Origin of the sequence: Saccharopolyspora antiqui (genome assembly GCF_052246905.1) — a bacterium.
GTDB lineage: Bacteria > Actinomycetota > Actinomycetes > Mycobacteriales > Pseudonocardiaceae > Saccharopolyspora.
The window spans coordinates 1-96,907 of the sequence record NZ_JBQQBO010000030.1 but is presented as its reverse complement, the minus strand read 5'-3'; the positions used below and the strand labels follow the sequence as shown (position 1 = coordinate 96,907).

Below are 96,907 nucleotides of genomic sequence, written 5' to 3'. Positions count from 1 at the left end.
ACAGGAAAAAATCCAAACTCGTCGACACCGCACGCCGCGCCACATACCCAATACCCAACACAAAAACGAAATACAACGCCAACAACCCATAATCCACAGCATTGGCATCGAGAAGCTGACCCTGGGCCAACACCTGGGCACTGGCCCATCTCTCACTGAACACAGTGATCCCTACTTTCGGCAGGAGCGGTGGCTAACGCGATCCGCCCACGGTGAACGACGCGAAGGTGCGCGAGGCCGGGGCGCGCCACCCGGCCCAATATGTTGTCCGCAGCAACTTATCACCGGGACTGCCCGCGGAGAAGATCTCTGGATTGATTCAGCCCCATCGGCGTAACCGCATCGCAACTTGCCACCCGCACCGTCAGGGCAACGGATTGCGCCGATCGGCTCAGCCGCTGGCAAGCACCTGCTCGAAGGCGAGCTCCGCGGCGCCGAGCAGCTTGCCGTCACCGCCGAGCGAGGACGGCACCAACTTGGTGCCCCCCATGGCGCGGCTGACCAGACTGCGTTCGGACACCACCTTGCCGACGTGCTCGATCAACGTGCCCGGCAGCGCGGTGAACAGATCACCGAGCACCACCAGTTGCGGGCACAGCAGGTTGACCACATTGCACAGTCCGATGGTCAACGACTCGCCGAAATCGCCCAACCGCTGCATCACCTCGTCCGGGTTCTGCGCCAGCGCGTGCAATTCGGCGACGATGACGCCGCGCGGCGAATCCTCCGGCAGGTCCAGCGCCCGGCTCAGCGCCCGCTCCCCGACCTCGGTCTCCCAACATCCCCTGCTGCCGCAATAACATTCGAGCCCGTCCGGGCGCACCACCATGTGCCCGAGCTCCCCGACGTACCCGCCGCTGCCCCGCAACGGCATGCCGCCGGAGATCACCCCACCGCCGACGCCCACATCGGCCCCGACGAACACCGCGTCGGTCGCGCCGCGCGCCGCGCCGCGCAGGTGCTCGGCGAGCACGCTGAGTTCCGCGTCGTTGCCGACCTCCACCCGGCGACCGCCCAGCGCCTTGGACAGCCAATCCCCCAGCGGCACGTCGGTCCAGTGCAGGTTCGGCGCTTCGCGCACCATCCCGTCCGCCCGCCGCACCACACCGGGGGCCGACGCCCCGATCGCCACGACGTCGACGTTCGCCTCCTCGATGAGCACCGCGCTGTTGTCGACGATCTTGGTGAAGACCTCGCGCGGGTTCCGGGTGGCCGGTCGCAAGCTCCAGCTGCACCGGTTGAGGATCTCGCCACCGAGTCCGATGAGCGCCATCGAGACCTGCTCGACCCGGATGTCCACCGCCAACGTCACCGCGGCATGCGGCTGCGGGAGCACCAGCAGCGACGGGCGACCGGCACCGCTGCGCTGGGCGGGCACCCGCTCGACGACGAGGCCGTCCTTGACCAGCTCGTCGACGAGCGCCTTGATGGTGCTTCGGTTGAGCCCCATCTCGGTCGCCAGCGCGGCCCTGGTGCAGGGCCCGCCGATGTGCAGCCGACGCAGCAGCACCGCCCGGTTGTGCTGGCGCACTTCATCGGGCCGCGCTCCCGCGGTTGGTGTGGTACTCAATTCGGCCGCATCCTCCGCCTGCTCCCGGCTTCCCCTCTGGGAAAAGCTGTAGCACAGTGGCCGCTTCCGCTGCTCAACGTGCTCCTCGCGCGTCGTCCGGTTCAGGTCTCATGCCGCGCCGTAGCCCGCCGCCGGGACAGCGTGTCCACCCCGGCGGCGGCCACCAGGACCAATCCGGTGATGATGTTCACCGGTGCCGCCTGGAACCCGAGCATGGTCAGTCCGTTCTGGACGGTGGCGAGCACCGCGCCGCCGAGGATCGCGTCGTGCATCCGCCCCTTCCCGCCGAACAGCGAGGCGCCGCCAATGACCGCGGCGCCGACCGCGAACAGCACCACGTTGCCGTTGCCCGCACTGCCGTCCACCGAGCCGACCTTGGAGGTGTAGACGATGGCGCCGAGCGCGGCGACCGAGGAGCAGATGATGAAAGCGCTCATCCGGATCTTGGCCACGTTCACCCCGGCGCGGTGCGCGGCGTCCCGGTTGTTGCCCACGGCGTAGACGTGTCGGCCGTACCGGGTGCGGTCCAGCACGAACGTGCCGACGATCAGCAGCACCAGGATGATCGGCACCACGTAGGGCACGCCGCGGATCGACGCCAACTCCGGGTGCGGTGAGCGGTTGAGCGTCAGCAGGTACGTCGCGAGACCACCGCAGCCGAGCACCGCAGCCACCTTGGTGGCGACCAGCAGGGTCGGCTGCGCGACGAGCCCGTGCCGCAGCCTGGTCAGGTGCCGGTAGACCACCACTGCGGCGTATCCCGCGCCGACCACCAGGAACAACACCCAGCTCCCGGCGACGCCCAGACTGCCGTTGGCGACGGCGAACAGCTCCGGGCTCTGCCGGATCGAGATGGTGCCGCCCGGACCGACCAGCTGCAGCACCACGCCGGACCAGGTGATGAACAGTCCCAGCGTGACGATGAACGACGGGATCCGGACCTTGGAAACCGCGAACCCGGTCAAGCATCCGATCGCCGCGCCGACGCACACCGCCAGGAGCATTTCCAGCCACGGGTTCGCGGCCACCCCGGCCACCACGAGCACCAGCGCCAGGGCGGAAAGCGCTGCGCCGAGCCAGATCCGCAGCAGCATCGCCAGCAGCGCGGCCACCGCGAGCCCCAGCACGAAGGCGTAGAAGACCGAGCCGCCCATCGCGCCGAGCAGGTTCCCGTCGTTCTGGAAGTGCAGCGCGAGCACCGATGCGGCGACCCCGGAGGCCGTTCCGGCGGACAGGTCTATCTCGCCGATCAGCAGCACGTAGACGATGCCCATCGCGATGATGGTCTGCCCGGCGCCCTGGTGCAGCAGGTTGGCGAGGTTGTTGAGGGTGAGGAAGTCGTCGGACAGCGCGGTGAACAGCACCAGCAGCACGGCCAGCGTCACCAGCGCGGGCAGTGCGCCGAGGTCGCCGCGCCGGAGTTTTCCGACGTAGTCGCGCAGGGCTTCGCCGGTGGCGCGGGAGGTGGTGTCGATGCCGAAGTCGGCGATCCGGGCGAGCTCCCGTTCTGCCGCACCGGTCTGGCTGTTGGTCATGGGCGGTCCTCGGATCTCGTCAGACTGCTGCGACGTCGGGCCGGGCCAAGCCGAGATCGCCGGAGCGTCCGGCGGTCATCAGCTCGACGACCTGACCGTGGGTCAACTCGCGGACGGGCAGTTCGGCGGCCATCCGTCCCAGGTAGAGGGTGGCGATGCGGTCGGCGACCTCGAACACGTCGGCCATGTTGTGGCTGATCAGCACCACGCCGAGGCCCTGTTCGGCCAGCCGCCGCACGAGGTCGAGCACCTGTCTGGTCTGCGCGACGCCCAGCGCCGCGGTGGGTTCGTCGAGGATGACCACCTTGCTGTTCCACAGCACGGCTTTGGCGATGGCCACGGTCTGCCGTTGACCACCGGAGAGCGACCCGACCTTGGTGCGCACCGATCCGACCGTGCGCACCGAGAGCGAGCGCAGCGTGCGCCGCGCGGCCAACTCCATCTCGGCCTCGCCCAGCAGCAGCGCGGGTCCCTGCTCCCTACCGAGGAACATGTTCTGCACGACGTCGAGGTTGTCGCACAGCGCGAGGTCCTGGTAGACGATCTCGATGCCCAGCGCCGCCGCGTCGCGCGGCCGCTGGATGTGCACCGGGCGGCCCTCGAACACCATCTCGCCGCCGTCGATGCGGTGCATCCCGGCGATGCACTTGACCAATGTGGACTTTCCGGCACCGTTGTCGCCGATGAGCGCGGTGACCTCACCGGCTCGCACCGCGAAGTCGACGTCTCGCAGGGCCCGGACCGGGCCGAAGCTCTTGCTGACCCGGCGCAGCGCCAGGATCGGTTCGTGCACCGTGACCTCCCTTGGAACGCCCCTTTGCGACGGCAGGGTCAGGCGATGCCGAGCGCTCGGCACGCGCCCGCCAGCTCGCCGCCGCAGATCTCCTCGGCTCGGACGTGGCCGGGGCCGAGCACTGTCTTGATGTTGTCCCGCGTGATCAGCTGCGGTGCCAGCAGCACCGACTTGATCTCGCGTCCGGCCACCGGATCGCGAATTCGCTGGTGCGCCAGGGCGTCGGCCGCCGCGACATCACCGCGCACCAGGGCGGCGGCCAGCTTCGCCGCGGCGCCGGCCTCCTGCCTGATCGGCTTGAAAACCGTCGACGACTGGTAACCCTGCAGGAGGGCGCGCAGGCCGTCGACGGTCATGTCCTGGCCGGTGACCGGAACCGCGCCCGCGAGACCGTACTTCTGCAGCACCGTGATCACCGCAGCGGCCAGACCGTCGTTGGCGGCCAGGACGCCGTCCACCCGGCCGCCGTTGGCGGTGAGCAGTTGCTCGAAGGCCTGGCCGCCGGCCTGGTTGTCCCAGCCGTCGACGAACCGGCTGCTCACCAGCCGCAGGTCGCCCGCGGCGTAACGGGGGCCGAGCGCCTCGGACTGGCCGCGGTGCACCAGTTCGGCGTTGTGGTCGGTCGAGGATCCGCCGATCTCGATCACCTGCGCGCCGGGCTTGTCGCGCAGCGCGGCGGCGAGCGCCTGCGCCTGCAGTTCGCCGACCATCTCGTGGTCGAAGCTGACGTAGTAGTCGGCGCTGCCGCCGACGCTGAGCCGGTCGTAGTCGATCACCGGCACGCCCTGCTCCTCGGCCTTCCGCTCAACAGTGGCCCCGACGTCGCCGCTGGGCGCCGCGATGATCAGCACCCGCACCCGTTGGCTGAGCATGCTGTCGGCGATCTGGGCGAACTTCTGCGCATCGCCCTGCGCGTTCTGGATGATCGGCGTGAGTCCTTCCTGGCGCAGCGCCGCCTGCAGCATGGGCTGGTCGAAGTGGGCCCAGCGCGCGGAAGTCGCGGTCTCCGGCAGGATCACGCCGACCCGCGGCGCGGCGTCGGCCGGGGGCGTGACCGCCGCGCCGTCCGGCTGCCGCGGGCTGTTGTTCCCGCAGGCCGCCAGCAACAGCCCGATGCTGCAGGCCATCGCGATCAGCGCTGCGGGCGTTCTCCCCATCGAGAAGCCTTCCCCACTCCTGAATCGAACTGAGCAACGCAAACGTTGCGGCAGACAACATATGACACCACACCGCAAGTCGAGAAGTTCACCTGATCGATGCAGTTGCCGAACTTGATCGATGTAGGACATCTTCCGGAAACATGATCGGGTGGTATGTTGCGTCCTGCAACATATTCGTCCGGTGGGTGGATCACGCGCCTGATCCACCCATCGGACGTTCCTCGCCCGACGGCAGCGTAAACCCGCTTCAGTGCCGACTTCTGGCTTTTGCACGCAATTCCACCCCGAACGCGGAGGAATCCCCGAATGCAGAGGAGTCCAGCATGACCCGTTGGTTACCGGGCACGACCAGAACTCGGACCGGGCTGGTGCTCGCCGCCGTGGCCTGCACCGCCGCCGCGGTCACCCCTGCCTTGGCCGCCGCGCCAACTGACTACCGCGACGCCTCGCTACCGGTGGCCGACCGGGTCGACGATCTGATGGCACGAATGTCGTTGCAGGACAAGATAGGCCAGATGACCCAGGCCGAACGGGAAGCCGCCGACCCGAACGCGGCGGCCAGCAGCGGCGTCGGGTCGATCCTCAGCGGCGGCGGCTCGGCGCCGTCGCCGAACACGGCGGAAGCCTGGGCCGACATGTACGACGCCTACCAGCAAGCGGCCATCGCCACCCCGCTCGGCATTCCGATCATCTACGGCGTCGACGCGGTGCACGGGCACAACAACGTCCAGGGCGCGACGATCTTCCCGCACAACATCGGTCTCGGCGCCGCCAACAATGCCGAACTCACCGAACGCATCGGCCGCGCGACCGCCGAAGAAGTCGCGGGTACCGGCATCGACTGGGACTTCGCGCCGTGCCTGTGCGTGGCGCGCAACGACCGGTGGGGACGCACCTACGAGTCCTTCGGCGAAACCCCGGAGCGCCCCTCGGCGCAGGCCTCCATCGTCAACGGACTGCAGGGCGCCAGCCTGAACGCCCCGGGATCCGTGCTGGCCACCGCGAAGCACTACGTCGGCGACGGCGGCACGACCGGTGGTGACGACCAGGGCAACACCCAGATCAGCGAGCAGGAGCTCCGCGCGATCCACCTGCCGCCGTTCCAAGCGGCCCTGGACCGCGGCGTCGGCTCGGTGATGATCTCCTACAGCAGCTGGAACGACGCCAAGATGCACGTCAACGACTACCTGATCAACGGCGTGCTCAAGGGCGAACTGGGCTTCACCGGCTTCGTCGTCTCGGACTGGCAGGGCATCGACAAGGTCGACGGCCAAGAGGGCTTCACCGCCGACGAGGTGCGCGGCGCGATCAACGCCGGAATCGACATGGTCATGGTGCCCTACGACTACCAGCAGTTCATGGACCTGCTGCGCGCCGAGGTCGACGCCGGTCGGGTGCCGATGTCGCGCATCGACGACGCCAACCGGCGCATCCTGACCAAGAAGTTCGAGCTGGGTCTGTTCGAGCAGCCCTTCACCGACCGCAGCTTCACGCCGACCGTCGGCAGCCCCGAGCACCGCGCGATCGCCCGCGAAGCGGTCCGCGAATCGCAGGTGCTGCTGAAGAACGACGGCAACGTGCTCCCGATGGCCAAGGACGGCGGCAAGATCTTCGTCGCGGGCAAGAACGCCGACGACATCGGCAACCAGAGCGGCGGCTGGACGATCAGCTGGCAGGGCAGCAGCGGGCCCATCACGCCGGGAACCACCATCCTGCAAGGCATCCAGCAGGCGGTGACGCCCAACACGCAGGTGACCTACGAGCGCAACGGCAACGGCATCGACAACACCTACCGCGCCGCGATCGCGGTGGTCGGTGAGACGCCCTACGCCGAAGGCGAGGGGGACCGGCCCGAGGGGATGGGTCTGGATGACGAGGACAAGGCGACCATCGCGCGGCTCAAGGAGTCCGGCGTCCCGGTCATCGTGGTGACCGTCTCGGGGCGCCCGCTCGACGTCGCGGCGGACCTGCCGCAGTGGAACGCGCTGGTGGCCGCCTGGCTGCCGGGCACCGAAGGCGCGGGGGTGGCCGATGTCCTCTTCGGCGACTACAACCCGACCGGCACGCTGCCGATGACCTGGATGACCGGCGTCGCCCAGCAGCCGATCAACGACGGCGACGGCCAACAAGCCCTCTTCCCCTACGGCTTCGGCCTCCGCTACTAACCCATCGAGTGAAGACCGAAGGGCACCTTCGACCGACTATCCCGGTCAAAGGTGCCCTTCAGCCAAGTTCATGCCAGTTCCCATTCCACGAGGCTGCTCCCGCAGCCGATGACGGTGTCGGCAGCCGGGCGCGGCTGCCACCCGAGAATCCGTCGCGCCTTGTCCGTGCTGTGGCGGTTGCGCCGACCGAGCCCCGGCATGATCGGGCGCAACGATCGATCCGCCAGCGACGCGACCCGGACGACGAAATCGGGAAGCTGTCTCGTCGGCACCTGTGCCGCGGCGTCGCCGAGTCCGGTGCGCAGCGCCGCGGCGATCTCCCGCATCCAGACGAACTCCCCTGTTCCGAGGAATCGCTCACCGGCTGCCTCGGGTGCGAGCATGGCGCGGATGTGGAGGTCGGCGATGTCTCGGACGTCCACGACTTCGAGGCCGATCCGGGGCACACCGGGCATCCGCCCTTGCAGCAGGCGCTGGATGAGACGTACGCCCCGGTGATCGCGGCGGTCACCAAGCTCCTGGACGCGTGCGTCGCCGAGGGCAGCGTGCGCGACGGCCTCGACCCCGCCGATGTCCTCCTGCTCATGGGCTTCCTGTGGCGCGTCAGCCCCGGCGAGGACGGCGTCAGGCAAGGACGCAGGCTCGTGCAGATCGTCTTCGACGGCATCCGCCGCAACCACCGCTGACGAATCCCCCGGCTCAACCACCGCGACACGGCCACGGCACACGTCTCGACGAAGGCGCTGAGAGCACAAGGCCCAAGCAGTTGCTCAGGATCAGGGTGCATCAGGGCTCAAATCATGCGAAGCGCCCATCATCCCGCAGCTGTCCATTGTGGAGCGGGGAGGATCCTGGCGGAGACGTCGCCGAGGGCTATTCGGGTGGCGTTCGGGCCGGGGGCGGTGGCCGTGATGGTGATGTGGTCGCCGTCTTCGAGGAAGGTGCGGGGCTCGGCGCCGAGCCGGATTGGCTGGGTGCCGCCCCAGGTCAGTTCGATCAGCGCCCCGCGCTGGTGCTTCTCCGGGCCCGAGACGGTGCCCGATGCGTAGAGGTCTCCGGTGCGGGTGGCGGCGCCGTTGATCGTCAGGTGCGCCAGCATCTGCGCCGGAGACCAGTACATCTCCCGGTACGGCGGGCGGGAAACCACTTGGCCGTTCCAGGACACCGCGAGGTCGATGTCCAGCCCCCACGGTTCGCTCTCCCGCAGGTACGGCAGCGGTTCCGGATCCTGGGGCGGGGTCGGGACGCGGGCTTCCGCCAGCGCCAGCAGCGGCACCACCCACGCCGAGATCGAGGTGGCGAAGCTCTTGCCCAAGAACGGTCCCAGCGGCACGTACTCCCACGACTGGATGTCCCGGGCGGACCAGTCGTTGACCAGCACCACACCGAACACGCGGCTGGCGAAGTCGGCGACCGGGACCGGCGTGCCCAGTTCGGAGCCGGTGCCGACGATGAAGCCGAGCTCCGCCTCGATGTCCAGCCGACGGCACGGACCGAAAGTCGGGGCCGCGTCCTCCGGGGCCTTGCGCTGTCCGCAGGGCCGGACGATGTCCGTTCCGGACACCACAACTGTTCCACTACGCCCGTGGTAGCCGACCGGCAGGTGCTTCCAATTCGGCATCAGGGGCTCGGCGTTCGGCCGGAACAGCCGACCGAGGTTCGCCGCGTGGTGCTCGGAGGCGTAGAAGTCGACGTAGTCGGCGACATCGATCGGCAGGTGCATGGTCACCTCGGCCACCGGGTGCACCGCCGCATCGGGCAGGTCGCCGGAGACGAGCTCGGTGATCTGCCGCCGCACCCGCACCCACCGGTCGTATCCCTGGGCCATGAACGGGTTCAGGCTCGGCCGTGCGAAGACCTCGTCGCCGAGCGCCACCGCGAGGTCCACAACGGACTCGCCGACGCGCACTCCCACCCGCGGCGCGGCACCGGGTGTGGAGAACACGCCGTAGGGGAGGTTGGCCAGCCCGAACAGCGAGTGTTCGGGGATGTCGATCGCGGTCACGAAGTGACTCCTCCTCCGCCGAGCCCGATCAACGCCTCACCGCTGCGGTCCGCGTCCCGCCCAGGTCCAGGCGTAACCGCGATCCTCGGCTGCCCGGCCGCCCTCGCCGAGCTCCAGCGGGCGGAACGTGTCGACCATGACGGCGAGCTCGTCGAAGAAGTCCACGCCGATGCTGCGTTCGTAAGCCCCGGGCTGCGGGCCGTGCGAATGCCCGCCCGGATGCAGCGAGATCGAACCCGGCCCGATTCCCGATCCCTTGCGCGCCTCGTAGTCCCCGCCGCAGTAGAACATCACCTCGTCGGAGTCCACATTGGAGTGGTAGTAGGGCACCGGGATGGACAGCGGGTGGTAGTCCACCTTGCGCGGCACGAAGTTGCACACCACGAAGTTGCCGCCCTCGAAGACCTGGTGCACCGGTGGCGGCTGGTGCACGCGGCCGGTGATCGGCTCGAAGTCGGCGATGTTGAACGTGTACGGGTAGAGGCAGCCGCCCCAGCCGACCACGTCGAACGGGTGCTGCGGGTACACGAACCGGGTGCCCACGATGCCGGTGCTGCCGCGGTGCTTGACCAGCACCTCGACATCGGTGCCCTCGGCCAGCACCGGTTCGGCGGGGCCGTGCAGATCGCGCTCGCAGTACGGCGAATGCTCCAGGAACTGCCCGAACTTCGACAGGTACCGGCGCGGCGGGGTGATGTGCGAGTTGGCCTCGATGCAGTACGCCCGGACCGGCTCGTCGCCCTGCGGCAGCCAGCGGTGCGTGGTGGCGCGTGGCAGGATCACGTAGTCGCCGGGCCGGAACGCGAGCGCGCCGAAAACCGTCTCGACGACACCCGAACCGGCTTCCACGTACACGCACTCATCGCCGATTCCGTTGCGGTACAACGGGGAAGTCTCACCCGCCAGCACGTAGGAGATCCGCACGTCGGCGTTGCCCAGCACCAGTCGGCGGCCGGTGACCACGTCGTGGCGCTTCCACTCCTGGCCGCCGAAGAGATCGTGCAGCTTCAGGTGCCTCGGTCGCAGCGGGTGGTTCGGCTCGGTGCCCAGCTCGGGCAGCTCCCACGCGGTGGAGTCCACCAGCGCCGAGGGGAGGTTGCGGTGGTACAGCAGCGACGAGTCGCTGGCGAAGCCCTCCGCCCCCATCAGTTCCTCGTAGTACAGGCCGCCGTCCGGCCCGCGGTGCTGCGTGTGCCGCTTCGGCGGCACGTCGCCGACCTGCCGGTAGTAAGCCATGACCTCGCCCGCTTCCTACTCGTCGAGCAGTGTTGATCGCGAATCAGCTACCTGGTCTATTTAGTAAATGTATGAATCATCTGCGTGGGGCGCAACACCCGACCGGTTCAGTTGCGGCCTCGGATGTCGAACTGGTCGCGGTTGGTGATCAGCTTGTCCAGCAGCATGATCAGGATGCGCTGCTCGGTCTCGGTGAGCACGCTGGTCCACTCGTGTTCCCGCTCGTTCTGCGACCGGAACACCTCGACCATCTCCCGGTGCCCGCGTTCGGTCAGCGACAGCAGCACCGACCGGCCGTCGTGCTCCCCCGGTGTCCGCTCCATCAGCTCGTCGGCGACCAGCGTCTTGGTCAGGTTCGACACCGCGGCCCGGCTCATCCCGGTCAGTTCGGCCGCCTTCTTGGCCTCCAGCGGCCCGGCCAGCCAGGTGACGAACAGCAGCCGAAACCCCGACCAGGACCGGCCGCGCGGCCGGTGCACCGCGGCCTCCAGGTCGTAGGTGACGATGTTGGACGCGCGGTTGAGCGTCAGCAGCACCTCGGTGGCCAGCTGGTGGCGGAACCCGTACTCGGCCGCCAACCGGCGGTTGGCCAGTTCGACGAAGGACCAGAAATCCAGCGCATCCTCGGCCATCGCACCTCCACCCGAACAACTGGTCAATGCGTGAACTATTTCAGATCCACCCGGAACCACCAAGCCTGAGCAGGCTCTCAGCCAGCGGCTCGGTCTCAGCGTTATCTCAGCTACCTTCCGACACTCTTGGCGCAGGACCGGACAGGAGGGATCGGATGAAACGCAAGAACGTGGCGCTCGCGGCGACCGCCGGGACCGCGGCGGGTGTCCTGGGCCTGACCATGCTCACGCTGCCAGCGGGTGCGGGGGCCGCCCCGGCATTGCCCGCGATCGCCCCGGAGCAGTTGGTCGAGTCCGTGATGCGGGCCGCCCCACCGGCGCTGACCGGCACCGTGGCGGTGGACAACGCGCTGGGTCTGCCCGCGATTCCCGGCGCGGGCCAAGCTTCCGAGCTGCTCGCCGACGGCACCAGCCAGTTCCAGGTGTGGGCCGACGGCCAGGGTCGCCACCGCGTGTCGGTGCCCTCGCAGGGCGGCGAGATGACCGTGGTCGACGACGGCTCGACGGTCTGGCGGTGGGACTCGACCGGGCGGACCGTCACCCGCACCGACGAGCACTCGCCGGAGGCGGCCGGGCACGGCGCGCCGCCGGACCCCGCCGCGGCGGCCCGCGGCATCATCGACGAGCTGCGGCAGACCAGCGACGTCAAGGTCGACGGCACGGCCAGCGTCGCCGGTCGCGACGCGTACGAGCTGGTCCTCACCCCCAAGCCGACCGAGCGCACGCTGCTGCGCGAGGTGCGGGTGGCGGTGGATGCCGAGAAGCGCATTCCGCTGGAACTCTCGGTGCACACCAACGGTTCCGACGATCCGGCGGTTCAGGTGGGCTTCACCGACCTCGACCTGACCGCCCCGGACCCGGCGCTCTTCCAGTTCACCCCACCGGCGGGTGCGCAGGTGCAGGACGGCAAGGCCGAGCACGCGCCGCAGCAGCGGCCCGCCAACGGCGAGCTCCAGGTGGTCGGCGACGGCTGGGATTCCGTCCTGGTGGCTCGGCTGCCGCAGCAACGGGACGGCCAGGACCCGCGCCAGATCGCGGAGCGGATCGGCAAGCCGATCAGCGGACCGTGGGGCAACGGGTGGGTCATCGGCACCAAGGCGGGCAACGCCCTGCTGACCTCCGACGGTCGCGTCGCGGTCGGCGCGGTGCCCGAGCAGGTGCTCACCGCCGCGCTCGGGAACGCGTGATGACCAACGCGGTCGAAGCGGCGGGGGCGGCCACGGCCGCCCCCGCCGCGGGCGGGGTCGCCGCGCGCACCACCGGGCTGCGCAAGACCTACGGCCAGACCGTCGCGGTTGCCGGGGTCGATCTCGCGGTGCCGCGCGGCGCGGTGGTCGGCGTGCTCGGGCCCAACGGTTCGGGCAAGACGACCACGATCCGGATGCTGCTCGGCCTCACCGCCCCGACTTCGGGAACCGTCGAGTTGCTGGGCCACCGGCTGCCCGAACACAGCGGTCGGGTGCTGCCGCGGGTGGGTGCGCTGGTCGAGGGACCGGGTTTCCACCCGTTCCTCTCCGGCCGGGAGAACCTGCTGCGGTGCGCGGCGATGGAACCGGCGCTGCGCGGCCCGGAAATCCGCGAGGTCGTCGAGCAAGCCCTGCACCGGGTCGGGTTGAGCGCCGCCGGGGGCCGGAAGTACCGGGGTTATTCGCTGGGCATGAAGCAGCGGTTGGGGCTGGCCGCGGCCCTGCTGGTGCCCCGCGAGCTGGTGGTGCTCGACGAGCCGACCAACGGCCTGGACCCGGCGGGCACCCGGGAGATCCGCCGGATCATCGCGGAGCTGCACGCGGCGGGGACCACCGTGCTGGTTTCCTCCCACCTGCTCGCCGAGATCGAGGCCACCTGCACGCACGTCGCGGTGCTGCACCGCGGTTCGCTGGTCGCGCAGGGCGAACTCGCGACCATGCTGGAGTCCGGCGCGCCGCACCTGCTGGTGTCCACCCCGGACCGCTCCGGTGCCATCGCAACCTTGCAGGACAAGGGCGTGGCGGCGCAGGACGTCGGCGAATCGGTTCGCGTCGACCTCTCCGAGGTGGATTCCTCGGAGGTCGTCGCGATGCTCGTGCACGCGGGTGTCCCGGTGCGGGAGGCGCGGCGGACCCGAACCGGCCTGGAGGACCTCTTCGCCCGACTGACCGAGGAGGAGTCGTGACCGCGATCGACACCGCCGCACCCGTGGCGCCAGTGCGGACGTCCGCTCCGCTGGGTCGGGTGCTGCTCGCCGAACTCCGGTGGGTGCTGCGGCGACCGCGCAACCTGCTCGCCCTGCTGATGCTGGCCGGCCTGCCGGTGCTGCTCGGCACCGCGATCGCCGTCACGGGTGGTCCCGGTGGCAGTGGTGGCCCACCAGCGCTCGCCGCGGTGGCGGGCAACGGGCTGGTGCTGCCGGTCGCGGCGCTGGTGCTCGCGCAGTCGTTGCTGCTGCCGCTGGTGGTGGCGATGGTCGCGGCGGACGCGTTGGCGGGCGAGTCGGCGCACGGCACGCTGCGCGGCCTGCTGCTCGCGCCGGTCGGCCGGGTGCGGCTGGTCGGTGTCAAAGCGTTCGGCGTGCTGGTGCTGGCGGTGCTGGCAGTGGTCGTCGTCGCTGTGAGCGGGGTGCTCACCGGACTGATCATCGTTGGTGGCGACGGTCTGGTCACGCTGTCGGGCACCACGTTGTCGATCGGCCCGGCGCTGGGCCGGGTGGCGCTGGCGGCCGCGTGGTCGGCGGTGCAGATGGCCGCCGTCGGAGCGGTCGCGCTGGCGATCTCCTCGCTGACCGAGCACCCGCTGGTGGTCATGGCCGCCACCATGGGCGGCCTGATCGTCTTCGGGGTCCTCGGCACGATCCCGGCCTTGGACTGGCTGCACCCGGTGCTGATCACCACCGACTGGTCGGCCGTGCTGGACGTGCTGCGCGACCCGATCAGCGGCGACACCCTGACCACCGGCCTGCTGCGCGCGGGTTGCTACCTGCTCATCGGCCTGTCGGCCACCGTCGCCCGGGTGGTCACCAAGGACGCTTGACCGGTGCGCCAGGCGGCGTTGCCTGGCGCACCCGCACGTCAGCGCACCCGCACGTCAGCGCAGCAGTGCCGCGAGCTCCAGCCAGGCGGCTTTCAGCAGCAGACGCGTCGTGCCGGCTCGGTCCCAGGCGGTCCGGGGTGTCTCCCGGCCAAGTCGAGGTGGTTGTTGCTGCCGGTCGTAGCCCACGTCGAACCTTTCGATCCTGCCGAGCCGAGCGCTGCGGGCGCCCGCCCCGATTCCCCGACGCCTGGCAAGACCCCGTTGTCCCGCCAGGCCACACGTCGGCCGGGGCGGTGCCCCGTCCGCGACGTGCGACGGACACACTGGCGGATGTTCGCCGGTTGCGCAAGGAAAATCTTGGTGCGCGACCCGATCTTCACCATTCCGACAGGCCGCGACTCCGATCGGACCGCACCCCCTGCGACCAGCGCCGATCGGCCGAACGCGCGGGCCGCGACGCGAACGGGCCGCTGCGATGATCAAGCTGCCGGGTCCCGGGCCCGGCTGGAGCGGGTAAGTTCGAGATCGTTGCCTCGACGAAGGGACGTCATGGAATTCCGCCATCTCGGCCGCAGCGGCATGATCATCAGCGAGATCGCCTACGGCAACTGGATCACCCACGGATCGCAGATCGAGGAGGACACGGCCGCCGCGTGCATCCGCGCCGCGCTGGACGCCGGGATCACCACCTTCGACACCGCCGACGTCTACGCCGAAGGCCGCGCCGAAGCCGTGCTGGGTCGCGCGCTGCGGGGCGAGCGCCGCGAGGGCCTGGAGATCTTCACCAAGGTGTACTTCCCCACCGGGCCCGGCCGCAACGACCTGGGCCTCAGCCGCAAGCACATCATGGCGTCCATCGACGCCTCGCTGCGCCGCCTGCAGACCGACTACGTCGATCTCTACCAGGCGCACCGCTACGACACGGCCACCCCGCTGGAGGAGACCATGGCGGCGTTCGCCGACGTGGTGCACTCCGGCAAGGCGCACTACATCGGGGTGTCCGAGTGGACCGCCGAGCAGATCCGCGCCGGGCACGCGCTGGCCCGCGAGCTGCACGTGCCGCTGGTGTCCAACCAGCCGCAGTATTCGGCGCTGTGGCGGGTTATCGAGGAAGAGGTGGTGCCGACCTCGGAGGAGTTGGGCATCGGCCAGGTCGTGTTCTCGCCCATCGCGCAGGGCGTGCTCACCGGCAAGTACCAGCTCGGCGCGGCCCCGCCAGCCGGTTCCCGCGCCACCGACGAGCGGGGCTCGGGCTTCGTCGCCCGCTTCCTCCGCGACGACGTGCTGGAACGGGTGCAGCAGCTCAAGCCGCTGGCCGACCAGGCTGGCCTGTCGCTGGCGCAGCTGGCGGTGGCCTGGGTGCTGCAGAACGGCAACGTCTCCGCCGCCATCATCGGCGCGTCCCGGCCCGAGCAGATCACCGAGAACGTCGCGGCATCGGGCGTGAAGTTGGACGCGGAGCTGCTGGGGCGGATGGAGGAGATCCTCGCCCCGGTCGTCGAACGCAATCCGGGCAAGACCGCCGAAAACGCGCCGAAGCTCCGCGGCTGAACCCGATCAGCGCTTCTCCGCGGTGCCGGAGCGTTCCACTTCGGACGCGGTCATTTCACGGCTGTACGGGGCGAGGTACCGGGCGGCGAACTCGCGGGGTCCCGCCTGGTCCAGCTCACGCCAACCGTATTCGTCGAGGAAGTCGGCCAGCCGCTGCGGATCGAACCCGAAGCGCCACAACCGCTGCTGGACGACGAAGTCCCGGTACGCGTCCTCGGCACCGTAGAACGCGGTGCCGTCCAGGAAGTCCTTGCGGACGTAGGTGAACAGGAGGCGGCTGCCGGATGCGGCCGCGGACAGCGACTCGAACATCCGGCGGACCGCCGCCTCGGTCAGGTACTGGCTGACGGCCTCCCAGACGAAGGCGATCCGCTGCCCGGCGAGGCCGTTACCGGCGAGCACCTCGCCGAGGTCCCGGGTTTCGAAGTCGATGGGCACCAGCGTCACGTGCGCCGGAACCCGGCCGTACAACCGCTGCACCACGGCGCGCTTGTAGCTGATGCTCGCGGGCTGGTCGAGCTCGTAGACCGGTGTGTTGGCCAGGTACGGCAGGCGGTAGGCGCGGGTGTCCAACCCGGCACCGAGGATCACCACCGCGTCGACACCGGCTTCGACGGCATCGCGCAGCCCGTCGTCGATGTAGCGCTTGCGGCACAGCATGCTCGCCCACACGCCGGGCAGCTTCCGCTCCGAGCCGTTGATCACCATCCGACGCACCGGCTGCCACCGGGTCAGCGCGATGATCGGTTTCACGGCGCCGGGCAGCAGCCGGTAGGCCAGCTTGTCGCGCACCAGCGGGACTTCCTCGTACTGCTCGACGGCGACGATGACCATCGGTCCCACGGCGGTCTTGGCGGCCGCGTTCTGCATGCTCACCGAGTCCTCTCCAAGCCCGCGTGCGCCGGGTCGTGGACGACGTTGCGATCAGTGGTGAGCAAGTCCGCGCCGAACGGGCGGCGGACCGTGGCGCCGAACAGCGCTGCCGACATGACGAAGCCCTTTCCGAGCACGGTTGCGTCACGCCGACCAGACTTCCCGGCACACCATCGGCACCGCGGCGGGCCCCGAATGCGCCCACGCTAAACCATCATCGAGCAATTCTGAACCGGGCCTAGCGGGTGATCTTCTCCCGGACCGGTGGTGAGCTGCCGCGCTGCACGGGCACCGGGGGCGTGGTCGCCGCCATCGCCGAGCGTCGGACCGCGCGGAACACCGCGCCCGCCGCCACCCCAACCGCCGCCGCGAGCAGGAGGACGCCGAACCCGACGGCGGCGGCTCGGTCGAGGGCCAGGTCGCCACGGGCTCCGACCGCGAAGCTGGCGTACAGCGCCCAGCACGCCACCGCGGTCGCCGCGGCAGCGGGCCAAGTGGTCAGCGCCGAGAGCACCGCCACGAGTACCGCCAGTGCGACCACGGCCACCACCGGGCGAGTCGCGTCGTCCAGCGCGGCGGTGGCCACCACGATCACGAACCCACCCGCGAATCCCAGTGGGAACCCGAAGCCGCCGGGCATGACCTGCCCCTGCGCATTCCTCATGCACCAAGTACACGCCCGCTCGGCCAGCAGAAACGCGCCATTGCCGCGGCCTTGACGCCACGCAAGTCTTTCCTGACGCCGTGATGACGGACCCGATCCGACATTCCGGTGCCGCAACTTCGGCGGTCGACCGGGATCGGCGACCCGCGATCACCCTTGCGGCCGTGATCGTTCCGTTGCAAGCTCAACTTAGCGATCGATCAGTTACCCCGAACGCCCCGACCACGCACGCGACGACGAGCCCGCGCGATTCGAGATCCAGCCCCGGCTGGATCCAGCCCAGCGAAGTCCCGCACAGTCGAAGTCCAGGGAGTGCTGCCTGATGAACGGGGACAGCCCGCACTACGACGCGATCATAATCGGAGCCGGATTCGCCGGTATGTACATGCTCAAGACGTTGCGCGACAAGGGATTCCGGGCGCACGTCTTCGAACGCGGCACGGACGTCGGCGGCACCTGGTACTGGAACCGCTACCCCGGCGCCCGCTGCGACGTCGAAAGCCTCTACTACTGCTACTCGTTCTCCGAGGAGTTGCAGCAGGACTGGCAGTGGACCGAGCGCTACCCGTCGCAGCCGGAGATCCTGCGCTACGCCCGCCACGTCGCGGACCGCTTCGACCTGCGGCGCGACATCTCCTTCGAAACCGACATCCGCGCCGCCAGCTACCACGAGCAGACCGACCGGTGGCAGGTGCGCACCGACGACGCCGAGCTCACCGCGCGGTTCCTGATCACCGCGGTCGGCTGCCTGTCGGCCGCCCAGACGCCCAACTTCCCCGGTATCAACACCTTCCGGGGCGAGTCGTACCACACCGGCCGCTGGCCGCACGAGGACGTGGCCTTCACCGACAAGCGGGTGGCGGTGATCGGCACCGGTTCCTCGGCGATCCAGGCGATCCCGGTCATCGCGAGGCAGGCGGCGCAGGTCACCGTGTTCCAGCGGACCGCGCAGTTCAGCGTTCCGGCCAACAACCACCCGCTGAGCCCCGAGGAGCAGCGCCGGGTCAAGGCCGACTACTCGCGGCTTCGAGCCCAGGCCCGGACGTCGCAGACCGGGATCCTCTCCGAACGCCTGGAGCGCAACGCCGTCGACGTGCCCGCCGAAGAGCTGCGAGCCGAGCTGGACCGGCGCTGGGGCATCGGCGGGGTCACCTTCTGCACGGCGTACCAAGACACGCTGCGCGACCCGGCGGCCAACGAGCTCACCGCGAGCTACGTGCGCGAGAAGATCCGGGAGATCGTCGACGATCCCCACACCGCCGAGTTGCTGTGCCCGCAGGACTACCCCATCGGCACCAAGCGGCTGTGCGTCGACACCGATTACTACGCCACGTACAACCGCGAGAACGTCTCGCTGGTCGACATCCGCCACGAGCCGATCTCGGCGATCACACCCGGTGGGCTGCGGGTCGGCGACCGGGAGTTCGAGTTCGACATCATCGTGTTCGCCACCGGCTACGACGCGATGACCGGGCCGCTGTTCGGCATCGACATCCGAGGCGTCGGCGGGCAGCGGCTGACGGACAAGTGGGCCGCCGGACCGCAGACCTACCTCGGCGTGGCCTGTGCGGGATTCCCGAACATGTTCACCATCACCGGGCCGGGCAGCCCGTCGGTGCTCAGCAACATGATCGTGTCCATCGAACAGCACGTGGAGTGGATCGGCGAGCACCTCGACCACCTGCGCCGCAACGGGATCAGGCGCAGCGAGGCCGTCGCCGAGGCGGAGCGGGAGTGGGGCAGGCACGTGGGCGAGGTCGCCGCCGCGACCCTCTACCCCCGTGCGGCATCCTGGTACATGGGCGCGAACGTGCCGGGCAAACCGCGGGTGTTCATGCCCTACATCGGTGGTGTCGGCGTGTACCGCGAGGTATGCCAGCACATCGCCGACAACGGCTACCGGGGCTTCCGCCTCACCGCTTGACGCACACCGGAGAGCAGATCCGCATGCCAACCCAGCACCACGTCACCACCTGCCGGAACTTCTACGCCGGAGCCTGGCACGGCACCTCCGGCAACCGGATCGAACGGCACAACCCGGCCACGGCCGAACTGGTCGCCGTCGCGCCGCGGTCCTCAGCCGACGACGTCGGGCAGGCGGTGGCGGCGGCCGTCGCCGCGTTCCGGAGCTGGCGGCGGACCCTGCCGGTCGAACGGTCCCAGCACCTGCACGAACTGGCCCGGGCGAGTGCCGAGCGGGTCGACGACATGGCCGCCGCGATCACCCGGGAGCAGGGCAAACCGCTGGACGAGGCACGCGGCGAGGTGCGGAAGTTCATCACCGCGCTGCACTACTACGCCGAGGAGGCGCAGCGGGTCTTCGGCCGGACCATCCCCAACGACTCGCCCGGCTTCACCAGCATCGTGGAGAAGGAACCGATCGGCCCGGTCGCCGGGATCGTGCCGTGGAACTACCCGATCGAACTGATCGGCTGGAAGCTGGCCGGGGCCACCGCGGCGGGGTGCACGATCGTCATCAAGCCCTCGGAGTACACGCCCGGCTGCGCGCAGGTCCTGTCGGAGTGCGTCGAGTCGACGTTCCCGCCCGGCGTGGTCAACTTCGTCTACGGCGACGGCTCCACCGGGCAGGCGCTGGTGGCGCATCCGGCGATCGCCAAGGTCGCGTTCACCGGCTCGATGCGGACCGGGCAGGCCATCTTCCGCACCGTCAGCGGGATCACCGGCCTGTCGCTGGAGCTCGGCGGCAGCTGCCCGATGATCGTCACCGACCGGGCCGACATCCCGGCGGCGGTCGCCGGAGCGGCGCGGCGTTCCTTCCGCAACGCCGGTCAGATCTGCATCGCGATCAACCGCATCTACGTGCAGGAGGGCGTGTACGACGAGTTCGTCGACGGGCTGGCGGCGGCGGCCGATGCGCTGAAGGTCGCCGACGGACTCCGCGTTCCCTCGGCCGACGTCGGCGCGCTGACGATGGCCGAGACCTACCAGCGAACTCTGGATCACATCGCCGACGCACGCGCGCACGGTGCGGCCGTCGTGGCTGGTGGCGGGCCGGTCGACGACCTCTCCCCCGGTCTGTTCCTGCGGCCGACCGTGGTGGCCGACGCACCGGACGCGGCGCTGGTGATGCACGAGGAGACCTTCGGTCCGCTGGTGGGTGTGGCCCCGTTCGCCGATCTCGACGACGCGATCGGCCGGGCCAATTCGGCACCGGGCGGGCTCGCCGCCTACGCCTACACCAACGACACGCACGAAACGTTCACGCTCGCCCGCGAGCTCGACTTCGGCAACGTCGCGGTCAACAACGTCGACGCGGGCATCATCAACGCACCCTACGGCGGGCGACGGGAAAGCGGCTTCGGCTCCGAGCACGGCCACGAAGGTCTCGAATCGTACTTGCAGCTCAAACACATCCGACTCCGCCACGGCGCGCAATGAGGCGCGCGGAAGGACGCCGTCACCATGCTGATCGGCATCGACCTGGGCACCTCGACCTGCAAGGCGGTCGCGGTCTCCGAAACCGGCGAAGTGGTCGCCAAGCAGAGCCGCGACTACCCGATGATCAACCTCCGGCAGGGCTGGGCCGAGCAGGATCCGGTGCGGTGGTGGCGCGCCGCCGATGCCGCGATCAGCGCGCTGACCGCTGACCTTCCCCGCGGCGGCCAGGAGGTCGACGGAATCGGCCTTTGTGGACAGATGCACGGGTTGACCGCGCTGGATGCCACCGACACGCCGCTGCGGCCCGCGATCCTCTGGAACGACCAGCGCTCGGCACCGCAGTGCGACTGGATCACCGAACGCGCCGGGGGGCTCGACGGCCTGCTGCGGATGACGCAGAACCGGATGCTACCGGGATTCACCGGTGGCAAGATCATCTGGCTGCGCGAGCACGAACCCGAGGTCTACGCGCGCACCGCGCACATCCTCAACCCCAAGGACTACCTGCGCCTGCGCATGACCGGCAACCACCTCACCGACGTCTCCGACGCCTCGGGCACCGGCCTGTTCGACGTGGCCAACCGGAACTGGTCCAAGCAGCTGCTCGGTCTGCTGGACGTCGACCCGGCGCTGCTGCCCGACGTCGTGGAGTCCACCGACGAGACCGGCTCGGTTCGGCCGGAACTCGCCGCGCGCTGGAACATCCCCGAAGGCACCCGGGTCTTCGGCGGTGGCGGGGACGCGGTCGTGCAGACCACCGCGATGGGACTGGTGGAACCCGGCCCGGTCGGCTTCACCATCGGCACCGCCGGAATCGTCGCGGGCGGCACGGCCTCCTGCCCGGACAACCCCGACGGCCGCGTCCAGGTCTCCTGCGGCAACGCGCCCGGTCGCTGGCACATCATGGGCGTCTCGCTGGCCGCTGGCGGCGCGTTCCAGTGGTTTCGCGACGCGCTCGCGCCCGCCCAACCGGTCACCTTCGCGCAGTTGATCGAACTCGCACGGGGTGTCGATCCCGGATCCGAGGGCCTGCTGTTCCTGCCGTACCTGCTCGGCGAGCGCTCGCCGCACATCGCGCCCGAAGCGTCCGCGAGCTGGGTCGGGTTGACCCCGAGGCACAGCGTGGCCCATCTGACGCGCAGCGTGCTGGAGGGTGTGCTGCTGAATCTGCGGGAAATCCTCGAAGTCTGCCGCCAGGCCGGGCTGGCGTGCGATCGCATCGTCGCCTCCGGCGGCGCGACCAACGAACCGCTGTGGCTGGAGATGCTGGCCGACGTGCTCGGGCACGAGACCGTGACGGTCACCGGCGCCGCCGAAGGTGGCGCGTACGGGGCGGCGTTGATCGCCGGGGTCGGCGCGGGTCGGTGGCACAGCCTCGAAGAGGCGCTCGCGGCGGTCGCCGTGGAGCGCACGTTCACCCCTGATCCGGCCAACGCCGCGGTCTACGACGCCACCTTCGCCAGGCACCGCCGCCTCTACGAACACCTCGAACCGGTTTTCCAGGACGCCGCGGCGTCCTGACGTCCACAGGAGAGGGAGCATGCGACCAAACACCGAGCAGGACAGGGCAAAGTGGGCGGCTGGCACCGCCGCGATCGACGCCTACGTCCGCGACGGCATGAAGCTCGGACTGGGCTCCGGCACCACCTCGCACTGGTTCGTCCGGGCGCTCGGCGCCGCCGTCTCCGATGGGCTGGACATCGTCGGCGTGCCCACCTCGACGGGCACCCGCGATCTCGCCATCGAGGTGGGCGTGCCGCTGACCACGCTGGCCGAGGTGCGGCGGCTGGACCTCACCATCGACGGCGCCGACGAGATCGACCACGACGGCAACATGATCAAGGGCGGCGGCGCGTGCCTGCTGTGGGAGCGCATCGTCGCCGACGCCTCGCAGCGGTTGGTCGCCGTCGTGGACGACACCAAGCTCGTCGACACCTTGGGCGCGTTCCCGCTGCCCATCGAGGTGATCCCGTTCTCCTGGGAGTCCACCCGCCGCTCCATCGCCCGCCTGCTCACCCGCCTCGGCCACCCGGACCCCGACCTGCGGCTGCGCACCCGCGACGGCGAGGCGGTGGTCACCGACAGCGGCAACTACCTGATCGACGCGCACCTGCGGGTCATCAAGGATCCGCTCGCCCTCGACGGCCAGCTGAACTGGATCCCCGGCGTGGTGGAAAACGGCCTGTTCACCGGAATAGCCGACGAGATGATCATCGGTCACCCTTCGGGCGAGCACGAGATCCGCGACGTCCACAACGCCCCATCGGCCCGCCCGTCGACGACCCGCTGATCCAGCAGGTCGCGCCGTGGCGCGTCCGGACGGCGCCGCCATCGCCACACTCCACGTGGCCGATGCCGTAATTGTCCGAAGTGGATGATCGATCTTGGAATGCCGCCCTTGTTCCGGAAATCCGAACCGCGGTGGCTGGTCATGATCGGCGAGAAACGGTCACGCCCAGCCACCGGCGTCAGGACACGGTTGGTTCGGCCGTCAGGTCGGCGGTGTGGGTTTCGCGCATGAACCAGACGCACACCGCGCAGATCAGGGCGATCACCGCGAGGTAGGCCGAAATCGGCAGCGACGAGCCGGTCCAGGCGATCAGCTGGGTCGCCAGGATCGGGCTGACCCCACCGCCGACGATGCTGCTGGCGTTGTAGGCCACCGACGCACCCGTGTAGCGGTAGCGGGTCGCGAACAGCTCCGGCAGGAACGCGCCCATCGGGGCGAACAGCGCGGCGAAGGCGATCAGGCCAACCGACATGCCGACGGCGACCAGCACCGGCTGCCCGGTGTTGATCAGGGCGAACAGCGGGAACGCCCACAGGATCGCGAGAACCGCGGCAGCGAGGCAGACCCGGCGGCGACCGACCCGGTCGGAGTACACCGCCAGGATCGGGGTGGCGATGCCCATCACCGCGGCCGCGATCATCGAGCAGATCAGCAGCATGTTCTTGTTCAGCCCCAGCACCTCGGTGCCGTAGGACAGCGCGAACGTGGTGATCGTGTAGAACAGCGTGTGCGCGAGGATGAACGAGCAGGTGGCCAGCACCAGGGTCCGGGGTTGGCGCTTGAAGACCTCGACGATCGGCGCCTTGGCCTTCTCGTGTTCCCGCATCGCCTTCTCGAACACCGGCGTCTCGGCGATCCTCATCCGGATGTAGTAGCCGACGATGATCAGCAGGGCGCTGGCCAGGAACGGCACCCGCCAGCCCCAGGAGTCGAACGCCGCCTCCGGCATCGTCCCGCCGAGCACCAGGAAGGCCAGCCCGGCGAAGATGAAGCCGATCGCCGGTCCGACCTGCGGGAAGCTCGACCACAGACCGCGCCGGTTCTTCGGCGCGTACTCGGTGGCCAGCAGCACCGCGCCGCCCCATTCCCCGCCGAGCCCGAAGCCCTGCAGGAATCGGCAGGTCACCAGCAGGATCGGTGCGGCGACACCGATCGTTTCGAAGGTCGGCAGCAGACCGATGGCCACCGTGCCGGTCCCCATCACCAGCAGCGAGACGATCAGCATCGTCTTGCGGCCGACGCGATCGCCGAAGTGGCCGAACACCACGGCGCCCACCGGCCTGGCGACGAACCCGACGCCGAAGGTGGCGAACGCCGCGAGCGTGCCCGCCAGCGGCGAGAAGGTGGGGAAGAACAGGTGCCCGAACACCAGCGCCGCCGCGGTGCCGTAGATGTAGAAGTCGTAGAACTCGATCGCGGTGCCGATGAAACTCGCCGCGGCGATCCGGGACCTGGGCACCGCGGTGGGCGGCGAGCTGGCGACAGTGGACATTGGCTACTCCTTCGTGGCCGGTCGGGTTGATCTAGACGGCTGCCGGGATCACGCCGGACCGCGTCCACTCGGGAGGCGGTGCGCGTGCCCGATTACCGCACTACCCGGGTCACATCGCAGGATCGCTCGCACCTCGTCCCCAACACCGGTGCGGCGGCTCGCACGCACCAGGTGGGCCGACGGGGCGTTGATCGCGACGGACCGGCCGATGTCTCCGGCCATCCGCTGCAGCTGGCTGTCACCCATCTCGGACCCGCACCGCTCCTTCCCGTTCGAACTGAAATACTCTCCCGCGAGCAGCACCGCTGTGAAGACCTCGGACCAGGCATTTTCAGCGACCCCGAGCAACCCGCCCACCCGTGCCGAGAATTGGTCCACACCGGCGCGTGTGGACGGTTGGGCGTCCCCGCCTGCGGACCTACGCCGGGTACCGATATCGTCGAAAGCCGCTGCCCTTCGTGGTTTCCCAGCGGGAGGTGTGCATGACCGAGCAGTCCGTGCCAGCGGTGTTCACCCGGATTCTGCCGTTGCTGACGCACGCGCCCGAGCAACCCGACTTCAGCCACGGATACCTGGACCTGCTCGGCGACCAGCCCGAGCAGCCCGCCGGTCCGGTGCAATCGTTCTGGGAGTCCGATCTCGGCTCGAACCTCTACGACCACGCGCAATCGCTGGCGCGGCGGATGCTCCCGACGTGGTACCGGCTGCCTGATCGCACGCGTCCGCCCACCGGTGGACGGGTGCTCGACATCGGCTGCGGCCCTGGGAACATCACCGGCAAGCTCGGTCGGGCCGTCGGCCCGACGGGCCTCGCGATCGGCGTCGACGTCTCCCACCCGATGCTGTCGCGGGCCGCCCGAGCTGAGACCGCCGGGAATGTCGGATTCATTCGCGCCGACGCACGCGAACTGCCGTTCCCCGATGGCACGTTCGACCTGGTCACCAGCGTCGCCGCGCTGCAGCTGATCCCCGAACCGCACGCGGTCCTGGCTGGGATGGCGCGGCAGCTCGCCCCCGGCGGCTGGTTGGCGGTCATGGTGCCGACCCCGCGCGGCGGGCTGCTGCACCAGGCGTTGACGCTGTTCGGCGACCGCTCCGGCCTGACCTTCTTCGACCCGGCCGAACTCGCCGAATGCCTGCACGACACCGGCATGAAAACGGTGCACACCCACCAAAGCGGCCCGGTGCTCTGGATCAGCGCGCGCCAGCCCGCGTGACTTCCACAGTGGACTATTCGCGGCGCAGCCGGGGGCGGGCCTGCGTCAGGTAATCGTCGATCGCTTCCCGGTTCGCGGTCAGCGCATCGATGCGCCGCTGGATGTTCTCCCGTTCCCGTTCCAGGTTGGCGAGCATCTCCGGGGCGACGATGCGCATCTGAATGGCGCCGGGTTTGTTCAAGCACGGCAGGATGTCGCGGATGATCCGGGTGGGAATCCCGGAGTCGAGCAGGCCGCGGATCTTCAGCACCCGGTCCACGGAGCCCTCGGGGTAGCTGCGATGCCCGAGATCGTCCCGGCTCGGCCTGATGAGGCCTTGCTCCTCGTAGTACCGCAGCAGCCGGACGGACACCCCTGTCCGGTCCGCGAGCTCACCGATCCGCATGGGCTCATTATCCAGGCCGCACCCTGTGCGCCGAATCACTCGCGCATCGCTTGCCCTCACATTTGTGTGAGGACCTCAGGGTGGGCACATGGCTTTGGATGTGGGAGCCCGCGAGGCGGGTTCGAGCGCGAAGCTGCCGCTGGGTGCGCTGGCGGCGTTCGCGACCGTTGTTCTCATCGGTTGCCTCACCGAGACGCTGCCCGCCGGGGTGCTGCTCTCGATGAGCTCCGATCTCCGGGTTTCGGAGTCGCAGGCCGGACAGCTGGTGTCGGTGTACGCGATCAGCACCGCCGCGACGTCGGTGCCGCTGACGGCGTTGACCCGGCGGTTGCCGCGGCGCGCGCTGCTGCTCGGCCTGATCCTCGGGTTCGCCGTGGTCAACGGCGTCACCGCGATCTCGCCGTGGTACCCGTTGACGCTGGTGGCGCGGGTGCTGGCCGGGGCGGTGTCCGGGGTGATGTGGGCGATGATCGCCGGTTACGCGATGCGGATCGTCCCGGCGGAGCGCGCCGGGCGGGCGCTGGCGATCGCGATGGTGGGCACCCCGATCGGGTTCGCCGTCGGCGTTCCGGCCGGGACGATGCTGGGAGAACTGGTCGGGTGGCGTTACGCCTTCGGCGCCATGGCCGCGATCACCGCCGCGCTGGTCTGGTGGGTGCTCTGGAAGGTCCCGCCGCTGCCGGGACAACCGGGGCAACGCCGCTCCGGCACCCGGGAAGTCCTCACCAGCCGCGGTTTTCCCGCCGTGCTGGCCACCACGTTCGTCCTGGTGCTCGGGCACAACATCCTTTACACCTACATCGGTCCGGTGCTGGCCGACTCGGGGCAGGTCGGGCTGCTCGGCGCGGTCCTGCTGGCCTTCGGGATCGCCTCGGTGCTCGGCATCTGGATCGTGGGCGCGGCGATCGACAGCCACCTGCGCCTGCTGGTCCTGGCCGCGACGCTGTTGATCACCGTCGCGGTTGCGTTGATCGGCTCGGCCGCCAGCATGCCGGTCGTGCTGTTCGCCGCCGTCGCCCTCTGGGGCTTGGCCTTCGGCGGCGCGCCGACGATGTTCCCGTCGGCAGCGGCCAGGGTCGCGGGCCGGGACGGCGACGTGGCGCAGTCGCTGACCATCACGGTCTGGAACGTCGCGATCGCCGGTGGCGCATACCTGGGCGGCGCAGCGCTCGACGCGGCCGACAGCGCGGCCCCGCTGCCGTGGATCACGACGGCCCTCGCCGCGCTCGCCGCGGCGATCGCCGCAGCCGCCCATCGCCACGGGTTCCAGCGCTAGTGACCGTTCCCAGGCTCGGGTTGGTCATCGAGGTAGTGCGCGATCAGCCGACGCAGCAAGGCGCGGGCCGCGGCGCCTTCCAGGGCCGCGGCCAGCAGCGCGTCGAACAGGCGGTGGAACCTGGCCAGGTCGTCGGCATCGGTCACGGTCATCTCCGTGCTGACCGTCTCCACCAGCGCGAGGTCGTCGATGATCACGAAACCGTGCAGCGGGACCACCGTCAGCTGTGCGTCCAGCGGCAGTATCGCCAGCCGCAGCGTCGACATGCCAGCCAGTGCCAGCAGCCGGTCGAGCTGGGCCGCCATCACCTGGGGCGGGGCGATCGGGTGCCGCAACGCGGCTTCCGAACACACCACCTCGACAGCCGTGCGGGGCCGGAAGAGCACGGTCTGCCTGGACATCCGCGCCTCGACGGACGCGGCGACATCCGGCGTGCTCGAATGCAGGTCGGCGACCGTTTCGAAGACGTGGCGCGCGTATTCGGCGGTCTGCACCAGGCCCGGCACGAGCGCGATCTCGAACAGCCGGATCCGGTCGGCCTTCTCCTCAAGCCGCTCGCCGTACTCCTGCCGGGCGCGATTTCCGGTGCGCAGCTGGCGTTTCCAGCTCGCCGCCTCGATGCGGATCTCGCGCAGCTCCTGGCGGAGCTCGGCCTCGACACCGTCGGCGGCGTCGGTCAACCGGCAGTAGGCGACCACGTCCGCGTCGGAGACCGACTGCTTCGCCGTCTCCACCCGCGAGACCTTGGACGGCGTCCACCCGGCTCGGTGCGCGAGCTGTTTGCCGGACAGCCCGGCCGCCAGGCGCAGCCGACGCAGCGCGTCGCCGAATGCCAAGCGGCGCGTGTCGAAATCGGTCATCGGCGCCTCTGGGTCAGGACCTGCAAGTAAGTCATGAACGGAATCGCATGATCGCATGCGATGTCCCGCCAGACCCGATAACGGTTCACCTCCTCCGGACTGACGATGATCTCGGTACCGGCGAATCGCTGTTTCTCGAAGTGCATCAACGCGACCTGGACTTCGTCGAAGAGCCAGAAGTCACGGAGCGGCAGAGCCAGTGCGCGGGCCTTGGACTTGGTCAGCACCCGCATGTCCTCACCCGCGGCGATGTTCGCCGGGCTGACATCGAGCTGCCACCGCTGGTATTCGGTGGGCGGTTCGTGGAGCACCCGGACCCGGGCGACGGTCCGGCCGGCGCTGGTCGCGGCGGCGACTTCGTCCAGCCAGGGCCGCAGCCAGGCCAGATCGTCGGGTTCACCGGCCCGCCAGCGGCGCCAGGGTTCGACTTCGGCGGGCTGGCGGTAGGTGCCCTGGCATTCCCACCGCCACGCCCGATACCGGAAGGAGCGCAGGAGTTCGTCGAACTCCGCGCCCGGTAACACCCAGGAATTCACGGAGTCGCCTTGGGCGCGAAGGCGAGCAGTGCGACCGGAATCTCCACCGCTGTCTCGTGGTCGGGAAGGCCGCGCTCCCGCAACGCGGCAATAGCCTCGGGATCGGTGACCTTGTAGCCCTGGACGACGTAGGTTCCCCGGTCGGTGCTGTAGAGCGTGGGGCAGGTACCGGCGTGCGACGTCGTGCCCTGGAAGGTCAACTTCACGTGCTCCTCCTTGTTCGGAAGACTCATGCATCGTCTGTGCAATACACGCATTCGGTCAAGTGTTGGCCTGGCTCGCAACTCAGACAGCCGTACTGAGTGACGCACCCATCGCACCCCACTGGGCCATTCGGGTTGTACTGCCTGGAAAATTGCGTGGATTGCTTGAAATGCGCACTGGCGGTTTTCCATACTTCAACCCTCCGAAGGCACCAGCGTGACCGAGAGGGCGAGCGTTTGAGGATCACCCGGTTCCCGAAGGGCACCAGCACCGTCCCGCGTGCCCTTCAGCCCGCCGCCAGGCGGGAAGCAGCATCGTGATCGGCGTCCGGCAGACCGAACCGCACTACTGGATGCCCACCCCGAATCCCGAGACAGGGGTCTTCGAGCGGCACGCCTTCCGGGGTCGACGCTGGGCCGGTCAGTCGATGGACCTGACCGTCTGCGGCACCGAGGTCGCGATGGCCGAGCCAAGTGAAATGGACTGGCGAACCGCCCCCACCTGCATGTCGTGCAACGAGATCCTCAAGAGCCGACAGGCGGCGACCCCGTAGACGCCGCACCCAGCAGACCCCGGCCCGGTGTCGAACCCCGACTCGCACCGGGCCGGATCCACGTCGCCAATGCACCAGTTCGGCCAGCGCACCAGTGTCGTGTGCGCTGCCCGACCGGCCGGTCCACCGGCACCGGCTGGATGCTCCGCCGCAGACATTCCACATTGGACTCCATCTCGATCCCGACGCACCGGGGTCGCCGCCGCCGTGGACCTACATCTTGCCCGGCCTTCTTGCTACGCTCGCTGGTCGACGGGCCGTCGCGCGCGGCGTGGCTGAGCAACGGGAGGTCCAGCGATGTCGGTGGGACCGGAGCCCGCGGGGCCGTCGAGGAAGATCGTTGACGCCGTCCTCTTCGACACCTTCGGCACCGTCGTCGACTGGAAGTCCGGTGTCGCGGAGGCCGTGGAGGCCATCGCGTTCCGCTACGGGTTCGACGTCGACCCGGTGGAATTCGCGCTCCGGTGGCGTGCCCACTACCAACCGGCCATGGAACCCATCCGCAGCGGCGCCCGGGAGTTCGTCACGCTGGACGAGCTGCACCGGGAGAACCTGATCGCCACGGCGCGGGAGATGGACCTGCCCATCGACCGGATCGAGGCGGCCGACCTGGAATGGCTCAACCGGGCCTGGCACCGGCTCGAAGGCTGGCCGGACAGCGTCGCCGGACTCACCGAGCTCAAGCGGCACTTCATCATCGGCCCGCTGTCCAACGGGCACGTCGCGCTGCTGACCAACATGGCCAAGCACGCCGACCTGCCGTGGGACGTCATCATCGGCTCCGATGTGACCCGCAGCTACAAGCCGGATCCGAACGCCTACCTCGGCACCGCCCGGCTGCTCGACCTGCCACCGGAGCGGGTCATGCTGTGCGCGGCGCACAACTCGGATCTCGCGGCGGCGCAGCACCTGGGCCTGCGCACGGCTTTCGTCGCGCGGCCGCACGAGTACGGGCCGAGCCAGCGCACCGACCTGCACGCCACCGGCGTCTGGGACGTCATCGCTCGCGACATCCCAGACCTCGCGGCGCAGCTGATCAACCACACCGCGACCGGTTGACCAGCTGCGGACGTCCATTCCGGACTGATCTCGAACGCGACGACCGCAGCCGCACCACGGGCTAGTTGTAGCCGCGCACCAGGTGGCTCTCATCCATGTCGATTTCGGTCTCCGCGATGGAGAACTCGCTCGACGCCGGGTCCGCCACCGCTGCGACCTCTGCGATGTCCACGTTGGATTCTTGAACTGACACTGCTTCCCTTCCTACCAAAATTCGATCGCTGCCGAATTCATCCGCTCCGCCGCTGCGGAAAACGGTGCCTCGGAGCGCGCTGGGACGTTGGCACTGTTATCGGACCGACCGATCCGGCGCCCTCGCGCCACAGGCCGCTGACCGATTCACCGCCGAACTGATTCAACGTTCAACTGGGTCAAGGTTCGACTGGTTCAACGCTGAACTGGCAATGCGCGCTCCAACGCGACTTCGTCAATCGCGTGGGCGCGCCAAAGTCTGCTCACCATGCCCGGCAGGGTCGTGCGGAACGTCTTCGATCCCCTTAGTCGACGCACATCGGGGCACGAGCCAGGTTCGCCAGGCACGGGTTCTCCAAGCAACCTCGGGTGTAAGGTATTACATCTCGAAATGTCGTACGGTGGCGGGCCGGTCAAGGCGATTTATGTCGGGTAGGCGGTGCAGCAGTCGGGGGGACTGCACCCGGGCGTTTCCAGGCATTTTCGCTGCGCCGAACTACGCTGCGTGTCGGCATTGCCCGATTGATCAAGTTTCGGGGTAAGGCACCCACCATTTGGCGGATGTCAAAGCACCCGAATCGGACCACTCTAGTCACCTGTCACGCACACGCACTAGGAATGAAGCGGAGCCTGATGATCGACTCTGCGGGACGTCCGCAGCCAGCGAACTACGACGCGGCCATCGCCGCGCTCCAACACATGGTGCGAAGTCGTGATCTCGCTGGACTCCCGGAAACCACCGAGGCGCTGTCGCACTTCGTCGAGACGATTCCGCCCAACGGCGCACAACGCGCGTCCGCGGTGAACAACCTGGGCAACGCGATGCACCTGTGGTTCGAGGCCACCGGCCGATCAAGTGATCTGCTGGAGGCGATCAGGTACTACCGCGAAGCGCTGGACTCGGCTCGGCGCAATGATCCGCAACTCCCGCTCTACTGGTCCAATCTCAGCCTCGCCCTGCTCAAACAGGGGCGGCGCAGCCAGCAGTCGGAATTGGTCGACGAGGCCGCGACGGCCGCCCGGCAGGCCGCCGAACTCTCCCCGCACGGTTCCCAGCCCCGCGTCGCCGCGCTGCTCCAACTCGTCGACGCGCTGCGCCTGCGCGGGAAGCTCACCGGTACCGAGGAGGACGAGGTCGTCACGGTACTGCGCGAGGCGGCCTTCGAAGCGCCGCTGGATCTGCCCGAGCGACCGTCGCTGCTGCTGCGCGTCGGTACGACCCTGGTCAACTGGTTCCGGCGCGACAACGACGTCGACAAGCTCGATGCCGCGGTGCAACTGCTCTACGAGGCCGCCGAGGCGTTGCCCGCCGGAGCGCAGTCCCGGCTCGCGCTGAGTCGCCTCGGTCTGGCGCTGCGGTTGCGCTTCGACGAGGACGGCGACCCCGAGGACCTCCGCTATGCGGTCGACGTGCTGTACCGGGCGGCGGGCGACACCGCGCGCGGCGACGAAGCCGTCTCGACCCTGCTGTTCCACCTGGGCGGCGCGGCCGTCGAGCACTTCGACGCCACGGGCGAACGCAGCGCCCTGGACCTCGCGATCGACATGATCAACCGGTTGTTGAGCCGCCTGCGCGCCGACGACCCTCGACGCGCTTCCGTGCTGCTGTCGTTCAGCGAACTGCTGAGCCGCCGCTTCACCGTCACCCGGGACGGGCGCACGCTCGATGCCGCGGTCGACTTCGCGGACAAGGCCGCCGCCAGCGCCGACGACCTGAACGAAGACCGCAGTAGTGCGTTGCGGGCCTTGGTGAACTGCCTGATCCACCGCTTCGAACACGCCGGTTCGACCGGCGATCTCGACCGGGCCGCCGTGGCGCTGGACGAACTCGATCGGCTGGCACCCGCCGACGGTCCGGTCCGGTGGGGCTACTGGATGCAGCGCGGCCAGGTGGCGATGCACGATCACGAGCATTCGCATGCCAAAGCCGAGATGAACACCGCGATCGCCATGTACCGGCGGGTGTTGGAGGCGATGCCCGGAGAAGATCCGGAGCGCGCCGCGGTGGCCGTCGAACTGGGCAACGCCCTGCAACAACAGTCCAAGCACAACCGCCGCCGCACCTACCGACTCGGCTACACCGTGCTGCACGAGGCCGCGGAGCTGCGCACCGCACCGGCCGGAACGCGGATGCGAGCCGCGACGCTGGCCGGGCACTTCGCCGCCGAGGCGGGCAAGTGGGACGAGGCGGCGGCGATGTTCAAAGCCGCGATGGCGCTGTTGCCGCTGGTGAGCAGGTTCGGGCCGGTCCCGGATGCCGCGCGGCGGTACGAGCTGACCACCATGGTCGCCGACGCGGTGGCCTGCGTGGTGCGCGAAGGTGTTCCCAAGCAGGCTGTCGAACTGCTGGAACACGGCCGCAGCCTGCTGCTCGCGCAGGCGTTGGGAAACCGCGACGAGCAGACCGCGCTTACCGACGAACTTCCCGCCCTCGCAACAGATCTGCGACGCATCCGGCGCCTGCTGGACTACCTGCCCCACAACGTCGTCGGGGCGGCGACGCGGCGGAAATCGGCGGATCGGCAGCGCGACCTCGCCGAACGCTGGACGGAGCTGGTGGCCGAGGTCCGCACCCACCCCAGCTTCGAGCACTACCTGGAGCCGCCCGCGTTCGAGCGGCTCAGCGCCGCAGCCGCCGAGGGTCCTGTGGTGCTGGTGAACGTGAGCGCCTACGGCTCGGACGCGCTGCTGGTCACCGCCGGTGAGGTGATCGGCCTGTCGCTGCCGAGCGTCGACGTCCGCAACACCACGAAGTACACCCGCCTGCTGCTGGAGGCCAGCAGCGCGGCCGACATCCGCGAAGTGCTGGACTGGATCTGGCAATCGGTGGCCGACCCGGTGTTCAACGTGCTCAGCTACTACTACGTCACCACCTATGGCGCACCGCCCGCCGAGAACCAGCCGTGGCCCCGCATCTGGTGGTGCCCGACCGGCCCGGCGTCCTTCTTGCCGCTGCACGCCGCCGGAGCCGACGGCGCCCCGGGCACCGGGCTGTCGGTCCTGGAACGCACCGTGCCCTCCTACACGCCGACGCTGCAATCGCTGCTGCACGCGCGCCAAGCGGAGTTCCCGGTCGAACCGCGCCGCGATCCGCGGGTGGTGCTCGGCAGTCGCGCCTCCGCACCCGTCGAGGCTCGCCTGCTGGCGCAGCGGTGGCCGTCCACGAAGGTCCTCGAACTCACCGAGCCGACGCGCGCCACGGTGCTCACCGCGTTGACCGAACCCGGACCGGTCCATTTCGCCTGCCAGGGCACGCAACGCGCGCACGACTGCGCTTCGGGTCGCCTGACCGGAACCGATGGCACACCGATCTTCCTCGGCGACATCGCGCAGCTGCGGACCCCGGCTGAGTTCGCCTACCTCGCGGCGAACCAGGTCACCGTGGAGCAGGGCGTCCCGCCGGACACCATCGCCCTGCTGCTGCCGCTGCTGCAACACGCCGGTTTCAAGCACGTCGTCGGTCCACTGTGGCCTGTCGAGGACGGCACGACGATCATCGACGCCCTCTACACCGACATGGACGACGACGGCGCCCTGGATCCGAGCAGCGCGGCCATCGCCCTGCACCGCGTGGTGCGCGCACTGCGCCAACAGCACCCGCAGGACCCGAGGCTGTGGGCCGCCCACATCCACGTCGGCCCCTGATCGGCTAACAGGCCAAAGCGACGCCGAGCGTAAACGGGTGGTCGAGGTAGGCCGGGGCAGCGGCTGCCGCGCGGGGCTGGGCGACAGCGCCGCCCATGATCGTGGCCGCAGTCCCGAGTCCGCCCAGCACAAGCACGTTCCGTCTGCTCAGCACAGGCGAAGTGGGCTCGTCGATGCGACTCTTTTTCCTGGGGTCCTTTCGTGGGAGGGGGCGCTGCGCGATCACCGGATTTCGCCGAGCACGGCGAAGGGATCGGCGGCGGCGCCGTTGTCGACGGCAACGATGCGGCGCCGGAGGGTGCAGCTGCTTCCCGGGTCCAGGGCGATCTGACGCTGGCTCATGACCCAGATCCCGCACGCGTAGGCGAGGAACGCGGTGTCTTCGTAGACGAGCCCGTAGGTCTGGCGGTCGGAGCCGGTCATGCCGATCCACGCCGCCGCCGGGGTGAAGTCGGCCGGAGCGGACAGCGTGATCGTGCCGTGGCCGGCGACGCCGCTGCGCTGCCCGGCGCCGTCGTGGTCGAGCACGTCACCGATCCAGAGGGTGTGTGCGGTGGCGCCACGGTTGGTGAACACGCTTTCCGCGGTGACCCACCAGTCGCCGGTGGTGATGCTGTAGGTGGTGACCACCTCGATGTCCGGGATGGCGACGCTGGCGCCCGAGGCCCGCACGGTGGTGGGGGAGGTGATTTCGACGGTGGTGGTGCGCACCGTCCGTTGCTGCCAGGCGTTGCTGCCGCGAGGCTGCGTCGCGGAGGCATAGGGCAGGTTGAGCCAGTCGATCTGGTCGAGGTGCCCCACCGCGGCGACGTCGAGGGGCTTGCCGACGGTGACGCCGGACAGCTGCGAATCGTTCGTGCCAGCGGAAACCGCGAGCGCGAGCATGTCGTTGGACAGCACGATGTCTGATGTGGACGCTTCCGACTGCGGACCCGGCACGAGGCGGCCGGTCTGCGCGCGTGCCGTCGCGCGGGCGAGGGGGAAGTTCATCGTCGTCTGCCCGTTCGCGCCGATCGTCGCGGCAACGGCGGCCAGTTCGTAGCCGACGCCGTTGGCGTTCACCGTGTACGCGCCCGGAGGGACGAATGTGACGTAGTCGCCCGACGGGTCGGTGGTGGTGCGGGAGACGACGGTCCCGGTGCTGTCGGTGACGGTGATTTCCACGTTCACCAGCGGCGCACCGGTTGCCCGGTCGGTGACGTGACCGACGAGGCCGTCGCCGTCGTCGACCCGCTGTGCGCCCGGCACGCCGTCGCGGACTTCGAACGCGGCGATCGTGTACGCGGGCGAGGCCGGGTCGCTGGCTTTGAGCACGATGCGCAGATCGCTTCGCCACCGCTGCGGCGTGACGTCGCAGAGGACGTAGCCGCGGTAGGTGCCGTTGTAGAACTTGACGTGCGGGTTCGTCGGCAGGCCCTGTCGCACGTCGGCGTCCCAGCTTGCGCCCGAGGAGATCGACGTCCCGACGAACTCCGTGGCGATCGTGGGCGAAGCGGGGTCGTTGAAGTCAGTCTTGAGGTCGTTGACCCAGTGGGTGTGCCAGTCACCGCTGAGCACGACCGGGTTGGCGGGCTGGTGGGCGGCGATGAAGTCGAGGATGCGGGCGCGGGCGGGAGGATAGCCGTCCCACTGGTCCAGGTTCACGATCTGTCCCGGGCCCAGGTCGTAGTCGAACTGCGCCATGATCGTCTGCTGGCCGATCACGTTCCAGGTGGCCTTCGACGCGGCGAGTCCGGCCAGCAACCACTGCTCCTGCACGGGCCCGGTCATCGTCCGGGCCGGGTCGTACACCTCGCCGGTCGGCTCCTTCCGGCCGTCACCGAGGGCCTGGTCGGATCGGTACTGGCGGGTGTCGAGGATGCTGAACTGCGCGAGTCGCCCGAAGTCCATCCGCCGGTACATCAGCGTGTCCGGCCCGTCGGGGCGTTGCTGCGGGCGCATCGGAAGGTGCTCGTAGTACGCCTGGTACCCGTTGGCCCGGCGTTCGAGGAACGGGCGCCCGTCGCCCGCACCGCCGGCCACCGCGCCGGCGTAGTTGTTTTGCACCTCGTGGTCGTCCCATGTCAGGAAGAACGGGAAGCGCGCGTGTGCGGCACGCAGGTCCGGCGAGGTCTTGTACAGCGCGTGCAGCCGCCGGAACTCGGACAGGCTGCCGCCGGTGGTCTCGTATATGTAGTCGCCGAGGTGGACGACGAAGTCGACGTCCTGTTCGGACAGGTCCCGGTACGCGGGGTACGGCCCGCCTACCCAGGACTGGCAGGAGACGAACGCGAACCGCAGGTGGTCGGGCTTCGTGCCCGGCGCCGGCAGCGTGCGAGTGCGCCCGGTGCGGCTTCGCGTGCCCGCTGCCTCGAACCGGTACCAGTACCAGCGGTCGGGCGCGAGGTCGCCGACCAGCACGCGAACGGTGTGCGCCGCTTCGGGTTCGGCGGTGACCTCGCCGGACGCGATCACCTGCCGGAAGCCTTCGTCGCCAGCCACCGACCAGCGCACCGGGGCCGGCTGCGCCGGCATCCCGCCGGTCGCGGCGTCGAGCGGATCGGGCGCCAGCCGGGTCCACAGGACGACGCTCGTGTGGTCCGGTTCGCCGGAGGCGACACCGAGTGTGAACGGGGCCGGGTCCAGCTCCGCCGCGGACGCCTGCGGAAAGTCCGTCAGCGCCAGCGCACCCAGCGCACCACCGGTGAGAGTGAGGAGGCTTCGCCGATCCACCGAATGTGCCACTTGTACCCGTCCCGTCCGCTCTCCCGAAATACCGGTGGAGTCTGCATGGCGAGGGCGCCGGGCAGATTTACCGCACATGAACAGATCCGGTCCGCCGCCTTGCTGGACGCTTGTCACAGTGCGCGGGAAAGGAGCGAAGCCGACGACACGCTGTGGGGGTCACGAGCTCCTGCGCCCGGACCGCGGTCAGATTGCGGGACTTTGAGACCGCCCTAGCCGGGCTCCGGCGCGTAGGCCTGGAGGAAGGTTCGGACCGCGGCTGCCGTCACGGCGCGCAGCTCGGCCTTGGGAACTTGGCGGGTGCCAAATCGCGCCCGCCCTTCCATCGGGCCGGTGAGCAAAGCGGCGAACTGCTCGGCGGCTTCGGTCGGATCGCAGTTGCGCAGGCGACCGGCCAGCATCAGCCGGGCCAGCCGGTCGGCCAACGCCTCGGTGATGGGATCCGCCGCGCGGCCCCGGACGATGTCGAGCAAGTCGGGGAACCGGGAGAGCTCGGCGTAGAGCAGCCGACGCAGCGCCCAGGAGCGCTCGTCGCAGTAGCACTGGAGCAGCCGGAAACCGACCTGCTCCAGCAGCTGACGCACCTCGGCGCCGTCGCTGCGCAGCCGCTCGACAACCGCCATGTTCTCCGCGAAGGCCCGGTCGGAGTCGGCCGCGATCGCCTGCCGGAACAGGTTCTCCTTGTCTCCGAAGTGGTTGTACACGGTGGGCTTGGCGACACCCGCTTCCGCCGCGATCACGTCCACACCGGCCTGGCCGTATCCCTCGCGGGCGAATACCCGCAGCGCGGCGTCCAAGATCGCCTGGCGCTTGTCGATGCGCCCGCGCGAGGTGCTTCGCCCCGCCGCGGCTGACGTGCTCGCTGCGCTCACGGCCACATCGTATCCCACCACAACTCTGTACTGGATAGTTCAGTTGACGACACCAGAAAGTTCGTATATTACTGATTCGGACACAATGATGAACTTGCTGGTTCAATCCGATCCGAGTCCCGAAGGAGCTTTCGTGCGAACGTTCGTCATCACAGGTGGCACGGACGGCATCGGGAAGGCACTCGCCCGCAGCTACCTGGAACGCGGCGACGAAGTAGCGATCATCGGGCGCAACGCCGAGAAGGGCGCGGCTTTCCTGGACACCGCGGCGCGGTTGGGCGCAGGCGATCGCGCGCACTTCGTGCTCGCCGACCTGAGCTTGATCGGCGAGACCAGGAAGGCCATCGCCGAGATCCGGACCAAACTCTCGAAGGTCGACGCGCTGGTGCTGTGCGCCCGGTTCTTCCGGTCCACCAGGTCGGTCACCGCCGAGGGCTTCGAGAGCAACTTCGCACTGTGCTACCTGAACCGCTTCGTGCTGAGCTACGAGATGACCGATCTGCTCGACGCCGCCGACACCCCGGTCATCCTCAACATCGCGGGACCGGGTTCGGACGGTGAGATCCGCTGGCACGACCTGGGATTCGCCGATGGGTACGACGGCTCGGCCGCGCTCGCGCAGAGCGGTCCGCTCAACGACCTGCTCGGCGTCGGGTTCACCGCCAACGCGGCGTCGCGGAGGGTCAACTACGTGCTGTTCCACCCCGGCCTCGTCAGCACCGGTTTCGCCGGGGAGTACGACGCGGAGATGAGCACGCGGGTCGAAGCACTGCGCGCCAGCGGCAAACCGGTGGAACAAGCCATCGTGCCGATCCTCGCCGTGCTGGACGAACCACCCCGCGAGCCGTTGAGCGCCTTCGTGACGGGCACGCCGATCAGCCTCGACGGCCCCGGCTTCGACCAGGCAGCCGCTGCGCGACTGCACACCAGGACCACCCACCTGCTCGCCAATGCCGCCGCGAACAACGACAAGCGCTCAAACCTGAACCGACAGGAGTACTGACGTGACCGTATCGATGACGAAGCTCGCCGAGCTGCTCGATTCGCCGGTCTTCGCGATGGTGGCGACGATCCAGCCCGACGGCAGTCCGCAGCAGTCGGTGGTCTGGGTGCAGCGGGACGGCGACGACGTGCTGTTCATGTCGGCCATCGGCAGCCGCAAAGAACGCAACCTGCGGCGCGATCCGCGGGTCAGCGTGCTGGTCTCTCCCCCGGACGCGCCGTACACCTACGCCGCGATCAGCGGCATCGCGACCTTCGAGTCAGTCGGAGTTCGCCAACTGCGGGACGAATTGTCGATCAAGTACGTCGGCAAGGCATACGCCGAGCACATCGAGGACACCCCGGAAGCCGGCGCCGATCGCCGCGAAATCACGGCGGTGCGCGTCACCCCGACCAAGATAGCCGGGAGGCTCTGACGCACCCGGTAGGACCGGCGATTTCGCGCAGCACGACGGCACATGCCCAGCTCAGCCCGGGGCGCTGACTGCCTCAGAACACCGTCAGGTCGCTGGGGAACGGGTGGCGATTCTCGTTGCCGCTTCGACGAGTTCTACCGCTGCCGGGTGTGTCGGGCTGGCCAGGACGCCAGTTGCCGGGCCCTGTTCGACGATTTCGCCGTCGTGCATGATCAGGACTCGGTTCGCCAGGCCGGTGACCACCCCGAGGTCGTGCGTGATCACGACCAGGGCGCAGTCGGTGTCCCGGTGCAGTTGGCGCAGCACGTCGAGCAGATCGGCCTGGGTCAACGCGTCGAGGCCGGAGGTGATCTCGTCGCAGATCAGCACGTCCGGATCGCTGAGCGAAGCGCGCACCAGGGCGGCCCGCTGAAGTTCACCGCCGGACAGCGAGCCGGGCAGGCGTCGCGCGTCGGATTCCGGGACGCCCAGCCGGGCCATGCCTTCGACCGCGCGGGCGCGGGCCTGCGCTCCGCTCGCACCGCGCAGTCGTTCGGCGGTGCGGGCGATCTGGTCGAGCACCGGGACGAACTCGTTGAACGACGCGCGGGCGTCCTGGAAGACGTACTGGATCCGGGCCAGTTGGTCGCGGGAACGTCGCCGCAGTCGCGGCGGCAGCACCGCATCCGCGAGCCGGATCTCGCCCGTGCGGTGCGGGTGCAGTCCCGCGATGCAGCGGGCCAGCGTGGTCTTGCCGCTACCGGAGCGGCCCACCACCGCCAGCCGGTCGTCCGCGCGGATGTCCAGCGAGACGCCGTGCAGCGTGTCCACCCGGCCGTGACCGGCGGTCATGCCCCGCACCGTCAGCAGCGGTCGCCCGACTTCTACGGCGACTTCTTCGGCCGCCGGTTCGGAGTGCGCGGCGATCAGGCGTTTCGTGTAGCCGTGCCGGGGTGCGCTGAGCACTTCCCGAGCTGGACCGGATTCCACGATGCCGCCAGCGTTCATCACGAGCACCTGGTGGGCCAGTGCGCGCACCAAGTCGAGGTCGTGAGTGAGCAGCAGCACCGCGATGCCTTGCGCCGCAACCGCTCTCAGCTCCTCGATGAGGCGGCCTCGGGTCACCGCGTCCTGGCCGGTGGTCGGTTCGTCGGCGACCACGACGCGCGGCTGGCCGACGAGTTCGTGCGCCAGCACGACGCGCTGCTGCTGCCCGCCGGAGAGCTGGTGCGGGTAGCGGCGCAGCAACCGCTCGCCGTCGGGCAGTTGTGCTCGCCGCAGCGCTTCGAGCACCCGCGCCCGGACCAGCCGCCTGCGGTTCGCGCGGGTGTCGGCGCGGACGTGTCGGCGGGCGATCTCGTGCAGCACCGGGCCGATGCGGCGGACCGGATTCAACGCCGCGGCCGGGTGCTGCGGGAGGTAACCGACCAGGCCGGGACGGGGCGGGTGGTCGGAATCCACCGCGACACCGGCGACTTCGACCTGCCCGCTGACGCGCGCCCGGGTCGGGTGATCGCCGAGCAGCGCCAAGGCGGCGGTCGTCTTGCCGCTGCCGGACTCGCCGACCAGCGCGGTCACCTCACCGGCGGCCAGGGTGAACGACACCCCGGACACCATCTCGTGGTCGCCGACGGCGACGGTGAGGTTCCGGACGTGCACGACGGTCACCGGGCCTCCAGACGACGTTCCCGCAGCCACCGGTCGAAGGCCAGGTTCACGCCCACCGACAGCAGCAGGATCAGCAGCGCGGGCAGCGCCACCGCCCACGGTTGGATGAACAGGCCGGTTCGGTTGCGGTCCACCATCGCCGCCCAATCGCTGGCCTGCGGGGAGATCCCGACGCCGAGGAAGCTCGCCGAGGCGACCAGGTAGATCGCCCCGGTGAACCGGGTGCCCAGGTCGGCGGCCAGGGTCCGCCGCATCGCGCGGGACGCGTAACCCACCCCGATGCGCCAGCGGCTTTCGCCTTGCAGCCGCATCGCCTCCACGGCGGGACGGCTGGCCAGCGACAGCGCCGCCGCGCGGCTGATCCGGACCACGTCCGGCAGGTTGATCAACGTGACGATCCCGATCAGCACCCAGGTCGCGTCGGGCGCGATCGAGGCGAGCAGCAACAGCATCAGCATCGACGGGATGGCCAGCACGAGGTCCAGCGGCCGCATCAGCACCTCGTCGAGGACGCGGTTCTTCGTCAGCCCAGCCACCAGGCCCAGCGGCACCGCAAGCAGGTAGGTGCAGGCCGTTGCCGTCACGGCCGCCAGCACCAGGGTGTGCCCACCGAGCAGCACCTCGTTCCACACGTCGCGGCCGACGAAATCGGTGCCGAACCAGTGCCCACCGCCGAACGCGAAGGCCACGTCCTTGGCCGTGTCGCCGGAGGCGAACAGCGGTCCCAGCAGTGCCAGCAGAACCGGTACGCCCACCAGCGCGGTGGGTAGCGCGTACTTCCTCACCTGCCCGCCTCCGAAGCCGGGGCCAGCACGCGGGCACCGATGTCGGCGGCCAGGTTGACCAGCACGGTGGTGCCCGCCAGCACCACCGACAGGCCCTGGATCACCGGCAGATCGCGCGCCGAAACCGCCGCCACCAGGGTGGTTCCCAGACCGGGGATGACGAAGATCGCCTCGATCACCAGCACGCCGCCGATCAGCCAGTCGGTGGTTCGCGCCAGCTGCTGGACCGCTGGTGCGGCCGCGTTGGGCAGTGCGTGCGCGAAGCGGACGCGGATCGGCGAGAGGCCGAGCCTGCGGACGTGGCGGACGTACTCGGCTCGTTGCGCCTCGATCATGCCCGCCCGCACGAGTCGGCTCAGCGAACAGATCGGCCGCAGCAGCAGCACGAACACCGGCAGGACCAGAACCGCTGGATTGCCCAGCAGCGAGGTGGTTCCGACCGCGGTGGGTGGGAACCAGCGCAGCTGCACCGCGAACACGGTCACCACCAGCACACCCATCGCGAACTCCGGCGCCGCGTAGAGGCCGAGCGTGCTGCTGGTGATGAACCGGTCCGCTCGGCTGCCCTCGCGGTGCGCGGCGAGCATGCCCAGCGCCACCGACAGCGGCACCAGCAGCACGAGCGTCAGCGCGGCGAGCAGCAGGGTGGGGCCCGCGGCCGAGGCGATGATGTCGGCCACCGCGCGGGGGCCGACCAGCGATTGGCCGAAATCCCCGTGCAGCGCACCGAGCAGCCATTCGCCGAGGCGCTGCCAAGCCGGTTCGCCCAGGCCCAGCCGCTCCCGCAGCAGCGCGATGATCGCCGGATCCGGGTTGTCCCCGGCAATCGTCACCGCCGCGTCACCGGGCAGCGCCTCGGTCAGGAAGAACACCACCGCCATCACCAGCAGCACCTGCACGACGCCCAGCAGCACCCGCCGGAGGACGTAACCGGTCATGCCAGCCACACCTTGTCGAAGCGGGCCCAGTCCAGGGTGTTGGCCGGGGCCCGGTCGTCGATGCCGCCCACGTTCGGCGCCGAGGCCACGATCCAGTCCGACACGCCCCACCACAGGAATCCGCCCTCGCGGAAGAGCTGGTCCTGCATCTGGAAGTACAGCTGCTCGCGCCTGGCATCGTCCGATGTGGACTGCGCTTGCTGGTGTAGGGCGTCGAAATCCGGGCGCTGCCACCTGGTGTTGTTGGTCGTCGAGGTCGTCAGCAGCCGCTGCGCGATGTGCGACTCCAGCGGCATCGCACCGGATCGGTAGCTGGCGAGCACGCCGTCCTTGGCGATGTCGGACCAGTAGGTGTCCTTGTTGCCCAGCCGGACGTTGAGGTTCAGCCCCACCTGCCTGGCCTGGTCGCTGATGGCCAGCGCCGCTTCCTTGAGCCCGGTGGAGGTGTCGGAGGTGTCCAGGTCGATCGTGAGCCCTTCGGCACCGGCCTGCCGGACCAGCGCTCGCGCCCGGTCGAGGTCCTGGGTGCGCTGCGGCAGCGCGTCGGCGTAGTAGCGGTAGCCCTTGCCGTAGAGGTCGTTGCCGACCTGCCCCGAACCCTGCAACACCGACCTGACCAGCTCGTCCCGGTCGACCAGGTGGAACATCGCCTGGCGCAGCTCGGGCCGGTCGAAGGGCGGCCGATCGGTTTTCATGGCCAGGCCGTGGAAGTTGCTCAGCGGCAGCCGGTGCACCCGCACCTGGCCGCTGTTCTGGTGGGTGCGGGCGCTGGTCGGGGTCAGGTCGTGGGCGTATTCGAGCTGCGCGCCGAGCAGCGCGTTCACCCGCGCGGCCTCGTCGTTGGCGACAACGATCTCCAACTCCGCCAGATGCGGCGGGCCTTCCCAGTAGTCGGGGTTGCGCCGCACCACGAAGTTGCGGCCCGGTGCGAAGGAGACGAACCGGAACGGGCCGGAGCCCACCGGCTGGTCGAAGTCGGTGGTGCCCTCGGGGATGATGTAGGCGCCCAGGGTGGCCAGGGCGTTGGGGAATTCCGCGTAGGGCTGCTTGAGGCGGAACTCGACGGTGCGATCGTCGATCTCGCGGCTGGCTGGGAGGTCGATCACCGACAGGCTGGCCTTGGCGCGGCGGCTGCTGCCGGGTTCCACGATCCGCGCGAAACTGGCCAGCACGTCGCGGGCGCGCACCGGCCGCCCGTCGTGGAAAGCAGCCTGCCGCAACGTGATTCGCCAGGTCAGCAGGTCTTGGCTGGCCTCCCAGTGCGCTGCTAACCGGGGCTGCGGGGACATGTCTGAGCCGTACTCGGCGAGCTTGTCGAACAGCGCCTTGGCCCGAGCGATCTCGATGTAGAGGTCGGTCTCGTGCGGGTCGAGCACCTCGGCCGCTCCGCCGCCGGTGAACGCCGCCCGCAACCGACCGCCGGACCGCGGCGGCCCGGCCGCGGGGACGACCGATCCGCCGGTGCATCCGGGCAGCACGGCGATGGCACCGGCCGCTGCGGTCAGGCCCAGGAAGTCGCGGCGGTTGAGCCCGTGATCGTTGTGCATGCTGGAGTTCTCTCCGTTCCTCGCGAAAGGTGGATCCGTCGCGGCGCGCCTCACCCGCGGCGCAGGACCAAGTGCAGCCGGTCGCCGCTGAGCCGGGTGGACAGTGCGGCGTCCCGGTCACGCCAGGTTTCGGACCACCGGGTTTCGGCGCGTGGTCCCGGCTCGTCGAACATCGCCACCACCTCGAACCCGTGGCGGCTCGCGAAATGACGCAGTTCCTGGGGAAACAGCAGTCGCCATGCGGAGTGCTGGCGCAGCGGCTCGGCGCACCCCGGCCAGTCCCAGCGGCGCTCGCGACGCAGCAGTTGTCCCGCGTGGTCGATCCACAGCCGGGTGTGGGAGCGGTATGCGACCCCCTGCCACACCACCGTCTGCTCGCGGATCTCGTCGAGGAGTTCGGTGTTGCCCAGGAAGAACGCGCCGTTGCGCTGCTCGGCGATCAGCAGTCCGCCCGGCCGGAGGTGCGCGTGGCAGCTCCGCAGGAACGCGTCGAGCTCGTCGTTGGTGTGGCAGTACAGCAGTGCGCTGTCCAGGCAGGTGATGGCGTCGAAGGTGTTGGGAAGCCGGAAGGTGCGCATGTCGGCCACCGCGAAGTTCGCCGCCGGGCAGTGCGTTTCGGCGTGCGCCACCATCTGCGGTGAGCTGTCCAGACCCGTCACCCGGTAGCCCTGCCCGGTCCAGTACCGCGCATCGCGACCGGTGCCGCAGCCCACGTCGAGCAGGTCGCGCCCGGTGCCGAAGCGGTGCACGAGATCGTCGACGAAGCGCGCCGCGAGGTGTTCGGGATCGGGGAAGCGCAGTTCGTAGATGGCCGGGTTGTCGGTCAGGAAATTCGCACTGATGATGTTGGGGTGCAAAGGGGTTCTCCCGTTTTCTCTGGTCCGATCCCGCCGCGCCGGTCCAGTGCGAACACCGCCACCGCCGAGCACCCGCCGATGAGGACGCACAGCGCCGAGGGCAGCCACGGCCACTCGTCGCCCGCCAGGTCGGTGAGCCAGCCGATCAGCGCGTTGCCCACTGCGGCCGTAACACCGGAGACCAGGTAGAACACGCCGAAGTAGGTCCCGGACAACGCCAACCGCCCGAACGACGGGATCAGCTCGTAGACGAACGGTTGCGCCAGCATCACGCCGAACGCCAACACGAATGCCGTGATCAGCACCGGCGCCAACCGCCCGGTGGTCTCCCAGATGCCCGATGCGGGCGTCGGCGCAGCAGCGGTCGCGGCCAGCGCGGTGGCGAGGAATCCCGCGCCCATCAGCGCGAGTCCGGTGGCGATGGATCGACCGCGGCTCCAGCGGCGTTGCAGGAGCTCGGTGATCCGGACCTGCCACGCCAGGCTCGCCACCGTGGCCACCAGGAAGATCGCCGCCACCGCGCCGGAGGTTCCGGTCAACCGTTCGGCCTGCATCGGCAGCAGCAGGTAGAGCTGGTTCTGCAGGGCGAACATGCCGGTCAGCGCGGCGGTGAAGGCCAGGAATCGGCGATCGGTCAGCACCGCCCGCCAGTCGGTGAACACCGAGGTGGTGGGGCGCTGCACCCGGCGAACCGGCAGCACCGCGAGCTGTGCGACGGTCAGCAGTGCGAAGATCACCGCGGCCACCACCGCGGAGAACCGGAAGCCGACCGCGATCAGCACACCGCCCAGCAACGGCCCCAGCAGCGAACCGGTGTTGGCGAAGACGTTGAACAGCGAGAACGCCTCGACTCGCCGATCTCCGGCCTCCTGCGCGAGGTAGGCGCGCACCGCCGGGTTGAACAACGCCCCGGCCAGCCCGCTGAGCACCGATGCCAGCAGCAGCACTGATAACGAGGAGCCGAGGGCGAACAGGCCGAAGCCCAGGGCGCGCAACGCACATCCGGCCACGATGACGCCCCGCGCGCCGAGCCGGTCCGATGCCGAACCGCCGAGCAGGAACAGCCCCTGCTGGCTCAGATTTCGCACGCCGAGGATCACCCCGACCAGCGCCGCCGACAGCCCCAGGTCGCGGCCCAAATACCCGGCCAGGTACGGAATCAGCAGGTAGAAGCCAGCGTTCACGCCGAGTTGGTTGATCAGCAGCACCTGCACGGCCAGTGGGAAGCTCCGGATCAGCCGCCAGGTCTTCACGGCGACACCGCCGGTCGCACGCCCAGGCCGCGATCGCCGACGATGCGCAGCACACCGTCCGCACCGCCGATCCCGGTCCACGGGTCGTGCGCCAGCAGCAGGTGCCCGTCCAGATCGACCCAGCGCGCGAAGCCGGTGAGGTGCACCGCAGGGGCGATGCCCAGCGAACTCGACACCAGGCAGCCCAGCATGATGTCCACGCGGTTGTGCTGCGCGATGCCGATGATCTCCCGCGCGGCCTGGATTCCGCCGCACTTCGGCAGTTTCACGTTGATGCCGTGCACCCGTCCGCCGAGCACGCGGACATCGTCGACGGTGGCGGCGTCCTCGTCGGCGATGACCGGCACCGGTGACTGGGCGGCGAGCTCGGCGAGCAGGTCGGGGGTGCCCGGTTTGATCGGCTGCTCCACCGCGTCGATGTCGTAGACCTGCACGGCCGCCAACATCCGCAGCGCCTGCTCCGGCTGCCACGCGCCGTTGGGGTCCAGCAGCAGGCGGGCGTGCGGCGCCGCCGCGCGAACAGCCGCCAGCCGGGCGAGTTCCTGCCGCTGCTCCCCCGCGCCGAGCTTGACCTTGAGCACGCGGAAGCCCCGCCGGGTGAGCTCCCGCGCGGTCTGCGCGGCGTGCTCGATCGACGTGATGCCGATCGTGCGAGCCGTCGGGGTCGGCTGCCAGTGCACGGCACCCAGCAGCTCGAAAACCGGCACGCCGCGCAGCGTGGCGATGAGATCGTGCCGGGCCGCGTCCAGCGCGGCCGAGACCCCGGGCACCGCGCTCAACGTTGGGATCTGGCCGGGATCGCGGACGTCGGCCAGCACGTCGCGCGCGGCCAGCAGCTCGGCCTCGATGCGCTGCACCGTCAGCCCGTAGTAGTTGCTGGTGACGACCTCGCCTCGGCCGATGACGCCGTCGTGCTCCAACTCCACCGTGACGGCCTCGCGTTCGGACATCACCGACCGGGAGATGCGCAGCGGTTCGGCCAGCACGAGAGTGCCCACCTGCCATCGCAGCCTCATGCCGGAACCTCCATCGCCAGCAGCGGATCCGACACGCTGCGGCACCGCGTCCACCCGGCCACCTCCACCGCCGGGTGGGCGATCTCGACGGGCCGGGTCGCCGTCGGCTCGTCCAGCAGGCCGCGCGCCCGGCAGTAGTCGTCGTCGAAGATCGTGCCCAGGTAGCGGTGCGGTCCGTCGGGGAACACCGTCACCACCGCCGCGCCGGGATCGACGCGGGCCGCCCACGCCGACACCAGGGCTACCGCCCCGGTGCTCCAGCCCCCGGTGATGAACGCCTGCCTGGCCAGCGCACGGCACGCCTGGACCGCTTCACCCGGCCCGATCCAGTGCACCTCGTCGAACTGTCCGTAGGCGACGTTGCGCGGGTGGATGCTGCTGCCCAGCCCCCGCATGATGCGTGGCCGGGCGGGCTGCCCGAAGATCGTCGACCCGACGGTGTCCACGCCGATCAGCCGCGCCTGCGGCCACCGGCGCCGGATCGCGCGGATCGCGCCAGCGCTGTGCCCACCGGAACCGACGCTGCACACCAGCACGTCGAGCCGGTCGATCTGCCGGGAGATCTCGTCGCCCATCGACTCGTAGCCCGCCGGGTTGTCGGGGTTGTTGTACTGGTCGGGCCAGAACGCCTCCGGCAGCTCGCGGCGGACCTGTTGCACGCGATCCAACCGGGCCTGCTGCCAACCGCCGACCGGATGCGGCTGATCGACCACCTCGACGCGCGCGCCGTGCGCGCGCAGCAGTGCCCGCATGCCCGGTTCGAGTTCGCTGTCCACGACCAGGATCACCGGATGTCCCAGCGCCTGCCCGGCGAACGCGAGTCCCACACCGAGCGTTCCGCTGGTCGACTCGACCACGGTCGCACCGGGTCGCAGTTCGCCTCGGCGGCGGGCACCGGTGAGCATCGACACCGCCGCGCGGGCCTTCATCCCACCCGCGCTGAGGCATTCCAACTTCGCCCAGAACCCCGGGTGTGGCTGGAGCAGCGGCGCGCTCACCCGCGCCAGCGGGGTGTCGCGCAGCAGACCGAGCAGATCCCGATTGCCCCACATCAGCGCGCCTCCGGGTGGTAGCGGTAGATGGCGCTGGGGCCGCCGTCGAGCCAGAAGAACGGATACGGCTCCGCCGAGATGGCCGTGACCCCCCGGCCGAGGAAGTGCGGCAGGATGCCGCTGGCGGACTGGGCGAACATCACCAGCGGCTTGCCGGTCGCCCTGGCGTGGTCGAGCAGCGGTTGGAAGGTGTCGTTGCCGACGACCATGCCGGAGGCCAGCACCGCATCGCAGTCCGCGAGCGCCGCGACGGCGTCGGTGGTGACCGGCTCGCCCCACTCGGTCTCGCCGCCCTTGTAATCGCAGGCGATGTAGCTGTTCCCGCGTTCGCGCAGGTGGTGCAGCAGGGAGTTGACCACCCCGATGACCAGGACCCGCCGCCCCGCCTCGACCGGCAGCAGGTCGACCACGGATTTGGCGCGGTGCAACGACTTCTGCAGGGAGTTGCCGCGACCGATGAGCACTTCCTCGGCATGCCGCCGATGCGGGCGCAACCACTGCAGGTAGGCGTCGAGCGCGGCCACCCGCACCGGTAGCAGCGGGCTGCGCAGCAGCTCGGCCACCGGTGCGCCGACGCAGCCGAGGACGACTTCCTCAGACACGGTGTCCGACTCCACTGTGCCCGATTCCATTGGGCCCGATTCCCCTGCGCCCGATTCCCCTGCGCCCGACTCCACCGGGCCCGATTCCACCGCGCACGAGCCCACTGCGTCCTCGACGCGCAGGCTCAGCACGTGGTTGCGGTACGAGCGTGCTCGCCTGGCGTGCCGCACGCCCTGCTGGGTGAGGAATGCGACGCTGACTTCGACGCCGTGGCGACCGAACCGTCCACTGAGGACCTGATCGGTCAGGTCCGCGACCGACTGCGGGTTCACGCGTCGACCTCCGCGTACCGCACGTCCAGCCCGGCGACCAGCGATTCCGCCTTACCGCGGGCCGCACCTGCGCGATCGCTGGTGACCATCACGTGCCCGAGGTAGTGGTTGTTGCTGGTGGCGGCACCAGCACGATGCCCGGCGCCCTTGAGCACCCAGTCGACCACCGCCGGGTCGGCGAGCCGCTCAGAACCGCTGATGTCGCTGATCGTTCCGGCCTTCGGCGGGAGCAGGAACGAGATGGCCGCGCTGGCCGCACCGGTGTCGACGCGGTGCAGATCGGGCTTCTCCCCCAGCGCGAGCTGCGCGTAGACGGCGGCGAGGTCGATGCCGGTCACGCGCCGGATGAGTTCGGTGATCTGGTTGCCCGCCGGTCGCGGGTTGACCTCGACGATGCGCGGGCCCCGCGGCGTCAGCTTGATCTCGGTGTGCCCGACGATGTTGTCCAGCCCGAGCGCTTCGATCGCGGCCACCGCCGTTTCCGCCACGGCCACCTCGGTGGCGGCGTCCAACGCCGCCGGGAACATGTGCCCGGTTTCGACGAACCACGGTTGCCCGGCGACGCTCTTGTCGGTCACGCCCACGACCGAGGTCTGCCCGTGGAACGTCACGGTCTCCACGCTCACCTCCGGGCCGGTGAGCAGTTCTTCCAGCAGCACCACCGGATTGCGCTGCTGGCCCCGTGCGTTCACCGGGAAGCCCTGCAGCGCGGCGTGCGCCTCCCGCAGCTGGCCCGGACTCTCGACCTTGCGCACGAACATGCCGCCGCACAGATCGACCGGCTTGACGACCAGCGGATATCCCAGCGCTTCGGCGGCTTCCACCAAGCCGCTGGCGGTTTCGGCGATGGCGAATGCGGGGCCGGGCACCCCGGCCTCGCGCAACGCCAGGCGGGTGCGGTCCTTGGCGCAGGCGCGCTCGACGGCCTCCGGCGGCGCCCCCGGCAGTCCGAGTCGTTCGGCGGTTCGGGCGGCGGCCGCCAGGTAGTAGTCGCAGGAGGTCAGCACCGCGTCGAAGCCGAGCACCGGCTGGAGCCGTTCCAGGTGGGTCAGCAGGCCCGGGACGTCGTTGGTCTCGGCGGTGAGCAGGTTGTCCGCGCCGAGCAGCGGATGCCCGCTGCCAACCGGTTTCGCGCGCAGGTAGTGCTGGAGATCGCGGGTGACGAAGCTGAACCGGTGGCCTCCTTCCCTGATGCCACGCGGCAACAACGTGCTCATCGCACCGACCCAGCTCTCCACCAGCAGCAGGTGGCCCACGCCAACTCCCCTCCGACGATTGTTCCCAACGGTCGGCGATGATAATCATTTTCAACAAATCTCGCAAATCGCCACCTAGATCGAGAATCGATTCGACGCTGAAGCGCCCTCGACTTCGCCCAGCACGTCAGGGCGCTCCCCTGGGTCTAGTGAGGCGCCGAGGTTTCGCCGTCCGCTACCGCGACCTGGCCGTTCTGGTATGCGCTGGCCTGGATGTTGTACAGCTCGTGGTACAGGCCCCGGTCTCGGATGAGCTCGTCGTGGGTTCCGGATTCGATGATCCGCCCGCCGTCGAGGACCAGGATCCGGTCGGCGTACCGGATGTTGGCCAGCCGGTGGGTCACCAACAGCGTCGTCCGCTGTGGACGGTCACCTCGGGTCCCGGCGGCGTGTTGCAGCCCGGCGAACACCCGCGCCTCCGCCTTCGCGTCGAGGGCCGCGGTGGGCTCGTCGGCGACCAGGATCGCGGCGTCGCGGTAGATCCCCCGCGCTACCCCGAGCCGCTGCCACTGACCGCCGGAGAGGTCCTGACCTTCGCGGAACAGTCGGGACAGCACGGTGTTCCCCTTGTGCTGCAAGCCGTCGAGCACTTCGTCGGCACCGGATTCGCGGATCGCGGCCTGCCACGCCTCCTGCTCTGGATCGCACCGGTCCAGTCGACCGACGCGGACGTTGACCGCGGCCGTCATGGGCCATCGAGCGGGCTCCTGCGCGATGACCGCGACCTGCTCGTGCACCGTGCGGCCGTCAACGGTGGCCAGATCCACGTCGTCCCACCACACCGTGCCCGCCGACGGCGGGTACAGCCCGGTGATGACCTTGCCAAGGGTGGACTTGCCCGACCCGTTCTCCCCCACCAACGCCACGACCTCGCCGCGGCGCAGGGTGAGGCTGACGTCCCGCAGCGCGGGTTCGTCCTTGTCGGGATAGGTGAACGAAACGTTCTCCAACCGGATGACACCTGGATCTGCCGGTGCGGCCGACGCTGCTCGGCGCAGGTGCCGGGAGCGCGCATCGCGGAGCAGGGTGTTGTAGAACCGCAGGAAGAACGAGTCCTCGTAGAGGCTGTTGATCGAGACCATGGACTGCGACAGCGCACCTGATGCGGTGCGCATCGCCACCACCGCCGCACCCGCGATGGCCAGCGGCATCACCGCCGTGTAGAGCAGGATTCCGAGCACGACGTAGGCCAGTCCGGTGCCGATTCCGGAGAGGGTGCGGCCGAGCAACCGCACCACGCTCTTGCGGTGCTCCAGCCGGATCGCCTCGCGCGTCACCTCGGCGGCCACCCTGCGGTGCTCGGCCAGCAGGGCGTCCTGGAGGGTGAAGGCATGCCGTTCCAGGGACACGTCCCTGGCGCTGAGGAGGTTTTCGACCACGTGCAGCCGCAGCTGCTGCGAAATCATGGCCAGGAAGTTCTCGTAGCCGAGCTTCGCCACCCGCATCGCCGCCCACGCATCCGCGGCCGCGGACACCAACAACACCGGAACAAGCCAGGCGCTCAGCAGGCCAGCGGTCACCAGCGCGGCCACCAGCGCCACCAGCGACGAGGTGATCTCGGCGACGCCGCGAACGCTGGTTTCCACCGCGACGACACCGTGGCGGCCACCCTGCCGGGCCAACTCGCGAAAATCAGCGTCCTCCCAAGCCATCAGGTCCACCCCGGCGATCGCGGTGTTGATCTCGTCTTGCGCGGCGTAGCGAACCCGCGGCGTCAGCGCGCCCTGCACCGCGCTGACCGCGGTGTCGAGCAGTCCCCTGACGCTGAACGAGGCGACGACCAGCGCGATCGCCGGAAGCGACGCCAGAACTCGCTGCGGCGTCGGACCAATCGCCAGCAACTCGCTGAACACGTTCGCCGTGGCGAACAGGCCGAAGGCCGTCGCACAACCGGACGCGAGCTGCACCACGACCGCGAGCAAGGTCAGCCGTGGCGCGGTCGACCAGGCCAACCTGATCACCAACGACGCCGCGGTCGGCAGTTCCCGCAAGGTCTGCCAGATCCCAGCCTCGGCCACATTCCGGTGCACGTCCACCCACTTGGGCGGCTCCAGGTTGTCGACACCGATCAACCCACCCGCCCCGGTTCCCGACCCGTCAGTGCCGGACATCGCCCCACCGTCCTTCCCACAACTCCTGCTACCGCAAGTGTTCCGACAACCACCGACAGTCATGATCCCGGTCGGAGCAGTTTCAGAACCTGTCTTCCACCTCGTTTTGATCGTGCGAAAGCACAACGACTTGGAAGGAGCGCGGGTTGGAGGTCGGGCAGTAGGTACTCGTGAGTGAAAATCCCGGTTCTCACCGGAATATCCACTCACGAGCCTCACGCGGTGGCGCGTTGGAAGCGGCGGTACAGCAGTCGGGCCAGGGCTGCGTGGTAGACGACGCCGATCGCGAAGTACGGCCACCAGGTGCCGCCGTCGTAGACGACCCAGAACATCTTCGCGGGCCAATAGGTCGGCAGCAGCCCGAAGAGCCACTGCCATCCGGAATCGAGGAAGTACGGCACCAACGGCACTCCGGCGATCAGGACGCCGAGGGCGCGGATCACCGCGACGCCTTCGACCTTGTTGCCCGCGAACGCGAGCAGCAGCAGGGCGACCACCAGCGCGGACAGGCCACCGAGGAGCCCGACGAAAACCGTGCCCGGCACGGCACGCGCCGGTAGCAGTCCGGTGCCCACCGTGGTGGCCACGGTGTAGCAGATGGCGAGCACCACAGCGATGCCAGCGCGGTAGCGCACGTACGCGGCCAGTGGCACCGGGCTGACCCGCAATGCCTGCAACGTGCCCTCGTCTCGCTCGTCCAGCACCATCAGACCGGCCAGGCCGCCCGCGACGATCGGTGCGGTCAGCACCAGGAAGCCGGTGAGGATCAGCGAGTGGTAGGGCACCAGGTCGATGCCATAGCGGTCCTGCAGCAGCGCCGTGGCCGCTGGCAGCGGTAGCCGCACCATCAGCGTCCAGAGCACCGGGGCGATCAGGACGCCGATCAGCAACGGCTCGCGATAGATGCCGCGGAGGTCTTTGCCGAGGAAGGTCCGCACCACCGAACGGCTTTTCGGCACCTGGGTCAGCACAGCGCTCATGCCGCACTCCCCTTCCCCGCCAGCGCGTACCGCACGAACATGTACTGGGCGGGTTTCCACAACACCGCCAGCAGCAGCAGCGGATAGCCGATCGCGTAGCCGAACTGCCAGCCGCTCAAGGACTTCTGCTCGAACGCCGCGCCGATCAGCAACATCGGCCCCTGGGTGGGAATCAGGTAGAACAACGACGACTCCCAAAGCCCGGCGAAGTGGAAGACCGGCATGGTCAGCAGCGCCAGCGGCAACATCCCGAGCATGAACCAGTCGCTGATCGAGTTGAACGGCAGCGAGGACAGGAAACCACCCAGCAGCATGGGAATCGCGCCTAGCGCCGCACCGAGCACCAGCAACGGCAGGTCGTAGGCCACGCCGCGCGTCGCGGTCGCGACCCCCACTGACAGCACCACTGTCAGGCCGGTCAGCATCATCAGCTTGGCACCGAGGTATTCGGAGAAGCGCAGCGGTGTGATCGCGATGGCCGACAGCGTTCGCTCGTCCTTCTCGAAGAACACCGAAGCGGCGATGAAGAAGAACCCGACGATCGCCAAGTCACCGAACACGATGTAGGGCTCCAACACCACCCGCGCACCGGAAGGGATCGGCAGCAGCACCGCGATCCACACCAGGCCGGAGAACACCGCCGCGTGCACGAACTTGTAGCGCACCTGCGTCAGCAACTCCAGGCGCAGGGCGACCCCGAGACGAGTCATCGCAGGCTCCGTCCGGTGGTCTCGACGAACACGTCGTCGAGGCTGGCCTCCAGGCTGTGCAGCGTCTCCACGCGTTCCTCGCGCAGGATGCGCCGGAAGTCCTCGTCGTCGGCGAGCCGGTCCATGGCGAACTCCCGGGCGGTCAGCGCAGCTCCGTCGCGGTACTCGACCCGGATCTGCCGCTTGCTGCGGGCGACCTTGAGCTCCTTGGGGGTGTCCAGCGCGGCGATCCGACCGTCGACGACGAAGGCGACCCGGTCGCAGAGCTCGTCAGCGGTGGCCATGTCGTGGGTGGTGAGGAAGATGGTTTTGCCGCGTGCCTTCAGGTCGAGGACGATGTCCTTGATCACCCGTGCGTTGCGCGGGTCGAGACCCGAGGTCGGCTCGTCCAGGAACAGCAGATCGGGGTCGTGCAGCAGGGCGCGCACGAAGACCAGGCGCATCTGCATGCCCTTGGAGTACTCCCCGACCCTGGTGTTCGCGGCATCGGCGAGCCCGACGCTGTCGAGCAGTTCCAGCGGATCGCGCGTCGGGCGGTCGTAGAGCGAGGCGAAGAACCGGAGGTTCTCCAGCGCGGTGAGCTTCCGGTAGTGGTTGGGCAGTTCGAACGACACCCCGATGCGCTGGTAGAACTCCCCACCCCAGTCCTCGGGTCGCTTGCCCCACAGCGAAACCGTGCCGCGATAGCCCTCCAGCAGCCCCGTGAGGATCTTCTGCGTGGTCGACTTGCCCGCGCCACTAGGCCCCAGGAAGCCGAAGATCTCACCGCCCGCCACCGAGAAATCCATGCCCTGCACCGCGGGTGGCCTGCCGCGGGCATAGCTGAAATTGAGGTCGCTGACCTCGATCAACGGGTTCATCGGATGCCCTTCGAAGTGAGTCCTATGGCGACACTCCTGATCAGCAGGTCGAGGATCGCCGGAAACTGCGGCCCGATCTCGTCGGCGTGCATGACCGTGCTGGTCACGGCCTGGATCACGCCGACCACGACCATCGGATCGACGTCCACGAGTTCGCCGCCGCGCTGGGCCTGCTCGATGAACTCCAGCATCGGGGCCAGCACGTACGGCTGGGAGCGGGCCAGTTCCTCCGGTCCGACCTTGCGCGACACCGCGGCCAGTTCGTCGGGGTGCGTGAGCAGCCGCAGGTACAGCGGATTCTTCGTGGCGGTGCTGATGCCCTCGCGGAGAATCGTCTCGATGCCGCTGCGAGCGTCGGCGGCGGCGTTCACGGTTTCGCGGAACGCCCGGGTGACTTCCGGTGCCTGCCGGATGAGCAGCTCCAGGTACAGCGCCTCCTTCGAGTCGAAGAAGGCGTAGAAGCTGGTCTTGGCGATCCCGGCCGGGCGGACGAGGTCCTCCAGCGAGGTCTTGCGCAGTCCGTGGACGGCGAACAGTTCCCGACCGGTGTCGAGCAGCTGCTCGGTGATCCTGTTGCGCTCGTCCTCGGAGAACGGTGCTGGCATGACGCCTCTCCTGCGGATCAGTGAACCTATGAACGAATTGTTCTTTCGTTCACTGCTGAGGCTACACACGTTGTTCGGCGCCGAGAACGCTCTTTACGATCTCCATACGTGCCAGCGGTCGGCCCGCGAACGCGGCAGTGCCCGCCGACCTCGGTGGTCGGCGGGCACTGGTTTCGGTCAGATCACTTGACGGTGACCGGGGTTTTCACCGCTGGGTCGCTGCGGCTCGGCAGTGGCGCGGTGTTGGTGGTCGTGCTGCGGAAGCCGCGCATCCGCAGGCTGTTGCCGACCACGAACGCCGAGCTGAACGCCATCGCCGCACCGGCGATCATCGGGTTGAGCAGCCCTAGCGCGGCCAGCGGCAGGGCGGCCACGTTGTAGGCGAAGGCCCAGAACATGTTTCCCCTGATGGTCCGCAGGGTCCGGCGGGAGAGCCGAATGGCGTCGGCGGCGACGCGGAGATCACCGCGGACCAGCGTGAGGTCGCTGGCCTCGATCGCCACGTCGGTGCCGGTGCCCATGGCCAGGCCGAGGTCGGCCTGCGCCAGTGCCGCCGCGTCGTTGATCCCGTCGCCGACCATCGCCACGACCTTGCCCTCGGACTGCAGCCGCTTCACCACATCGACCTTGTCCTTGGGCAACACCTCGGCGATGACCTGCGTGATGCCGACCTCGGCGGCCACCGATCTCGCGACGGCCTCGTTGTCGCCGGTGAGCAGCACCGGGGTCAGCCCCAGGCCGCGCAGCTGCGCGATCGCCTCGGCCGAGGTGGGCTTGATCGCGTCCGCGACGACCAGGACCGCGCGTGCGGCACCGTCCCAGCCGACCGCGACGGCGGTCTTGCCCTGCTGCTCGGCGGCTGCCTTGGCGCTGGCCAGTTCCGGGGTCAACCGCTGGCTCCACTCCGCCAGCAGTGCGGCCCGCCCGACGAGCACCGCGCGTCCCTCGACGATCCCCTGCACCCCGAGGCCTTCGACATTGGTGAAGTCCGCCGCCCCGGGCAGTTCGCCCACCCGCTCGGTCGCCGCGCGGGCGATGGCACGGGCGATCGGGTGCTCGGAAGCGTCCTCCAGCGCTCCGGCCAGTCGCAGCGCCTCGTCGCGGTCCACGCCGTCGGCGACGTGCACCTCGGCCAGCGCCATCTGACCGGTGGTGACCGTGCCGGTCTTGTCCAGCACGACGGTGTCGATGCGCCGGGTGGATTCCAGCACCTCCGGCCCCTTGATCAGGATGCCCAGCTGCGCACCCCGACCGGTGCCGACCAGCAGCGCGGTCGGAGTGGCCAGACCCAGCGCGCACGGGCACGCGATGATCAGCACGGCCACCGCCGCGGTGAACGCCGCCGCCGCACCTGCCCCGGAGCCCAACCAGAACGCCAGCGTCCCGACCGACAGCGCGATCACGATCGGCACGAACACCGCCGAGATCCGGTCGGCCAACCGCTGGATGGCGGCCTTGCCGGTCTGCGCGTCCTCCACCAGCTTCGCCATCTGCGCCAACTGGGTTTCGGCACCGATGCGGGTGGCCCGCACGATCAGCCGACCACCGGCGTTCACCGTGGCGCCCACGACATGATCGCCGGTGCCGACCTCCACCGGCACCGATTCGCCGGTGAGCATGCTCGCGTCGATCGCCGAGCTGCCCTCCTCGACCACGCCGTCGGTGGCGATCTTCTCGCCGGGCCGAACCACGAAGCGGTCGCCGACCGACAGCTGCTCGACCGGGATGCGCTCCTCGCGCCCACCGCGCAGCACCGCCACGTCCTTGGCGCCGAGTTCCAGCAGTGCGCGCAGCGCCGCCCCGGCGCGGCGCTTGGATCGGGCCTCGAAGTAGCGTCCGGCGAGGATGAACGAGGTGACCCCGGCCGCGACCTCCAGGTAGATCGAGCCCGCTCCGTCGGTGCGCTGGACGGTGAGCTCGAACGGGTGGGACATGCCCGGAGTTCCGGCGGTGCCTAGCAGCAGCGCGTACAGCGACCACAGGAACGCCGCCAGGGTGCCCATCGAGATCAGCGTGTCCATCGTGGCCGCGCCGTGGCGCAGGTTCGTCCAGGCCGCCCGGTGGAACGGCCACGCACCCCAGATCACCACCGGAGCGGCCAGCGTCAACGAGATCCACTGCCAGTAGGTGAACTGCAGCGCCGGAACCATCGCCAGCACGATCACCGGCACGGACAGCACGACCGTGGTGATCAGGCGGTCCCGCAGCGCGCGGGTCGGATCGTCCGGCTCCCCCGCTGCCGCCGGAGCGGCGGGGGAGTCCACCGGCGGCGGCAAGGCCGCCGAATAACCGGCCGCCTCAACCGTCTCGACGAGCCGAGCCGGTTCCAGTTCGGCCGGGAAGACGACGTTGGCCTTCTCCGTGGCGTAGTTGACGGTGGCGGTGACCCCGTCGAGCTTGTTCAGCTTGCGCTCGATGCGCGCCGCGCAGGACGCGCAGGTCATACCGCTGATCGCCAGCTCGATGCGCTGCCCGGCGACCGGGTTCGATTCGTGCAGACCGGACGTCATCGTCGGTATCCCTTTCTCGCTCCGCCGATCAGCCATGGCCGTGCCCCTCATCAGCCGGTGCGGAGGTACCCGCCGTCAGCAGGGTGAACTCCGCGGTGCGGACCTGGCCTTGGTGCTGGAAGTCCAGGAAGAGCCGGTAAGCACCGGGCGACGGTACCGCCACGTTGAAGGTCACCGTCGGACCGGGCGGGGTCCGGCCGTCGCCGGGCGAGCCGTCCGGATGCACGTGCAGGTAGGCGAGGTCGCCCCGCCGCAGCGCGACGAGGTGTCCGTAGGCACCGAGATAGGGCTGCAGGTCGGTGACCTCGCGGCCGTCCTTGTGCACGGACAGGACGACCTTGGCGGTCTGCCCCGCGATCAGCTCGCCGTCGAGGTGCACCTCGTACCCGTCGACGTTCGACACCCGCGACGGGGCGTGGGCAGCTGGCTGGAAATCGCCCGGCACGGCCAGGTCGACGCCCAGCGTGGTCGCCGCGCCGCCGGTCGGGGCGAAGTCCGCGAAGGCGCGGTAGCTGCCCGCCTGCGGTAGCCGCAGCGGCACCGACCATGTGCCGTCCTGGCCCATCTCGGGGTGCACGTGCTGGAAGTCGGCGGTGTCCCGGCGCACCACGATCAGGTGCATGCGCTTCTCGTGCGCGACGTCGAAGCCGGTGACCGGCCGTCCGTCGGGTCCGGTGATGCGGAAGGTGAAGGGGGTGGTCGTTCCCGCTGGCAGCGTCGTGTCGGTGGGCGTGAGGGTGTAGCCGCCCCTGGACGACGCCAGCCCCGCGGGCTGGTCGGGTTGTGCGGTCCCCGCGACGGTGCCGCTGTGGCTGTCCCCGTGCCCGGCGTCCTCCGCGCCGTGCACATCGCCCGGTGGCGTCGCGCCGTGCGCATCGACCGGGTCGGTGAAGGGACCGACAGCGGTGCCGATCGCCCAGCCGCCACCGGCGACCAGGGCGAGCGCCACACCGTAGGCGGAGAGCTTCCCCGGAGTGTTCATGTCACATCCTCGTGCTCGGCAGTCGGCCGTCAGGAGGCCAACTGGTATCCGGCCTCTTCGACGGCGGTGCGCACCTCGGCCACGCCGATTTCCTCGTTGCTGGTGATGGTGACCGCGCCGGTCGGCAGATCGACCTTGACGTCGGTCACCCCGTCGATGGCGCTGACTTCCTCGGTCACCGACAGCACGCAGTGCCCGCAGGTCATGCCGGTCACCTGGTAGATCGCCTCGCTCATCCGACTACGCCCTTTCGACGGGTCTTCCGGTTCGCGCCGTCCCGGCGCGCCAACACCGAATTTATACCCTAGGGGGGTACCCTAGTCAAACGCGGCTGGCGGGACCGGAACGCAAAACGCCGGATCCGGACGAATCCGGATCCGGCGCTGCCAGCGACGGGTCGCAGGTGGGCGCGCTTTGGCGGCACCCTACCCCTGCGGGGTATGTCTGGGCGGGGTCAGGCGGTGACGATCTGGCCGTTTTCGACTCGCACCGGGATGGCGGTCAGCGGAGCCTCGGCCGGGCCGCCCTTCACGGCACCGGTGAACGCGTCGAACACCGAGCCGTGGCAGGGGCAGCGCAACTCGGTGCCCTGCGGCGCCACCGGGCACCCCCGGTGCGTGCAGGCCGCGCTGAAACCGGCGACCGCGTTCTCGTCGCGACGGGAGACGATCGCCTGCTGCCCGCCGGGCACGGTGACCGCAACCGCGCTCCCGACCGGCACCGCGTCCAGCGCGGCAAGGTTCTGGCCAGCCGGAGCGGGCGGCGCGGCAGGCGCGGGCGCACTGCCACCGGGTGCGGCATCGCCGCCACAGGCGGTCAACGCCACGGCTCCCAGCGCAGCACCGGCGACGGCACCGCCGGTGACGAGGACGGATCTACGGGTGTGGCTGTTTTCGGCAGTCATGCCCATGGACACGATCACTGCCCGGATTCGGTTCAATTTCCGGGTTCCGGATCGATCCCACCAAGACGATCTACCGCCCCGCGGCACACCCGGTCCGCGAGGCCGAGTCGCCCTAGCATCGCAGGCGGATGGCGAAGCCTTCTCGCCCCTGTCCAGCGCGGCCGCTTCCGCCGTGCGAGGACGTTGCTCGAAAGGTTCGTGCGCATGTCAGTGTGGTTCATCACCGGTGCCTCACGCGGTCTCGGACGGGACATCGCCAGCGCCGCGCTCGCCCGCGGTGAACAGGTGGTGGCCACGGCGCGAAACCCCGCCGCGGTCGGTCCGAACGGGCCGGATCTGCTCGCTCTACCGCTGGATGTGCGCAACGCCGACCAGGCCCGGTGCGCGGTTGATGCCGCGTTGTCCCGATTCGCCCGCATCGACGTGCTCGTCAACAACGCGGGCTACGGTCTGCTCGGCGCCGTAGAGGAAACCTCCGACGCGGAAACCCGCGCGCTGTTCGACGTCAACGTCTTCGGACTGCTCACCGTGACCCGCGCCGTGCTGCCCGTGCTGCGCCGCCAGCGGTCCGGTCACATCATCAACATCGGTTCGGCGGCCGGTTTCGCCCAGTCGACGGGTTACGGGGTCTACGCGGCCAGCAAGTTCGCCGTCGAGGGCATCACCGAAGCACTGGCCGCCGACCTCGACGGGCTGGGCGTGCGGGCCACCGTGGTCGAACCCGGCATGTTCCGAACGGACATCTTCGACCCGACCAGCCTGCGGCTGGCCGCTACCAACCTCGACGACTACGCCGCGACCACCGGTCGGCGCCGGACGGAGTTGACCGGACTGAACGGGGCCCAGCGCGGGGACGCCCGCAAGGCGGCCGAAGCCATCATCGACATCGCCCACGTCGAAAACCCGCCGCTGCGACTGCAGCTCGGCCCCGACAGCATCGCCCGGGTCACCGCCAAACTCGCGCTGGTCGCCGAGGAACAGGCCGCCTGGCGGCACCTCGGCGAAGCAACCGATCACGACGACACCAACGCCCCACCGCGGGGCCGACGCCGCCGAGCAGGGGAGGAATAGGGTGGTCCCCCGACGATCACCCTATTCCTCAACCCTTTTCGGACAATGCGGACACTCGCGCCCGGGACCCCCGGAGTCCCGCGGTCCGCATCGCCACGTTCACCGATCACGGCAATCCGCTACAGCTGCGCCAACTGCTTCAACGCACCCAGCCCGATTTCGTGCCCGTTGAACACCCTGTTCGGATCGCCCTCGCGAAGCGCGATGGCCACCGATCCCCTCGCCACTTCTTCCCGCACCGCTCGCGTGCCGCCGCGCGGCGCGCCGAGGAACAGCCACGTCTGATAGGCGTCGAAGTCGGCCCCGGTGGCGAACCAGCCCACCCGGCTGTTCGGTACGAACTCGCCGACCGTGCCATCGATGTGCAGGCCGAAGAAGTCGAACTCGAACCTGCTGCCCCACTGCAGCCGATCAACGGGCGGCGTGGAGATTCGCACGTTTTGCATGTTCGGGCACCAATTGGGCCATTGCGGCGCTTCCACCAGATGTCGGAACACCCGCTCCCGCCGCGCGTTGATCGTCATCTCGTTGTGGACGAACAAATCCGCGCGATCCGGGGTGAATCCGGCTGGCCAGTGGATGTCCGGATTGGCCTCCCCACGGCCAAACCGGCGACCGTTCCAGCCCATAACTGACCCCTCGTCCGAAGTCCCGGTCGGCTCGGGCACGCGTTCCTGCCTGGAATTCATGGTGCAACCTCATCGGAATCGTCATGAATCTCTTGCAATCTGCGGTTGACCCAAACTCTGCCCGGCGACCGGCGCACCCGACATCTGTCAAATGACTGCGGGTACCGGCTTGCGAACGCAGTGCCAACGGGACGCGCGACACCGAGGTCCGCGATTAGTCGGTTTCGTCCGGTAGGTCAGCCAGCGCGTCGCGAAGAGCGGCCCTGGAGGTGATGCCGAGTTTGGGGAAGATCCGGTACAGGTGGGCGCCGACGGTCCGGTGCGAGAGGAACAGCCGCTCGCCGATCTGCTTGTTGGTCAGCCCCGACGCGGCCAACAGCGCGATCTCCCGTTCCTGCGGGGTGAGCGAGGCCACCTCGGCGTCGTCGACCTTCGGACTGGCCAGCCCGGCGGCACGCAGCTCGTTGCTGGCCCGGGCAGCCCACGGTCGGGCACCCAGCCGCTCGAAGCTCTCCAGCGCCGCCTGCAGCTGGATCCGCGATTCCGCGGTCGCACGGGCCCTCCTGAGCCGTTCGCCGTAGATGAGCCGCACTCGGGCCACGTCGAAGGGCCAGCGGTCGACGCCAGGAATGGCTAGCGCGTCCTCGAACAGCCGCATGCCGCCAACGGTGGCGGCGATGGCCGCGGAAGCGCCCGCCAGCAGGGCCAACCGCGGCGAAAGCGCCGCGATGTCGGCTTCCCGCATGGCATTGACGTGCGCGGCCGCCGCCGCGTCGCGGTTGGTGCGGACGGCCGCTTCGACCAGGTCCATGGTGGCCCACAGGGCGTGCGGCACGTGCGAGGCGAGCGTGCCTGCCGGGCTGAGCGTCGTCGCGTGCTGGTACGCGTCCTCGAAATCGCCCCGGCCGAGGTCGGCGAGGATTCGGGCGTGGTTGGCGAACAGCTCGGCACCGCGCGCCCCGCGCGGCGCGGCCCACCGCGTGATCTCCTCGGTCAACGCGCGGCTGGTGTCGAAGTTGCCGCGCACCGCGGCGAGCAGCGCCTGGTCGTAGCGGAAGTACCAGCTGAAGAACCGGTATCCGTGCTCTTCGCACAGCCGCATGCCCTCATCGGCCAGGTCCGCCGCTTCGTCCCACTGCCCGGTGAGGTAGCCGTCCAGGCAGAGGTGCATCAACGCCCCGAGGTGCCTGCGGACCGAGCCGCCGCTTTCGCGGCCCTGCCGGACCACCCGCCAGGACGGCTCGCGGCAATCAGCCAGCCGGTCGAGGTAGACCGATGCGGTTCCCATCCGCACGATGCGGGTCGGATCCACCTCGTTGTGCAGACCGCTGAGCATGGCGTCGAGCTCACCGCTGGCCGCGGCTCCGGTGCGAGCCGGATCCGGGAACGTCTTGCTGCACAGGGCAAGCAGCGGAGGAACCCGCGGGGTGAGCCGTTCGAGCGCGGCGTAGAAGGGCTCCCACAGTTCGGGGCGCCCGCCGAACCAGCACACCAGCAGCAGGGTGTGCAGCGCTTCGACGAGGGCGTTGTCCTGGCCGTCGTACCCGTGCTCGCCCGCCTCGACGGCCCCGACCAGCAACCGGTGGGCGGTGTCGACATCGCCGTCGCGGTTGATCAACAGGTACACCGCCGCGGCGGCGGCGTGCAAAGATCCGCTGCTGCCCGGATCCACCCCGTGCGCGTCGTCGAGCAGCTGACGCGCGCTGCCCAGCTCACCGGTGGCGTCCGCGCCGATGTACGCGGCCTCGGCGCGGCGGCGCGTCCGGTCGGCGGCGAGCGGGCTCAGATCCGCGGCCCGGGTCAGCGATGCGACAGCGCGCACCGCATCGCCGCGTTGCAGGACCGCGTGCGCGGCCTGCTCCAGCAGGGCCGCCACCTGCTCGTCGGCGCCGACGCACGCCTCGCCCAGGTGCCAGGCCCGGCGCTCCGGCTGGTCCACCAGGGCTTCGGCCAGGCAGCGGTGCGCCCAGCGCAATTCGCGGCCGGTCGAGACTTGCACCGCGGCGGACCCGATCAGCGGGTGGCGGAAGGACACCTGGCGAGCGCTCCCGTCGACCCGCACCAGCTGATCGCGTTCCGCCGGGGCGAGATCGTCGGGGTCGTGCTGGCCCGCCGCGGCCGCCCGCAGCACGTCGAGGTCGCCGGTGCCGTCCAGGGCGGCCAGCAGCAGCAACTTCCGGGCGGACTCCGGCAGTTTGGACACCCGGGACGCGAACAGTTCCTGCAGGCGCTCGGTGAGCGGCAGCAGCGTGGGCAGCGCGGCCGAGGCGGAAAGCTGCGGCTCGCTCAGCGCCGCGGGCAGCTCCAGCAGCGCGAGCGGGTTGCCCCGCGCCTCCGCCAGCAGGCGTCGGCGCACCTGGGCGGCCAGGTCCGGGAATCGGGTGGTGATCAGCTGCGTTGCCGCGCCCTCGTCCAGCGGCTGCAGCTCGTAGTGCGGCAGGCCGCCGGGGTCGAAGTAGCTCCCGGTCTGCGATCGGGACGCGGCGAGGAGCCCGACCCTGCTGCCGACCAGGCGGCGGGCGACGAATCCCAGCACGGCGGTGCTGGCCCGGTCCAGCCAGGGCAGATCGTCGACGATCAGCAGCAGCGGAGCCTCGGTGGCCACCGCGCGGAGCAGCAGAAGCGCCGCGTTGGAGACCAGCAGGCGATCCGGCGGCGGGCCGCTGCCGAAGCCCATCGCGACGCGAAGCGCGTCGCGATGCGCCGAACCGAGCTCATCGATGCTGTCTTGCAGCGGGAAGAGCAGCTGGTTGAGCCCCGAGTAGCTGACGTCGACCTCGAACTCCACGCCAGCGGCGCGCAGGATCCCGGTCCCGCCGCCAGCCGCCGCCTCCGCCACGGCGTTCAGCAGCGCCGTCTTGCCCACACCGGCTTCCCCGGACAGCAGCAGCGCCCCGCCTTGGACGGCGGCCTCGTCGAAGAAGGCCACGATCGACTCAAGATCTTCGGTGCGCCCGACCAGCGGTCCGAACGCATACCCCGGCGGAAACTGATCGAGAGGGCTCAACCGAGTGCCTGCCGAACCCGGCGCGGCGAACGCGCCGCGGTGGTGAGATCTGCCATGTCAGATATTTCCGGAATTCTTCGTGCACCGATCGAGCGGGGAGCCAGCGAGCTCGGCGATGCGATAGGTGATCGTCGTTGTTCGGGGGCCGATGCCGCCCATGCCACGACGGCCTGCTCGGGGTCCGGGGTGGACCGGCGCCGCACATCGTTCCAGCTGACGATAGGGAGCACCGCACTGCGGGTCAACCCGGTCGCCGCCGGGCGCATGGCACCCGCATCCCGGGCGACACCGCAGGTCAACCCGGGGCTGCGATGCGTGGATCTCCCCGAAAGCCCACCCGACGAATTCCGCCCGGAATTGAACCGGAACGCGGGGCATCCCGTGTTCACTTGCGTAACAGTCCTCGGTGCGGCGGGAGTGGCGCGATGGCAGGTTGGATACTGCGGTTGCTCGTGGTCTTGGGATTGCTCGGATCGGCGTGGGTGCATCTGGTCGTGTGGCTCGACTGGGCCAGCTCCACCCCTGTTGTCGGACCGCTGTTCCTGGTCAACGTCGTCGCGGGCGTCGTGATCGCCGTCGCCGTGCTGCTCTGGCGCAGTTGGCCGCCCGCCCTGGCCGCCATCGGGTTCGGTGCGGCGACGCTGCTCGCCTACCTGCTGTCGGTGACGGTCGGATTCTTCGGCGTGCAGGAGCAGTTCGCGACCTCGGAGGAGGTGTGGGGCGTGATCACCGAAGCGGGCTGCATCGTCTTCGGCGCGGCGCTGCTGGCGGTCCGGGACCGCAGACGGGTCGCGGCGTGACGGACGGACCCGAATCGCGGTTGATGCAACTGCTGCACGACCAGCACGCGTCCGCGCTGTGGTCCTACGCCCTGCACTTGACCAACGGCGACCGGGCCCGCGCCGAGGACGTCGTACAAGAAACGCTTTTGCGGGCCTGGCGGCATCCGAAGGTGCTCGACCAGTCCCAACGATCCGCCCGCGCGTGGCTCTTCACGGTGGCGCGGCGGATCGCCATCGACGACTGGCGTTCGGCGGCCACCCACGCGGAGGTCGTGACGGACGCGCCGCCGGAACCACCGACCGCTGACGAAACCGAACGGGCCGTGCAGGGTTGGCTGGTCGCCGACGCACTCGCGGAACTGTCGGCACGGCACCGCGAGGTGCTCGCGCTGTGCTTCTACCAGGGCATGTCGGTGGCGGATGCGGCACAACGGTTGGGAGTGCCCGAAGGGACGGTCAAGTCCCGGACGCATTACGCGCTGCGCGCATTGCGGCTGGCACTCGAAGAAAGGGGCGTGACCCGGTGAGCCAGCTTTTCGAGCCGGGAGCAGACCCGTTCACCGACTTCGACGCCGCCTACGTCCTCGGCGCGCTGTCACCGGAGGACCGGTCCGCGTTCGAGGCGCACATGAGCACCTGCGATTCCTGCGCCGATTCGGTCCGCCTGCTGGCCGGGCTGCCCGGTTTGCTGGCGCAGGTCGACGCGCACCAGGTCAGCGCCGAACCCGCGCCGTCGGATCAACTGTCGAGACTCGCGACCGAGGTCGGGCGCACCCGCCGTCGCCGACTGCTGCTGACCGCGTCGGCAGCGGTGGCCGGACTGCTGGTCTGCCTGGCGCTGCTGCTCACCACCCCGCTCACCGATCACCCGGCTGGCGCCGCGATGACCGCGCTGGGGGCTTATCCGGTGCAGGCGAACATCAACCTCAGCGACCTGCCCTCCGGCACCCGGGTCGACATGTCGTGCAACTACCAGGGCGGCAAGGGCGGCGACTACACCCTCGTCGCGGTCCAGCGCGACGGGCGCACCTCGGATCTGGCCACCTGGTACGCGATGCCGGACAACACCGCGCGACTCGCCATGACCACACCGCTGCGGCGCGCCGAGATCCAGTCGCTGGAGCTGCGGATCCCAGGCGGCCCAACCCTGATGCGCCTCGTCGTGAACCGGTGACCAGCCCGGCAGGTCATCGCAGTGGTGCGCAGGTCGCGGGGTCGGCCCGCAGCATCGGGTCGTCGCGGGCCGCGTCCCGGATCGGCGTGGTGTAAACGGTGTTGGCCACTCCGTAGGCGAACTGGTAGGTGATGCGGCTGCCCTGGTATCCGCCGGTGTCGTCCTGGTAGGCGTTGACGCTGTCCAGCACGCGTCCCGGTAGGCCCGGACCGCAGCCGTAGGTGGACACCGCGGTGGCGCCGCCGCCCTCGGCGATCCGCCACGGCGCGCCGTCGCGCAGCGGCACCCCGAACAGGCCCGCTTCGCCGGAGTACGCCCACACCGTGTAGGTGATCGTGTTCGCCCCGACCGATTCCGGCACCAGCACCTCGTCGAACCCGTCCCCGTTGACGTCAACCGCAACGGGCGGCTGGCTGGCGGCGTTGCCCGGTACCACGGCGTCGACGAACTCATCCGCCAGGCCGACCCGAAGCAGCATCCGATCGGCCGAAATCTGTTGCAGCTCAACCGGATCCGGTCGTCCATCACCGTCGACGTCGGCGGTGGTGGCCGGTTGCGCGGCGGAGGCCGCGGCGGTGCCGGAGAGCAGCACGGCCACGCTGGCGGCTCCGACGAGAAGTTTCCGGGGCATCGCGATCCCTCCAGTGGTCGGCCGCCACGAGCGGCGCACCGTCTGGATGGGAGACGTTGCCAACGGCCCAGCGGTTGCCTGCGCCGTCCAGACGAGTGGCGTTGCGGCCGGAGGAGATCCGCCGAAACCCGGTTGGCGACGCTCGGCCGATTAGTTCTGGCGGTGATCGCTTCGGCATGCTGCTCGCGGCGGCCGGGATCGCGCTGTTCGCCCTGATCGACGGCTCGAACGGAGTCGTGCTCGTGGTGATCGGCATGGCGGTCGCGAGTTTCGGGATGGGGCCGCAAGGCGTGCTGTGCACCGAGATGGTGGTGAGCTCGGTGCCGCCGCAGCGGGCCGGGGCCGCCTCGGCGATATCGGAGACCGGCGGCGAATTCGGCATCGCGATGGGCATCGCGCTGTTCGGCAGCATCGGCAGCGCCGTCTACCGCAACGTGGTGGCGATTGCGCCCCAGGTTCCGCCGCACTTGGCGGCCGAAGCCGCGGACGGTCTGCCCGGCGCGGTGACCTCGGCGGCGCAGCTCGCCGACCCGCTGAGCGTGCTCGAACCGGCGCGCGGGGCCTTCACCAGCGGGCTCCACGTGGTCTCCCTGGCCGGTGCGACCGTCGTCGCGCTGTTCGCGATCGTCGGCATGGTCGCACTGCGCAAGCGCCCCCGACCAGTGGCGGAACCCGCGATCACCGAACGCGAACCGTGGTCTAGCCATGCCCCTCAGCGGTCGGGCGGTGCGGGTTCAGCGATTCGGTGGCCGTCGGCCAGGTCCTGGGCCCTGGCCAGCAGATCCTCGTTCAGCGGTGCCGGGTCCAGGCCGAATCGCTCGTCGTAGGCGGCGATCACCGCTGCTTCGAAGCCGTCGAGGCGCAGCGCTGGCACCTCCTCGCGCAGCGACCCCACCGAGTCGTCGTCGAAGGGCACTTCCAGGTGCCGGTAGACCTCGGTGAGCAACGGGCGCAGCACCTCGGCGTCGTCGAAGATCGCCACCGCGCTGAACAGCCAGGCGCCGCGCACCAACCGCTGGGCGGTGCCGACCAGCTTGACCTGACCTCGCGCGTTCACGCTGTGGGCGCCCGGGCAGTACTCGCCGGGCACCGCGCCGACCTGCGCATCGACCCCGTGGTCCTTCAGCACTCCCGCCCACAGCTCGGCGTAGCCGACGAACCGCTCGTCCATGCCCGCCAGGTAACCGGGGTCGGGGCCGACGTGGTCGACCACCAGCGACCGCTGCGTGTAGGCCACCGCGCGGCCGCCCGGTGCGCGCAACACCGGGGTGAACCCGGCCGCCCGGACGGCGCGCACCGCGGCGGGGAAGCCGGGCAGCAGCGTGTCGCGCCGCCCGAAGGCCACCACGGGTCCGCTCGGCTGGTACACCCGCAGAGCCGGACCCGACTCGCCGCGGCTGACGCGGCGCAGCATCGCATGTGCGACCGCGACCTCCAGCGCTTGGTCCGCACCCGCGCCGAGTGCGCCGCGAAACAGCTCCACGGGCCGATTCTACGGATCTGGAAACGAGCACCTGATCAGCGCTTCGCGGCCCGCGCGAGCGAGCGCTGAGCGGCTTCAGAACGGGCGCGACGCTGCGTGACTTCGTTGCTGCGCAATGTCATCCGGGTTACGAGCGAAGTGGCACCACTCGACTTTTTACTCTTGCGAAACATTTGGAGTCGGTTTCCCGTAACGCGCCGAGGTGATGCTGACCAGCCGAATCCGCCGTGCCGTGGAGGAGGCCGTCATCGATACCGGAAGCACCGCCTGGCTGCTGGTCAGCGCCGCGCTCGTCATGTTCATGACCCCGGGCCTGGCCTTGTTCTACGGGGGCATGGTGCGCTCCCGCAGCGTCCTCAACGTGATGATGCTGACCTTCGCCTGCCTGGCCGTGGTCGGCACGTTGTGGGTGCTCTACGGCTACTCGCTCACCTTCGGCGACGACGCGTTCGGCGGACTGATCGGCGATCTCGGGCACAGCGGTCTGCGCGGACTCCACGAGGTGGCGGTCGGACCCGCCGGACAGCAGGTGCCGCTGTTCGCGTTCGCTTCCTTCCAGCTGATGTTCGCGGTGATCACGGTGGCGCTGCTGGTCGGGGCGGTCGCCGAGCGCACCCGGTTCTGGCCGTGGATCGTGTTCGTCGCCGTGTGGGTCACCGTCGTCTACTTCCCGATCGCGCACTGGATCTTCGCCGTGGACGGGTTCACCGCACCGGACGCGGTGGGCGGCTGGCTCGTCAACGACCTGAAGGCGCTGGACTTCGCGGGCGGAACCGCCGTCGAGATCAACTCGGGTGCGGCCGCGCTCGCGCTCGCCCTGGTCGTCGGCCGCCGCCGGGGCTGGCCGCAACACCAGGCACGCCCGCACAACCTGCCGTTCGTGCTCTTCGGCGCCGGGCTGCTGTGGTTCGGCTGGTTCGGCTTCAACGCCGGTTCCGCGCTCGGCGCCACCCCGCTGGCCGCGACGTCGTTCATCAACACCATGACCGCCGGTGCCACCGCCGTGCTGGGCTGGCTGCTGGTCGAACAGTTCCGCGACGGCGTGCCCACCACCCTCGGCGCGGCATCGGGCGCGGTGGCGGGCCTGGTCGCGATCACGCCCGCGTGCGGCTACGTCGAGCCGCTCGGTGCCGCGGCCATCGGCGTGGTGGCCGGTGTGGTGTGCGCCCTGGCGGTGACGTTGAAGCAGCGGTTCGGCTACGACGACACGCTGGACGTGGTGGCGGTGCACGGTGTCGGCGGTCTGGTCGGCATGGTGCTCATCGGTGTGTTCGCCACCAAGAGCGTCAACCCGGCAGGCGCCGACGGGCTGCTCTACGGCGGTGGCCCGGATCAGCTCGGGCGGCAGCTGGTGGCGGCGGGCGCCACGCTGGGGTACTCGCTGGTGCTGACCTTCGTGATCGCCTGGATCATCCAGAAGACCATCGGCTTCCGGGTCGACCCCGACACCGAGTCGAACGGCATCGACGAGGCCGAACACGCCGAGCGCGGCTACGACTTCGACGCCCGCCCCGGCGCCCACCCGCTCACCGACCGGATCCCGACCTCGAACCACTTGACCGCCAAGCGAACCTGAGCGCCCGAAAAGCGCTCGCCCGGGTTGGTGGCGCGCCGCTAGAAGGACGTCGGGATGACCGGGTGGCGTTCGAAGATCACCGTGCCGCGCACGATGGCCTCCTTGTACAACGCCGCCTTCCGGCCGGTGAGCACCGCTTCGCGCGGGCTGTCGTCGGCGTGCACGAACTGGATCAGCCCGTCGCGCCTGCCCAGGCTGATGCACTGGTTGAAGTAGCGGAACCGCAACGGCCGAGTCTCGCGCCCGGCCAACTGGTCGGCGAGCGCGCGGACGGCGTGTTGCGCGGACGGCAATCCCGTCGCGCAGGCCATCCGCAGTTCTTGCCCGGTCCGCATGCGCACCGCTGCCGCATCGCCCACGCCGGTGACCTCCGGGTGCGAGGTCGAGCGCAGCATCTCGTCGACGGTCAACCGACCGTGGTCGTCGACGGCGAAACCGGCTTCCCCGGCCAGTTCCGGCACCTTGAAACCGGCCGTCCACACCACGGTGTCGGCGGCCACGTGCTCGCCGTCGGCCAGCAGCAGGCCGTCGGCCCGGACCTCCGAAACCTTGGCGTGCGCCCGGACCTCGACGCCGAGCCGGTCGAAGGTGCGCCGCAGGTAGTCCTGGCCGCGCTCGGAGAGCGCCGCACCGAGCGCTCCCCCGGTCACGAAGCGCACCTTCAAACCCGGGTGCGCCTCGGCCAGCTCGGCGGCGGCCTCGATACCCGTCAGCCCACCACCGACCACGGCGAGCACATCGCTGTCCGCGATGCGCTCCCGCAGCCGCAACGCCTGGTCACCGGTGGCCACCGTGTAAGCGTGCTCGGCGACACCGGGCACCGAATCCATGTCGGCGGCGCTGCCCAGGGCGTAGACCAGCCGGTCGTAACGCACGACCTGGGACGTGTTCGCCAGCCGCAGGACCCGCTGCGCGGCATCGATCTCGGTCACCCGATCAACGATGAGGTCAACACCGGAGCCCGCGAGCAGATCCACCAGCGGCAGGTCGCGCAGCCGCTGGCCGACGGCCAGCTGGTGCAGCCGAACCCGCTCGACGAACCGATCACCAGCGTTGATCAGCGTCACCTGGGCATCCGTCCACTTCGCCGCCAGCTTCGCCGCGGCGAGCCCGGAATAGCCAGCTCCAACGACCACAATCCGAAGCGCCATCGTCCCGTCCTCTCAGCTCCGCGCGGAAGTGCGCGAAGGTGGAACGGGACAGCCCGTGGAAGCGTGACACGCTGTGACGCGGGTCATAGCGCCGTCCCCGGTGCGGCTGGCGGTCCGCTGAACGGGAAAGCCGCGCAATGGCCCGGAAATCCGCCAAGCGGCCGATCGGGGAATTGACGAACGGGAACCGATCTGGCTGATCGGGCGCATCGATTGCTTCGGTCGTGTTGATTGCGGGGCGAAATCTTGATCCGGCTGGCGCGCGGCGAGTAGCGTCCGAATTCCTCGGTCTTCGCCGTTTTTCGAACTGGAGGTCGTCAGATGCCTGCTCCTTCAGAAACCACCCCCGCCCCGGCACCCCAGACCTGGACTGCGCCGCAGGTCGAGCACTACGAGACGCGGCCGGAGGTGACCGCCTACGCTGGTGACGGCAGCCGGTGAACAAGCCGCTGACCAAGCCGGAATTCCAGGAATCCCTACAACGGTTGGCGCCGCGCTACTGGGCGCACCACCCGTTTCACAAGCGGCTGCACGACGGCGGTTGCACCCCACCGGAAGTGCGGCTGTGGGTCGCCAACCGCTGGTACTACCAACGGAATCTGTCGCAGAAGAACGCCGCGATCGTGGCGAACTGCCCGCTGCCGGAGGTGCGGCGGATCTGGGTCGAGCGCATCGGCTTCCAGGACGGCCCCACCGACACCGAAGGTGGCCTGCACGACTGGCTGGTGCTCTCCGAAGCGGTGGGCCTGCACCAGGCCGAGGTCCTGGACGAACGTCACGTGCTGCCCGGCGTGCGGTTCGCCGTTGACGCGTACGTGGACTTCTGCCGCCGCAAACCGTGGATCGAGAGCGTGGCCGCCGCGCTCACCGAGATGTTCTCGCCCGATCACATGTCCGACCGGGTGTCGGCCTGGCGACGCCACTACGACTGGATCAAACCCGATGGCCTGGCCTACTTCGAACGTCGCATCCCGGCGGCCCGTGCCGACAGCACGGTGACCATGCAGGTCGTGCTCGACCACTGCGAGACGCGCGACCAGCAGGACGCGGCGGTTCGGGCCCTGTCGTTCAAATGCGATGTGCTGTGGGCGATGCTGGACGCCATCGACTACAGAGGACAGTCATGCGGATGACCGCCGACAGCCGCCCCGGGCTGCGGCGCGGGGTTCGGCTGGTGCACGACCGGGTCCGCGCCAAGCACGCCTTGCTGTTCCCGGAAGGCGTCCTGCTGCTCAACGACACGGCAGCGGACGTCGTCCGGCGCTGCGACACCAGGCGCACGGTGGCCGACATCGTCGACGACCTGGCGGCGGCGTACCAGGGCGTGACCGTCGAATCCGTGCTCGGCCTGCTCCACGACCTGGCCTCCCGCCGGGTGCTGGGCGACTGCGCGGCCGATGCGGTCGACTCGGGTCCGGACGACCAAGATCCGCGATCCGGGCTGCCCCTCGGCCTGCTGGCCGAGCTGACCTACCGGTGTCCGCTGCAGTGCACGTACTGCTCGAACCCGTTGAACCTGGCCGATTACCGGGACGAACTGACCACCGAAGCGTGGTTGCGCGTCATCGAGCAGGCGCGCGCGATCGGCGTGCTGCAGCTGCACCTGTCCGGCGGTGAACCGGCGCTGCGCCGCGACCTCGTCACCCTGGTCGCGGCGGCCCGCCGACTCGGCCTCTACACGAACCTGGTCACCAGCGGCTTTTCGCTGCCGAGAACGAGGTTGGCCGAACTCGCCGCGGCGGGCCTGGACCACGTCCAGCTGTCGGTGCAGGACTCGGCGGCGATGTCGGCGGACGCCATCGCCGGGCGTCGCGCGCACGCCCGCAAGATGGCGGTCGCGCAGGACATCACCGAAACGGGTCTGCCGATGACCGTCAACGCGGTGCTGCACCGCGGGAACATCGGCTCGCTGACCGACATCGTCGAGCTCGCGGTGCGGCTCGGCGCGGAACGCGTAGAGCTGGCCAACACCCAGTTCTACGGCTGGGCCCTGCGCAATCGCGCCGCGCTGATGCCCAGCCAAGCGCAGGTGCAGCGCGCGGACGAGGACGCGGCACTGGCCCGCGAGCGCTACGGCGACCAGCTGGAGATCGTGTACGTGACCGCGGACTACTTCGAACCGCGCCCCAAACCGTGCAACTACGGTTGGGGCAACCGCCAGCTGACCGTGGCGCCCAACGGTGACGTGCTGCCCTGCTTGGCCGCCGGGCAGCTGCCCGGTCTGGATGTTCCGTCGGTGCACGACGCGTCGCTGGATGCGATCTGGTTCGACTCGACAGCGTTCAACCGCTTCCGCGGCACCGAGTGGATGCCGGATCCCTGCCGCAGCTGCGCGCTGAAGGAAGTCGACTTCGGCGGTTGCCGGTGCCAGGCTTACCAGCTGGTCGGCGACGCGGCGGTCACCGACCCGGCCTGCGCGCTGTCCGACCACCACGATCTCATCCGCACCGAGTTCGCACCGCAGCCCGCCGTTCCGAGGCGGATGTGATGCGGGTACGCGTCCTGGGAACCGCTGCCGGTGGTGGCCTGCCGCAGTGGAACTGCGGCTGCGAAAGCTGTTGCCGGGCGGCGGAACTCGGCACCCAGCGCACCCAGGACTGCCTGGCGATCAGCGGCGACGGGACGTCGTGGTACCTGGTGAACGCCTCGCCGGACCTGCGGACCCAACTGCTTGCGACGCCCGAGCTGCGGCCCGAACCGGGCACCCGGCGCACCCCCGTCGAAGGCGTCCTGCTGACCAGCGCGGAGCTGGACCACACGCTGGGCCTGGTGACCCTGCGGGAGGCCGGGCGACTCACGATCCACGCCACCGCGGCCGTCCACCGGGCACTGCGCCAGGCGTTCCCGATCACCGAGGTCATCGGCAACTACACCACCGTCCGATCGGAAGAGATCGCAGGCGGCCAGGTGCTCGCGGGCGGCATCGCGGTCGAACTCGTCGGGGTCGGCGACAAACGCCCCCGCTACGCGAGCGGCCTGCCCGGAGCGGATTGGGTTGTCGCCTACCGGTTCACGGATGCGGCCTCCGGGCGCAGCCTGGTGTACGCGCCGTGCCTGCCCGCCTGGAACGAGGCGTTCGAGCGGATCATCGACGGCGCCGACATCGTCCTGCTGGACGGCACCTTCCACACCGAAGACGAGCTCACCCGCAGCTCCGGCAGCGATCGCCCGGCGCGCAGCATGGGCCACCTGCCGATCCGCGCGGCCCTGCCGGAGATCGCCCGCCACCCGGGGACGCGGTTCCTGTTCACCCACCTCAACAACACCAACCCGCTGGCCCATCCCGACGCGCCGGAACACGCCGAGTTGCGGGCCGCCGGTGCCGCGATCGCCGAGGAGCGCCAACTGCTCGTCCTGGAGTGACGCCTTCGATTTTTGCTGCTGGGCGGAATCGGGTATGGGGAAGACGTGAACGACGACCGCCTGGCGAAGTACCGGGAGATGCGCGACTTCAGCCGCACCGCCGAGCCCAGCGGCGACGCCGCGATCGGCGCGGTCGGCAACCGGTTCGTCGTGCAACGCCACCGGGCTCGGCGCCGCCACTACGACCTGCGCCTGGAGCTGGCCGGTGTGCTGGTGAGCTGGGCCGTGCCCAAGGGGCCGACGCTGGATCCCGGCGCGCGGCGGATGGCCGTGCACGTCGAGGACCACCCCCTGGAGTACGCCGACTTCGAGGGCACCATCCCGGCCGGTGAATACGGCGGAGGCGACGTCATCGTCTGGGACCGGGGCACCTGGGATCCGGTGGACACCGACGACCCGGCCGCCGCGATCGAGGCCGGAACGCTGCACTTCGACCTGCACGGCGAGAAGCTGGCGGGCCGGTTCGTGCTGGTGCGACGCGGCGAACGGCAGTGGTTGCTGCTGCACAAGAAGGACGAGCACGCCGTGCCCGGCTGGGATCCCGAAGACCACCTCCAGTCGGTGCGCAGCGGCCGCACCAACGAGGAGGTCGCCGCCGCGCCGGAAGCGATGTGGCGCAGCGACCTCCCGCCCGCGGAGGCGGAAATCCCGTTGGGCGCCAACAAGTCCCGCCACTGGGATCCGCCGACCGAGGAGGAGTTGGCGGCGCTGGACCGGCTCGGGCAGAAGGGCCGCTGGCGGTTGGACGGTCGGGATCTCGCGCTGACCAACCTCGACAAGGTCCTGTTCCCGGCCCGCGACGGCGAACCGCCGGTGACCAAACGCGATCTCATCCGCTACCACGCGCAGATCGCGCCGGTGATGCTGCGCTACCTCGCCGACCGGCCGCTGAACTCGCACCGCTTCCCGAACGGGGTGGAAAAGCCCGGCTTCTGGCACAAGGAGGTCCCGAGCCACGCCCCCGACTGGCTGCGGCGGTGGCGCTACGCGTTCGCCGAATCGGGCGACACGCAGTGGTACCTCATCCCCGGCAGCGTCGCCGCGCTGGCCTGGCTGGCCAACTACGCGGCGCTGGAGCTGCACGCGTGGACCTCGCGCGCATCCGACGTCGAGCACCCGACCTGGGCGCTGTTCGACATCGACCCCGGCACCAACACGACGTTCGACGAGGTGCTCGTCCTGGCGCGCCTGCACCGGACCGCGATGGAGCACCTCGGCGTCGAGTCGCGCCCGAAGGTCACCGGGCAGCGCGGCATCCAGATCTGGGTGCCGGTCGAACCGCGCTACACCTACGCCGAAACGCGCGCCTGGGTGGAGAAGGTGTCCAAGGCCGTCGGCAGCACCGTTCCCGAGCTGGTCAGCTGGGCGTGGACGCGGACCGAGCGGCGCGGGCTGGCCCGCCTGGACTACACCCAGAACGTGATCAACAAGACCCTGGTCGCCCCCTACAGCACCCGTCCCCGCCCCGGCGCCCCGGTGTCGGTCCCGCTGGAGTGGGACGAACTCGACGACCCCGACCTGGCTCCGGACCGCTGGACGATCCGCACCGTCCTCGACCGCCTGGCCACGGCAGGCGACCCCTTCGCCTCCCTCCTCGACGTCGAACAACAACTGCCACCGGTGTGAGCGGCAGGCCTGGCGATTTCGCGCGAAATCGATGTTTCCCATGGGGAGCCGGGGGCGATTTCGCGCGAAATCGCGCGCCCGAGCCCCCGCGCGGCCGTCTCGGAGGCGAGGCCTGGGGCCATTAATTTCGATCAAAACTGAAGCAATTGTCCATATTGACCATGTTGTGCGCCGAGCATGGCGGCTCTGGAATCCAGAGCGTCGGGTCCCGTCAGGTTGGTGGCCAGCCCCGCCCTACCGGCTCATCGCACCGGCGCGACACGCCGGAGGCTCGCCTCGCGGTCGAGCCGCAGGTCCTCGAAGGACGTTCAGCTGCTGCCGGTGGTCGCCGCTGCTTCCAGGGCTGTTGGTTCGGAGAGGGTTCGGGCGAGCAGCCAGGAGAGAACGGGGAATACCAGGAGGATTGTCAGCGCCGTTCGCAGGGATGTTGCTTCTGCGACCGCGCCGAGCAGGGGTGCGGCCACGCCGCCGACGCTGACCGCCAGGCCGAGGGTTACACCGCTGGCGGTGCCGATGCGGTTCGGCAAGTAGTCCTGGCCGAGCGTGACGTGCAGGGAGAACGGGATGTAGAGCAGGACGGCGGTCAGCGCCACGAAGACGTACACGGTCGGTCCGGGCGCGTAGACCACCCCGACGACTGCCGGGACGGACGCCGCGTAGGCGAACCGGAGGGTCCGGATCCGACCCCAGGTCGACGCCAGCCTGCCGCCGAGCAGGGTGCCTGCCGCGCCGCCCGCGAACAGCACGAACAACGCGGCCGCTCCGGCGGTTTCGCCGCCGTGCACCCGCTGCTGCGCCCACAGCGCGACGAACGTGCTCAGTCCGATGTAGACGATCGAGCGGGCCACGACGATCGCGGTCAGGCGCATGAACACCGGCCACTGGTCACGCCCTCGGGCCGCCTTCAAGCCACCAGAGGTGCCCGCGGAGCCGGTCAGCGAACGGAGCACCGCCGTGGTCAACAAGCCGCCGAGCAGCGCCGGAACGAGCAGCCACGGCGAGGCGGACAGGCCGCCCGCCGACAGGATCGGGGTCACCACGATCGGCGCGAGCGCGAACCCGATGTTGCCGCCGAGGGAGAACCAGCTCATCGCCAGGTGGCTGCCGCCGGATGCGGCGCGGGCGAGTCTGGCCGCCTCCGGGTGATAGGCGGCCACCCCGAGACCGGACAACGCGACCGCCAGCCAGGTCAGCAGGTAGGAGTCGCCGACCCCGCACAGCGCCACGCCGAGCCCGGCGGTCGTCATGCTCACCGGGATCAGCCACGGCATCCGGACGCGGTCGGTCAGCGTGCCGAACATCGGCTGCACGATCGACGACAACAACGTCGCCGCCAGCACGATCCCGGACACCGCCACGTAGCCGTACTGCCGCTCCAGCACCAGGAACGGGACCACGGCGGGCACCGCGCCCTGGTAGATGTCCACACCCGCGTGCCCGGCGGCCAGCAGGCCCATCGACCGAACCCCGTCTCGTTTCACACCTGCGATCCTCGGGCAGACGACGGGTGTCCCGCTTTCGATAAACTGCCATGTTGTGTTGAAAACCCGCCACACCCCGCGAGCACCCACCGGGCTGCGGTACCTGCCGCCGGGTTCCGGCATCGACGCCCACCGGCACGACGACCACCAAATCGTCTACGCCGGGCGCGGTGTCCTGTCGGTGACCACGGATGCGGGCAGTTGGATCGCGCCGGGCACGCGCGCGGTCTGGATTCCGGCGGGCACCGTGCACGAACACCGCGCCTACGGCGAAACCGATCTGCACACGGTCGGATTGCCCACCACGGACAACCCGCTGGGGCTGAACTCGCCCGCGGTCTTCGCCGTCGGCCCGCTGCTGCGCGAGTTGATCCTCGCCTGCACCGGGGGCGAACCCTACGCCGCCGCCGAGCGCGACCGGCTGCACGCGGTGCTGCTGGACCAGCTGCGGCGGGCCCCGCAACAGCCGATCCGCCTGCCCACCCCACGGGATCCGCGGCTGGCGGCGGTCTGCGCGATCCTCGCCGATGATCCCGCCGACCAGCGGACGTTGGCCTCGCTCGGTGCGCAGGTCGGCGCGAGCGAACGCACCCTCAGCCGCCTGTTCCGGGCCGAGATGCGGATGACCTTCCCGCAGTGGCGCACGCAGCTGCGGCTCTACCACGGCCTCCGGTTGCTGGCCGGAGGTGCGGCGGTCACCACCGTCGCCCACCGGACGGGCTGGTCGTCCACCAGCGCCTTCATCGAGGTGTTCCGTCGAACCTTCGGCCACACCCCGGGCGCCCAGCGCAACAGCTGAATCACCCGGGTAATCGGGCACCCTGGCGGTTGAGTTCGGCGCGCACCGACGCGGTAGTGGGGTCACCGTCGCCAGCGGTGCGGGCCGCCGCGACCCCGGCCGCGTGCCCGGTGGCGAACGCGGTGCCCATCGCGCGCAACGACGCGCCCGCGCCCCGATCGGCGTCGACGGTTCGACCGGCGGCGAAGAGGTTCGCGGTGTTCCGGCTGTGCAGGACGCCGAGCGGAATGCCGTAGTAGCCGGGGTCTCCGATGAACTTCCACTCCGACGGGATGCCCGGACCCGGGTGGTACTCGATCGGCCAAGCGCCGATGGCGACGGCGTCGTCGACCGGGCCGGGGCTGACCACTTCCTTCTCGGTGAGCTGGTAGCGACCGACGAGGTGCCGGGACTCGCGGGTGCCCATCTCCGGCCCGGTGCTGACGATGTAGGCCCCGGCGCAACCGGACAACGACCGGATCACCCGCAGATATGCCTGCGCCTGCCGACGGGCGCCGACCTCGGCCCGGGTGGTGTCCGCGGCGCTGCGCGCGTCGTAGCCCTCGTCGGCCAGGTAGGTGATGAGATCACCGGAGATGGGCATCCGCGCGATGAGCCCGGTTTCCGCGGTCAACTCCGCGACACCTGCCTTCTTGGCCTCGCGCACCGCGGTACCGATCGCGTCCCTGGTGACCTCGGCGTTGGCCGGGATGCCGCCGAAGCGGACCCCGAGCGTGCCGTTCTGCACCCAACCGTCGTTGCCGTAGCGGACTTCCGCACCGGCGTGGTGCGCGAGATCGGCCTCGCCGGTGGCGTCCACGAAGGCCTGCGCGGTGAACTCGTGGATTCCGGAGTGGTCCGCCACGCGAACCGAGGTAACCCGGTCGCCCTCGCGTTCCGCGCCGAGCAAGTGGGTGTGCAGCAACACGTCGACTCCGGCGCTGGCGCACAGCTCGTCGCAGATCCGCTTCACGCTCTCCGGGTCGAAAACCGCCGCCACCGCGGTGAACCTGGTCGGCTCGCTGATCGCCCCCATCGCCCGGAGCCCGCTCAGCACCTCCTCGGCGACGCCGAAAACGGCCTGCCGCTTGTCGTCACGCGTGTAGAGACCGCAGTAGGTCACCACGTTCCGCAAGGTCGCCGCACCGCCCAAGCACGGGCCGCGCTCGATCAGCAGGGTGCGGGCACCGGCCCGACTCGCGCCGATCGCCGCGGCCACCCCGCCGGACCCGCCGCCCGCCACGATCACGTCGTAGTGCTGCGTCACTTCGGACCACTTCCTTATCAGGCAACGGCTTTCGCGGTATCGGTGGAGTTCGGGACGGCCTGCGGGTCGCCGTGCTCGCGCACGCCGAGCATCAGCAGCATGCCGAGCAGCGGTCCGGCCGCCAGCGTCACGAAGGCCAGGAAGAACGAGCCGGTCGACTGGAAGACGACACCGAGCACCACCGGCACGATCGTGCTGCCCAACTGCCAGAACGCGTTGGTGGCACCGGCCGCCGAACCGGCCAGCCGCACCCCGGAGAGGTTCGGGATGAGGGCGACCATCAGCGGGCTGTAGATGTAGGCGGCGATGCCGAGGAAGGGCGCGATCCACAGGAACGCGGTGAGGCTGCTCGCGGTCCCGAACAGCAGCAGGGTGGCCACGAACGCGCCGAGCACGATCATCGTGAGCACCTTGCGCTTGCCGCCGAAGACGTCGCTGACCACCCCGATGAGCGGCTTGGCCACGACGGCGGCGATGCCGAAGATGGCCACGACGACACCGGCCTGCACCGGGGAGATGTGGTTGCCCTTGATCATCAGGGCGTTGGACCAGGTGATGAAGCCGTAGGTTCCCCACAACCCGCCGAAACCCGCCAGTCCCAGCAGGAACAGGTCCCGGTTGCGCAGCAGCGGGCCCAGCTTCGGCACTTCCCGCGCCGAGCCGCTGGCGGTCTCGGTTCCGTTGCGCAGCAAGAAGAAGCACAGCACCGCGACCACCATCGACGCGATGCCGAACACGTGGTAGGAGGTGCGCCAGCCGGAGACCTCGATGAGGGTCGGCACGATCGCGTTCGCGATCACGGTGCCCAGCGAGGTGGCCGTCATGAACACGCCCATCGCGAAACCGCGGTCCTGCGCCGGGAACCACTGGCTGATCAGCTTCACCCCGGCCGAGTAGTCGCACCCGGCGAACACCCCGACGCACGCCTGGAACGTGATGCCCAGCGCCACCGAGGTCGTCTCGCCGAACAGGATCATGAAGCCGCCCGCCACGAACAGCGTGGTGGCGATGACCATCCGCCCGCCCAACCAGTCGGTGAGGAAACCGCCTCCGGCGTTGGAGATGACGTACCCGACGTAGTAGCCGGTTGCGAAGACCCCGAGCCCGGCCAGCGAGACCCCCAGGTGCTCGCCGACCGAGACCGAAGCCGGACCCCAGGTGGAGCGGTCCACCGCCGTCATGGTGAACGCGGCCCAGGACAACAGGAGCACGACCCACCGGTACGGATGGCGCACACCGGCGACGTCGGTTGGGGTTGAGCTCATCGTTGAGTGCTCGCTTTCTGCGATGCGGTTGCGACGTCTTGCCCAGGAGGCAGAGGTCCGATCGCGCCGGGGCCTTCCATCCTCACTTTCCGGTACTGAGGATTTCAGACAGGTCTTCCGGCATGGTGAAGTACACCGTCTCGGTTGTGATGCGTCCAATACCAGTTGATCAGATAGGCCATGCTCCGCAGGCATGACTACTCCGTGGAGGGCACGTGGAACTGCGCCATTTGCGGTACTTCGTCGCGGTCGCGGCAGAACGCTCGATGTCCCGCGCCGCCGAACGGCTGCACCTGACGCAACCGTCGTTGAGCAGGCAACTGCGCCAACTGGAACGCGAGGTCGGCATCGCGCTGTTCGAACGCACCCCGACCGGGACGACGCTGACCCCGGCCGGGGTGGCCCTGCACCAGCACGCGCTTCTGCTGCTGCGGCTGGCCGACGCGAGTCGCGACGCGGCGCATTCCGCGGCCGAACGCACCCGGGAGGTGGTCGACATCGGCGTACCGCCCGGCCTGGCGGCGACCTGGCTCCTCGACCTGCTGGCCGCCCTGCGCACCGAGGTCCCGCACGCGTCGGTGACGCTCACCGAGGCCAGCAGCACCGACCAACTTCGCATGGTCCGGGAGGGTCGGCTCGACCTCGGCCTGGTGCACGAGCGCCCGCAGGCGCTGCTGCGCGGGACGAGGCTGTTCGACCAGGCCTTCGGCATCGCGGTGCGCGCCGGGCACCCGCTGGCGGGCCAGCGCACCTGCCGGGTTCAGGAGCTGGACAACATGCGGATCCTGGCGCACGGCCGCGAACAGGTGCCGGTCGCCCACGACCTGCTGATCGTGGCGGCGCACGACGCGGGCGCCGTCCCGCTGTGGCGCTTCGCGCAGTTCTCCGAGCACGCGTTGGCCTGCGCCGAGGCGACCGAGGCCGATGCCGTGCTGCTCACCGAGCATTCCGCGAACCGACTGCTGCCGGGCTGGCCCTGGCTGTCGCTGGTCGACCCGCCGCTGGAGCTGACCACCTGGGTGGTGTGGCAGCCGACCACCCGCACCGTGGTCCAGCAGGTGGCGGCGTTGATCTCGGAGCGTGCTGCGCATCGCTCGGAGGAGTGATCAAGGTGGCGTCGCCGCTGAGCTGGCGGTTGGCTTCGGATCATGCCTCTTCCAACGAAATCGGCAGTGCTCACCGCTGCCGCCGCGCTGTTGCTCGTCCCGGCCGCATTCCCCGCCGCGGCCCAGGAATCCCACTCCGCCCGACTGCTCGGCAGCTACGTCGTGCCGCACGACCTGCGGGTGGACGACACCCCGGTCGGTGGACTGTCCTCAATCGACTACGACCGCCGCAGCGGCGAATTCGCCTTCGTCAGCGACGACTGGTCCGACTACGCGCCAGCCCGCTACTACCGCGCGGCCATCGCGGTGACCGAGCGCGGCATCGAGGACGTGACCTTCACCGGGGCGCGGATCTTCCGGCGCCCGGACGGCCGCACCTATCCGACGATCGACACCTGGCGCACCGAGCAGCACCAGGTTCCCGAAGCCGCGCGCAACGCGCTGGGCACCGTGGACCCAGAGGAACTGCGGGTCGATCCGGTGTCCGGCGACGTCGCCTGGACCAACGAGGGCCAGCGCAACGTCGTCGAAAACGGTTCCGCCCAGGACACGGTGCTGCTCGACCCGGCACTGCGGATCTCCGACCCCGACGGCCGGTACCGGCGGGATCTGCCGACCGCGCCGAACGAGCGGATGACGATGGGCGGAACAGGCCCACGGGTCAACGAGACCTTCGAGGGCCTGACCTACACCGCGGACGGCAGGCTGCTGGTCTCCGCGCTGGAAGGACCATTGGAGCAGGACGGGCCATCGGCCAACGCGGAGCACGGCGCGCTCAGCCGCATCACGGTGCACGACAGGGCGGGTCAGCCGATCGCCCAGTACGCCTATCCGGTCGAGCCGTTGTTCGCGCAGCCGCAGCCGCCGAACGACTGGAACGCCAACGGAATCTCGTCGCTGCTGGCCGCCGACGAACCCGGCCGCTTCCTCGCGCTGGAGCGCGGCTACGCCAGCGGGATCGGGACGAAGGGCCGCATCTTCGAGTTCAGCACCACCGGCGCCGACGACGTCATGCACCGGCATTCGCTGGTGGGCGGTGGATTCCGCGCCGTGCACAAGGAACTGCTGGTCGACCTCGACGAGATCGGCGTGGACTACACCGACAACGTCGAGGGCATCAGCTGGGGTCCGCGACTGCCCACCGGCGAACGCGTGCTCCTGGTGGTCAGCGACAACAACTTCTCCGCCAGGCAGCAAACCCAACTGATCGCCATCGCCGTCCGCTGACGACCACGAGAACGGCCCCGCCTCCCCATCCGAGACGACGTCAACGACCGGTCTTCAGGTGTTCGTCGAAGAAGGACTCGATTCGTTGCCAGGCGTCGGCGGCGGATTCCGGGTGCGGGCCGATACCGGCGATCCGCAGGAGCGGGCGCAGGATCGCGGGGCCGTTCTCGGCATCGTTGAGGAACGAGTGGCCCGCCTCCGGGTATTCCTTGACATCGTGCGGAATCCCGGCCCGTTCGAGGGCCGCGTCGAGCTTCGCCGCAGCACCCTTCAGCGGTCGGTCGCGGCCACCGTAGCTGCCCACCACGGGGCAGGCGTCGGCGAGTGCGTGGTCGATGTCCTTGGGCAGCTGGCCGTAGTTCGCCGACGCCGCGTCGAACATGCCCCGGCCAGCGGTGACCAGCGCGAACGCACCACCCATGCAGAAGCCGATCAAGCCGACCTTCCCGGTGCAGTCCGCGTGCTCGACGAGGGTGGTGCGCGCGGCTTCGATGTCGGCGTAGGACTTTCCGCGCCCGGACAGCGCGGCGCGCATCGTCGGGACCAGGCAGCGCCGGGCACCACCGTCGGTGTAGAGGTTCGGCAGCAGCGCCAGGTAGCCCGCCTCGGCCAGTCGCTCGGTCTGCCGCAGCGCGACGTCGTCGACGCCGAACGCCTCGTGGATGACGACGACTCCCGGCCACGGACCTTCGGTGGTCGGCTTCGCGAGGTGGCCGGTCAGCTTTCGGGAGCCGCCGAGCGCGGTGCTTCGTTCGGTCAGGTCGATCGATGTGGCGGTGGGCACGGAATCCTCCGGGATCGGCGATGCGGGTCCTGATCAGCATGCCGACCCGGCGGGCCCGTTCGCTACCGGACGTGGGTTGTCCTTGCCGCGATGACCGCACCGAACGTAAAGTACGTTCAGAATCTGCTGAACGATCGAGGCGGTATTGATGTCACCGGACGAGACGGAGTTCATCGACCGGATCGGCCTGTTCATGGAGACCATCGGCGCGCCGCGAACGATGGGCCGGATCTACGGCTGGTTGATGATCTGCGATCCCCCGCAGCAGTCGCTGACCGAACTGGCCGCCGCACTGGGCGTGAGCAAGGCGTCGATCAGCACCATGATCCGCCCGATGCAGGAAGGCGGCCTGGTCGACCGGCTGCCCTCGGCGACCCGCCAGCACCTGTACCGGATCGCCGCGGGCGGATTCACCCACATCTTGCAGGTCCAGCTGGCCAGGATGGATTCCGGTGTCGAGGCGGCCGAGTTCGGCCTGTCGATGATCGGCGACGACCGCCCGGAACAACGGGAACGACTCGAAGACCTCCGCGATTTCTGCCAATTCACCGCGAAGGACGCCCGCGAAGAGTTGATGCAGCGGTGGATCGACTACCGCGCAGCCAAAAGGAGCGACCGATGACCGGCAAGGTCGATTTCACCGGCGTGCAGTCCACGATGCTCGTCACCCTCTACCTCCGGGCACTGGACGGCCGCTCGAAGAAGCCGATCCTCGGCGACCGGGCCGCCGCCGAGGCGGTGGGCCGGATCGACTACGACTGGGCGAAGGTGGCTCGGCCCGGCGTAGCGGGCAACCGGTTCGGGGTCGCGTTGCGCGCGAAGCAGCTCGACGAATGGGCCGTCGACTTCCTGCGCCGCAACCCCGAGGCGACGGTGCTGCAACTGGGCTGCGGCCTGGACAGCCGGGCGTTCCGCCTGGACCGGCCGTCCGGGGTGCGCTGGTTCGACGTCGACCTGCCCGACGTCATCGAACTGCGCCGCGAGCTCTACCCGGAACCCGAGGGTTACCGCACGATCGGCATGTCGGCGACCGATCCGGCGTGGCTGGCCGAAATCCCCACCGAGCAGCCGGTGCTGATCATCGCCGAAGGCCTGCTGATGTACCTGCCCACCCACGAGGTCGAACTCCTGCTGCGGCGGCTCACCGACCGGTTCAGCACCGGGGAACTGATCTTCGACGGGGTCGCGCCCTCGGCCGCTCGGATGACCCAGTGGTTGGCGCGGCGACTGCCCAAGAGCACGTACGGGTATCCGGCCTGGTTGACGGCGATCCGGGAGGGGCGGGACGTCGAGCGTTGGAATCCGAAGTTCCGGTTCCTGGCGGAAGTCGCCATCTTCTCGCAGTACGCGAAGATCCCGAACCCGACCGTCCGAGCGATGTACCGGCTGGTGAGCCGCTGGAACTCCATGGGGAACTGGATGCGAGTGGTCCGCGCCGAATTCTGAACGCTAAAGCGTGGTGTTGGCGGTTGATCGGCGGATTACCAATTCGCTTGGGAAGTTCTGCTGGCGGGGCGGCAGCGAGCGGTCGTCGATGCGTTCCAGGAGCAGGCGGACCGCCGCGTGGGCCATGTCGGTGATGGGTTGGCGCACGGTGGTCAGGTCGTAGGAATCCCAGGACGCCATCGCGATGTCGTCGTAACCGATCACCCACACGTCCTCCGGCACCCGACGGCCCATCGACACCGCGGCGTCGATCGCGCCGAACGCGGTCACGTCGTTGGCGCAGAAGACCGCGGTCGGCGGATCGTCGCGGGCGAGCAGTTCGCGCATCGCCGCGCGCGCCTGGTCGTGCGAGAACCCGCCCGGCGCCGTCAACTCCGCCGCCAGCGGCCGCTCCAGCTCGGCGAGCCGCTCGCGGAAGCCGCGTTCCCGATACCGGGCGGTGCTGGGCAGCTCGGGACCTCGGATGTACCCGATGCGCGGCTGACCGGCGGCCACCAGGTAGTCGGCGACGGCCCGGCCACCGGCGATGTTGTCGGTGGTGACCTGATCGCAGGGCAGCGAGTCGAGCCCCCGGTGCAGGAGCACGATCGGCTGCCCGTCCCGCAAGGCTTCCTCCAGCGGGGCCGAACTTTCGGCCACCGTGGTGAAGATCAGCCCGTCCACGGTGCCCTCGGACAGGGCGGTCAGCGCGCTGGCCTCGCCGGGATCGGTGGCGTTCCACAGGATCATCCGCTGATCGGCTTCGTCGAGCGCCCGACCGACGGCTTCCAGCAGCTGCGGGTAGAAGGGGTTGGTGATGTCGGCGACCACGACGCCGACGGTCGCGGTGCGCCTGGTGCGCATCGTCCGGGCCGCCGCGTGCGGCCGGTAACCGGCTTCCTTCATCGCCGCGAGCACGCGCTCCCGGGTCGCGGGCGCGACCTTGCTGCTGCCCTGCAGCACGCGGGAGACCGTCATCTGGGAGACACCGGCGAGTTGCGCGACGTGCCGACTGGTGACCACCGAGGAAACCTCCCACACCCTGAATCGAGGAAGCGAAACCGAGGGTTTACGTAAACACAATAGCGACCTAGGGTGCGATGTGTACGTAAACACGACGAAGGAGTCGCGCCTGCCATGACATTCGCCCTCAAGGCCCCGGCCACCACCTCCGCCGCGACCACGACCTCCCAACCCGAGGTGCAGGAGAAGGTCGCCGCGATCATCAGCGACATCCGAACCCGCGGCGACCAGGCGGTCCGCGAGTACTCCGCCCGCTTCGACCAGTGGGAGCCCCAGTGGGAGTCACAGTCATTCCGACTGTCGCCCGAGCAGATCGAGGAGATCGTCTCGCGGGTGCCGCAGCAGGTCATCGACGACATCCGGTTCGTCCAGCAGCAGGTCCGGTTCTTCGCCGAACGCCAGCTGGAGTCGATGCGCGAGTTCGAGGTCGAGACCCTGCCCGGCGTCCACCTCGGGCAGAAGCACATCCCGGTGGCCGCCGCGGGCGCCTACGTGCCCGGTGGCCGGTATCCGCTGCTGGCATCCGCGCACATGACGATCCTGACCGCGAAGACCGCCGGAGTGCCGCGCGTGGTGGCCTGCACGCCGCCGATCCGTGGCGAGGTCCCGGACGCCACCGTCGCCGCCATGCACCTCGCCGGTGCCGACGAGATCTACCTGCTCGGCGGCGTGCAGGCGGTGGTCGGCATGGCGCTGGGCACCGAGACGATGGCCCCGGTGGACATGCTCGCGGGCCCCGGCAACGCCTTCGTCGCCGAAGCCAAGCGGCAGCTCTACGGCGAGATCGGCATCGACCTGTTCGCCGGTCCCACCGAGATCCTCATCGTGGCCGACGAGACCGCCGATCCGTTCGTGGTGGCCGTCGACCTGCTCAGCCAGGCCGAGCACGGCCCCGACTCCCCCGCCGTGCTGATCACCACCTCGCGGGACCTCGGGCAGGCGGTGCTCGACCACGTCGAGCAACTGCTGCCGGGCATGCCCACCCGCGCCAACGCCGAGCCCGCCTGGCGCGAGCACGGCGAAGTGCACGTCGTCCACGATCTCGACGCCGCCTACGAACTCGCCGACACCTATGCCAGCGAGCACGTCCAGATCCTCACCGCGCAGCCGCGCGCGGCGCTGGCGAAGATGCGCAACTACGGCGCGCTGTTCCTCGGCGAAGGAACCTGCGTCTCCTACGGGGACAAGGTCATCGGCACCAACCACGTGCTGCCCACCCGCGGCGCGGCCCGCTACACGGGCGGGCTGTGGGTCGGCAAGTACCTCAAGACCGTGACCTACCAGGAGGTCACCGACACCGCCTCCAGCGCGCGACTCGGCGAGGTGTGCGGCCGGGCCGCCCGCGTTGAGCTGTTCGAGGGGCACGCCCGCTCCGGTGACGTGCGCGCCGCCAAGTACGCCGACGCTCCCCTGCCCTGGGCCGCTTCCCGCTCCTGATCCGATCGACGAGACACGCGGAGGCACCATGCCCTCGACCGAGGCGACGCGCACCGGGACCTCATCGGCTTCGGCGACGCTGACCTCCAGCACCATCGGCAGCGTCATCGAGTGGGCGCAAGGCGACGCTGGTGATGACGCTGACGCTGATGGGCGCGGCGACGACGCTGATCGGCCTGCTGCCCACCTACGGGCAGATCGGTCTCGCCGCACCAGCGCTGCTCGTGGTGCTGCGCCTGATCCAGGGCTTCGCCGTTGGCGGCGAGTGGGGCGGTGCGGTGCTGATCGCCGCGGGAGCGCTGATCGCCGCCGCGTCGATGTACTGCGCACCGGAGACCTTCCGACGCAACCTCGAAGGCAGGCCCGCCCCGGCGCCGGAGCGGACCAACGCCTGAGCGGCCGTTGTCGCTCGTGAGCGGTTGTTCCAGCGAGGACCGGCATTTTCACGCACGAGCACGAGGCGGTGCGGGGCTGAGCCGGACTCGCCCCGCACCGCTTCGGTCAGCTGCGCTGCGCGGGTTGCAGCGGCTCGGACTCCTCCTGCTCCACGTAGCCGTAGACCTCGGGGAGGATGTAGGTCGCCGCGAGGTATCCGATCAACGACAGCACCGAGACGATCAACGTGGCCAGCGGCACGCCGAGCGCGGTGAACAGGATCGGGAAGAAGAAGATGGTGATGAAGGCGGCGAGCTTGACGAAGATGTAGCCGAAGCCGGAAGCCGTTGCCTTGTAACGGCTCGGCGCCACCATCGACGAGATCGTCATGCCGTTGGACGCGGCCCAGTAGTGCCCCCACATCAGCCCCGCGGCGGCCAGCGGCACCAGCAACTTCCAGTCCAGTTGCAGGAACAGCGCGGCCAGCAGCAGCGAGACGAACGCCGTGCCGAAGCCCCATCGGGCCACCCCGCGGTGGCCCAGTCGCGGGGTCACCATGGGCGCCACGAATCCGCTGATGGTGGCGATGATGTAGATGGCGCCGGTGACGAAGTTGGTCGCGCCGATCCCCGAAACCCCGGTGAGCACCAGGATCACCGGCAGGTAGAAGGCGAAGGCGGAGAATTCGGCCCCCTGCATGCCGTTGGAGATCCAGGAGAAGATGCTGGCCCGGCGACGCACCGGGTCCCGCCAGATGCTTGAGAGGAAGTCGCGGACGCGCGGCTGCTGCATGCGGAAGTCCTGGTCCGGCAGCATTTCCAAGTCGTCGTCGAACATCTTCTTCGCGACGGACTTGGCCTGTTTGAACTTGCCGCGCTGGATGAGCCACAGCGCGGTGTCGGGCACGTCCAGCCGACCGATCAGCAGCACCAGGGCGGGCACCGCGCCCAGGCCCAGGCCGATCCGCCACAGCAGGCTGTGGTCCATCCCGGACAGGTACATCCCCGTGATCACGGCGATCGCGGCGATCTCACCGAGCCCGAACATGCCCTGCCAGCGGTTGCCCATGACCTCCCGCTTGCCCTTGGGCATCGACTCCATGATGTAGGCGTAGCCGGTGGAGATGTCGCTGCCCAGCGGCAATCCGAGCAGGAATCGGATGATGACCAGCTGCCACATGTCGGTGACGAACGACTGCGCCAGGGAGAGCACGACGAACAGGGCCATCGTCGTGATGAAGACCTTGCGGCGCCCGAACCGGTCGGCGAACCAGCCGCCGCACAGCGCACCGATCAGCGCGCCGAGCTGCACCGCGCCCGACGCGAGGCCGAGCATGGTGGCGCTGGGTTGCAGATCGCTCTTGACGAACAGCAGCAAGAACGAGATCGCGTACAGATCCCACGCCTCGATGAGGATCGTCGAGATCATCAGCCAACCGGTGCGGTTACCGGTATCGGTGCCGTGTTTGCTTAAGACATGCCTGGCCGCGCGATCGGAAAGCTGCCGTAGCTCTGCCTGACTGGTCACGGGAAACTCCTGACGTTGACCCCAACGGGCCCACGTTCCGTCTGACGGAACATCATTTTGGAAGATAGAACGGACACACGCTAAGTTGGCGTTACGGAGGTGTCAATGACCGCAACGAAGCCGTTGACCGCCAAATCGAACGACGGTTCGGGACCTCGCCGGGTACTCCGACTGATCGAGGCGCTGTGCCGATCGGACGAACCGACGCGGCTCGCGGAACTGGCCTCCGCAGCCGCGCTGTCGAAACCCACCGCGCACCGCCTGCTCAGCGTGCTCATCGCGGACGGCTGGGCGGTGGCGCACGACGGCGGTCGCTACGGCATCGGCCCCACCGCCCGCGCGGTAGCCGCCATGGTGATCAGGGCGGGCCGCGAGGACAGCGTCGAATCGGTGCTCGTCGAGTTGCAGCAGAAGATCGGGCAGACCGTGCACCTGGGCATGCGCAGCGGTGACCGGATCGTCTACACGCACAAGGTCGAGAGCAGCCAGCCGTTCGCGATGGCCTCCCGGGTCGGCACGGAACAACCGCTGCACTCCACCGGCATCGGCAAGTGCATCCTGGCCGGGCTGGACGAAGCGGCGCTGGCCGAGTTCGTCCAGCGGGCCGGACTGGAACGCCGCACCGAGCGGACGCTCACCACGCTGGACGCGCTGACCCGCGAACTGGCGACCGTGCGGGACCGGGGCTACGCGCTCGACGAAGAGGAGAACGAAGCCAACATCCGGTGCGTCGCGGCCCCAATCCGCACGGCGGACGGCCGGACCATCGGCGCGGTCAGCGTGTCGACGGTGACCTTCGTGGTGCCCCGGGACGAGCTGCTGGCGCTGCGCGATGACGTGCTGGAGACGGCCGAACGGCTTGCCGACACGCTCGCCTGACCGGCCGCTGGCGGGCGGCTGCGGACGCTCGCCGCGCCCCGATCAGTGACGTGCGTCGCAGCTTTTCCTACGGCGTCCGGGTGCACCCGGTTGGCATCCTGGTGATGTCCTGGAACCACTGGCCGGTGCACACGGCACCGGTCGACCGGAGGGAAACAGTGAGTACCGAAGTCGACCGTTCGACCAGCGACCCCGCGGGCAAGCCGCACCACGAAGCACCGGAAGGCGCCGGGGTGCACCCGCTGATCGACCTGTCCCGCGACCCGAACCCCGGCGTGCCAGACCACGCCAAACCTGACGAGGTCTGAAAGCTTCCCCGAACACCGCCGCACGGCGCCGCAACTGGCGCCCCGGATCTCCGTTCGGGTGATGAGTGAGGGGCACCCGTGACCAAGTAACTGGGTCACGGGTGCCCCTCACTCCTTTTTCACCGTCTGATGGCGCGGGACCAGGTGTTGAGGAGGCGGTTGGCTGAACCGCCGATTGGGCCGACTGCATCGGCCAGGGTCTTCTGGTCGGGTAGTTGGGCTTTGTCCACTGCGGAGAGTGCTTTTGCGGGGTCGTCGATGGTGGTGGAGCAGACTGAGAGCAGGTAGTCCGGTACGGTCAGCGCTGGGTCGGTGCAGCCGACCACGGGTGTGCCGACGGCGGCGATCAGCGGGAACACCGTGCCGGGGATTCCGATCGCGGCTTCGGCCCTGGCCGAGGCCTGTAGCGAGGGCACGTCGCTGATCTCGTAGCGGCTCCACAGCGCCGGATCTTCCCTGGGGTGCAGCCCGACCAGGATGCGCTTTCCGGCCGCCTGCAGTTGTTCCGCCGCGGCCAGCAGCAGTTCGGTTCCCGGCGCGGCGTCGCCGGTGTCGTCGTCATGGGTGACGCTGGTGAGCACCAGCACCAAGCCCGGCTCCGGGGCGCGCTGCGGCAGCGCGTCAGTTTGTGGCGAGCCGACGACCTGGATCTTGCGGTGCGTGCCGAGGTATTCGCCGAACGCGCGGGATTCCGCCGGTGACGACGAGGTGATCGCCCGCAGCCGGGGACGCACCTGCTTGGCGCGAGCGGCTTCCACCGGGTCCAGGTAGGCCAGCGAACTGGCCACCAGCGGAAGTCGGCGGAAACGTGCCGCGCAGTCCGCGGGCCAGTCCTCGGCGCCGTTGATCACCAGCAGGTCGGCGTGCCCAGCCGCATCCGGCACCGCGGTCGGCACCGGATCATCCGGGGCGATCTGGGAGAAGTCCGGGACCAGCTGGGTCAGTTGCCAGCGACGACGAGCGGCTTCGGCGAGCAGCGGCTCGACGTGGTAGGTGCCCCAGGGTTCGTTCGTGGCGATCAGCACCCGGACCTTGCGGCTGGCGGCCGCGGTGCCACCGACCGCGATGAGTCCGGCCCCGGCCAACGCGCCGCCCAGCACCGCACGCCGCGTCAACGATGCCTGATCAGCAGTGTTCATGGCCGGAACCTACGCGACCGACCCGACCGGAACGTGAACCCCCGGCGAACGAAAGCGCCGCGCGGCCATCCGGTTCCGCGGCGCCACTGCGCCGAGCACCCACCAGAACGGTCCTTCATGGACACCTCCGAGCGGACGGTGCACGTCTCCGAACGGGCAGGGCGGCCGATCGAACTCCGCCACCCACACCGGTCGCCAGCACGAGTTCGAGGCCAGGCGCTTGAAACGGGGTGCGGGCAAGGATCATGTCACCGAATCCGGACGAGCCCGACGCGGGAGATCACCGCTGATCGCAGTCCCTTTCCCGGGCCAGCAGGGCAGGGCCGGAGGAGTTGATCGCGCATCAAACGATTCGCGGGACCGGTCCCCAGGCTCTTCGTTAGCGTTGAGCCATGAATACTCGGCGGCTTTTCGCATCCGCTCTGACCGCGTTCACCGTGGCGACGGCGTTGGCCGGATGTGCTGGGAACGATGGGAACTCGTCCGAGGGCGAGGCCACCGGGTCGTCGAGCCCCACGACGACCGCGACTGCCGCACCGAGCAGCCCGCCGCCCTCGGCTTCGTTCGACGTTGCGGGTCGGCAGGTGTGCGACACGATGAAGGAGATCGAGGCACGCGGTTACCAGAGCAACCCGCAGGAGTTGGCCGACGCGGGCGAGACCGGCATGCAGTCCACGAACCCGGACATCCGCGACGAGTCGACGCTGTTGTCAGCCTTCGCGTCGGCAGCGTCGGTGTCCATCCAGACCGGCGGTGACCCGGCCCAGCACATGTCGCAGCTGGGCCAGATGGTGCTCGACCTGTCGGCGGCATGCCGAGCAGCCGGGTACATGTAATCCCGCCGTACATCGGCCAGAAGTTCGAGCATGCCGGACGCGGGTGTTGCCGTGGGGCAGTGCGCACCACCCGAGTGCTCCAAAAGCCGTCAACGGCAGCGGGTTTCGCCTTCGACGTCAACGGGATCCGGCGGCGGGCGGTGTCACGAGCGGACGGCGCGCAGCGCGAGTTGGGTTCGGTTGTCGCACCCCAACAGCGTCATGAGCCGCGAGACGTGACCTTTCACGGTGCCTTCGCTGAGGTAGAGCCGGGCCGCGATGTCGGCATTGGACATGCCCTCCGCGACCAGCGCGAGCACCTCGCGCTCCCGTTCGCCCAGCGCGTCCAGTTCGGGATCGGGCCGCTTGGGCGGCTCCGCCGGGCGGTGGTTGCGCAGTCGCTGCACCGCTTCCGGGGACAGCACCGATGCGCCGGTCGCGGCTGCCACCACCAGCGGGACGAGTCTGGCCGGAGGTGTGGTCTTGAGCAGGAAACCGGTCGCACCGGCATCCAGGGCGGCCAGCACGTGGTCATCGGTGTCGATGGTGGTCATCGCGACCACGACCGGCGGATTCGCCAGCGCGCGGATCTCGGCGGTGGCGGTAACACCGTCCACGCCGGGCATCCGCAGATCCATCAGAACCACGTCCGGACGGTGTCGGACCGCCGCTTCGACACCCGAGGCGCCATCGTGCGCCACCGCATCCACCACGATCTGTCCGCTGGTGGAGAGGATGATGCGCAGGAAATCGCAGACCATCGGTTCGTCGTCCACCACGACGACGTGCACGACTCCGTCGGTCGTCACGGCTGGTGCGTCAGCGTCCACGTGCCGTCCTGCTCATCCGCTCCGGTGCCGCCAATGGGCAAGCTTGCCCGGAGAGCGTAGCCGCCGTCGGCGGTCGGCAGGTGCTCGCAGCTCCCACCGAGCAGCGCGACCCGCCGCCGAAGGCTCTGCAGCCCCAGCCCGTTGCCGGGGCCGGAACCAGCGGCTCCTGGCCCGTTGCGCACCGATACCTCGACGGCTTCGGCCAGCGTGACGTTGACGTGCACTTCAGCGCCTGGTGCGTGCTTTCGCGCGTTGGTCAGCCCTTCACGCACCACCTGGTGCGCAGTCCGGGCGAGAGCGGGCGACAACTCCGCGACGTCGCCCGCTGTTTCGAGATGCACGACCTGCCCCGCGGCGCGCGCTTCGTCGATCAGCTCGTCCAGCGTCGGGACCGCCAGCGACGCCTGGTTCGGCGCACCCAGCAGATCCAGCAGTTGGCGCAGTTCGTTCAGCCCGTCGGTTCCCAGGTGGCTCATCTGCTCGGCCGCCTGCCGCGCATCGGCGTCGGCCGTCGTGACCGCGAGAGCATTGGCGTGCAGCACGAGCAGCGTGAGCAGGTGCCCGAGCGTGTCGTGGATCTCGGCGGCCAACTGCTGCCGCTCGCTCTCCCGTGCCTGCCGGGCCAACGCGATTCGCTCCCGAGCCAGCGCCGCAACGCGGTCGCGGCGGGCCTGGCGCAGCCGCCTGGCCAGGCTGACCGTCACGCCGCCGAGGATCGGCGCGGCCGCTTCCACCGTCGCGGCCACCACCGAACGCCCGGTGAACGCCGCATTCGTGCCTGCGGCCAGCAAGTAGACCAGCACGAGCGCGCCGGAGATCTGCAACTGGCGCGGTGTTCGGGAACCTTGTACCACCAGCGCGGTGAACCAGGTCAGCGTGAGCGCAACCCAGAGCACGGCCTGTTCGGTCAGCAGCGTGTGCCACGGCGAATCGATGAAGTACATCGGCACCGCGACGATCACCACAGCGCCCAAACCCAAGTGCGGATGCGCGGTCAGCAGCGGCAGCACCGCCGTCACGGCGAGCTGGGCCAGCAACCCGACTACCAGCGCAGGTGCGATTGCGGCGGTCGGGCCCGGGAGGACGGCGGCGCCGAAGGCCGCGCCGAGAACGGCCAGCACTGCCGCGATCAGCGGCAGCCACCGTTCGTAGCGTCGGCTGTCGGGAGCGCAGGCATCGGTCACCCGGAAATGGTAGGTCGGGTGCGACGCCAGGACACCGGGCGCGGCGCGGGCTCGGACTTCCGTCGGCCAACACCTGACTTTCGTCAGTGCTCGGGCCGCGAGCGCACGACCGTCAGATCTGGCCGTGCCGGGGTGGCAGGGTGCCGCCCAGCACGTAGCGGCCGATGTGCTGGATCTTCCACCGGACCGGGTCGTGCAGGGTGTGCGTGCGGGCGTTGCGCCAGTGCCGGTGCAGGTTGGCCTCCGCCAGGCTCGATCGGGTCCCCGAGACCTCGAACAGCGCGCTGCTGAGCTCCACCGCGACGCCGTCGGCGAACACCTTCGCGGCGGCCACCGCGATCGAAGCCGCCCCCGCTGATTCCGCTGTCAGGTCCGCGCGCGCCGCGTCGATCGCCGCGCCCGCCGAGTCCAGCAGCGCTTCCGCGGCCCGCAACCGAACCGCGAGTTCCCCGAACCGCTGGATGGTCAGCGGGTCCTCCGCCGCCGTCGACACATTGGCTTCGCCCCACGGCCGACTGCGGGTGCGCACGAACTCGACGGCGTCGGACAGCGCTCCCCCGGCGATACCGACGTCAATCGCCGCGTGCAGCGCCTGCGCGAGCGCGCCGTGCAGCTGCGGGCGGTCGAAGGTCAGGTGGTGCGGCACCACCCGATCCGCCGGAACGCGAACCTGGTCGAGCTGGACGGTCCCGCTGGCGGTGGTCCGCTGCCCCATGCCCGCCCAGTCGTCGACAACGGTCAGGCCCGGCGCGTCTCGCGGCACGTAGGCGACCTGGAGTCGGTCCCGATCGTCCTTGGCCAGCACCGGAATCCAATGCGCCAGCAGCGCACCTGTCGAATACGCCTTGGTCCCCTGCAAGATGAAGTCACCATCCACAGTGGATACCAATCGGGTCTCGATCTCCTGCACGGTCCGGCTACCGGCCTCCGACTGGGCGTTGCCGAACCGCTTGCCCGCCAGCACTTCGGCGAAGAAGAACTGGCGCTGCTGGGCGGTCCCGTTCTCCCGCAGCACGTTGATGTAGACGAAGTGGCTCTGCGGGATCTGCGCGATGTTCGGGTCGGCGGTGGCCAGCCGCCGGAAGACCTCGACCAGCGTTCGGGCCGAGACCTCGGCGCCACCGTGGCCGCGCGGCACGGTGATGCCCAGCAGTCCGCTCGCCGACAGCGCATCGAGTTCGGCGTACGGGATGCGGCGTTCGCGGTCCCGCTCGGCGGCACCGGCGGCGAACCGCTCGGCGAATCGCGCGGCCGACTCCAGTGCCTCGGCATCGTCGCGCACCAGACCTGCCGTGCTCGCCGCACCGACCGGGCGAGAAACTGCCATCAAGAGCTCCTAGCGAGTGGCACGGGTCGTGGGGGGG

At 69.6% G+C, this 96,907-nt stretch carries 88 protein-coding genes and 1 pseudogene; 37 read left to right on the top strand and 52 right to left on the bottom strand.

Annotated features, from left to right (window positions below; translation table 11 throughout):
• Positions 1 to 391: 391 nt before the first annotated feature.
• The 4 genes from ACTWQN_RS33160 to ACTWQN_RS33145 form a co-directional block, all read right to left on the bottom strand.
• Positions 392 to 1,570 (bottom strand): ROK family protein, encoded by a 1,179-nt coding sequence (locus ACTWQN_RS33160; RefSeq protein ID WP_443207585.1) that lies wholly within the window; start codon positions 1,568 to 1,570, stop codon positions 392 to 394.
• Positions 1,571 to 1,671: 101 nt separating this feature from the next.
• Entirely contained in the window at positions 1,672 to 3,105 is a 1,434-nt protein-coding gene (locus ACTWQN_RS33155; protein ID WP_443207584.1) for a sugar ABC transporter permease, read from the bottom strand.
• A 19-nt stretch (positions 3,106 to 3,124) separates the two neighbouring features.
• A complete protein-coding gene (locus ACTWQN_RS33150; RefSeq protein WP_443207583.1) occupies positions 3,125 to 3,898 on the bottom strand; it encodes an ATP-binding cassette domain-containing protein in 774 nt (257 codons plus the stop codon).
• Between the two features lie 38 nt (positions 3,899 to 3,936).
• Positions 3,937 to 5,055, bottom strand: coding sequence for a sugar ABC transporter substrate-binding protein (locus ACTWQN_RS33145; protein ID WP_443207582.1), 1,119 nt, complete (start codon positions 5,053 to 5,055; stop codon positions 3,937 to 3,939).
• 326 nt (positions 5,056 to 5,381) lie between these two features.
• Here ACTWQN_RS33145 and ACTWQN_RS33140 point away from each other — a divergent pair, with 326 nt between their 5' ends.
• A complete protein-coding gene (locus ACTWQN_RS33140; protein WP_443207581.1) occupies positions 5,382 to 7,223 on the top strand; it encodes a glycoside hydrolase family 3 protein in 1,842 nt (613 codons plus the stop codon).
• A gap of 68 nt (positions 7,224 to 7,291) precedes the next feature.
• Here ACTWQN_RS33140 and ACTWQN_RS33135 read toward each other — a convergent pair whose 3' ends face one another.
• Positions 7,292 to 7,606, bottom strand: a complete 315-nt coding sequence (locus tag ACTWQN_RS33135; protein WP_443207580.1) for an NAD-dependent epimerase/dehydratase family protein — start codon at positions 7,604 to 7,606, stop codon at positions 7,292 to 7,294.
• A gap of 9 nt (positions 7,607 to 7,615) precedes the next feature.
• Here ACTWQN_RS33135 and ACTWQN_RS33130 point away from each other — a divergent pair, with 9 nt between their 5' ends.
• Entirely contained in the window at positions 7,616 to 7,909 is a 294-nt protein-coding gene (locus ACTWQN_RS33130) for an SbtR family transcriptional regulator (RefSeq protein ID WP_443207579.1), read from the top strand.
• A gap of 128 nt (positions 7,910 to 8,037) precedes the next feature.
• Here the strand turns inward: ACTWQN_RS33130 and fahA are convergent, their stop codons facing one another.
• The 3 genes from fahA to ACTWQN_RS33115 all read right to left on the bottom strand — a co-directional run bounded on the left by fahA (position 8,038) and on the right by ACTWQN_RS33115 (position 11,096).
• Positions 8,038 to 9,228: a fumarylacetoacetase gene (gene fahA / locus ACTWQN_RS33125; RefSeq protein WP_443207578.1), complete on the bottom strand. Its 1,191-nt coding sequence runs from the start codon at positions 9,226 to 9,228 to the stop codon at positions 8,038 to 8,040.
• Positions 9,229 to 9,264: 36 nt separating this feature from the next.
• The gene (locus ACTWQN_RS33120) at positions 9,265 to 10,464 is read right to left on the bottom strand and encodes a homogentisate 1,2-dioxygenase (protein WP_443207577.1); all 1,200 of its coding nucleotides are present in this window, start codon (positions 10,462 to 10,464) and stop codon (positions 9,265 to 9,267) included.
• Between the two features lie 107 nt (positions 10,465 to 10,571).
• On the bottom strand, positions 10,572 to 11,096 hold the full coding sequence (locus ACTWQN_RS33115) for a MarR family winged helix-turn-helix transcriptional regulator (RefSeq protein WP_443207576.1): 525 nt from the start codon (positions 11,094 to 11,096) through the stop codon (positions 10,572 to 10,574).
• Positions 11,097 to 11,251: 155 nt separating this feature from the next.
• Between ACTWQN_RS33115 and ACTWQN_RS33110 the strand changes: the two genes are divergently transcribed.
• The 4 genes from ACTWQN_RS33110 to ACTWQN_RS33095 all read left to right on the top strand — a co-directional run bounded on the left by ACTWQN_RS33110 (position 11,252) and on the right by ACTWQN_RS33095 (position 15,653).
• Complete coding sequence (locus ACTWQN_RS33110; protein WP_443207575.1) at positions 11,252 to 12,283, top strand: LolA family protein; 1,032 nt, start codon at positions 11,252 to 11,254, stop codon at positions 12,281 to 12,283.
• Positions 12,283 to 13,248, top strand: a complete 966-nt coding sequence (locus ACTWQN_RS33105) for an ABC transporter ATP-binding protein (RefSeq protein ID WP_443207574.1) — start codon at positions 12,283 to 12,285, stop codon at positions 13,246 to 13,248. Before ACTWQN_RS33110 ends, ACTWQN_RS33105 begins: the two co-directional genes overlap by 1 nt.
• Entirely contained in the window at positions 13,245 to 14,102 is an 858-nt protein-coding gene (locus ACTWQN_RS33100; RefSeq protein WP_443207573.1) for an ABC transporter permease, read from the top strand. The genes ACTWQN_RS33105 and ACTWQN_RS33100 overlap by 4 nt, the downstream gene beginning before the upstream one ends.
• Positions 14,103 to 14,651: 549 nt before the next feature.
• Positions 14,652 to 15,653 (top strand): aldo/keto reductase family protein, encoded by a 1,002-nt coding sequence (locus ACTWQN_RS33095; protein ID WP_443207572.1) that lies wholly within the window; start codon positions 14,652 to 14,654, stop codon positions 15,651 to 15,653.
• A 6-nt stretch (positions 15,654 to 15,659) separates the two neighbouring features.
• Here the strand turns inward: ACTWQN_RS33095 and ACTWQN_RS33090 are convergent, their stop codons facing one another.
• A complete protein-coding gene (locus tag ACTWQN_RS33090) occupies positions 15,660 to 16,523 on the bottom strand; it encodes an SAM-dependent methyltransferase (RefSeq protein WP_443207590.1) in 864 nt (287 codons plus the stop codon).
• A gap of 241 nt (positions 16,524 to 16,764) precedes the next feature.
• Positions 16,765 to 17,190 (bottom strand): hypothetical protein, encoded by a 426-nt coding sequence (locus tag ACTWQN_RS33085; RefSeq protein ID WP_443207571.1) that lies wholly within the window; start codon positions 17,188 to 17,190, stop codon positions 16,765 to 16,767.
• 322 nt (positions 17,191 to 17,512) lie between these two features.
• Between ACTWQN_RS33085 and ACTWQN_RS33080 the strand changes: the two genes are divergently transcribed.
• From ACTWQN_RS33080 to rpiA, 4 genes are read left to right on the top strand one after another with little or no spacing between them, the layout of a single operon-like run.
• Entirely contained in the window at positions 17,513 to 19,114 is a 1,602-nt protein-coding gene (locus ACTWQN_RS33080) for a flavin-containing monooxygenase (protein WP_443207570.1), read from the top strand.
• A gap of 23 nt (positions 19,115 to 19,137) precedes the next feature.
• Positions 19,138 to 20,589, top strand: coding sequence for an aldehyde dehydrogenase family protein (locus ACTWQN_RS33075; protein ID WP_443207569.1), 1,452 nt, complete (start codon positions 19,138 to 19,140; stop codon positions 20,587 to 20,589).
• A gap of 24 nt (positions 20,590 to 20,613) precedes the next feature.
• Positions 20,614 to 22,110: a xylulokinase gene (gene xylB / locus ACTWQN_RS33070; protein WP_443207568.1), complete on the top strand. Its 1,497-nt coding sequence runs from the start codon at positions 20,614 to 20,616 to the stop codon at positions 22,108 to 22,110.
• A 19-nt stretch (positions 22,111 to 22,129) separates the two neighbouring features.
• Complete coding sequence (gene rpiA, locus ACTWQN_RS33065) at positions 22,130 to 22,879, top strand: ribose-5-phosphate isomerase RpiA (protein WP_443207567.1); 750 nt, start codon at positions 22,130 to 22,132, stop codon at positions 22,877 to 22,879.
• A gap of 178 nt (positions 22,880 to 23,057) precedes the next feature.
• On the opposite strand, the gene ACTWQN_RS33060 is transcribed toward rpiA, so the two are convergent.
• The gene (locus tag ACTWQN_RS33060) at positions 23,058 to 24,371 is read right to left on the bottom strand and encodes an MFS transporter (RefSeq protein WP_443207566.1); all 1,314 of its coding nucleotides are present in this window, start codon (positions 24,369 to 24,371) and stop codon (positions 23,058 to 23,060) included.
• Between the two features lie 482 nt (positions 24,372 to 24,853).
• Here ACTWQN_RS33060 and ACTWQN_RS33055 point away from each other — a divergent pair, with 482 nt between their 5' ends.
• Positions 24,854 to 25,588, top strand: a complete 735-nt coding sequence (locus ACTWQN_RS33055; protein ID WP_443207565.1) for a class I SAM-dependent methyltransferase — start codon at positions 24,854 to 24,856, stop codon at positions 25,586 to 25,588.
• Positions 25,589 to 25,601: 13 nt separating this feature from the next.
• Here ACTWQN_RS33055 and ACTWQN_RS33050 read toward each other — a convergent pair whose 3' ends face one another.
• Positions 25,602 to 25,973, bottom strand: coding sequence for a MerR family transcriptional regulator (locus ACTWQN_RS33050; RefSeq protein WP_443207564.1), 372 nt, complete (start codon positions 25,971 to 25,973; stop codon positions 25,602 to 25,604).
• A gap of 88 nt (positions 25,974 to 26,061) precedes the next feature.
• Between ACTWQN_RS33050 and ACTWQN_RS33045 the strand changes: the two genes are divergently transcribed.
• On the top strand, positions 26,062 to 27,249 hold the full coding sequence (locus ACTWQN_RS33045) for an MFS transporter (RefSeq protein ID WP_443207563.1): 1,188 nt from the start codon (positions 26,062 to 26,064) through the stop codon (positions 27,247 to 27,249).
• Here ACTWQN_RS33045 and ACTWQN_RS33040 read toward each other — a convergent pair.
• Genes ACTWQN_RS33040 through ACTWQN_RS33030 form a run of 3 tightly spaced genes read right to left on the bottom strand, consistent with a single transcriptional unit; the run spans position 27,246 to position 28,878 of the window.
• Entirely contained in the window at positions 27,246 to 28,109 is an 864-nt protein-coding gene (locus ACTWQN_RS33040) for a helix-turn-helix domain-containing protein (protein ID WP_443207562.1), read from the bottom strand. The two genes, ACTWQN_RS33045 and ACTWQN_RS33040, sit on opposite strands and share 4 nt — an antisense overlap.
• A complete protein-coding gene (locus ACTWQN_RS33035) occupies positions 28,106 to 28,645 on the bottom strand; it encodes a DUF6879 family protein (RefSeq protein WP_443207561.1) in 540 nt (179 codons plus the stop codon). The genes ACTWQN_RS33040 and ACTWQN_RS33035 overlap by 4 nt, the downstream gene beginning before the upstream one ends.
• Positions 28,642 to 28,878, bottom strand: a complete 237-nt coding sequence (locus tag ACTWQN_RS33030; protein ID WP_443207560.1) for a hypothetical protein — start codon at positions 28,876 to 28,878, stop codon at positions 28,642 to 28,644. Before ACTWQN_RS33030 ends, ACTWQN_RS33035 begins: the two co-directional genes overlap by 4 nt.
• Positions 28,879 to 29,165: 287 nt before the next feature.
• Between ACTWQN_RS33030 and ACTWQN_RS33025 the strand changes: the two genes are divergently transcribed.
• Both ACTWQN_RS33025 and ACTWQN_RS33020 read left to right on the top strand, forming a co-directional pair.
• Positions 29,166 to 29,402 (top strand): hypothetical protein, encoded by a 237-nt coding sequence (locus ACTWQN_RS33025; RefSeq protein WP_443207559.1) that lies wholly within the window; start codon positions 29,166 to 29,168, stop codon positions 29,400 to 29,402.
• Between the two features lie 297 nt (positions 29,403 to 29,699).
• Complete coding sequence (locus ACTWQN_RS33020) at positions 29,700 to 30,461, top strand: haloacid dehalogenase type II (protein WP_443207558.1); 762 nt, start codon at positions 29,700 to 29,702, stop codon at positions 30,459 to 30,461.
• 61 nt (positions 30,462 to 30,522) lie between these two features.
• Here the strand turns inward: ACTWQN_RS33020 and ACTWQN_RS33015 are convergent, their stop codons facing one another.
• On the bottom strand, positions 30,523 to 30,654 hold the full coding sequence (locus ACTWQN_RS33015) for a hypothetical protein (RefSeq protein WP_443207557.1): 132 nt from the start codon (positions 30,652 to 30,654) through the stop codon (positions 30,523 to 30,525).
• A gap of 632 nt (positions 30,655 to 31,286) precedes the next feature.
• Here ACTWQN_RS33015 and ACTWQN_RS33010 point away from each other — a divergent pair.
• A complete protein-coding gene (locus ACTWQN_RS33010; protein WP_443207556.1) occupies positions 31,287 to 34,298 on the top strand; it encodes a CHAT domain-containing protein in 3,012 nt (1,003 codons plus the stop codon).
• Between the two features lie 222 nt (positions 34,299 to 34,520).
• Here the strand turns inward: ACTWQN_RS33010 and ACTWQN_RS33005 are convergent, their stop codons facing one another.
• Positions 34,521 to 37,010 carry an alkaline phosphatase D family protein gene (locus tag ACTWQN_RS33005; RefSeq protein ID WP_443207555.1) on the bottom strand — a complete coding sequence of 830 codons (2,490 nt, stop codon included), beginning with the start codon at positions 37,008 to 37,010 and terminating at the stop codon, positions 34,521 to 34,523.
• A 224-nt stretch (positions 37,011 to 37,234) separates the two neighbouring features.
• Positions 37,235 to 37,894, bottom strand: coding sequence for a TetR/AcrR family transcriptional regulator (locus ACTWQN_RS33000; protein ID WP_443207554.1), 660 nt, complete (start codon positions 37,892 to 37,894; stop codon positions 37,235 to 37,237).
• A 133-nt stretch (positions 37,895 to 38,027) separates the two neighbouring features.
• Between ACTWQN_RS33000 and ACTWQN_RS32995 the strand changes: the two genes are divergently transcribed.
• Both ACTWQN_RS32995 and ACTWQN_RS32990 read left to right on the top strand, forming a co-directional pair.
• Complete coding sequence (locus ACTWQN_RS32995; RefSeq protein ID WP_443207553.1) at positions 38,028 to 38,897, top strand: SDR family NAD(P)-dependent oxidoreductase; 870 nt, start codon at positions 38,028 to 38,030, stop codon at positions 38,895 to 38,897.
• A 1-nt stretch (position 38,898) separates the two neighbouring features.
• Complete coding sequence (locus ACTWQN_RS32990) at positions 38,899 to 39,312, top strand: PPOX class F420-dependent oxidoreductase (RefSeq protein ID WP_443207552.1); 414 nt, start codon at positions 38,899 to 38,901, stop codon at positions 39,310 to 39,312.
• A gap of 84 nt (positions 39,313 to 39,396) precedes the next feature.
• Here ACTWQN_RS32990 and ACTWQN_RS32985 read toward each other — a convergent pair whose 3' ends face one another.
• From ACTWQN_RS32985 to ACTWQN_RS32895, 19 genes are all read right to left on the bottom strand, one after another.
• Positions 39,397 to 40,959, bottom strand: a complete 1,563-nt coding sequence (locus ACTWQN_RS32985; protein WP_443207551.1) for an ABC transporter ATP-binding protein — start codon at positions 40,957 to 40,959, stop codon at positions 39,397 to 39,399.
• Complete coding sequence (locus tag ACTWQN_RS32980; protein WP_443207550.1) at positions 40,956 to 41,744, bottom strand: ABC transporter permease; 789 nt, start codon at positions 41,742 to 41,744, stop codon at positions 40,956 to 40,958. The genes ACTWQN_RS32985 and ACTWQN_RS32980 overlap by 4 nt, the downstream gene beginning before the upstream one ends.
• Positions 41,741 to 42,682: an ABC transporter permease gene (locus ACTWQN_RS32975; protein ID WP_443207549.1), complete on the bottom strand. Its 942-nt coding sequence runs from the start codon at positions 42,680 to 42,682 to the stop codon at positions 41,741 to 41,743. Before ACTWQN_RS32975 ends, ACTWQN_RS32980 begins: the two co-directional genes overlap by 4 nt.
• Positions 42,679 to 44,229, bottom strand: a complete 1,551-nt coding sequence (locus ACTWQN_RS32970; protein ID WP_443207548.1) for an ABC transporter substrate-binding protein — start codon at positions 44,227 to 44,229, stop codon at positions 42,679 to 42,681. The genes ACTWQN_RS32975 and ACTWQN_RS32970 overlap by 4 nt, the downstream gene beginning before the upstream one ends.
• Before the next feature lie 50 nt (positions 44,230 to 44,279).
• A complete protein-coding gene (locus tag ACTWQN_RS32965) occupies positions 44,280 to 45,086 on the bottom strand; it encodes a class I SAM-dependent methyltransferase (protein WP_443207547.1) in 807 nt (268 codons plus the stop codon).
• Positions 45,053 to 46,339 (bottom strand): MFS transporter, encoded by a 1,287-nt coding sequence (locus ACTWQN_RS32960; protein ID WP_443207546.1) that lies wholly within the window; start codon positions 46,337 to 46,339, stop codon positions 45,053 to 45,055. Before ACTWQN_RS32960 ends, ACTWQN_RS32965 begins: the two co-directional genes overlap by 34 nt.
• Positions 46,336 to 47,355, bottom strand: a complete 1,020-nt coding sequence (locus tag ACTWQN_RS32955) for an enolase C-terminal domain-like protein (RefSeq protein ID WP_443207545.1) — start codon at positions 47,353 to 47,355, stop codon at positions 46,336 to 46,338. The genes ACTWQN_RS32960 and ACTWQN_RS32955 overlap by 4 nt, the downstream gene beginning before the upstream one ends.
• Positions 47,352 to 48,407 carry a PLP-dependent cysteine synthase family protein gene (locus ACTWQN_RS32950; protein ID WP_443207544.1) on the bottom strand — a complete coding sequence of 352 codons (1,056 nt, stop codon included), beginning with the start codon at positions 48,405 to 48,407 and terminating at the stop codon, positions 47,352 to 47,354. Before ACTWQN_RS32950 ends, ACTWQN_RS32955 begins: the two co-directional genes overlap by 4 nt.
• Positions 48,407 to 49,282, bottom strand: coding sequence for a Rossmann-like domain-containing protein (locus ACTWQN_RS32945; protein ID WP_443207543.1), 876 nt, complete (start codon positions 49,280 to 49,282; stop codon positions 48,407 to 48,409). Before ACTWQN_RS32945 ends, ACTWQN_RS32950 begins: the two co-directional genes overlap by 1 nt.
• Positions 49,279 to 50,538 carry an ATP-grasp domain-containing protein gene (locus ACTWQN_RS32940; protein ID WP_443207542.1) on the bottom strand — a complete coding sequence of 420 codons (1,260 nt, stop codon included), beginning with the start codon at positions 50,536 to 50,538 and terminating at the stop codon, positions 49,279 to 49,281. Before ACTWQN_RS32940 ends, ACTWQN_RS32945 begins: the two co-directional genes overlap by 4 nt.
• 146 nt (positions 50,539 to 50,684) lie before the next feature.
• Positions 50,685 to 52,649 (bottom strand): ABC transporter ATP-binding protein, encoded by a 1,965-nt coding sequence (locus ACTWQN_RS32935; RefSeq protein WP_443207541.1) that lies wholly within the window; start codon positions 52,647 to 52,649, stop codon positions 50,685 to 50,687.
• A 215-nt stretch (positions 52,650 to 52,864) separates the two neighbouring features.
• Positions 52,865 to 53,629 carry an Rv2686c family ABC transporter permease subunit gene (locus ACTWQN_RS32930; protein ID WP_443207540.1) on the bottom strand — a complete coding sequence of 255 codons (765 nt, stop codon included), beginning with the start codon at positions 53,627 to 53,629 and terminating at the stop codon, positions 52,865 to 52,867.
• Positions 53,626 to 54,339, bottom strand: a complete 714-nt coding sequence (locus tag ACTWQN_RS32925; protein ID WP_443207539.1) for a fluoroquinolone export ABC transporter permease subunit — start codon at positions 54,337 to 54,339, stop codon at positions 53,626 to 53,628. The genes ACTWQN_RS32930 and ACTWQN_RS32925 overlap by 4 nt, the downstream gene beginning before the upstream one ends.
• The gene (locus ACTWQN_RS32920; RefSeq protein ID WP_443207538.1) at positions 54,336 to 55,199 is read right to left on the bottom strand and encodes an ABC transporter ATP-binding protein; all 864 of its coding nucleotides are present in this window, start codon (positions 55,197 to 55,199) and stop codon (positions 54,336 to 54,338) included. The genes ACTWQN_RS32925 and ACTWQN_RS32920 overlap by 4 nt, the downstream gene beginning before the upstream one ends.
• The gene (locus ACTWQN_RS32915; protein WP_443207537.1) at positions 55,196 to 55,804 is read right to left on the bottom strand and encodes a TetR/AcrR family transcriptional regulator; all 609 of its coding nucleotides are present in this window, start codon (positions 55,802 to 55,804) and stop codon (positions 55,196 to 55,198) included. The genes ACTWQN_RS32920 and ACTWQN_RS32915 overlap by 4 nt, the downstream gene beginning before the upstream one ends.
• Positions 55,805 to 55,986: 182 nt before the next feature.
• Complete coding sequence (locus tag ACTWQN_RS32910) at positions 55,987 to 58,314, bottom strand: heavy metal translocating P-type ATPase (protein ID WP_443207536.1); 2,328 nt, start codon at positions 58,312 to 58,314, stop codon at positions 55,987 to 55,989.
• Between the two features lie 28 nt (positions 58,315 to 58,342).
• Positions 58,343 to 59,296 (bottom strand): DUF8832 domain-containing protein, encoded by a 954-nt coding sequence (locus ACTWQN_RS32905; protein WP_443207535.1) that lies wholly within the window; start codon positions 59,294 to 59,296, stop codon positions 58,343 to 58,345.
• Positions 59,297 to 59,325: 29 nt separating this feature from the next.
• A complete protein-coding gene (locus ACTWQN_RS32900; protein WP_443207534.1) occupies positions 59,326 to 59,532 on the bottom strand; it encodes a heavy-metal-associated domain-containing protein in 207 nt (68 codons plus the stop codon).
• Between the two features lie 218 nt (positions 59,533 to 59,750).
• Positions 59,751 to 60,200 carry a Rieske (2Fe-2S) protein gene (locus tag ACTWQN_RS32895; RefSeq protein ID WP_443207533.1) on the bottom strand — a complete coding sequence of 150 codons (450 nt, stop codon included), beginning with the start codon at positions 60,198 to 60,200 and terminating at the stop codon, positions 59,751 to 59,753.
• A 204-nt stretch (positions 60,201 to 60,404) separates the two neighbouring features.
• Here ACTWQN_RS32895 and ACTWQN_RS32890 point away from each other — a divergent pair, with 204 nt between their 5' ends.
• Positions 60,405 to 61,271, top strand: a complete 867-nt coding sequence (locus ACTWQN_RS32890; protein ID WP_443207532.1) for an SDR family NAD(P)-dependent oxidoreductase — start codon at positions 60,405 to 60,407, stop codon at positions 61,269 to 61,271.
• Between the two features lie 119 nt (positions 61,272 to 61,390).
• Here the strand turns inward: ACTWQN_RS32890 and ACTWQN_RS32885 are convergent, their stop codons facing one another.
• Positions 61,391 to 61,960 (bottom strand): SRPBCC family protein, encoded by a 570-nt coding sequence (locus ACTWQN_RS32885; protein ID WP_443207531.1) that lies wholly within the window; start codon positions 61,958 to 61,960, stop codon positions 61,391 to 61,393.
• A 154-nt stretch (positions 61,961 to 62,114) separates the two neighbouring features.
• A complete protein-coding gene (locus ACTWQN_RS32880; RefSeq protein ID WP_443207530.1) occupies positions 62,115 to 64,907 on the bottom strand; it encodes an AAA family ATPase in 2,793 nt (930 codons plus the stop codon).
• Between the two features lie 425 nt (positions 64,908 to 65,332).
• On the opposite strand from ACTWQN_RS32880, the gene ACTWQN_RS32875 reads away from it, so the two are divergent.
• The 3 genes from ACTWQN_RS32875 to ACTWQN_RS32865 are packed head-to-tail and all read left to right on the top strand — an operon-like array spanning position 65,333 to position 66,863.
• Positions 65,333 to 65,707 carry a hypothetical protein gene (locus ACTWQN_RS32875; RefSeq protein ID WP_443207529.1) on the top strand — a complete coding sequence of 125 codons (375 nt, stop codon included), beginning with the start codon at positions 65,333 to 65,335 and terminating at the stop codon, positions 65,705 to 65,707.
• 23 nt (positions 65,708 to 65,730) lie between these two features.
• A complete protein-coding gene (locus tag ACTWQN_RS32870) occupies positions 65,731 to 66,216 on the top strand; it encodes a sigma-70 family RNA polymerase sigma factor (RefSeq protein WP_443207589.1) in 486 nt (161 codons plus the stop codon).
• Positions 66,213 to 66,863, top strand: a complete 651-nt coding sequence (locus ACTWQN_RS32865; RefSeq protein ID WP_443207528.1) for a zf-HC2 domain-containing protein — start codon at positions 66,213 to 66,215, stop codon at positions 66,861 to 66,863. Before ACTWQN_RS32870 ends, ACTWQN_RS32865 begins: the two co-directional genes overlap by 4 nt.
• A gap of 13 nt (positions 66,864 to 66,876) precedes the next feature.
• Here the strand turns inward: ACTWQN_RS32865 and ACTWQN_RS32860 are convergent, their stop codons facing one another.
• The gene (locus tag ACTWQN_RS32860) at positions 66,877 to 67,494 is read right to left on the bottom strand and encodes a hypothetical protein (protein WP_443207527.1); all 618 of its coding nucleotides are present in this window, start codon (positions 67,492 to 67,494) and stop codon (positions 66,877 to 66,879) included.
• A 176-nt stretch (positions 67,495 to 67,670) separates the two neighbouring features.
• On the opposite strand from ACTWQN_RS32860, the gene ACTWQN_RS32855 reads away from it, so the two are divergent.
• Positions 67,671 to 68,321, top strand: coding sequence for an MFS transporter (locus tag ACTWQN_RS32855; protein WP_443207526.1), 651 nt, complete (start codon positions 67,671 to 67,673; stop codon positions 68,319 to 68,321).
• Here ACTWQN_RS32855 and ACTWQN_RS32850 read toward each other — a convergent pair.
• Entirely contained in the window at positions 68,207 to 68,977 is a 771-nt protein-coding gene (locus tag ACTWQN_RS32850; protein WP_443207525.1) for a lipoyl protein ligase domain-containing protein, read from the bottom strand. The two genes, ACTWQN_RS32855 and ACTWQN_RS32850, sit on opposite strands and share 115 nt — an antisense overlap.
• A gap of 205 nt (positions 68,978 to 69,182) precedes the next feature.
• Here ACTWQN_RS32850 and ACTWQN_RS32845 point away from each other — a divergent pair, with 205 nt between their 5' ends.
• Entirely contained in the window at positions 69,183 to 70,553 is a 1,371-nt protein-coding gene (locus tag ACTWQN_RS32845) for an ammonium transporter (protein WP_443207588.1), read from the top strand.
• A 38-nt stretch (positions 70,554 to 70,591) separates the two neighbouring features.
• Here ACTWQN_RS32845 and ACTWQN_RS32840 read toward each other — a convergent pair whose 3' ends face one another.
• Positions 70,592 to 71,704 carry an NAD(P)/FAD-dependent oxidoreductase gene (locus ACTWQN_RS32840; protein ID WP_443207524.1) on the bottom strand — a complete coding sequence of 371 codons (1,113 nt, stop codon included), beginning with the start codon at positions 71,702 to 71,704 and terminating at the stop codon, positions 70,592 to 70,594.
• Between the two features lie 437 nt (positions 71,705 to 72,141).
• On the opposite strand from ACTWQN_RS32840, the gene pqqC reads away from it, so the two are divergent.
• From pqqC to ligD, 4 genes are all read left to right on the top strand, one after another.
• Positions 72,142 to 72,837, top strand: a complete 696-nt coding sequence (gene pqqC, locus ACTWQN_RS32835; protein WP_443207523.1) for a pyrroloquinoline-quinone synthase PqqC — start codon at positions 72,142 to 72,144, stop codon at positions 72,835 to 72,837.
• Positions 72,834 to 74,192 (top strand): pyrroloquinoline quinone biosynthesis protein PqqE, encoded by a 1,359-nt coding sequence (gene pqqE, locus ACTWQN_RS32830; protein WP_443207522.1) that lies wholly within the window; start codon positions 72,834 to 72,836, stop codon positions 74,190 to 74,192. Before pqqC ends, pqqE begins: the two co-directional genes overlap by 4 nt.
• Complete coding sequence (gene pqqB / locus ACTWQN_RS32825) at positions 74,192 to 75,067, top strand: pyrroloquinoline quinone biosynthesis protein PqqB (RefSeq protein ID WP_443207521.1); 876 nt, start codon at positions 74,192 to 74,194, stop codon at positions 75,065 to 75,067. Before pqqE ends, pqqB begins: the two co-directional genes overlap by 1 nt.
• Before the next feature lie 78 nt (positions 75,068 to 75,145).
• The gene (gene ligD, locus ACTWQN_RS32820; RefSeq protein WP_443207587.1) at positions 75,146 to 76,693 is read left to right on the top strand and encodes a non-homologous end-joining DNA ligase; all 1,548 of its coding nucleotides are present in this window, start codon (positions 75,146 to 75,148) and stop codon (positions 76,691 to 76,693) included.
• A 308-nt stretch (positions 76,694 to 77,001) separates the two neighbouring features.
• Here ligD and ACTWQN_RS32815 read toward each other — a convergent pair whose 3' ends face one another.
• Positions 77,002 to 78,150: an MFS transporter gene (locus tag ACTWQN_RS32815; RefSeq protein WP_443207586.1), complete on the bottom strand. Its 1,149-nt coding sequence runs from the start codon at positions 78,148 to 78,150 to the stop codon at positions 77,002 to 77,004.
• Between the two features lie 79 nt (positions 78,151 to 78,229).
• Here ACTWQN_RS32815 and ACTWQN_RS32810 point away from each other — a divergent pair, with 79 nt between their 5' ends.
• Positions 78,230 to 78,973: an AraC family transcriptional regulator gene (locus tag ACTWQN_RS32810; RefSeq protein WP_443207520.1), complete on the top strand. Its 744-nt coding sequence runs from the start codon at positions 78,230 to 78,232 to the stop codon at positions 78,971 to 78,973.
• A gap of 1 nt (position 78,974) precedes the next feature.
• Here the strand turns inward: ACTWQN_RS32810 and ACTWQN_RS32805 are convergent, their stop codons facing one another.
• Both ACTWQN_RS32805 and ACTWQN_RS32800 read right to left on the bottom strand, forming a co-directional pair.
• Positions 78,975 to 80,219 carry an FAD-dependent oxidoreductase gene (locus ACTWQN_RS32805; RefSeq protein WP_443207519.1) on the bottom strand — a complete coding sequence of 415 codons (1,245 nt, stop codon included), beginning with the start codon at positions 80,217 to 80,219 and terminating at the stop codon, positions 78,975 to 78,977.
• 17 nt (positions 80,220 to 80,236) lie between these two features.
• Positions 80,237 to 81,484, bottom strand: coding sequence for an MFS transporter (locus ACTWQN_RS32800; protein WP_443207518.1), 1,248 nt, complete (start codon positions 81,482 to 81,484; stop codon positions 80,237 to 80,239).
• Positions 81,485 to 81,699: 215 nt separating this feature from the next.
• Between ACTWQN_RS32800 and ACTWQN_RS32795 the strand changes: the two genes are divergently transcribed.
• Positions 81,700 to 82,590, top strand: coding sequence for a LysR family transcriptional regulator (locus tag ACTWQN_RS32795; protein WP_443207517.1), 891 nt, complete (start codon positions 81,700 to 81,702; stop codon positions 82,588 to 82,590).
• Between the two features lie 42 nt (positions 82,591 to 82,632).
• Positions 82,633 to 83,817 carry an esterase-like activity of phytase family protein gene (locus ACTWQN_RS32790; protein ID WP_443207516.1) on the top strand — a complete coding sequence of 395 codons (1,185 nt, stop codon included), beginning with the start codon at positions 82,633 to 82,635 and terminating at the stop codon, positions 83,815 to 83,817.
• A gap of 40 nt (positions 83,818 to 83,857) precedes the next feature.
• Here the strand turns inward: ACTWQN_RS32790 and ACTWQN_RS32785 are convergent, their stop codons facing one another.
• Entirely contained in the window at positions 83,858 to 84,601 is a 744-nt protein-coding gene (locus tag ACTWQN_RS32785; RefSeq protein ID WP_443207515.1) for a dienelactone hydrolase family protein, read from the bottom strand.
• A gap of 148 nt (positions 84,602 to 84,749) precedes the next feature.
• On the opposite strand from ACTWQN_RS32785, the gene ACTWQN_RS32780 reads away from it, so the two are divergent.
• Positions 84,750 to 85,223, top strand: a complete 474-nt coding sequence (locus tag ACTWQN_RS32780; protein ID WP_443207514.1) for a GbsR/MarR family transcriptional regulator — start codon at positions 84,750 to 84,752, stop codon at positions 85,221 to 85,223.
• Entirely contained in the window at positions 85,220 to 86,047 is an 828-nt protein-coding gene (locus ACTWQN_RS32775; protein ID WP_443207513.1) for a class I SAM-dependent methyltransferase, read from the top strand. The genes ACTWQN_RS32780 and ACTWQN_RS32775 overlap by 4 nt, the downstream gene beginning before the upstream one ends.
• 3 nt (positions 86,048 to 86,050) lie before the next feature.
• Here ACTWQN_RS32775 and ACTWQN_RS32770 read toward each other — a convergent pair whose 3' ends face one another.
• Entirely contained in the window at positions 86,051 to 87,049 is a 999-nt protein-coding gene (locus tag ACTWQN_RS32770) for a LacI family DNA-binding transcriptional regulator (protein ID WP_443207512.1), read from the bottom strand.
• Positions 87,050 to 87,163: 114 nt separating this feature from the next.
• Between ACTWQN_RS32770 and hisD the strand changes: the two genes are divergently transcribed.
• Positions 87,164 to 88,486: a histidinol dehydrogenase gene (gene hisD / locus ACTWQN_RS32765; RefSeq protein WP_443207511.1), complete on the top strand. Its 1,323-nt coding sequence runs from the start codon at positions 87,164 to 87,166 to the stop codon at positions 88,484 to 88,486.
• 113 nt (positions 88,487 to 88,599) lie between these two features.
• Positions 88,600 to 88,776, top strand: a pseudogene (locus ACTWQN_RS32760) (MFS transporter); the annotation flags it as partial.
• A 211-nt stretch (positions 88,777 to 88,987) separates the two neighbouring features.
• Here ACTWQN_RS32760 and ACTWQN_RS32755 read toward each other — a convergent pair.
• Positions 88,988 to 90,289 (bottom strand): MFS transporter, encoded by a 1,302-nt coding sequence (locus tag ACTWQN_RS32755; RefSeq protein ID WP_443207510.1) that lies wholly within the window; start codon positions 90,287 to 90,289, stop codon positions 88,988 to 88,990.
• 204 nt (positions 90,290 to 90,493) lie between these two features.
• On the opposite strand from ACTWQN_RS32755, the gene ACTWQN_RS32750 reads away from it, so the two are divergent.
• Both ACTWQN_RS32750 and ACTWQN_RS32745 read left to right on the top strand, forming a co-directional pair.
• Entirely contained in the window at positions 90,494 to 91,267 is a 774-nt protein-coding gene (locus ACTWQN_RS32750) for an IclR family transcriptional regulator (protein WP_443207509.1), read from the top strand.
• Positions 91,268 to 91,425: 158 nt separating this feature from the next.
• Positions 91,426 to 91,575 (top strand): hypothetical protein, encoded by a 150-nt coding sequence (locus ACTWQN_RS32745; RefSeq protein WP_443207508.1) that lies wholly within the window; start codon positions 91,426 to 91,428, stop codon positions 91,573 to 91,575.
• Positions 91,576 to 91,694: 119 nt separating this feature from the next.
• Here the strand turns inward: ACTWQN_RS32745 and ACTWQN_RS32740 are convergent, their stop codons facing one another.
• A complete protein-coding gene (locus tag ACTWQN_RS32740; RefSeq protein WP_443207507.1) occupies positions 91,695 to 92,714 on the bottom strand; it encodes a hypothetical protein in 1,020 nt (339 codons plus the stop codon).
• A gap of 392 nt (positions 92,715 to 93,106) precedes the next feature.
• On the opposite strand from ACTWQN_RS32740, the gene ACTWQN_RS32735 reads away from it, so the two are divergent.
• On the top strand, positions 93,107 to 93,550 hold the full coding sequence (locus tag ACTWQN_RS32735; RefSeq protein WP_443207506.1) for a hypothetical protein: 444 nt from the start codon (positions 93,107 to 93,109) through the stop codon (positions 93,548 to 93,550).
• A 143-nt stretch (positions 93,551 to 93,693) separates the two neighbouring features.
• Here the strand turns inward: ACTWQN_RS32735 and ACTWQN_RS32730 are convergent, their stop codons facing one another.
• From ACTWQN_RS32730 to ACTWQN_RS32720, 3 genes are all read right to left on the bottom strand, one after another.
• Positions 93,694 to 94,359 carry a response regulator gene (locus ACTWQN_RS32730; RefSeq protein WP_443207505.1) on the bottom strand — a complete coding sequence of 222 codons (666 nt, stop codon included), beginning with the start codon at positions 94,357 to 94,359 and terminating at the stop codon, positions 93,694 to 93,696.
• Entirely contained in the window at positions 94,335 to 95,543 is a 1,209-nt protein-coding gene (locus tag ACTWQN_RS32725) for a sensor histidine kinase (protein WP_443207504.1), read from the bottom strand. Before ACTWQN_RS32725 ends, ACTWQN_RS32730 begins: the two co-directional genes overlap by 25 nt.
• A 112-nt stretch (positions 95,544 to 95,655) precedes the next feature.
• Complete coding sequence (locus ACTWQN_RS32720; RefSeq protein WP_443207503.1) at positions 95,656 to 96,870, bottom strand: SfnB family sulfur acquisition oxidoreductase; 1,215 nt, start codon at positions 96,868 to 96,870, stop codon at positions 95,656 to 95,658.
• Between the last annotated feature and the right edge of the window lie 37 nt (positions 96,871 to 96,907).

Coding starts and splice junctions, on each gene's coding strand:
- ACTWQN_RS33155 (WP_443207584.1), bottom strand. CDS start 3,105: ATGACCAACAGCCAGACCGGTGCGGCAGAACGGGAGCTCGCCCGGATC.
- ACTWQN_RS33145 (WP_443207582.1), bottom strand. CDS start 5,055: ATGGGGAGAACGCCCGCAGCGCTGATCGCGATGGCCTGCAGCATCGGG.
- ACTWQN_RS33140 (WP_443207581.1), top strand. CDS start 5,382: ATGACCCGTTGGTTACCGGGCACGACCAGAACTCGGACCGGGCTGGTG.
- ACTWQN_RS33135 (WP_443207580.1), bottom strand. CDS start 7,606: ATGCTCGCACCCGAGGCAGCCGGTGAGCGATTCCTCGGAACAGGGGAG.
- ACTWQN_RS33120 (WP_443207577.1), bottom strand. CDS start 10,464: ATGGCTTACTACCGGCAGGTCGGCGACGTGCCGCCGAAGCGGCACACG.
- ACTWQN_RS33115 (WP_443207576.1), bottom strand. CDS start 11,096: ATGGCCGAGGATGCGCTGGATTTCTGGTCCTTCGTCGAACTGGCCAAC.
- ACTWQN_RS33110 (WP_443207575.1), top strand. CDS start 11,252: ATGAAACGCAAGAACGTGGCGCTCGCGGCGACCGCCGGGACCGCGGCG.
- ACTWQN_RS33105 (WP_443207574.1), top strand. CDS start 12,283: ATGACCAACGCGGTCGAAGCGGCGGGGGCGGCCACGGCCGCCCCCGCC.
- ACTWQN_RS33095 (WP_443207572.1), top strand. CDS start 14,652: ATGGAATTCCGCCATCTCGGCCGCAGCGGCATGATCATCAGCGAGATC.
- ACTWQN_RS33090 (WP_443207590.1), bottom strand. CDS start 16,523: ATGCAGAACGCGGCCGCCAAGACCGCCGTGGGACCGATGGTCATCGTC.
- ACTWQN_RS33085 (WP_443207571.1), bottom strand. CDS start 17,190: ATGAGGAATGCGCAGGGGCAGGTCATGCCCGGCGGCTTCGGGTTCCCA.
- ACTWQN_RS33080 (WP_443207570.1), top strand. CDS start 17,513: ATGAACGGGGACAGCCCGCACTACGACGCGATCATAATCGGAGCCGGA.
- ACTWQN_RS33075 (WP_443207569.1), top strand. CDS start 19,138: ATGCCAACCCAGCACCACGTCACCACCTGCCGGAACTTCTACGCCGGA.
- xylB (WP_443207568.1), top strand. CDS start 20,614: ATGCTGATCGGCATCGACCTGGGCACCTCGACCTGCAAGGCGGTCGCG.
- rpiA (WP_443207567.1), top strand. CDS start 22,130: ATGCGACCAAACACCGAGCAGGACAGGGCAAAGTGGGCGGCTGGCACC.
- ACTWQN_RS33060 (WP_443207566.1), bottom strand. CDS start 24,371: ATGTCCACTGTCGCCAGCTCGCCGCCCACCGCGGTGCCCAGGTCCCGG.
- ACTWQN_RS33055 (WP_443207565.1), top strand. CDS start 24,854: ATGACCGAGCAGTCCGTGCCAGCGGTGTTCACCCGGATTCTGCCGTTG.
- ACTWQN_RS33050 (WP_443207564.1), bottom strand. CDS start 25,973: ATGCGGATCGGTGAGCTCGCGGACCGGACAGGGGTGTCCGTCCGGCTG.
- ACTWQN_RS33045 (WP_443207563.1), top strand. CDS start 26,062: ATGGCTTTGGATGTGGGAGCCCGCGAGGCGGGTTCGAGCGCGAAGCTG.
- ACTWQN_RS33040 (WP_443207562.1), bottom strand. CDS start 28,109: ATGACCGATTTCGACACGCGCCGCTTGGCATTCGGCGACGCGCTGCGT.
- ACTWQN_RS33030 (WP_443207560.1), bottom strand. CDS start 28,878: ATGAGTCTTCCGAACAAGGAGGAGCACGTGAAGTTGACCTTCCAGGGC.
- ACTWQN_RS33020 (WP_443207558.1), top strand. CDS start 29,700: ATGTCGGTGGGACCGGAGCCCGCGGGGCCGTCGAGGAAGATCGTTGAC.
- ACTWQN_RS33010 (WP_443207556.1), top strand. CDS start 31,287: ATGATCGACTCTGCGGGACGTCCGCAGCCAGCGAACTACGACGCGGCC.
- ACTWQN_RS32975 (WP_443207549.1), bottom strand. CDS start 42,682: ATGACCGGTTACGTCCTCCGGCGGGTGCTGCTGGGCGTCGTGCAGGTG.
- ACTWQN_RS32970 (WP_443207548.1), bottom strand. CDS start 44,229: ATGCACAACGATCACGGGCTCAACCGCCGCGACTTCCTGGGCCTGACC.
- ACTWQN_RS32955 (WP_443207545.1), bottom strand. CDS start 47,355: ATGAGGCTGCGATGGCAGGTGGGCACTCTCGTGCTGGCCGAACCGCTG.
- ACTWQN_RS32950 (WP_443207544.1), bottom strand. CDS start 48,407: ATGTGGGGCAATCGGGATCTGCTCGGTCTGCTGCGCGACACCCCGCTG.
- ACTWQN_RS32935 (WP_443207541.1), bottom strand. CDS start 52,649: ATGTCCGGCACTGACGGGTCGGGAACCGGGGCGGGTGGGTTGATCGGT.
- ACTWQN_RS32930 (WP_443207540.1), bottom strand. CDS start 53,629: ATGAGCGCTGTGCTGACCCAGGTGCCGAAAAGCCGTTCGGTGGTGCGG.
- ACTWQN_RS32925 (WP_443207539.1), bottom strand. CDS start 54,339: ATGACTCGTCTCGGGGTCGCCCTGCGCCTGGAGTTGCTGACGCAGGTG.
- ACTWQN_RS32920 (WP_443207538.1), bottom strand. CDS start 55,199: ATGAACCCGTTGATCGAGGTCAGCGACCTCAATTTCAGCTATGCCCGC.
- ACTWQN_RS32915 (WP_443207537.1), bottom strand. CDS start 55,804: ATGCCAGCACCGTTCTCCGAGGACGAGCGCAACAGGATCACCGAGCAG.
- ACTWQN_RS32910 (WP_443207536.1), bottom strand. CDS start 58,314: ATGACGTCCGGTCTGCACGAATCGAACCCGGTCGCCGGGCAGCGCATC.
- ACTWQN_RS32905 (WP_443207535.1), bottom strand. CDS start 59,296: ATGAACACTCCGGGGAAGCTCTCCGCCTACGGTGTGGCGCTCGCCCTG.
- ACTWQN_RS32900 (WP_443207534.1), bottom strand. CDS start 59,532: ATGAGCGAGGCGATCTACCAGGTGACCGGCATGACCTGCGGGCACTGC.
- ACTWQN_RS32895 (WP_443207533.1), bottom strand. CDS start 60,200: ATGACTGCCGAAAACAGCCACACCCGTAGATCCGTCCTCGTCACCGGC.
- ACTWQN_RS32890 (WP_443207532.1), top strand. CDS start 60,405: ATGTCAGTGTGGTTCATCACCGGTGCCTCACGCGGTCTCGGACGGGAC.
- ACTWQN_RS32885 (WP_443207531.1), bottom strand. CDS start 61,960: ATGAATTCCAGGCAGGAACGCGTGCCCGAGCCGACCGGGACTTCGGAC.
- ACTWQN_RS32875 (WP_443207529.1), top strand. CDS start 65,333: ATGGCAGGTTGGATACTGCGGTTGCTCGTGGTCTTGGGATTGCTCGGA.
- ACTWQN_RS32870 (WP_443207589.1), top strand. CDS start 65,731: ATGCAACTGCTGCACGACCAGCACGCGTCCGCGCTGTGGTCCTACGCC.
- ACTWQN_RS32860 (WP_443207527.1), bottom strand. CDS start 67,494: ATGCCCCGGAAACTTCTCGTCGGAGCCGCCAGCGTGGCCGTGCTGCTC.
- ACTWQN_RS32855 (WP_443207526.1), top strand. CDS start 67,671: ATGCTGCTCGCGGCGGCCGGGATCGCGCTGTTCGCCCTGATCGACGGC.
- ACTWQN_RS32845 (WP_443207588.1), top strand. CDS start 69,183: ATGCTGACCAGCCGAATCCGCCGTGCCGTGGAGGAGGCCGTCATCGAT.
- ACTWQN_RS32840 (WP_443207524.1), bottom strand. CDS start 71,704: ATGGCGCTTCGGATTGTGGTCGTTGGAGCTGGCTATTCCGGGCTCGCC.
- pqqE (WP_443207522.1), top strand. CDS start 72,834: ATGACCGCCGACAGCCGCCCCGGGCTGCGGCGCGGGGTTCGGCTGGTG.
- pqqB (WP_443207521.1), top strand. CDS start 74,192: ATGCGGGTACGCGTCCTGGGAACCGCTGCCGGTGGTGGCCTGCCGCAG.
- ligD (WP_443207587.1), top strand. CDS start 75,146: ATGCGCGACTTCAGCCGCACCGCCGAGCCCAGCGGCGACGCCGCGATC.
- ACTWQN_RS32815 (WP_443207586.1), bottom strand. CDS start 78,150: ATGGGCCTGCTGGCCGCCGGGCACGCGGGTGTGGACATCTACCAGGGC.
- ACTWQN_RS32800 (WP_443207518.1), bottom strand. CDS start 81,484: ATGAGCTCAACCCCAACCGACGTCGCCGGTGTGCGCCATCCGTACCGG.
- ACTWQN_RS32790 (WP_443207516.1), top strand. CDS start 82,633: ATGCCTCTTCCAACGAAATCGGCAGTGCTCACCGCTGCCGCCGCGCTG.
- ACTWQN_RS32780 (WP_443207514.1), top strand. CDS start 84,750: ATGTCACCGGACGAGACGGAGTTCATCGACCGGATCGGCCTGTTCATG.
- ACTWQN_RS32775 (WP_443207513.1), top strand. CDS start 85,220: ATGACCGGCAAGGTCGATTTCACCGGCGTGCAGTCCACGATGCTCGTC.
- hisD (WP_443207511.1), top strand. CDS start 87,164: ATGACATTCGCCCTCAAGGCCCCGGCCACCACCTCCGCCGCGACCACG.
- ACTWQN_RS32755 (WP_443207510.1), bottom strand. CDS start 90,289: ATGATCTCGACGATCCTCATCGAGGCGTGGGATCTGTACGCGATCTCG.
- ACTWQN_RS32750 (WP_443207509.1), top strand. CDS start 90,494: ATGACCGCAACGAAGCCGTTGACCGCCAAATCGAACGACGGTTCGGGA.
- ACTWQN_RS32740 (WP_443207507.1), bottom strand. CDS start 92,714: ATGAACACTGCTGATCAGGCATCGTTGACGCGGCGTGCGGTGCTGGGC.
- ACTWQN_RS32735 (WP_443207506.1), top strand. CDS start 93,107: ATGAATACTCGGCGGCTTTTCGCATCCGCTCTGACCGCGTTCACCGTG.
- ACTWQN_RS32720 (WP_443207503.1), bottom strand. CDS start 96,870: ATGGCAGTTTCTCGCCCGGTCGGTGCGGCGAGCACGGCAGGTCTGGTG.